At 63.1% G+C, this 112,992-nt stretch carries 106 protein-coding genes, 1 tRNA gene and 2 pseudogenes (2 of these 109 cut by a window edge); 54 read left to right on the top strand and 55 right to left on the bottom strand.

The genetic code is table 11. The features are described 5' to 3' along the window. The 3 genes in view from ACZYHG_RS07525 to ACZYHG_RS07515 are tightly spaced (each overlapping or abutting the next) and all read left to right on the top strand, a layout consistent with a single transcriptional unit that may run on beyond the window. A protein-coding gene (locus ACZYHG_RS07525) for an ImuA family protein (protein WP_464613240.1) crosses the window boundary here: on the top strand, positions 1-199 show its 3' end. Its footprint begins 833 nt before the window's first position; only the last 199 of its 1,032 coding nucleotides appear in the window; the start codon falls outside the window, past its left edge; its stop codon occupies positions 197-199. Beyond that, positions 141-1,616 carry a DUF6504 family protein gene (locus ACZYHG_RS07520; RefSeq protein ID WP_464613239.1) on the top strand — a complete coding sequence of 492 codons (1,476 nt, stop codon included), beginning with the start codon at positions 141-143 and terminating at the stop codon, positions 1,614-1,616. The genes ACZYHG_RS07525 and ACZYHG_RS07520 overlap by 59 nt, the downstream gene beginning before the upstream one ends. Next, on the top strand, positions 1,613-4,909 hold the full coding sequence (locus ACZYHG_RS07515; protein ID WP_464613238.1) for an error-prone DNA polymerase: 3,297 nt from the start codon (positions 1,613-1,615) through the stop codon (positions 4,907-4,909). The genes ACZYHG_RS07520 and ACZYHG_RS07515 overlap by 4 nt, the downstream gene beginning before the upstream one ends. A 270-nt stretch (positions 4,910-5,179) precedes the next feature. On the opposite strand, the gene ACZYHG_RS07510 is transcribed toward ACZYHG_RS07515, so the two are convergent. The 4 genes from ACZYHG_RS07510 to ACZYHG_RS07495 all read right to left on the bottom strand — a co-directional run bounded on the left by ACZYHG_RS07510 (position 5,180) and on the right by ACZYHG_RS07495 (position 7,798). Then, on the bottom strand, positions 5,180-5,422 hold the full coding sequence (locus tag ACZYHG_RS07510) for a Trm112 family protein (protein WP_464613237.1): 243 nt from the start codon (positions 5,420-5,422) through the stop codon (positions 5,180-5,182). A 9-nt stretch (positions 5,423-5,431) separates the two neighbouring features. After that, the gene (locus tag ACZYHG_RS07505; RefSeq protein WP_464613236.1) at positions 5,432-6,103 is read right to left on the bottom strand and encodes an LON peptidase substrate-binding domain-containing protein; all 672 of its coding nucleotides are present in this window, start codon (positions 6,101-6,103) and stop codon (positions 5,432-5,434) included. Between the two features lie 106 nt (positions 6,104-6,209). Beyond that, the gene (gene trxA, locus ACZYHG_RS07500; RefSeq protein ID WP_464613235.1) at positions 6,210-7,214 is read right to left on the bottom strand and encodes a thioredoxin; all 1,005 of its coding nucleotides are present in this window, start codon (positions 7,212-7,214) and stop codon (positions 6,210-6,212) included. An 86-nt stretch (positions 7,215-7,300) separates the two neighbouring features. Continuing rightward, positions 7,301-7,798, bottom strand: coding sequence for a prolyl-tRNA synthetase associated domain-containing protein (locus ACZYHG_RS07495; protein WP_027059315.1), 498 nt, complete (start codon positions 7,796-7,798; stop codon positions 7,301-7,303). Between the two features lie 212 nt (positions 7,799-8,010). On the opposite strand from ACZYHG_RS07495, the gene ACZYHG_RS07490 reads away from it, so the two are divergent. Continuing rightward, positions 8,011-8,085, top strand: a tRNA-Gly gene (locus ACZYHG_RS07490). A gap of 194 nt (positions 8,086-8,279) precedes the next feature. Next, complete coding sequence (locus ACZYHG_RS07485) at positions 8,280-8,843, top strand: type 1 glutamine amidotransferase domain-containing protein (RefSeq protein ID WP_464613234.1); 564 nt, start codon at positions 8,280-8,282, stop codon at positions 8,841-8,843. A 2-nt stretch (positions 8,844-8,845) separates the two neighbouring features. Here the strand turns inward: ACZYHG_RS07485 and ACZYHG_RS07480 are convergent, their stop codons facing one another. After that, positions 8,846-9,013, bottom strand: coding sequence for a hypothetical protein (locus tag ACZYHG_RS07480; protein WP_464613233.1), 168 nt, complete (start codon positions 9,011-9,013; stop codon positions 8,846-8,848). Positions 9,014-9,162: 149 nt separating this feature from the next. Continuing rightward, on the bottom strand, positions 9,163-9,960 hold the full coding sequence (locus ACZYHG_RS07475) for a SapC family protein (RefSeq protein WP_464613232.1): 798 nt from the start codon (positions 9,958-9,960) through the stop codon (positions 9,163-9,165). Between the two features lie 289 nt (positions 9,961-10,249). Between ACZYHG_RS07475 and ACZYHG_RS07470 the strand changes: the two genes are divergently transcribed. Both ACZYHG_RS07470 and ACZYHG_RS07465 read left to right on the top strand, forming a co-directional pair. Next, positions 10,250-10,525, top strand: a complete 276-nt coding sequence (locus tag ACZYHG_RS07470) for a DUF6916 family protein (RefSeq protein ID WP_464613231.1) — start codon at positions 10,250-10,252, stop codon at positions 10,523-10,525. Beyond that, positions 10,500-11,114 carry a 2OG-Fe(II) oxygenase gene (locus ACZYHG_RS07465; RefSeq protein ID WP_464613230.1) on the top strand — a complete coding sequence of 205 codons (615 nt, stop codon included), beginning with the start codon at positions 10,500-10,502 and terminating at the stop codon, positions 11,112-11,114. The genes ACZYHG_RS07470 and ACZYHG_RS07465 overlap by 26 nt, the downstream gene beginning before the upstream one ends. A 15-nt stretch (positions 11,115-11,129) precedes the next feature. Here ACZYHG_RS07465 and ACZYHG_RS07460 read toward each other — a convergent pair whose 3' ends face one another. The 5 genes from ACZYHG_RS07460 to ACZYHG_RS07440 all read right to left on the bottom strand — a co-directional run bounded on the left by ACZYHG_RS07460 (position 11,130) and on the right by ACZYHG_RS07440 (position 22,020). Then, on the bottom strand, positions 11,130-11,654 hold the full coding sequence (locus ACZYHG_RS07460; protein WP_464613229.1) for an N-acetyltransferase family protein: 525 nt from the start codon (positions 11,652-11,654) through the stop codon (positions 11,130-11,132). Between the two features lie 8 nt (positions 11,655-11,662). Continuing rightward, positions 11,663-12,187, bottom strand: coding sequence for a phage tail protein (locus ACZYHG_RS07455; RefSeq protein ID WP_464613228.1), 525 nt, complete (start codon positions 12,185-12,187; stop codon positions 11,663-11,665). A 9-nt stretch (positions 12,188-12,196) separates the two neighbouring features. Next, positions 12,197-12,697 carry a phage tail protein gene (locus tag ACZYHG_RS07450; protein ID WP_464613227.1) on the bottom strand — a complete coding sequence of 167 codons (501 nt, stop codon included), beginning with the start codon at positions 12,695-12,697 and terminating at the stop codon, positions 12,197-12,199. Between the two features lie 13 nt (positions 12,698-12,710). After that, positions 12,711-13,211 carry a phage tail protein gene (locus ACZYHG_RS07445; protein WP_464613226.1) on the bottom strand — a complete coding sequence of 167 codons (501 nt, stop codon included), beginning with the start codon at positions 13,209-13,211 and terminating at the stop codon, positions 12,711-12,713. Positions 13,212-13,323: 112 nt separating this feature from the next. Beyond that, positions 13,324-22,020, bottom strand: a complete 8,697-nt coding sequence (locus ACZYHG_RS07440; RefSeq protein WP_464613225.1) for a beta strand repeat-containing protein — start codon at positions 22,018-22,020, stop codon at positions 13,324-13,326. 88 nt (positions 22,021-22,108) lie between these two features. On the opposite strand from ACZYHG_RS07440, the gene ACZYHG_RS07435 reads away from it, so the two are divergent. Further along, positions 22,109-22,351, top strand: a complete 243-nt coding sequence (locus tag ACZYHG_RS07435; protein WP_464613224.1) for a hypothetical protein — start codon at positions 22,109-22,111, stop codon at positions 22,349-22,351. Here the strand turns inward: ACZYHG_RS07435 and ACZYHG_RS07430 are convergent. After that, positions 22,314-25,439 carry a beta strand repeat-containing protein gene (locus ACZYHG_RS07430; RefSeq protein ID WP_464613223.1) on the bottom strand — a complete coding sequence of 1,042 codons (3,126 nt, stop codon included), beginning with the start codon at positions 25,437-25,439 and terminating at the stop codon, positions 22,314-22,316. The two genes, ACZYHG_RS07435 and ACZYHG_RS07430, sit on opposite strands and share 38 nt — an antisense overlap. 349 nt (positions 25,440-25,788) lie before the next feature. Here ACZYHG_RS07430 and ACZYHG_RS07425 point away from each other — a divergent pair, with 349 nt between their 5' ends. Both ACZYHG_RS07425 and ACZYHG_RS07420 read left to right on the top strand, forming a co-directional pair. Continuing rightward, positions 25,789-26,298, top strand: coding sequence for an invasion associated locus B family protein (locus ACZYHG_RS07425; protein WP_464613222.1), 510 nt, complete (start codon positions 25,789-25,791; stop codon positions 26,296-26,298). A 379-nt stretch (positions 26,299-26,677) separates the two neighbouring features. Further along, positions 26,678-27,919 carry a M24 family metallopeptidase gene (locus ACZYHG_RS07420; RefSeq protein WP_464613221.1) on the top strand — a complete coding sequence of 414 codons (1,242 nt, stop codon included), beginning with the start codon at positions 26,678-26,680 and terminating at the stop codon, positions 27,917-27,919. Positions 27,920-28,028: 109 nt separating this feature from the next. On the opposite strand, the gene ACZYHG_RS07415 is transcribed toward ACZYHG_RS07420, so the two are convergent. Further along, a complete protein-coding gene (locus ACZYHG_RS07415) occupies positions 28,029-28,244 on the bottom strand; it encodes a hypothetical protein (protein WP_464613220.1) in 216 nt (71 codons plus the stop codon). A gap of 393 nt (positions 28,245-28,637) precedes the next feature. On the opposite strand from ACZYHG_RS07415, the gene ACZYHG_RS07410 reads away from it, so the two are divergent. Together ACZYHG_RS07410 and ACZYHG_RS07405 are read left to right on the top strand one after the other, a co-directional pair. Further along, a complete protein-coding gene (locus ACZYHG_RS07410) occupies positions 28,638-29,573 on the top strand; it encodes a MurR/RpiR family transcriptional regulator (protein WP_464613219.1) in 936 nt (311 codons plus the stop codon). A 102-nt stretch (positions 29,574-29,675) separates the two neighbouring features. Continuing rightward, positions 29,676-31,466: an NAD(P)-binding domain-containing protein gene (locus tag ACZYHG_RS07405; RefSeq protein ID WP_464613218.1), complete on the top strand. Its 1,791-nt coding sequence runs from the start codon at positions 29,676-29,678 to the stop codon at positions 31,464-31,466. Between the two features lie 194 nt (positions 31,467-31,660). Here the strand turns inward: ACZYHG_RS07405 and ACZYHG_RS07400 are convergent, their stop codons facing one another. Further along, a complete protein-coding gene (locus ACZYHG_RS07400; protein WP_464613217.1) occupies positions 31,661-32,896 on the bottom strand; it encodes an amidohydrolase/deacetylase family metallohydrolase in 1,236 nt (411 codons plus the stop codon). A gap of 31 nt (positions 32,897-32,927) precedes the next feature. After that, positions 32,928-33,290, bottom strand: coding sequence for a RidA family protein (locus tag ACZYHG_RS07395; protein WP_464613216.1), 363 nt, complete (start codon positions 33,288-33,290; stop codon positions 32,928-32,930). 16 nt (positions 33,291-33,306) lie between these two features. On the opposite strand from ACZYHG_RS07395, the gene ACZYHG_RS07390 reads away from it, so the two are divergent. Both ACZYHG_RS07390 and ACZYHG_RS07385 read left to right on the top strand, forming a co-directional pair. Further along, positions 33,307-33,519, top strand: a complete 213-nt coding sequence (locus ACZYHG_RS07390; RefSeq protein ID WP_464613215.1) for a hypothetical protein — start codon at positions 33,307-33,309, stop codon at positions 33,517-33,519. Continuing rightward, positions 33,516-34,001: a hypothetical protein gene (locus ACZYHG_RS07385; RefSeq protein WP_464613214.1), complete on the top strand. Its 486-nt coding sequence runs from the start codon at positions 33,516-33,518 to the stop codon at positions 33,999-34,001. The genes ACZYHG_RS07390 and ACZYHG_RS07385 overlap by 4 nt, the downstream gene beginning before the upstream one ends. Here ACZYHG_RS07385 and ACZYHG_RS07380 read toward each other — a convergent pair. Both ACZYHG_RS07380 and ACZYHG_RS07375 read right to left on the bottom strand, forming a co-directional pair. After that, positions 33,998-35,074, bottom strand: coding sequence for a peptidase C39 family protein (locus tag ACZYHG_RS07380; protein ID WP_464613213.1), 1,077 nt, complete (start codon positions 35,072-35,074; stop codon positions 33,998-34,000). The two genes, ACZYHG_RS07385 and ACZYHG_RS07380, sit on opposite strands and share 4 nt — an antisense overlap. Before the next feature lie 76 nt (positions 35,075-35,150). Beyond that, on the bottom strand, positions 35,151-35,786 hold the full coding sequence (locus tag ACZYHG_RS07375) for a methyltransferase family protein (protein WP_464613212.1): 636 nt from the start codon (positions 35,784-35,786) through the stop codon (positions 35,151-35,153). 244 nt (positions 35,787-36,030) lie between these two features. Here ACZYHG_RS07375 and ACZYHG_RS07370 point away from each other — a divergent pair, with 244 nt between their 5' ends. From ACZYHG_RS07370 to ACZYHG_RS07360, 3 genes are all read left to right on the top strand, one after another. Next, on the top strand, positions 36,031-36,825 hold the full coding sequence (locus tag ACZYHG_RS07370; RefSeq protein WP_464613211.1) for a COG4705 family protein: 795 nt from the start codon (positions 36,031-36,033) through the stop codon (positions 36,823-36,825). A gap of 106 nt (positions 36,826-36,931) precedes the next feature. Next, entirely contained in the window at positions 36,932-37,615 is a 684-nt protein-coding gene (locus tag ACZYHG_RS07365) for a winged helix-turn-helix domain-containing protein (RefSeq protein ID WP_464613210.1), read from the top strand. After that, on the top strand, positions 37,612-38,982 hold the full coding sequence (locus ACZYHG_RS07360) for a sensor histidine kinase (protein ID WP_464613209.1): 1,371 nt from the start codon (positions 37,612-37,614) through the stop codon (positions 38,980-38,982). Before ACZYHG_RS07365 ends, ACZYHG_RS07360 begins: the two co-directional genes overlap by 4 nt. Positions 38,983-39,056: 74 nt before the next feature. Here the strand turns inward: ACZYHG_RS07360 and ACZYHG_RS07355 are convergent, their stop codons facing one another. Further along, positions 39,057-39,200 carry a hypothetical protein gene (locus ACZYHG_RS07355; protein ID WP_464613208.1) on the bottom strand — a complete coding sequence of 48 codons (144 nt, stop codon included), beginning with the start codon at positions 39,198-39,200 and terminating at the stop codon, positions 39,057-39,059. A 129-nt stretch (positions 39,201-39,329) separates the two neighbouring features. Continuing rightward, on the bottom strand, positions 39,330-39,758 hold the full coding sequence (locus tag ACZYHG_RS07350; protein ID WP_464613207.1) for an Lrp/AsnC family transcriptional regulator: 429 nt from the start codon (positions 39,756-39,758) through the stop codon (positions 39,330-39,332). A 32-nt stretch (positions 39,759-39,790) separates the two neighbouring features. Between ACZYHG_RS07350 and ACZYHG_RS07345 the strand changes: the two genes are divergently transcribed. Beyond that, positions 39,791-40,984: a saccharopine dehydrogenase family protein gene (locus ACZYHG_RS07345; protein WP_464613206.1), complete on the top strand. Its 1,194-nt coding sequence runs from the start codon at positions 39,791-39,793 to the stop codon at positions 40,982-40,984. Positions 40,985-41,259: 275 nt separating this feature from the next. On the opposite strand, the gene lpdA is transcribed toward ACZYHG_RS07345, so the two are convergent. From lpdA to ACZYHG_RS07325, 4 genes are all read right to left on the bottom strand, one after another. After that, the gene (gene lpdA, locus ACZYHG_RS07340) at positions 41,260-42,654 is read right to left on the bottom strand and encodes a dihydrolipoyl dehydrogenase (protein ID WP_464613205.1); all 1,395 of its coding nucleotides are present in this window, start codon (positions 42,652-42,654) and stop codon (positions 41,260-41,262) included. Positions 42,655-42,887: 233 nt separating this feature from the next. Continuing rightward, positions 42,888-44,210 carry a dihydrolipoamide acetyltransferase family protein gene (locus ACZYHG_RS07335; RefSeq protein WP_464613204.1) on the bottom strand — a complete coding sequence of 441 codons (1,323 nt, stop codon included), beginning with the start codon at positions 44,208-44,210 and terminating at the stop codon, positions 42,888-42,890. 1 nt (position 44,211) lies between these two features. Next, a complete protein-coding gene (locus ACZYHG_RS07330) occupies positions 44,212-45,225 on the bottom strand; it encodes an alpha-ketoacid dehydrogenase subunit beta (RefSeq protein ID WP_464613203.1) in 1,014 nt (337 codons plus the stop codon). A 3-nt stretch (positions 45,226-45,228) separates the two neighbouring features. Beyond that, positions 45,229-46,461 (bottom strand): thiamine pyrophosphate-dependent enzyme, encoded by a 1,233-nt coding sequence (locus tag ACZYHG_RS07325; RefSeq protein ID WP_464613202.1) that lies wholly within the window; start codon positions 46,459-46,461, stop codon positions 45,229-45,231. A gap of 162 nt (positions 46,462-46,623) precedes the next feature. Here ACZYHG_RS07325 and ACZYHG_RS07320 point away from each other — a divergent pair, with 162 nt between their 5' ends. Further along, positions 46,624-47,730: a hypothetical protein gene (locus tag ACZYHG_RS07320; RefSeq protein ID WP_464613201.1), complete on the top strand. Its 1,107-nt coding sequence runs from the start codon at positions 46,624-46,626 to the stop codon at positions 47,728-47,730. A 55-nt stretch (positions 47,731-47,785) separates the two neighbouring features. After that, complete coding sequence (holA, locus tag ACZYHG_RS07315) at positions 47,786-48,829, top strand: DNA polymerase III subunit delta (RefSeq protein ID WP_464613200.1); 1,044 nt, start codon at positions 47,786-47,788, stop codon at positions 48,827-48,829. Positions 48,830-49,113: 284 nt separating this feature from the next. Here the strand turns inward: holA and ACZYHG_RS07310 are convergent, their stop codons facing one another. From ACZYHG_RS07310 to mnmE, 5 genes are all read right to left on the bottom strand, one after another. Continuing rightward, positions 49,114-50,001, bottom strand: a complete 888-nt coding sequence (locus ACZYHG_RS07310; RefSeq protein WP_464613199.1) for a ParB/RepB/Spo0J family partition protein — start codon at positions 49,999-50,001, stop codon at positions 49,114-49,116. A gap of 65 nt (positions 50,002-50,066) precedes the next feature. Then, a complete protein-coding gene (locus ACZYHG_RS07305) occupies positions 50,067-50,867 on the bottom strand; it encodes a ParA family protein (protein ID WP_464613198.1) in 801 nt (266 codons plus the stop codon). A gap of 53 nt (positions 50,868-50,920) precedes the next feature. Next, on the bottom strand, positions 50,921-51,553 hold the full coding sequence (gene rsmG / locus ACZYHG_RS07300; RefSeq protein ID WP_464613197.1) for a 16S rRNA (guanine(527)-N(7))-methyltransferase RsmG: 633 nt from the start codon (positions 51,551-51,553) through the stop codon (positions 50,921-50,923). Continuing rightward, positions 51,550-53,439 carry a tRNA uridine-5-carboxymethylaminomethyl(34) synthesis enzyme MnmG gene (gene mnmG / locus ACZYHG_RS07295; protein ID WP_464613196.1) on the bottom strand — a complete coding sequence of 630 codons (1,890 nt, stop codon included), beginning with the start codon at positions 53,437-53,439 and terminating at the stop codon, positions 51,550-51,552. Before mnmG ends, rsmG begins: the two co-directional genes overlap by 4 nt. Before the next feature lie 264 nt (positions 53,440-53,703). Beyond that, complete coding sequence (gene mnmE, locus ACZYHG_RS07290) at positions 53,704-55,032, bottom strand: tRNA uridine-5-carboxymethylaminomethyl(34) synthesis GTPase MnmE (RefSeq protein ID WP_464614639.1); 1,329 nt, start codon at positions 55,030-55,032, stop codon at positions 53,704-53,706. Positions 55,033-55,093: 61 nt separating this feature from the next. Between mnmE and ACZYHG_RS07285 the strand changes: the two genes are divergently transcribed. Then, positions 55,094-57,112 (top strand): thioredoxin domain-containing protein, encoded by a 2,019-nt coding sequence (locus tag ACZYHG_RS07285; RefSeq protein ID WP_464613195.1) that lies wholly within the window; start codon positions 55,094-55,096, stop codon positions 57,110-57,112. Positions 57,113-57,114: 2 nt separating this feature from the next. On the opposite strand, the gene yddG is transcribed toward ACZYHG_RS07285, so the two are convergent. From yddG to hemE, 4 genes are all read right to left on the bottom strand, one after another. Beyond that, on the bottom strand, positions 57,115-58,014 hold the full coding sequence (gene yddG / locus ACZYHG_RS07280) for an aromatic amino acid exporter YddG (protein ID WP_464613194.1): 900 nt from the start codon (positions 58,012-58,014) through the stop codon (positions 57,115-57,117). 185 nt (positions 58,015-58,199) lie between these two features. Continuing rightward, positions 58,200-59,465, bottom strand: coding sequence for a transcription termination factor Rho (rho, locus tag ACZYHG_RS07275; protein ID WP_027032049.1), 1,266 nt, complete (start codon positions 59,463-59,465; stop codon positions 58,200-58,202). 176 nt (positions 59,466-59,641) lie between these two features. Next, a complete protein-coding gene (gene hemJ / locus ACZYHG_RS07270; RefSeq protein ID WP_464613193.1) occupies positions 59,642-60,190 on the bottom strand; it encodes a protoporphyrinogen oxidase HemJ in 549 nt (182 codons plus the stop codon). Continuing rightward, on the bottom strand, positions 60,190-61,221 hold the full coding sequence (hemE, locus tag ACZYHG_RS07265; protein ID WP_464613192.1) for a uroporphyrinogen decarboxylase: 1,032 nt from the start codon (positions 61,219-61,221) through the stop codon (positions 60,190-60,192). Before hemE ends, hemJ begins: the two co-directional genes overlap by 1 nt. Positions 61,222-61,625: 404 nt before the next feature. On the opposite strand from hemE, the gene ACZYHG_RS07260 reads away from it, so the two are divergent. The 5 genes from ACZYHG_RS07260 to dnaQ all read left to right on the top strand — a co-directional run bounded on the left by ACZYHG_RS07260 (position 61,626) and on the right by dnaQ (position 65,422). Next, the gene (locus ACZYHG_RS07260) at positions 61,626-62,447 is read left to right on the top strand and encodes a pyruvate, water dikinase regulatory protein (RefSeq protein WP_027059276.1); all 822 of its coding nucleotides are present in this window, start codon (positions 61,626-61,628) and stop codon (positions 62,445-62,447) included. 170 nt (positions 62,448-62,617) lie between these two features. Further along, entirely contained in the window at positions 62,618-63,217 is a 600-nt protein-coding gene (locus ACZYHG_RS07255) for a Maf-like protein (protein ID WP_464613191.1), read from the top strand. Beyond that, a complete protein-coding gene (locus tag ACZYHG_RS07250; RefSeq protein WP_464613190.1) occupies positions 63,210-64,052 on the top strand; it encodes a shikimate dehydrogenase in 843 nt (280 codons plus the stop codon). Before ACZYHG_RS07255 ends, ACZYHG_RS07250 begins: the two co-directional genes overlap by 8 nt. Next, entirely contained in the window at positions 64,049-64,630 is a 582-nt protein-coding gene (gene coaE, locus ACZYHG_RS07245) for a dephospho-CoA kinase (protein WP_464613189.1), read from the top strand. The genes ACZYHG_RS07250 and coaE overlap by 4 nt, the downstream gene beginning before the upstream one ends. Before the next feature lie 96 nt (positions 64,631-64,726). Further along, a complete protein-coding gene (dnaQ, locus tag ACZYHG_RS07240) occupies positions 64,727-65,422 on the top strand; it encodes a DNA polymerase III subunit epsilon (protein ID WP_464613188.1) in 696 nt (231 codons plus the stop codon). Between the two features lie 26 nt (positions 65,423-65,448). Here dnaQ and ACZYHG_RS07235 read toward each other — a convergent pair whose 3' ends face one another. The 7 genes from ACZYHG_RS07235 to ACZYHG_RS07205 form a co-directional block, all read right to left on the bottom strand. Beyond that, entirely contained in the window at positions 65,449-66,402 is a 954-nt protein-coding gene (locus ACZYHG_RS07235; RefSeq protein ID WP_464613187.1) for an alpha/beta hydrolase fold domain-containing protein, read from the bottom strand. Next, the gene (locus ACZYHG_RS07230) at positions 66,399-67,079 is read right to left on the bottom strand and encodes an isochorismatase family protein (protein WP_464613186.1); all 681 of its coding nucleotides are present in this window, start codon (positions 67,077-67,079) and stop codon (positions 66,399-66,401) included. The genes ACZYHG_RS07235 and ACZYHG_RS07230 overlap by 4 nt, the downstream gene beginning before the upstream one ends. Before the next feature lie 232 nt (positions 67,080-67,311). Further along, a complete protein-coding gene (locus tag ACZYHG_RS07225; RefSeq protein WP_464613185.1) occupies positions 67,312-68,616 on the bottom strand; it encodes a M24 family metallopeptidase in 1,305 nt (434 codons plus the stop codon). 320 nt (positions 68,617-68,936) lie between these two features. Next, positions 68,937-69,905 (bottom strand): GlxA family transcriptional regulator, encoded by a 969-nt coding sequence (locus tag ACZYHG_RS07220; RefSeq protein WP_464613184.1) that lies wholly within the window; start codon positions 69,903-69,905, stop codon positions 68,937-68,939. Between the two features lie 64 nt (positions 69,906-69,969). Beyond that, positions 69,970-71,151, bottom strand: coding sequence for a trans-sulfuration enzyme family protein (locus ACZYHG_RS07215; protein ID WP_464613183.1), 1,182 nt, complete (start codon positions 71,149-71,151; stop codon positions 69,970-69,972). After that, entirely contained in the window at positions 71,148-72,587 is a 1,440-nt protein-coding gene (locus ACZYHG_RS07210; protein ID WP_464613182.1) for a pyridoxal-phosphate dependent enzyme, read from the bottom strand. Before ACZYHG_RS07210 ends, ACZYHG_RS07215 begins: the two co-directional genes overlap by 4 nt. Before the next feature lie 207 nt (positions 72,588-72,794). Beyond that, positions 72,795-73,196, bottom strand: coding sequence for a RidA family protein (locus ACZYHG_RS07205; RefSeq protein ID WP_464613181.1), 402 nt, complete (start codon positions 73,194-73,196; stop codon positions 72,795-72,797). A 167-nt stretch (positions 73,197-73,363) separates the two neighbouring features. On the opposite strand from ACZYHG_RS07205, the gene ACZYHG_RS07200 reads away from it, so the two are divergent. Together ACZYHG_RS07200 and ACZYHG_RS07195 are read left to right on the top strand one after the other, a co-directional pair. Continuing rightward, positions 73,364-73,696, top strand: a complete 333-nt coding sequence (locus ACZYHG_RS07200) for a hypothetical protein (RefSeq protein ID WP_464613180.1) — start codon at positions 73,364-73,366, stop codon at positions 73,694-73,696. Beyond that, a complete protein-coding gene (locus ACZYHG_RS07195; RefSeq protein WP_464613179.1) occupies positions 73,693-74,343 on the top strand; it encodes a cysteine hydrolase family protein in 651 nt (216 codons plus the stop codon). The genes ACZYHG_RS07200 and ACZYHG_RS07195 overlap by 4 nt, the downstream gene beginning before the upstream one ends. A gap of 8 nt (positions 74,344-74,351) precedes the next feature. Here the strand turns inward: ACZYHG_RS07195 and ACZYHG_RS07190 are convergent, their stop codons facing one another. After that, positions 74,352-74,705 (bottom strand): winged helix-turn-helix transcriptional regulator, encoded by a 354-nt coding sequence (locus ACZYHG_RS07190; RefSeq protein ID WP_464613178.1) that lies wholly within the window; start codon positions 74,703-74,705, stop codon positions 74,352-74,354. 111 nt (positions 74,706-74,816) lie between these two features. Here ACZYHG_RS07190 and ACZYHG_RS07185 point away from each other — a divergent pair, with 111 nt between their 5' ends. Continuing rightward, a complete protein-coding gene (locus ACZYHG_RS07185) occupies positions 74,817-75,587 on the top strand; it encodes a type 1 glutamine amidotransferase domain-containing protein (protein WP_464613177.1) in 771 nt (256 codons plus the stop codon). An 886-nt stretch (positions 75,588-76,473) separates the two neighbouring features. Here ACZYHG_RS07185 and ACZYHG_RS07180 read toward each other — a convergent pair. From ACZYHG_RS07180 to ACZYHG_RS07170, 3 genes and pseudogenes are all read right to left on the bottom strand, one after another. Next, positions 76,474-76,959 (bottom strand): annotated as a pseudogene (locus tag ACZYHG_RS07180) (FAD-dependent oxidoreductase); the annotation flags it as partial. A 25-nt stretch (positions 76,960-76,984) separates the two neighbouring features. After that, entirely contained in the window at positions 76,985-77,434 is a 450-nt protein-coding gene (locus ACZYHG_RS07175; RefSeq protein WP_464613176.1) for an RrF2 family transcriptional regulator, read from the bottom strand. Positions 77,435-78,041: 607 nt separating this feature from the next. Next, positions 78,042-79,196: a helix-turn-helix transcriptional regulator gene (locus tag ACZYHG_RS07170; protein ID WP_464613175.1), complete on the bottom strand. Its 1,155-nt coding sequence runs from the start codon at positions 79,194-79,196 to the stop codon at positions 78,042-78,044. A gap of 562 nt (positions 79,197-79,758) precedes the next feature. On the opposite strand from ACZYHG_RS07170, the gene ACZYHG_RS07165 reads away from it, so the two are divergent. Beyond that, the gene (locus ACZYHG_RS07165; RefSeq protein ID WP_464613174.1) at positions 79,759-80,403 is read left to right on the top strand and encodes a LysE family translocator; all 645 of its coding nucleotides are present in this window, start codon (positions 79,759-79,761) and stop codon (positions 80,401-80,403) included. A 24-nt stretch (positions 80,404-80,427) separates the two neighbouring features. Here the strand turns inward: ACZYHG_RS07165 and ACZYHG_RS07160 are convergent, their stop codons facing one another. After that, positions 80,428-81,024 (bottom strand): hypothetical protein, encoded by a 597-nt coding sequence (locus ACZYHG_RS07160; RefSeq protein ID WP_464613173.1) that lies wholly within the window; start codon positions 81,022-81,024, stop codon positions 80,428-80,430. A 160-nt stretch (positions 81,025-81,184) separates the two neighbouring features. Continuing rightward, positions 81,185-82,426, bottom strand: a complete 1,242-nt coding sequence (locus tag ACZYHG_RS07155; RefSeq protein WP_464613172.1) for a YadA-like family protein — start codon at positions 82,424-82,426, stop codon at positions 81,185-81,187. 535 nt (positions 82,427-82,961) lie between these two features. Here ACZYHG_RS07155 and ACZYHG_RS07150 point away from each other — a divergent pair. From ACZYHG_RS07150 to ACZYHG_RS07140, 3 genes are all read left to right on the top strand, one after another. Continuing rightward, positions 82,962-83,633 (top strand): hypothetical protein, encoded by a 672-nt coding sequence (locus ACZYHG_RS07150; RefSeq protein ID WP_464613171.1) that lies wholly within the window; start codon positions 82,962-82,964, stop codon positions 83,631-83,633. Beyond that, on the top strand, positions 83,582-84,109 hold the full coding sequence (locus ACZYHG_RS07145; protein ID WP_464613170.1) for a helix-turn-helix transcriptional regulator: 528 nt from the start codon (positions 83,582-83,584) through the stop codon (positions 84,107-84,109). The genes ACZYHG_RS07150 and ACZYHG_RS07145 overlap by 52 nt, the downstream gene beginning before the upstream one ends. 124 nt (positions 84,110-84,233) lie before the next feature. Next, complete coding sequence (locus ACZYHG_RS07140) at positions 84,234-85,352, top strand: helix-turn-helix transcriptional regulator (protein WP_464613169.1); 1,119 nt, start codon at positions 84,234-84,236, stop codon at positions 85,350-85,352. 92 nt (positions 85,353-85,444) lie between these two features. Here ACZYHG_RS07140 and ACZYHG_RS07135 read toward each other — a convergent pair whose 3' ends face one another. Continuing rightward, positions 85,445-85,783 (bottom strand): hypothetical protein, encoded by a 339-nt coding sequence (locus ACZYHG_RS07135; RefSeq protein ID WP_464613168.1) that lies wholly within the window; start codon positions 85,781-85,783, stop codon positions 85,445-85,447. A 463-nt stretch (positions 85,784-86,246) separates the two neighbouring features. Between ACZYHG_RS07135 and tauA the strand changes: the two genes are divergently transcribed. The 8 genes from tauA to ACZYHG_RS07095 all read left to right on the top strand — a co-directional run bounded on the left by tauA (position 86,247) and on the right by ACZYHG_RS07095 (position 93,244). After that, positions 86,247-87,260: a taurine ABC transporter substrate-binding protein gene (gene tauA, locus ACZYHG_RS07130; RefSeq protein WP_464613167.1), complete on the top strand. Its 1,014-nt coding sequence runs from the start codon at positions 86,247-86,249 to the stop codon at positions 87,258-87,260. Positions 87,261-87,379: 119 nt separating this feature from the next. After that, positions 87,380-88,153: a taurine ABC transporter ATP-binding protein gene (locus ACZYHG_RS07125; protein ID WP_464613166.1), complete on the top strand. Its 774-nt coding sequence runs from the start codon at positions 87,380-87,382 to the stop codon at positions 88,151-88,153. Further along, positions 88,150-89,010: a taurine ABC transporter permease TauC gene (tauC, locus tag ACZYHG_RS07120; protein WP_464613165.1), complete on the top strand. Its 861-nt coding sequence runs from the start codon at positions 88,150-88,152 to the stop codon at positions 89,008-89,010. Before ACZYHG_RS07125 ends, tauC begins: the two co-directional genes overlap by 4 nt. A 26-nt stretch (positions 89,011-89,036) precedes the next feature. Beyond that, entirely contained in the window at positions 89,037-89,225 is a 189-nt protein-coding gene (locus ACZYHG_RS07115; RefSeq protein ID WP_027032082.1) for a hypothetical protein, read from the top strand. 231 nt (positions 89,226-89,456) lie between these two features. After that, a complete protein-coding gene (locus ACZYHG_RS07110) occupies positions 89,457-90,410 on the top strand; it encodes a sulfonate ABC transporter substrate-binding protein (protein ID WP_464613164.1) in 954 nt (317 codons plus the stop codon). 70 nt (positions 90,411-90,480) lie between these two features. Further along, positions 90,481-91,668, top strand: a complete 1,188-nt coding sequence (gene ssuD, locus ACZYHG_RS07105; protein WP_464613163.1) for an FMNH2-dependent alkanesulfonate monooxygenase — start codon at positions 90,481-90,483, stop codon at positions 91,666-91,668. Next, on the top strand, positions 91,665-92,441 hold the full coding sequence (locus ACZYHG_RS07100; protein WP_464613162.1) for an ABC transporter permease subunit: 777 nt from the start codon (positions 91,665-91,667) through the stop codon (positions 92,439-92,441). The genes ssuD and ACZYHG_RS07100 overlap by 4 nt, the downstream gene beginning before the upstream one ends. A 5-nt stretch (positions 92,442-92,446) precedes the next feature. After that, the gene (locus ACZYHG_RS07095; protein WP_464613161.1) at positions 92,447-93,244 is read left to right on the top strand and encodes an ATP-binding cassette domain-containing protein; all 798 of its coding nucleotides are present in this window, start codon (positions 92,447-92,449) and stop codon (positions 93,242-93,244) included. 111 nt (positions 93,245-93,355) lie between these two features. Here ACZYHG_RS07095 and ACZYHG_RS07090 read toward each other — a convergent pair whose 3' ends face one another. Next, on the bottom strand, positions 93,356-93,532 hold the full coding sequence (locus ACZYHG_RS07090) for a hypothetical protein (RefSeq protein ID WP_172221835.1): 177 nt from the start codon (positions 93,530-93,532) through the stop codon (positions 93,356-93,358). 309 nt (positions 93,533-93,841) lie between these two features. Here ACZYHG_RS07090 and ACZYHG_RS07085 point away from each other — a divergent pair, with 309 nt between their 5' ends. The 4 genes and pseudogenes from ACZYHG_RS07085 (at position 93,842) to ACZYHG_RS07070 (ending at position 97,076) form a co-directional block, all read left to right on the top strand. Further along, positions 93,842-94,210 carry a septal ring lytic transglycosylase RlpA family protein gene (locus ACZYHG_RS07085; RefSeq protein ID WP_027032087.1) on the top strand — a complete coding sequence of 123 codons (369 nt, stop codon included), beginning with the start codon at positions 93,842-93,844 and terminating at the stop codon, positions 94,208-94,210. 282 nt (positions 94,211-94,492) lie between these two features. Then, positions 94,493-95,770: a polyhydroxyalkanoate depolymerase gene (locus tag ACZYHG_RS07080; protein ID WP_464613160.1), complete on the top strand. Its 1,278-nt coding sequence runs from the start codon at positions 94,493-94,495 to the stop codon at positions 95,768-95,770. A 273-nt stretch (positions 95,771-96,043) separates the two neighbouring features. Further along, positions 96,044-96,657 (top strand): annotated as a pseudogene (locus ACZYHG_RS07075) (transglutaminase-like cysteine peptidase). A 176-nt stretch (positions 96,658-96,833) separates the two neighbouring features. After that, positions 96,834-97,076: a hypothetical protein gene (locus ACZYHG_RS07070; RefSeq protein ID WP_464613159.1), complete on the top strand. Its 243-nt coding sequence runs from the start codon at positions 96,834-96,836 to the stop codon at positions 97,074-97,076. Positions 97,077-97,143: 67 nt separating this feature from the next. On the opposite strand, the gene ACZYHG_RS07065 is transcribed toward ACZYHG_RS07070, so the two are convergent. Genes ACZYHG_RS07065 through ACZYHG_RS07050 form a run of 4 tightly spaced genes read right to left on the bottom strand, consistent with a single transcriptional unit; the run spans position 97,144 to position 99,891 of the window. Next, entirely contained in the window at positions 97,144-97,512 is a 369-nt protein-coding gene (locus ACZYHG_RS07065) for a helix-turn-helix domain-containing protein (RefSeq protein ID WP_464613158.1), read from the bottom strand. Between the two features lie 19 nt (positions 97,513-97,531). Then, entirely contained in the window at positions 97,532-98,062 is a 531-nt protein-coding gene (locus ACZYHG_RS07060) for a Smr/MutS family protein (protein WP_464613157.1), read from the bottom strand. Further along, entirely contained in the window at positions 98,062-99,159 is a 1,098-nt protein-coding gene (gene mltA / locus ACZYHG_RS07055; protein WP_464613156.1) for a murein transglycosylase A, read from the bottom strand. The genes ACZYHG_RS07060 and mltA overlap by 1 nt, the downstream gene beginning before the upstream one ends. Before the next feature lie 24 nt (positions 99,160-99,183). Beyond that, complete coding sequence (locus ACZYHG_RS07050) at positions 99,184-99,891, bottom strand: Tim44/TimA family putative adaptor protein (RefSeq protein WP_027059241.1); 708 nt, start codon at positions 99,889-99,891, stop codon at positions 99,184-99,186. 198 nt (positions 99,892-100,089) lie between these two features. Here ACZYHG_RS07050 and ACZYHG_RS07045 point away from each other — a divergent pair, with 198 nt between their 5' ends. From ACZYHG_RS07045 to ACZYHG_RS07035, 3 genes are all read left to right on the top strand, one after another. Beyond that, complete coding sequence (locus ACZYHG_RS07045; RefSeq protein WP_027059240.1) at positions 100,090-100,590, top strand: FxsA family protein; 501 nt, start codon at positions 100,090-100,092, stop codon at positions 100,588-100,590. Between the two features lie 121 nt (positions 100,591-100,711). After that, a complete protein-coding gene (gene secB / locus ACZYHG_RS07040; RefSeq protein WP_464613155.1) occupies positions 100,712-101,218 on the top strand; it encodes a protein-export chaperone SecB in 507 nt (168 codons plus the stop codon). Between the two features lie 561 nt (positions 101,219-101,779). Further along, positions 101,780-103,420 carry an ABC transporter substrate-binding protein gene (locus ACZYHG_RS07035; RefSeq protein ID WP_464613154.1) on the top strand — a complete coding sequence of 547 codons (1,641 nt, stop codon included), beginning with the start codon at positions 101,780-101,782 and terminating at the stop codon, positions 103,418-103,420. Positions 103,421-103,761: 341 nt separating this feature from the next. On the opposite strand, the gene ACZYHG_RS07030 is transcribed toward ACZYHG_RS07035, so the two are convergent. Then, complete coding sequence (locus tag ACZYHG_RS07030) at positions 103,762-104,289, bottom strand: hypothetical protein (protein ID WP_464613153.1); 528 nt, start codon at positions 104,287-104,289, stop codon at positions 103,762-103,764. A 219-nt stretch (positions 104,290-104,508) separates the two neighbouring features. Here ACZYHG_RS07030 and ACZYHG_RS07025 point away from each other — a divergent pair, with 219 nt between their 5' ends. Continuing rightward, positions 104,509-104,742, top strand: coding sequence for a hypothetical protein (locus ACZYHG_RS07025; RefSeq protein ID WP_464613152.1), 234 nt, complete (start codon positions 104,509-104,511; stop codon positions 104,740-104,742). A 548-nt stretch (positions 104,743-105,290) separates the two neighbouring features. Further along, a complete protein-coding gene (locus tag ACZYHG_RS07020; RefSeq protein WP_464613151.1) occupies positions 105,291-106,067 on the top strand; it encodes an OB-fold protein in 777 nt (258 codons plus the stop codon). Positions 106,068-106,080: 13 nt separating this feature from the next. Here the strand turns inward: ACZYHG_RS07020 and ACZYHG_RS07015 are convergent, their stop codons facing one another. Together ACZYHG_RS07015 and ACZYHG_RS07010 are read right to left on the bottom strand one after the other, a co-directional pair. Then, positions 106,081-106,869: a KilA-N domain-containing protein gene (locus tag ACZYHG_RS07015; RefSeq protein ID WP_464613150.1), complete on the bottom strand. Its 789-nt coding sequence runs from the start codon at positions 106,867-106,869 to the stop codon at positions 106,081-106,083. Between the two features lie 251 nt (positions 106,870-107,120). Beyond that, positions 107,121-107,321, bottom strand: a complete 201-nt coding sequence (locus ACZYHG_RS07010; RefSeq protein ID WP_464613149.1) for a hypothetical protein — start codon at positions 107,319-107,321, stop codon at positions 107,121-107,123. 208 nt (positions 107,322-107,529) lie between these two features. Here ACZYHG_RS07010 and ACZYHG_RS07005 point away from each other — a divergent pair, with 208 nt between their 5' ends. Further along, positions 107,530-108,555: a hypothetical protein gene (locus ACZYHG_RS07005; RefSeq protein WP_464613148.1), complete on the top strand. Its 1,026-nt coding sequence runs from the start codon at positions 107,530-107,532 to the stop codon at positions 108,553-108,555. 239 nt (positions 108,556-108,794) lie between these two features. On the opposite strand, the gene lepA is transcribed toward ACZYHG_RS07005, so the two are convergent. Beyond that, positions 108,795-110,600, bottom strand: coding sequence for a translation elongation factor 4 (gene lepA / locus ACZYHG_RS07000; RefSeq protein WP_464613147.1), 1,806 nt, complete (start codon positions 110,598-110,600; stop codon positions 108,795-108,797). Positions 110,601-110,762: 162 nt separating this feature from the next. Here lepA and ACZYHG_RS06995 point away from each other — a divergent pair, with 162 nt between their 5' ends. The 3 genes from ACZYHG_RS06995 to ACZYHG_RS06985 form a co-directional block, all read left to right on the top strand. Then, positions 110,763-111,842 carry a TadE/TadG family type IV pilus assembly protein gene (locus tag ACZYHG_RS06995; protein WP_464613146.1) on the top strand — a complete coding sequence of 360 codons (1,080 nt, stop codon included), beginning with the start codon at positions 110,763-110,765 and terminating at the stop codon, positions 111,840-111,842. Positions 111,843-111,977: 135 nt separating this feature from the next. Beyond that, positions 111,978-112,349 (top strand): endonuclease domain-containing protein, encoded by a 372-nt coding sequence (locus ACZYHG_RS06990; RefSeq protein WP_464613145.1) that lies wholly within the window; start codon positions 111,978-111,980, stop codon positions 112,347-112,349. A 264-nt stretch (positions 112,350-112,613) separates the two neighbouring features. After that, positions 112,614-112,992: the 5' portion of a DUF1223 domain-containing protein gene (locus ACZYHG_RS06985; RefSeq protein ID WP_464613144.1), read on the top strand. The gene runs 320 nt beyond the window's last position; the window shows 379 of its 699 coding nt (coding positions 1-379); its start codon is at positions 112,614-112,616; its stop codon lies beyond the right edge, outside the window.

Below are 112,992 nucleotides of genomic sequence, written 5' to 3'. Positions count from 1 at the left end.
AAGGGGCCAGAAACAACGGACAGAGAATCCTGTCCCTGTGGTTTCCCTATCTGGCGGCCGAAAGGATCCTGCGGCAGCGTCTGGGGCGGTCGTGGCGTTCCCGGCCGTCGGATCACCCGACGCCATCTCATCCACCGTTGGTGATCAGCCATCGTCAGGGCAACGCGCAGCGCATTTCGGCCCTCGACGAGCGGGCTGAGGCGCTGCATTTGAAGCGCGACATGGGCATTGCCGATGCGCGCGCCATGCACCCGTCGATCGACATCGTCGAGGCCGATCCGGACGCCGACCGCCGCCTGCTCGAAGGCCTTGCCGACTGGTGTGACCGCTACACCCCACTGGTGGCGATTGACGCGACCGACGGCCTGTTTCTCGACGTCACCGGTTGTACCCATCTGTTTGGCGGCGAACGCGCCATGCTGGACGACATCCTGTCTCGCTTCTTCCATCAGGGCTTCGATGTCCGCGCCGGCCTTGCCCCGACCCCGGGGGCGGCCTGGGCGGCGGCCCGCTTTTGCGGCGACCGCATCGTTGCGCCAGGCGAGGAGGAAGCGCTGCTTGCCCCCTTGCCGCTCGCCGCACTGCGTATCGCGCCGGCAACCCGCACCAGCCTGGAAAGCGTCGGCCTGCGCACGGCGGGCGCCGTCATGGCGGCACCACGCGCGCCGCTTGCCCGCCGCTTCGGCGCCACCTTGCTGTTGCGTCTCGACCAGGCGCTTGGCCGTCTCGACGAAGCAGTCTCGCCGCGGCTTCCCGTCGCGCCGCTTTCGGTCGAGCGCCATCTGGCCGAGCCAATCACCTTGACCGAGGAGATCGAGCGGCTGGTGGGCCTGCTGGCGACGACCTTGAAGACCGACCTCGAGCGCCGTGGCGAGGGCGCCCGGACGCTGGCGCTGCTGCTCTTCCGTGTCGACGGCGCCGTCAGCCGCATTGCGCTCGGCACCTCGCGGCCGATGCGCGACCCCCGGCTGATCCAGAAACTGTTCCATGAAAGGCTGGCCGCGCTCGAGCAGGACATTGACGCCGGCTATGGCTTCGATCTGGTGCGGCTCTCGGTGCTGGCGGCGGCCGCATTCGACATGGCGCAGGCCGATCTGACCGGTGAGGTGACCGACGACGGCGCCGACATCGCGCTGTTCGCCGACCGTATCCGCGCCCGGCTCGGCGAGGGCGCGGTGCTGCAGCCGGTCCTCGTTGAAAGCCATCTGCCGGAACGCGCCGTCGCCACCATCCCCTTCACCGAAGCGCCGCGCCGGACCACGCCGCCGAAGAAGCCAGCCAAGGTGCAGGCGCCCACGACCATCTTCCCGCCGGAGCGTCCTATCCGGCTGTTTCGCGCGCCCGAACCCATCGACGTGCCGGCGACCGAAATGCCGGAAGGGCCGCCGCTGCATTTTCGCTGGCGGCGCGCGCTCTACCGCGTCACCCGCGCCGAAGGGCCGGAACGGCTCGCCGCCGAATGGTGGCGTGAAGCGTCAAGCGATCCGGTCACATCGACCCGCGACTATTTCCGCATCGAGGATGGCGATGGCCGCCGCTACTGGCTCTACCGGCAAGGCCTTTACGGCAACCCGCAAGTGCCGCCGCGCTGGTTCATGCATGGGGTCTTCGCATGAACGCGCTGACCGTCATCCCCTATGCCGAGTTCGGCATCCAGTCGAACTTCTCCTTCCTGCGCGGCGCCTCCAAGCCGGAGGAACTGGTGGTCGCCGCCAAGCTGCTGGGTTTTTCGGCCATCGGTCTTGCCGACCGAAACACGGTGGCCGGCGTGGTGCGCGCCTGGCAGCAGGCCAAGGTCGAAAAGCTCTCCTATCACCCCGGCTGCCGGCTGGTTTTCGGCGATGGCACGCCGGATATTCTCGCCTATCCCAGGGATCGTAAGGGCTGGGGGCATCTGTGCCGCATGCTGACGCAAGCCAATCTGCGCGACGAGAGCGAAAAGGGCGCCACCCTTCTCCAGCGCAGCGACCTGCTCGAATGGGGGGATCTGATGTCGCTCGCGGTCCTGCCCGATCTGACGGCGGACGCGCAAGACAGCCTCGCCCTCATTCACCAGCTCAAGGACCGCTTCGGCAGGGCCCTGCGGCTTGGCGTCTCGCCCGACTATGCCGGCAATGACCGTTTCCGCATCGAGCAGGCGGCGGCTTTTGCCCAGAGCACCGGCATACCGCTGATGGCGACCAACGATGTTCTCTACCACACCGCCGAACGGCGCCCGTTGCAGGACGTGCTGACCGCGATCCGCCTCAACACGCCCGTCGCCGAGGTCGGGCTGGAACTCACCGCCAATGCCGAACGCCATTTGAAGCCACCGCTGGAAATGGCCCGCCTGTTCCGCAGGCATCCGCAGGCGCTGGCCGAGAGTTTGCGCTTTGCGGAAGAGCTGACCTTCTCACTCAGCGACCTCCAGTACAATTACCCCGATGAGCCGACGGAATCCGGACTCGGCCCGCAGGCCGAGCTGGAAAGACTGGCGCGGGAAGGGGCGACCCGGCGGTTCCCGGGCGGTGTCCCGGCCAGCGTCATTAAACGCATCGAGGAAGAGCTCGCTCTGATCGAGCGTCTCAACTATGCCCGCTACTTCCTGACCGTATACGACATCATCAAATTCGCCCGTAGCCAGAACATTCTCTGCCAGGGACGCGGTTCCGCCGCCAATTCGATCATCTGCTTCTGCATCGGCATCACCGAGGTCGGGCCGGACAAGATCGACACGCTGTTCGAGCGCTTCATTTCCGAGGAGAGGAACGAACCCCCGGATATCGACGTCGACTTCGAGCACGAGCGACGCGAAGAGGTCATGCAGTACATCTATACGAAATACAGTTCCAAACGCACCGCGCTCGCCGCCGCCGTCATCAGCTATCGCGGCCGTTCGGCGTTGCGCGAAGTGTCGAAGGCCATGGGTCTCTCGGAGGATGTCCGGGCGTCACTGTCCGGCTCGATCTGGGGCTGGTCGACCTCGGAACTCGGCGAGAAGGAAGCCCGCGCCGGCGGCCTCGACCGCAGCGACCCCACATCGCGGCATGTGATGGAACGGGCCAACGAGATCATGGGCTTCCCCCGTCATTTGTCGCAGCATGTCGGCGGCTTCGTGATCACCCGGGACCGGCTCGACGAGATCGTGCCCATCGTCAAGACGGCGATGGACGAGCGCAAGATGGTCGAATGGGACAAGGACGATCTCGACTCGGTGAAGATCCTGAAAGTGGACATCCTGGCGCTCGGCATGCTGACCTGCCTGCAGCGCGCCTTCACCTTGCTTACCGACCACTATCCCAAGGCACGGGACCCATACGCGCAACCCTATGTGCTGGCCACTCTCCCGGCAGAGGACCAACGCGTCTATGACATGATCTGCCGCGCCGATACGCTCGGCGTCTTCCAGATCGAGTCTCGCGCGCAGATGTCGATGCTGCCGCGGCTCCAGCCACGCGATTTCTATGACCTTGTCATCGAGGTGGCGATCGTTCGGCCGGGCCCGATCCAAGGCGATATGGTCCATCCCTATCTGCGCCGCCGGCAGGGCAAGGAGAAGCCCGAATATCAAAAGTCGGAATTGAAAGAGATCCTCGGCAAAACGCTCGGCGTGCCGCTGTTCCAGGAACAGGCGATGAAGATCGCCATCGTCGCCGGCGGTTTCAAACCGGGCGAGGCTGACGAACTGCGACGCGCCATGGCCACCTTCAAGCGCACCGGGACTATCGGCAATTATCGAGAGCGTATGATCAAGGGCATGGTTGGCAAGGGATACACCGCGGACTTCGCCGAGCGCTGCTTCAAGCAGATCGAGGGTTTTGGCGAATATGGCTTTCCCGAGAGCCATGCCGCGTCCTTCGCCTTGCTCGTCTATGCCTCGTGCTGGTTCAAGACCTTCTATCCCGACGTGTTCTGCGCCGCGATCCTGAATTCGCAGCCGATGGGATTCTATCAGCCGGCGCAGCTGGTGCGCGACGCGCGCGACCATGGCGTCGACATTCGCGAGGTCGACGTGAATTTCTCCGTCTGGGACTGCACCCTGGAAAAAGCGCCTTTCGACCCGGCTCGCATCCTGCCACGCCATGCCGAGATGCGCGGCGTCATCGAGACGGATCATGCAGTTCGGCTCGGCTTCCGGCAGATCAAGGGGCTGGCGGAGAAACGCATGGAGGCTTTCGTCGCGCGACGCGGTGACGGTTACGCATCCGTCCGGGATGTCTGGCTGCGCTCCGGCCTTGATGTCGACGAGATCGAGAGGCTGGCGCAGGCCGATGCCTTCCGTTCGATCGGCCTCGACCGTCGCGCCGCGCTGTGGGACGTGCGCGCGCTGGGCGCCAAGAGTGCTGCCGAAAAGCTGCCGCTGTTCGACCAGCCGGCGCTGCGCCTGCGCGAGCTGGAGCCCGAGACGAAGTTGCCGAAAATGCCGCTCGGCGAGCATGTCATCCACGACTACCGGTCGCTCGGCCTGTCGCTGAAGGCGCATCCGGTCGCTTTCCTGCGCGAGCGGCTCGACCGCGCCGGCGTCACGCCCAATGCCAACCTGCCTTCGGTGCGCGACGGCAGGCGGGTTTCCGTCGCCGGTCTCGTGCTGGTGCGGCAGCGCCCCGGCAAGGGCAACGCCATCTTCCTGACGCTGGAAGACGACAAGGCCGTCGCCAATGTCATTTTCTGGGAGCGAACTTTTACCCGCTTCCGCCCCATCGTCATGGGCGCGCGGTTCGTGAAGGTTACCGGCAAATTGCAGTCGGAATCCGGTGTGGTCCATATCGTTGCGGAAAAGATCGAGGATCTGACGCCGTGGCTGACCGTGCTTCTGGAGAAGGTGAGCGGGGCCAGTCAACCGGTGCTACGAGACACACCGGTCAAAGACCTCGCAACACTGTCGGAAGAGGCGGAGAGTGTCATGCCCAAGGGGCGTAATTTTCAGTAGGCATCGGCCTGCTCCGTTGTCGCGAGCGGAGCGAGTATGAATAGAACGCCGGCGGGCCAGCGCCCCCTCTGCCCTGCCGGGCATCTCCCCCACTTGGGGGAGATCGGCAGCTTCGCCGTCGAGCCTGTCCTTCAGCGTTGGAGATTGGCGAAAGCGGAGACAACAGCCAATCTCCCTCCTTGTGGGGGAGATGTCCGGCAGGACAGAGGGGGGCGCTGTCCCGCCAACCTCTCATAGACTTCTGCACAGCAGTCGCTGCTTGAACGCCCCTTACGAAGGCCCACCCAACCTCGGCGGCGACAACACATCCTCCGCCGACAACGTCCGCGCTTCCGAAGGCAGCATGATCGGGATGCCGTCGCGCACCGGATAGGCGAGCTTGGCGATCCGCGAGATCAGCTCACCCCGCTCCGGATCCCAGGCCAGCGGCCCCTTGGTCAGCGGGCAGGCCAGAAGTTCCAGCAGCTTGGGGTCGACATTGATCTTCTTTCCGTCACGCCCATCCGCCGCCATCGCACCCTCTTATTGTAGACTCGAGCCAAAATCCTCGTTCTCCCGCGCCAGCGCCATCTCGGTGATGGCAATCAGCGTTTCGGCCCGCGTCTTCAAATCCGCGGCTTCGAGCAGCGCCTGTTTCTCGGCCGGCCCGTAGGGCGCCATCATCGACAATGCGTTGACCAGCATGGCATTTTCGGCGCGGCTGACGCTTTCCCAGTCGGCTTCGAGATCATTGGCCTGCAGATAGGCGCGAAAGGCCTTGAGCAGCGCCGGCCGGTCGATCTCGTTGGCTGCCGGATCGTCGTCGAGATCGGCGAGGAAGGGCGCGGGCTTCGCCTGCCGGAACGGCGTCTTGACCGTCAATTCGCTGGCGATGCGGAAGCGGTACACACCTTGCAGCGAAATGAGGTAGCGGCCGTCGCCGGTCTCGGAAAAGGCGATGATGCGCCCGGCGCAGCCGACATTGCAGAGCTGCGGCTCGCCATCCTCGCGCAACGCACCGTCGAGGCTGGGCTGGATGACACCGATGAGCCGCGAGCCGGAAATCGCCTCGTCCACCATCTGCAGGTAGCGCGGCTCGAAGATGTTGAGCGGCATGCGCCCGCCCGGCAGCAAAAGCGCGCCTTCGAGCGGAAAGATCGGGATCGTCGACGGCAGATCCTTGGCGACCCGGTAATGCGCGTTTCCCGCTTGCACCTCATTCCTCCCATCGCTCCCATCAGGAAGCGTGTCCTCGATCCAGCCTGTCTATCTGGCGCTTTGGCCTGACATCACAAGCCCGTGCGACGAAACAGCCGCTGCTTTAGGAAAACAGCAGCGCCGACAATTTGCGCCGCGCGGCCAGCGTCGCCTCGTCGGTCATGCCCCAGGCCTCGAACAGCTGCAGCAATTGCGTCCTGGCGCCGTCCTCGTTCCAGGCCCGGTCGGCCTTGATAATGGCCAGCAGATTATCCGCCGCCGCCGTGCGGTCACCACGGGCATTCTGGATCATGGCGAGATCAAAACGCGCCTGATGGTCCTTGGGATTCTCGGCCAGCCGGCGCTCGAACTCGGCCGGATTGCCAAGCGCGGCGGCTTGCGCGGCCAGCGCCATCTTGGCGCGCAACGCGGCAAGCAAAGGCGCTTCCTTCTTGGCTTCCGGTGCGGTTGCCAGAAGCGCTTCGGCGCCTTCGGTATCGCCGGCCTCGAACAGCAGATCGCCCAGTCCAGCGATCGCCTCGATCGTCTCGGGCGCCTGCGCCAGGACGGCATCAAAAATGTCGGCGGCGGTCTGCATGTCGCCGGCCGCGCGCGCTTCGGCCGCTGCCGCCAGCGCATCGGCCACGGGCGGAGCGCCATTGCCCTTGCCGCCGACCTTGGTGATGAATTCGTTGATCTGGCTCTCGGGGATCGCGCCCATGAAGCCATCGACCGGCTGGCCGTCCTTGAAGGCGATGACCGCAGGAATGGACTGGATGCCGAGTTGGCCGGCGATCGAGGGATGGTCGTCGATGTTCATCTTGACCAGCTTGACCTTGCCGCCGGCGGCCTTGACCGCCTTCTCCAGCTGCGGCGTCAACTGTTTGCAAGGCCCGCACCAGGGTGCCCAGAAATCCACCAGCACCGGCTGGCGGCGCGATTCCTGGATGACGTCGGCGGCGAAAGCGGCCGTCGTGGTGTCCTTGATGACGTCGCCGGCGACAGCGGCCGGCGTATCGCCAAGCGTGACCTTTGCCGGCGCGGGCGCGGCTCCGCCATACTGCACCGTGGTGGCATATTGGCCGCCACTGCTGCCGAATGACCCGCCAAACGGCTTGTTGTCGCTCATCTCGTCACCCTTTCGGTCGCGCCACCGGCCAGCGGGTTGGCGCCTTGTCTCTCAATGGAAGTCGGCTTTCGCCATGCATGTGGCGATCATGCCGAGACTTTCAAGATAGCAGCATCATGCCCGGTTGCCTCGACGAATTTGATAAGGTCATCCCTGGCGATCGATGTCGTCGCTTCATTGGTGAGCGGATGCCCATTGATGACGGCATGTTCCATCAAATCCTTGTCGAGCACCAGCTTGACCCGATTTGCCGTATCGTTGATGACGCCAAACACCGTGACCGCGCCAGGCGTGACGCCAAGCAGCTCCAGCAGCATCTCCGGTTTGCCGAAGGAAACGCGGCTGGCGGCGCCGATCAGCTGGTGGATCTGCTTGAGGTCGACGACGGCGTCCTCGCCGACGGTGACCAGGAAGAAATTGTCTTTTTTGTCCTTCAGGAACAGGTTCTTGGTGTGCCCGCCGGCAATTTCGCCGCGCAGCGCCTGCGAATCGGCCACCGTATAGAGCGGCGGATGGCGTATCGTCGAAACGGCAATGCCGAGTTCGGCAAGAAAGGCAAAAAGGTCAGCTTCGGTCTTCGGCATCGATTGTCTTCTTCGTCGTTTTTCAGCTTTGCCGTTTACGGCCAATGCGGTGGCCGGCACAAGACCATCGCGCAATGGAGCGGCGAAATCCGCGCATAGCGGGCACTTTGCCGGCATCGCCCGACAGGTTGCAAAAAGCCCGACATTTCCCTGTTGCAATCGCCGCGCTCTTCAGCCATATAGGCGCGGCTTGCGGCCAAGATGCCGTGTGAGCGGGTGTAGCTCAGGGGTAGAGCACAACCTTGCCAAGGTTGGGGTCGAGCGTTCGAATCGCTTCACCCGCTCCAGTTTCCTCAAGGGGAGATCAAGCACCGAAAAGCCGCGGTCCCACCGCGGCTTTTTCGCATTTTGGGCGAGCGCAGACTGGAACGCTTTGGCCGAACCGGCCCAGCGCTTCCTTCAGAAATCACATAAAATTACAGCGAGGAACGCTTCCCGCTCCGGCTCGTTAGCCTCCATCAACCCAACGATGGAGAAACCCATGCAGGACATTTCCGGTAAGCGTGTCGCTATCCTTGCGACCAATGGCTTCGAGCAATCCGAACTTGAAGTCCCGCTGAAGAAACTGCGCGAAGCGGGCGCCACCGTCGATGTCGTGTCGCTCGCAGGCGGCAATATCAAAGGCTGGGACAAAAAGGATTGGGGCCGTGAGGTTCCCGTGGACAGGACCCTGGATGAGGCGCGGGCAGACGACTACGACGCGATCGTCCTACCTGGTGGCGTCATCAACCCCGATTTGCTGCGGGTTGAGCAGAAGGCGCTGGACTTCATCAAATCGTTCTGGGCCGCCAAGAAGGTCGTCGGCGCGATCTGTCATGCGCCCTGGCTGCTGGCGGAAGCCGGCATTGTCAAAGGCCGCCGGGTCACATCGTACAAGTCGATCAAGACCGACGTCGTCAATGCTGGTGGCCTTTGGGAAGACAGCAAGGTCGTCACCGACCAGGGGCTTGTCACCAGCCGTAACCCAGGTGATCTCGAAGCATTCTGTGAAAAGCTCACCGAGGAGATCAACGAAGGTCGGCACGACAGGAGAGAAGCGGCTTAACCTCAGCCGCGCAAGCCCTCACAACGCAGCTGCCAGGTTGCTGCCTGGTAGCGGCGCAGGCTGCCTGGACGCATATTCTTGTGGCGCGGGCACACGCCATTGGCTTTGTGCGGCTTACAAAGAAGACAGCCCGCCCTGGCGCTCTTGGGCTTCTTGCGCTTGTGATGCATGCGAATTCTCCGGTCTGACCGGTGCGCCCCGATGGCGCACGCTCGTGATCGGAGGAGAGGTTCGGTAGTAGTCGGAACTACGCGTGTGAAACTGTTTCGACATCACACTCGGATTCCACAAGAAATCGAAGATTTGATGGCGCTGCCCGTCAGGCCTGCTTGGCACCATCCGCCTTGCGCAGCGACGCCTGATGCACCAGCGACGTCCAGCTGTTGGTCGAGGCAAGGTGGCAATAGAGCAGGCCGAGCGCGCCTGACTTGCGCAGGTCGAGGAACGCCGCGTCGCTCAGTTTGTTGAAGGCAGCCTCGTCGATCACCTGGAAATCGGTGAGGTTGAGCACTTCGCCGCCTTCCAGCGTCACCTTGCTCTGGCGCGGCGCGAACAGGCCATGCGCGTCGATCTTCTCGACCATCTCGCGGGTGGCCCTGAAGTCGATCTGGAATTGGTTGCAGAAGGCGAGCGCCTGCTTTGTCGCCTCGGTCGGCTCGTTGCCGATGAAGAACGGCGCGACCTTGTCGTCACGCAATGGCGCCACGGCCTGGTCGACGACGCGCTCGCTTGCCCGGTCGACGCACAGCGTCAGCCGGCCTGCAGTGGTCGGATCCTCGGCCAGGATGAAGGGATAGCGGCGGACATAGGCAGGAACGTAATGCGGGGCGGTCCACCTGCCGTCGGCATCGACGAACAGGTTCTCGTTCTGGCGCACGCCGGTGATGATGACGGGCGCCTTGCCGTCGCCGATGAAGACGATCGGATAGGAGCGCATCGCCGCCGGCATTTCCGACGCCACCACCGGAATGGCGTGGGCTGCGCGCGCGAAGGAAAAATCGCTGCGCGCGGTCAGGCCGAGCGAGCCGTGCCGTGCCGGGTTGAGCGCTTCCGGTTTGGAGTAGAACAGCGGCATTGCGGCGCTTGCCGTTGCTGCTTTCAGGTCGCCGTCAGCCATTCGTTTCGTTCCTCCCGCGAGCTGCTTGCAGTGGCTCGCCCATTGATGACCCAGCGCCAGCCGGGATCTGTTCCTGCATGCTGATCTTTGGTTCGGCAATGATCATGCGCAAGATGAAGTAAAGGCTCTACAGCGTTCTTCACTGCCGCAAAAGCAGTTATGGTTGGATAGTGCTGATTTTACACCATGGCTTGCAACGCAATGCCGCAAAGGTCGCCGGATGGCTCTGGACAGCTTGCCGCGAAGTGGTGACATTATCGCTGACTGCAAACGGATTGGGGCGGACAGCATGGTTTCGGCAGCGGATTTCGAGCGGGCGGCGGGGTCGGTTTTCACCGTTTCGGCCGGTGGGCGGCAGTTCTCGCTCGAATTGACCCAGGTTCGCCGCATCGAGGCCAGCCCCCGCGACGGCGGCGGCTTCACATTGCTGTTCAAGGGGCCCCGCGAGGTAAGGCTGCCGCAGGCCATCTATCGCTTCACCAGTGATACAATCGCCGACGACATTTTCATCGTGCCGGTTTCTGTCGACGCAACGGGCCATGTCTACGAAGCCGTCTTCAACTGAGTTCGGTTCGATGGTCGACTATCTCTTGATCCCCGAGGTGCTGGATAAAGCGGCATGCGGCGCGCTCTGCGCGGAGATCCGCGCAGCCGTCGGCCGGGACGCCGGCCTGCTTGGCCGTTCCGACCACAAGCCGGCATGGCCTGAGGTGCGCCGGACCAGGCGCGCGGAGGTTTCGCCTGCCACCAAGGCGCGGATAGAGCACCTGCTGGCGCGGCAGAAGCCGGTTCTGGAGCAGCGTTTCGGCGTCGCACTCGGCGCGAGCGAGGAACCCCAGTTTCTCCACTATCGCGAGGGCGATTTCTTCGTGCCGCACCAGGACGGCAACACGCCGCTCATTCATGACGAATCGCGCTTCAGGAAGATCTCGGCGGTGATCTTCCTCAACGCTCAGTCCGACAATGCTTCTGTCGAAAGTTACGCTGGCGGCTCGCTGGTCCTGCATGGTCCTTACAGCGGTCCGGACCTGCGCGTTGCCATGCCGGCAGTGCCTGGCTCCCTCGTCGCCTTCCGTTCGGAAACAACGCACGAAGTCACTCCGGTCACCCGCTACGAACGTTTCACCATCGTCTCGTGGTATCGCGGCGCCTGAGAATCTGTATCGCGGTCAAGAGAGTGGACGCACCATTAGGTCGTAAACACCCTTGTCCTCGGCGACGGCGAAACCCAGCCGCAGATAAAGCCGCGTGGCCGGGTTGTGCTTTTCGACATGGATCGAGACGGCCTTGCCGACCGCGCCCGCCTCGTCGATCAGGTCGCTGAGCAACGCCTTGCCGAACCCTTTGCCGCGATAGGCCGGCAGGAAAGCGATGTCGATGATGCGGTGCTGGCTTGGCCAGCGCTCGATATAGAGGCGGCCGATATCTTCCGCGCCAGACATCACCACCAGCCAGTCGGCTTGCGGATAATGCTGCTGGTAGTGCGCGTGCTGCGCCCGGAACTGCATGTCGAGAAATGCGGTCTTCTGAGCCTCGGCCCAGGATGTCAGCGCCAGTTCTTCCGCACGGGTGGAGGCATAGACCTCTGCCAGGAAGGGCAAGTCGGCATCCGTGGCTACGCGAAAAGCCAGCCCGGCGCCAGCCGCCCGCATCCAGCCGCTCGAAACCGGTTCAACGCCTATCAACTGATTCATCGAAGCGATCAGGGGCGAGCCGGGAAAATTCCTTGCAATGCGATGCAGAAATTCAGTGTCAGATACGGCATCAGATTGTTGTGCGGCAGGCTGCTGCCAGTTGGCTGCACTGCATTGTTGTTCAGTGGCGTCAAATTCGCGTTGCTGGTCTGGTAGACCGGTCCGCCCGCCGATCGCGCCAGTCCTGTGGATGCCGACGGCGCGAACAGCAGCGCGGGAGGAATGGCGGCCATCAGCGAATGCACGTGTTGCGGCATCTCGGTCTGCAGCAACGTTACTGTCGTCGATCCCCCGGTTTCACCCAAAAAGTGGTCCGTTCCGCCGGCAGCCTGGCCGGGCTGCATCGGCGCATTGCCTTGCATGTCCGGTAAGGCAAAGGTTGATTTGCCATCGCCGCCGTAGGTTGTGCCCAACAGCGAGAACAAGGCCGTGTTTTGCGAGATCGGCATGAGCTGACCATCACAGGCAGCCCAGCCCACAGGCGCAAAATTGAACGGGAAAACTCGGATTTCCGCGACGAATTGGTCCGACATGGTCCTGTCCTATGTTTGGCTCGGGAAAACGCCGAACAGTGAGATGATGAAATTGATACAAAGATAGGGCTGCAGATTGCTGTGCGGCTGACTGCCGCCCGCGGGCGTCATCGACGAAGGCCCAAGCGCCACGGTGGGAGCGATCGCGGAATAGACTTTGATCGTGGACGACTGGGCAAGCACATTGTTGCCCGGGGCGCTGGCGCCGCCGATATTTGTTGTCGCCATGAACGGGTGCGAGTGCGAGGCGATCTGTTGCGTATTGAGCGTAACCTCCTCCGAACCCGCCATCTGTCCGATCACGTACCCGCTGCCTTGATGCAGCGGCACCCGGCCCGACAGATTCGGCAGATTGAACGTCTCTTGCCCGTCACCGCCATAGGTGGTGCCAATGAGCTGGAACAGGGTCTCATACTCCGAGATAGGCAATGTCTGGCCTTGACAGAACATCCAGCCGTTCGGATTGAAATTGCCGGCGAACATGCGAATCTCGCCCACATAGGCTGTCATCGTTGGAATTCCTTCAATTTCGCGATGGAAAGATGCCGACCAAGGCGATGCAGAAATTCAAGGTCAGGTATGGCTGCATGTTTTCGTGCGGCTGGCTGCCACCAACGTTGCTGACTTCCGTCGGGATCATGGTCGTAAGGTTCGCTGGTGCGCCGTAGAGCTGATTGGCGGGCCCGAGATAATTGTTGGTGGCGATCACCTGGTCGCCATCGACCGTCGAGGCGCTGGCACCATGCACGTGGGACGGCAACTCCTGGATGGAGAGCGTGTGCGCCGCCTCGCCGCCGGGCTGGCCAAGGAAAAATCCTTCGCCGCCCATATGTGTCGGCACGCGGCCTTGCAGATTTGGCAGCGCGAACGTGGTTTGCCCATTGCCACCGTAAGTCGTGCCCAAAAGAGAAAACAACGCCTGATTCTGATTTATAGGCAGCAACTGCCCGTTGCAGAACGCCCAACCCTTGGGAGGGAAGTTGAACGATACCAGCTTTATTTCCGATAGATATGGCTCTGCCATACGGGGCCCCTCCAGCTTCTATCCGACTCCGCTACCATGACATATCGGGCTGAAAAGTCGACATGAATCTTCTGTATTCGCGGCGGCTTGATTGCCGCTCAACTTGATTTGATCAAGGCAGCGGCGGCGACGTGTTCACGAGATTGATCGTCCCAGACGTAGCAACGGCTGTCGTGCCCGGATTGAGGTTGTTGTCCTTGATGACCTGGCTGGCGGTTGCCGCCACGGATACACCCTTCGACAGGTTAAGCGTCGATGTGCTGCCGGGCGTCACCTGCAAGTAGACATCGCTGCCGTTCGCCGGGTCGCCATTCGAGAAGTCGTTGCGCTGTGTCCCGGTGCCGCCGACCAGAAGGTTGACGACGCCATTGTCGCCGGCAAGGCCCGAGCCGGCGACGATATAAAGGCCGGCAAATGTATTCGAATCGCCATTGCTTGTCGTATTGCCTTGCACCGTCGCGTTGACTGTACTGCTGCCAGCAATCTGCGAAATCTGGATGGCTGCGGTGTCGTAGTGCACAAGCGTATTGTTCAGGATGGCGATGGTGAACGTGCCGTTGTCCTGGCTGTTGATGTCGATGTCGTTGGAGCCGACGCCGCTGCCCGAATGGGCGGTCGCGGCAACACCAATCGTATTGCCTGAAATCGTGCCGTCGAATGTCGAATTGCCGCTGCCGCTGCCCTTGTTCACTTCGATGACGTGGGACTTGATGCCGGTACCGCTATTGGCGGCATGCATGTCGAACGTGTTGTTGGAGATGCTGAAAGTGACGTTGCCGAGGCTGGCGATGTCGAAGGCAGTGCCGCCGCTGACGGTCAGAGGATGATTATTGGTCACCGTGTTGCCGATGAGCTGGACATCCATGTTCGTCCCGACCTGACCCGTCGCGGTAATGTTGCTGGCGCGTGCGCTGGTCAGCGCGCTGTTGGAGACGGTCAGGTTCATTGTCGCGCTGCCGGCGTCGGCCTGGAAATTGATGGCGTCGTTCATGCCTGTGCCGTTGTCGCTCCGCCCACCGATGGTGGAACTGTCGATCGTCAGCCGGTTCAAGGTGCCGGTGTTGTTCTCGACCAGGATCGTGTTGGTGTAGCCGCCGCTGATGTTCGAATTGGTGATCGAACCGCTGCCCAGCAGGTTGGTCAGCCGGATGGCATCCTCGCCGGTGTTGGCGAAGGACGCCAGTCCGTCGGACAGGCTGTTGGAGGTGCCGCTGTCGCCGCTGATGACGCTGTGGTCGAGCGTGAAGCCGGTGACGTTGTTGCCGCGGATGGCGAAATTGCCGAAATCGTTCAGCTGCATCCAGCCAAGCTGCACGTCCTTCGTACCGTTGAGGAAGATACCGGTGCCTTGCGTGGTGCTGCCGTCGGCACCCGTCTTGTTGGCGATGGTGCCGCCCGAGCCGGCTGAGCCGGTGCCGGTCACATGCAATCCGCCATTGCCGGCGGCCGTGCCGGTGTTGACCAGGATGATGCCATTGGCGCTGCCGCCATTCGATGTGATGCTCTGGAAGACAAGGTTCCCCGAGCCGATCGTCGTATTGACGACATTGAGCGCGGTGCCGGTCGTCGACGCGATCGTGTTGCCGGCGCCGGTCACGTTGACCGTGCCGCCGCCGGTGGCGTTGAAGGCGGTGGCTGTGGTGGTGTTGATGACCAGGCCGCCGCCGGTGAAGTTGATCGTCGCGCCGGTGTTGTTGGCCAGGTTGACGGCGGTGTTGGTCACGTTGGTCAGCGAGCTGCCCGCGCCGGAGAAGATGATCGTGCCGCCGGTGTTGGTGTTGACGTTGATGCCGTTGTTGACGTCGCCGTTGGTGCTCAGAGTTCCGCTGAGCGTGACCGTTCCGCCGGTGCGTCCGGTGATCTGAACGACGTTGTTGGCAGCGCTTCCTTTCGACACCGACGCCGCGATGGTGATGTCGCCGGAGCCGCCATTGATGTCGATGCCGATACCCTTGACGGAGCCGAACCCGCCGGGCCCGCCGATCGCACTGGTGTTATCGCCGACCGTAACCGCGCCGGTGTTGTTGTCGATCCTGATGCCGCCGCCGCTTGCCGAGCCCGCCTGATCCTTGATCGTCACCTTGGCGAAGTTCACCGTTGCGCCGGTGCCGTTGAGGAAGATGCCGTTGGAGTTCGTGCCGGTCACGGCGCTGAGCGTGCCACCATTGAAGACGCCGCCGCCGACATTGGTCAGATTGACCGCATCGCCGCTGGTAATCGTGTTAATGGCCGTCATCGTGCTGAAGGTGGCGCCACTGGCGCCGACGGTCATGCCGTTCCAGACCAGGAACTGGCCACTGGACGTGTTGACCGTGTTGCTGCCGGTGACGTTGATCGTGCCGCCGCCCGTAGCGCCAAAGCCGAGGCCGGAGGTGGTGGTGATCCCCATACCGCCGGCGAAATTGATGGTGGCGCCGGCGTTGGTCGCCAGATTGACCGCAGTGTTGACACCTGTGGAAAGCGTCATGGCGCCGTTGAAATTGAAGGCGCCACCGGTGTTGGCGTGGACAAAAATGCCGTTGTCGCTGGCAGTGTTGGCGGTGAGCGCCCCGGTCAGCGTGACCGACCCGCCGGTGACGCCGGAGATGTCGACGATCTTGCCAGCGCTGGTCTTGGTGATCGAAGCGGCCACATTCAATGTAGCGGCGCCGCCCGAAACCTCCACGCCGATGCCTGCCGGGTCGTTGGTCGCGCCGATCGAGCCGCCATTGATGTTGACCGTGCCGGACGTGTTCAGCAGGCGCACACCGGACGCGCCGGTGTTGTCGATGGCCACCGTGCCGAAGGTCACGGTGCCGGTCACGCCACCATTGATATCGATGCCGTTGATATTGGCGCCGCTGACCGTCGCGCTGGTAAAATTGACGGTTGACGAGGTGGCGTTCTGTACCGTGATCGCGTTGTTGCTCGAGCTTGCGATGGACACATTGCCACCGTTGAAGATGCCGCCCGAGACACCGGATAGCTGGACACCGGGACCGCTAACCGTGCCGGTCGCCTTGAGCGTGCCGAACGTCACGCCGCTGGCGCCGATGGTCGCGGTCTGCATCGACACGACGCGCCCGGTGGCCGTCGTCACGGTGTTCGTGGCGCCGGTCACGGTGATCGCGCTGCCATTGATGACGAGCATGCCATCGCCGCTGGTGGTATCGACCGTCACGCCGCCGGTGAAGCCGGTCGTGCCGCCGGTTTGCGAAAGCCCGGCGCCGCTGGTGGTGTCGATGTTGGCCAGGCCGGAGATGTTCAGCGTGCCGCTGGCCCAGCCGATGCCGCCGCCCGTGTTGGGGATGGTGACATTGTTCACCGTCACAGTGTTGAAATTGAACGTGCCGGTGTTGGTGTTGATCGCACTGATGCCGAAGCCCGTCGTGTTGGTAATGCTCGTCGCGCCGGTGACGGTGAAGGTGCCGGCAACGCCGTCGAAGATGATGCCGCTGGCGCCACCGTTGGCGGTCACGCTGCTGAACGTCATGTTGACCGTCAGCGGATCGAGATCGAATGCCGCGCCGTTGGTGGTGGTGACCACGCCGGCGCTGGTGTTCAGCGTGAAGGTGGTGGTCTTGGTGTTGGCGATGACACCGGTGCCGCCATTGTTGGCGAGGCTGAGCGTGCCCAGATCAAGGGTGCCGCTGGTGTTGGTGAAGCTGAGGCCATTGCCCTGGACCCGCGCACCGGGAGTGCCGATGCCGAGCGTACCGGCGCTGACGGTGCCGCCGGCTCCGTCGGAATCGAAGCGGACATTGTTAAAGGCGATGCCGCCACCGGTGCCGCCGATCACTTTATTGCCGGCAAAGGACCTGATCGCGATCGAGTTGTCCGTCGCACTGATGTTCTGGCCGGAGAAGGATGCCGCCAAGGCGGATCCGGTCGATTGCAGCGTGTTGCCGTCGATCGAAAGCAGAAGCGTGTTGGCCGGCGCGCCGGTGGTGGAGAAGTCGAGCGCCCGGCCGCCGGCGGCGATGTCGTCGTTCCTCAGGAAGAAACTGGAGGCGGCCGTGGCGGTGACGGCGACGCCGGTGCCGCTGCCTGTGTTGCGGATGATGAGGTTCTGGATGCCGCCGGTGACGAGGCCGGTGCCTGATGTCGCGAAGTTGACCACCGAGCCGGCGGTGTTGCTTTGCAGAACAGGCCGCAGCGTGTCGATGCCGCCAGGCGCCGAGATGATCGGCGAATTCTGCACCGTGGTGAAGTGGAACGCCGCCGAAGCGCCGCCGCTGGTGTCGACACCGAGCTGCGAAACATCGACGGCCGCGTCGCCGCTCTTGAAGGCGAGCAGCACCTGACCGTCATCGAGGTTGAATGTCGTCCCACTCAGGTCGATGGTATCCTGGGCGCCGTTGACGTTCTTGTCGATCAGCACGACGACATTGGCGGTTGACGCCTGCGCGCCCACATAGCTGCCCGGATCGGCGAGGCTACCGTCGCCGGTGCCGCCTGATGTGACATAGTAGACGCTGATCGCCGACAGGTTCGAGGTATCGCCGTTGAAATTGACGTCGTTGAAATTGTAGTCGCCATTGGTCGGCAAAGTATCGGTGGCGTGGATGACCTGGCCACCGCCGAAGGTCTCGATCTTCGATTCGGCCGGACCGGCACCATCGCCGAACACCAGCTGGGCGTTGGTGGCGGCGGACAACTGGACGCCCTGCGCGACACGCACGATGGTCGACGTCTGGCCAGTCGGGCCGGGATTGCTGTTGACGGTGTCGCCGAGCTGGATCGTGCCGGTGCCGGTCGTGCCGGCCATGTCGATGCCGAGCGAACCGGCGGAGAGGCCGCCGTCGACGTCGAAATCGCCGGCGGTGATGTTGCTGGCGCCAAGCGAAGCACCGTTGAGGTCAAGGCCGACAGCGTTGGTGGCGCTGGCCGCCATCACCATGTTCAGGCTGTCGAAGCTCACCGTCGAGCCGAGCGTGCCGGAAATGTCGACGCCGCGCGCGTTGGCGCCAGTGATGCCCAGCAGGTTTACCGCGCCGAGATCGAGGGCGCCGCCGCTGACATCATTGAGCGAGATGCCGGTCGTCGCGCCATTGGTCGAAATCGTATCGAACGTGATGCCATCGACGCCGATTGTCGCGCCAGTCGCCCCGGCCACGACCGCCGTCGCGTCGCCAAGCTTCAGCGCCGTGCCCGTACCGGTGGTGATGGTGTTGCCGGCGCCGGTGACGCTGATCGTGCCAGGGCCGAAGGTGCTGGCGGTGAAGCCGGCGCCGCTGCTGGTGGTGATGACGAGGCCGCCATTGGTGAAGTTGAGCGTGCCCTTGGTCTGCGGATCCGGCACGTATGCGGGTGCCTTGACGATGGCATCGTTGGCGCCGGTGTTGAATATCTTCGATGTACCAGAGAAGGTGACCGTGCCGTTGGCCGAGCCGCCGATAGAGACACCTGTGCCACCGCTGTGATCGATGGTGCTTGCAATATCGTATATGCCGTCGGCATGGCCAAAGAAGTCGAAGGCCGTCGATGACGTGGTGGAATTGACCGAACCGCTCATGTTCAAACGGGTTCCATCGCCGCTGGCGCTTATCACCGCGCCCTCACCGATCGTGATCGAACCGTTGTAAGTCAGCGTGGTGAAGGCCAGGTCATTGCCGCCGCCGAGGCTGATGGCCGCGACGGTGGTGTTGGTGATGCTGGCGCTGCCGTTGACGCCGACATTGACGGTCCCGCCCTGCGAGGTCTGTGTGATGCCGATCTGGCTGCCATCGATGGTCAGGGTGGATCCGGCGACATTGGCGATGTTTACGGTGGTGATCTGGGGGCCAACGATCTCGAACCCTTCGTAGCTGGTGTCGAGATCGATCGTGCCGGTGAAATTGACCACACCGGTGCCGCTCAGGCCGGACAGTGAGGCGCCGATGTAGCCGGTATCCTTCAGGCCGCCAATGTCGACATCGCCGCCGAGCACGACACCCTCGAGCAGCACGCCAGCCCCGACACCAGCTGTGGAGACAGCCTTGATGCTGTCGAAGGCGACGCCGGCGCTGCCGACATCGGCGAAGCCTATGACCAACCCATTGCTGCCGGAGTCGATCGTGTTTCCAGTAACGGGGCCAGTGCCTGATACGCTGACGGTGCCGCCAAACGCCGCGACAAAACCTGTCCCGGTCGTCGTCTTTATGGCGAGGCCGCCATTGGTGAAGTTGACCGTGCCATTCGTATTGGCGGTCGGCGCGCCAAGGGGGTAATTGCCCGTGATGCCGAGGCTGACGCCGTCGGTGGCGCCCGAGTCGATCTGCTTGGTGGCGCCGGAGAAGGTGACGGTCGCCGCCGTGCCATTGTCGATGCCGGTAACGATAATGTTGCCGCCGGCGTCCGCAAGGCCGTCCGTCAGATTGCCCGACAGCGTCACCGAGCCGCCGGTCAGTTCCTGGATCGAAACCGCCGCGCCGGTGCCGTTGCTGGCGATCGTGCCGCCATAGGAGATGATCGCATTGCCGCCGCTGGCGTTGGTTGCCGAGCCGACATTGAAGGCCGTGCCCACACCGGTGTTGGTCAGCGTGCCGGTGCCAAGAGCGACCGTGCCGCTGAGGTTCTGCAGATCGACGCCGTTGCCAGCGCTGAAGGTCGCGCTGGTCGAGGTGAAATGGATGTTGGCGGCAATGCTGTCGAGATCAATCGCTTGCGCACCCGTGGCGCTGATCGTTCCCGCGTCGACCTCGACCGTGCCGCCTCCGGTGGCGGCGAAGGCCGTCGAGCCATTGGTGGTGGTGATATCGATATCCGCGAACTTGATGGTTGCGCCGGTGTTGTTGGTGAGCGAAACGCCGTTGCCATTGACCGTCACCTTGTCGGTGAAGTTGACCAGACCGCCGGTGCGGTTGGCGATCGAGATGCCGCCGCCGGTCAGCGTGCCGGCCGGCCCGCTGTTGGGCAGGTTGCCGCGCGTGACCGTGATGTTGCCGCCGCCGCCATTGGCGTCGAGCAGCGTGCCGGCGACGTTGATGTTGTTGTTGGTGATCGACACATTGCCGATAGTGCCGGTAGTGCCATCGAGCTTGAAGGCTGTCTGGCCCACGGCGACATTGCTGACCGTGACGCCATTGATGACGACGCCGCCCGTGTTGTCGAAGGCCGCCGCGCTGGAGTCGATGAGGAAGACCGAGCCGCTGCCGCCGGTGAAGTCGAAAGCAGTGTCCTTGACGGTATTGCCGCCGAGCAGATGCAGTGTATCGCTGCCCGTGCTCTTGACCACGCCTTCGTCGCCGGAGACGGTGGCGCCCGTCGCGCCGAGATTGCCCTGGACGTTGACTGGCTGGATGGTGCCCGCCGTGGTGAGGGAGGCGCCGTTGCCGAAACCGATGATCGACTGTCCCGCATCGAGGGTGAACGGCGTGCCGCTGAGGTCGACGGTGCCGACGAAGGCGAAGCTCTGCGTGCCGACCATGGCGTCGGCCTGGGCTGCCGTGACCGTGGCGACGTCGGCGGTGAGTCCGTTCGTGCCGGTGGTGATCACGCCGCCATTTTGCGAGATCATGATCGTCCCGACAGCCGCCAGCGCCAGATTCGCGTTGCCGGTGAAGAACACGTCGTTGAAATTGTAGTTGCCGAGCGCCGGATTGAGCCCGACCGTGTTGACGGTGAAGCCGCCGGCCGCAGCACTGATAGAGGACTGCAGCCCATCGACAGACGTGCCGTCGCCGAAGGTGAAATTGGCGTTGGCCGACGTCGCCGTGGTGAAATCGGATGCCAGGTCGACACCAATATGGACGTTGGAGATGCTGGAGCCACGCAGGAAGGTGATGGTCTTGTTGCCTGTCGTCGACGACAGGTCGATGCCGCGCGAAGAAGAATTGCCGGTGCCGGTGATCGTCGTCAGGCCGAAATCTGCGGCGGTGGCGGAGCCGCTGAAATCGATGCCGGTCTGGTTGGCGCCGGCGCCCAACGTCACATTGGTCGTGCCGAAGGTGACGTCGGCATTGGTACCGCTGAAATTGATGCCGGCCGTGTTGGCGGTCGAGCCTAGGGTCACATTGGTCGTGCCCGTAAACGTCACCGAGCCGGAATTGCCTGATATGTCGATGCCGTTACCGCCGGCACCCGACACAGTTACCGCGCCAAAGGTGGCACTTCCAGCAACGTTCGAGATCGACAGCCCGTTTCCGGTCGCGTTGGTGATCGACAAAGGCGCGGTCGCGTTGAAGATCGCGCCGGCGCCAAGGGAGCCGATCACGACGCCGCCGCCACCGCTGGCCGTCAGTGCCGAGCCGGTGAAGCTGATCGTACCGCCGGTCGGCGCCGTGGTTGTGCCGATAGCGAACAGATTGCCGGTGCCAGTCGAGGTGACATTGCCGGAGAAAGCCACCGTGCCGCCGGTGATGCCGTCGACCTTGACCGCCGTGCCGAGCCCGGTCGCCGAACTGGAGATGGGAGCCGAGACCGTGATCGCGGCGCTGCCGCCGGAAACGACGATGCCATTTCCGGTGCCGGAATTATTTATAGTGCCGCCGACCATTTGGATCGCGCCGGCGGAGTCGGAGATGGCCAGGCCTCCACCGCCGCTGGCTGTGATCTCCAAATTAGTGAGCGTAATCGTGCTCGATGCCTGTTGCCCTTCGATGCGTATAGCCGCGCCGCCGGCGGGAGTGGTTGCGCCGATAGTGCCCCCGCCAATGGTTACATTGTGGTCGACGCCATTCTGAATCTCGATACCGTTGCCCGCCACGCCATCAATATCGACGGTACCGATATCCACCGTGCCGATACTGGCGCCAATGAGATTGACGCCATCGCCGCCGGTCCCGTCGATCTTGATCGAATCGAACGTGAAGTGACTCACGGCGCTTGTGGCGCGGATGGCATCACCCACCGCTCCGCCGATCGTAACGGCTCCCAGGGAGACAGCCCCACCGCCCATGGTGTCAAGGTTCAGCGCATTCTGAGCCGTGACAACTCCCGTGGTGATGCTGTCGAATGAGATTCCACCAGAGGCGACATCCATCCCGACGATATTGATCGCCTGGCCGGTCGTGGTGGTGATCGTGTTGGTTGCGGCCGACGATATACCCAGCGTGCTGACGTTGGTGGCATTCAGTCCGATGCCGGAGGTCGTGTTGATAATCAGGCCGCCATTGAAGGCGATCGCCGTGGAAGTGTCGCCGGTCAGGTCGATCGCGTTGGCCGCACCGTGCTGGCGGTGATCTTGCCGCCGAAGGTGGCGCTGCCGCCGGTCATGGCGTTGATCTTCACCGCGCTTGCAGCAGCGGTCTGGTTGATGGTGCCGTTATAGGTGAGGTTCGGCGTCGAAGAGTCGATGTTGAACGCCACGCCGGTCGTGCCGGCGATCGAGCTCGCCGCGTCGAACGTCAACGTGCCGGTGGTGCCGCCGGTGATGCTGACGCCCGTGCCAGCGCTGGTGATGTCGAAATTGGTGAAGGTGCCGGGGCCGGCGAAATTGTTGAGCGAAAGACCGGTGGCGACGCCGCTGACGGTAACGCCCTGGACGGTCAGCCCGGTCACGCCGGACGCGCTGACCCCAGCGCCGGATCCGCCGGAAATGTTGAAATCGAGCAGCGAATTGCCATTGGCCGCCGTCACCACAGAGCCGGCGCCGGAATTGGTCAGCGTCGCCGCGCCGCCGCCCGGGTCCGAAACGACCTGGTCGTGCTGGATGTTGTCGCCGGTGACATTGATCGGAATGCCGCCAAGCGAGAAGGAGCGGCCATTGCCGAAGGAAGCCAGCGTCTGCCCGTCGCTGAGCGAGAAACCGCCCGAAGCGTCGATCGGCGAGCCTTCGTTGACCAGCACGAAGATAGCGGTGCCGTCCGTATCGAGGTCGGCCTGGTTGACCGCAAGCAGGCTCGACGTCGAAGAACCGTCACCCAATGAGCCGACGGCGCCGACGAAAATCACATTCTGCTGGTCGAACAGTTGCGGGCCGCTGAAGGTGGTCGAGCCGAACGCATAATGGCCAAGCGTCTGGTTGAGGCCGCGCGCGTCGAGCGAAGCGGTGCTGCCGGCAATCGAACTGCTGGTGCCGCCGAAGGTGAATTCGGCATTGGCCGAATGGGCCAGCGACCCGGAAATACCGAAGCGCACGCCCGTGTCGACGCCCGAAATCGAACCGCCATTGGTGATGATGATCGTGGCGTCGCCGGTGGTGTCGGAAAGGTCGATGCCGATCGAGCCGGCCGCGGCAGGCCCCGGAGCGGTTATGTTGAGCGACTGCGCCGTGAAGTTCGTCTGGCTGCCGGAGAAGTCGAGCCCGGTGCCGACGCCGAGGCCGGAAATGACGATGTTGCCGGCCACCACCGCGGCGTTGACGCCGCTGAACGACATGCCGTCGGCGCCCGGATTGGCGATGTTGATGTCGCCGAAGCGGATCGTCGCCGGCGAATCGGAAATGGCGATCGCCGATCCCGTCGTGCTGGAAATCGTCGTCGCGCCGTTGACAGTGAAACTGCCGGAGACATGGTCGAGCACCACGCCCGACGTGCCACCGGTCTGCGTGATCGAATCCAGCACCACATGGGCGGTAATCGGATCGATGAAGACGCTGACGCCGTCATCGCCCAGGGCTTTGTTGCCCGAAACCTGGCCGCCGGTGGTGGTGAAGCTTCCGGCGACCGAGGTGCCCTTGACGGTTATTCCGGCATCGTGGTTGTCCAGCGCATTGAGCGTCGCGAAGGTGTAGGTGCCCTGACCAGTGATATCGAGACCGTCGTCGAGATTGCTCTGCAGCAACGTCGTGCCGGTGAAATTGTAGGTGCCGTTGTCTTGGATGTGCAGGCCGTCGAGACCGTTGCCGGTCGCGGTGAATCCGGACGCGCTGACATTGGTCGAGTTGCCGGTGAACTCAGCGCCGTTGGCGCCGGCACCTGTCACCGTGACATTGGTCAGCGTCGTGCCGGTGACGTTGTTGCCGAAGATGCCGTTGGCGCCGCCGGTGATGGTGATGCCGCTCAGCGTGTTGCCGTTGCCCAGCGTGATGACATTGTTGGCGACGTTTGTGCCCTTGATCGTGCCGTCGCTGCCGCCCAGGTTGAAGGTGGCGGTGCCGCCGCCGAAAAGCTTCGCGGTGACGCTCTCGCCGCCGCCGATGACGGTCTGGCCATTCGCCAGCGTCACGCCAGCGGTCGTCAAATTGCCGTTGCCGCCAAGTGCCACCACGAAGCCACCGGTGCCCGCCTGGGCGACCGCACTGTCCAGCGTCGTCGGGGCGGCCAACGTGCCGGTGCCGGCACCCACGCCATCGGCATAATAGAACTTGCCGAACGCCGCATTGGTGGCGGCGTTGATGGCGACGCGCGTGGTCGAGCCGCCGGTGAGCTCCTGCGACTGGACCCTGACGCCGATATCGCCGCGCACGCGCTCGTTGACGCGCTTGCGCAGGCCTTCGCTGACCGGATAGACCGGCTCCGCGTCGCTGATCGCCCCGGTCGTATCCGAGCTATGGCCGGGATTGAACGGAATGTTCAGCCGCACGCTGCCGGCGAACTGGGTGTGGTCGCGATTGTCGTCGCGGACCTCGCCGGCCAGCACTAGCTCGGTTCCGCTGCCGAAGACATCGCCGATCGTGTATTCGAAGCCGGCCTTGGCGCCGGTGACGCTGCCGTCGTCGCCGTGCGGATCCTCGAAATGATAGCCGCCAATGTCGAGCCGCAGCGAATGCTTGTCGGGCAGGTTGATCGGCACCTTTGCGCCAACCTCGCCTTCGATGCCCCAGGCCGCGTAGTCGCGATGGTCGAGCACCGATATCTGTTCGATCAGCTGGTTGCTGACCATCGACAGGGTCGAGGAGGCCGAATGGTCGGTCGAGTCGCCCTTGATCGGTATGAAGACGTTCACATGCGCGTCGAAATTCGGCGTGATCGCCTCGACGCCCAGCGTGCCGGCGGTGAACTGCGTGCTGTTGTAGTTCTCGACGTTGATATAGGCGTAGCCGCCGAGCATCAGGTCGGGGTTGACGATGCGGCGAATGCCAAGGCCGATGTCCTGGCCGGAAGCATCCTTGAAATCGTGCTTGGCCCGGACATCCAGGAACAGCACCGATTCGGCCGTCTGCTTGATCGGGATGAAGCCTTCGAGCGCGGCGTTGCCGCCATTGTTGTCGGCGCCGATGATGGCACGGATCTGCGGCTGCCAGAGCCCGTCCGGATCGGCATGGGCGACAACGCCGGAGAGCCCGAGCGTCAGTGCCGTCAGTGCCGTCGTCTTCCACAACTGTCTTGCAATTTGCGAACGGCGAAAACCGGCGCGCACGTGGAAGCCCTCCCGACGCGCTGCCATCTCACCAACTTGCCGAGACTTCTCGGTAGTTCCCATCCCTGGCGAGTCCTTCTGGGACTTGCACGTCCCGCGTGTGCAAGTTTTTACGCGAATTCTATTGTATAGCGAGTCTGGGGTGCCTCGAATTCATTGAATTCATACTAAAGTTCTTGTCTGTGGCAGGATGGTCACAGTAATTTCGCCGGCTGTCTTGCCGGGACTCCGCCTTTCGCAACGGTTCCCGGTGTAGTATCAAGCCTTTGCTGCGGAAAATACCAGGCCGAAGCGGGGAACTTGGCGGGGCACAGAAGACATGGCATCAATATTAGTACAGACTAATAGAATAGGCCTGACTGCGGGATTTGGCGCCTTGTGGCTGATTTTGGCCGTCGCCGGACCCGTTCTTGCCGAGGATGCCGCCAAACCGGCCCAGGCCAAGGAGGCTCAACCAAAGCCGGCCGACGCCAATCCGTGGGCGGTGAACTGCTCCAGCGGCTCGGCGAATTCCGAGCTTCAATGCCAGGTGTCGCAGAACCTGACCGAGGCCAAGACCGGCCAGCGCGTGCTGACCGTGACCGTGCGCCGCGACAGCAGCAATGGCAGCCTGGCCATGCTGCTCGCTTTGCCGCACGGCCTGTTCCTGCCATCCGGCGCCAGCTACCAGGTCGACCAGGGGCAAAAGGTCGTCATCGCCATCCAGACCAGCGACCAGAACGGCGCCTATGCCGCCACGCCGCTGTCGCCGGAGCTGGTCAAGGCGATGAAGTCGGGAACCAATCTGAACATCGGCATGGAATTGGTCACCCGCAAGCCGGTCACCATCCCGGTATCGCTGGCCGGCTTCACCGCGGCCATCGCCAAGCTGGAATCGATCAAGTAGGGGTTCGGTGGATCGCCAACGTCCACTGATCGGGTGCCTTTGCGATTGGCGGGAACATCAATCACTTCGTCATCCACGGGCGGAGCAAGGAGCGTAGCGACGCGGCGCAGACCCGAGGATCCATGCCGGGACTCTGAAGCGTCACTACGGTCCAGAATTCTGCACCGCTGCACTCTACGGCCGAGGTCGCGGCATGGATCCTCGGGTCTCCGCGACGCCGCTGCGCGGCTGCTCCGCCCGTGGATGACGAAGTTGAGAGGCCTCGCCAGTCTCGAATGTCGCCAATACAAGGCGCCCGCAGACCGTCATCAGCGAGCAACTGACTTGATTGTCTGCACCCGCAATGCTCCCTTGCCGCCTCGGATATCCGGAGAAAACCATGACCGGCTTTGTCGACCGTAAGCGCGCCGCGCATGTGATGGAACGCGCCGGCATCAACGCACTTGTGCTTTCGGCGCCCGAGGCCTTCCACTATGCGACCGGCGCATGGATCGGCCCGGCCGGTCTGTTTCGGCGCGCCGGCGCCGGCTTCGTCGTCATCCCGGCCAGGCAAGATTTGCCGATCGGCATTGTCGTCGCCGACTTCAACGCGGCGCAGCTGCGGCTCGCCACGCCCGAAACAATCGTGCGTTCGCACCCGATCTGGATCGAATCCGCGCCACTGGAGACAGGCGCTCACGGTCTTCTGGCCGAGCGCATCGAGGCCAGCCTTGTCGCGCTTGGTCGCCCGCCGGATTTCTCCCGTCCCGCGACCTTCGATCTCGCCGGCTCGGTGCGCCAGTTGCAGGCCTTGCTCGCCGAGTTCGAACTGGAACGCGCAACGCTAGGCATCGACCTCGACTTTATCCCCGCAGCCGATTTCGCAGCCATCCAGGCGTTGCTGCCGGACTGTCCGATGGTCGACGGTTCACCAATTCTGGACAGGTTGCGGGCCATCAAGTCGCTACGCGAGATCGACCTGCTTCAGCAAGGTATTTTTCTCTCGGAAGCCGGGCTGGAGCGGCTTCAGGTCGATGCCATGGCCGGCATGCGCCAGGCCGACCTCGTCGCGCTCTACCGGAAAGGCGTCGATGAGGCCGCGGCCGGGCTGTCGCATCCGGTGGTGACGGCGGAATATGTGACGCTCGGCGCCCGGGCCAAGGGCGCCGATGCCAGGGCCGTGGCCGGCGATCCGCTGAAATGCGACATGGTCTGCACGGTCGCCAATTATGCCTCCGACATGTCGCGCAACTTCACCTTCGGAGCGCCTTCCGCCGACCAGGCGGAACTGCACGCGATCGCCGAGCGCGCCTTCGATGACGGGCTGGCGGTGCTGATCCCTGGAAACACGCTCGCCCACGTCCACCGCATCACCACCGAGAGCCTCGCCCGACAAGGCCTGCGCTGCTATCGCCGCGGCCATTTCGGCCACAGCGTCGGCCAGTCGGTGTTTTCCGAGCAGTGGCCATTCATTGCAGCCGACAGCGATGTCGTGATCGAAGCGGGCATGGTGCTGGCCTTCGAAATCCCGCTATACATAGACGGCCTCGCCAGCTTCAATCTGGAGGATCAGTTCCTGATCACTGCAGATGGGCCCCAGCCGATGAACCGGCTGCCGAGGCGGCTGGAGAGGATTGGGTAGCAGTGGGCTTCGCTGCCGAGATTGGCCGAGGCCCCTCTCCCTTCGTCATCCACGGGCGGAGCAGGAGCGCAGCGACGCAGCGCAGACCCCAGGTTGCCGACGGGAGAGGTTAACCACTCACCGGCGGCCGTTTATCCCTCCAAGGCATCGCCTGCTCCAGCTGCGCCGACGCCGCCAGCAACGGGCGCGGCAGCTGCGTCGGCGTCGGCGCGATGAAGAGATCGTAGGCGTTGATATCGCCGACAATATCGCGTCCGATCTGCCTGAGTTGCTCGACATCGGAAATGTGCCTGACACCGCTGGTCGAGCGGCCACGCTCGCACACCAAGCTTCGGCGTTGTTATCTCGCCCGCATTCATCCGCCCCTCGGAGATTGCGTGATGATCCAGTAGGTCACCAGACTGCCAAAAATCGGTCTGTAACTATCCTACTTTGCTGTCAAGCGGTGACCGCAAGCCTTTTTGCGCGAGATTCGCACAAATTATTCATCCAATTGTTTCTAATAGGTTTTCTCTACCTTGATCTACATGTTACTTTCCTACATACTCTGAAAAAGCTGGCTGATAAAGTGGACGGCGTTGCCGATGGCAGGGGTGGGCCAGGCGGGCGACATTCCCTTGCGGCACGCAGCGGTTGCAACGTCGCCGGGCGCATGGAACGACAGCGTGCAAACATGGTAAGAGGTCAGGTCGAAAAAGGTGCAGGGAAGATCGACTTGATGAGCGAAGCTGACAGCAGGGAAAGCAGCGCTGGAGATGCGGAGGGGCGCGACCTCAGGCGCATCCCCGACATCATCTCACTGGTCAAGGATTCCTACGCGGAACTGCGCCCGGCCGAACGCCGTGTCGCCGATGTCGTGCTCGACGATGTCAAATACGCCGTCGATGCCTCCAATGCGGCGATTGCCGAACGCGCCGGCGTCAGCGAGCCAACGGTGACCCGGTTCTGCCGCGCCATCGGCTGCGAGGGCGTGCGCGATTTCAAGCTGAAGCTGGCGCAGAGCCTCGTCGTCGGCGCGCTCTATTTGGCCAAGTCGCCAACCGTCAGCAACGACAATGGCATGCCGTTCTGGAACGCCGTCTTCGGCGAAGCGCGCCGGGCGTTGCAGGAGGCCGAACGGCAGATCGACCCGGGTGAGCTGCAGAAGGCCGCCGAACTGATCGCCAGGGCGCGGCAGGTGACCGTCTTCGGCCTCGGTGGCAGCTCGTCGGCGTTGGCGCAAGAGACCCAGTACCGGCTGTTTCGCTACGGCATCACGGTCAGCGCCCAATGCGACCCCTATCTGATGCGCATGACCGCCTCGACCTTGAAGCCCGGCGACCTGGTGATCGCCATTTCGGCGACCGGGCGCACGCGCGAGGTGATCGAGGCCGTCGAACTCGCCAAGCACTATCGCGCCAACGCGATCGCCGTGACCGCGCCTGACACCGATCTTGCACGCGCCTGCGATGTCAGGCTGACGGTGGCGGTATCAGAATATCCCGACACGCTGAAGCCAACGGCCTCGCGCTACGCCTTCCTGGCCGCGATCGACCTTTTGGCGGTGGCCTCCGCCTACAAGCTCGACGGCTCGGCGCGCGAGACGGTGCGCCGCATCAAATACAACGCCCAGATCCACCGCACCGGCAAGGAGATGGAGCCGCTCGGTGATTAGCTCCCTTCTCCCCGTTCACGGGGAGAAGGTGCCGGCAGGCGGATGAGGGGCAGCGCCGGTTTCAACAGTTACCGTTAGACGCATGTAGTAAAGAGGGAAAGAATGCTCGACATCGCACCAACGAAACAGGCCACCGCATGGCTCGACTCCCTGGCGCAGGCGCTCGAAGCCGGCGATGCGACGGCCGCGAGCAACCTGTTCGTCGATGACTGCTACTGGCGCGACCTTCTGACCTTCACCTGGAACGTCACCACCATGGAAGGCCGCGAGGCCATCGCCGACATGATCAAATCAACGTTGGCGACGACAAAACCCAGCGCATGGCAGATCACCGGCGAAGCAACCTCGGACGACGGCACGATCGAAGCCTGGTTCACATTCGAGACGGCGGTGGCATCGGGCCAAGGCATCATGCGCCTGCGCGACGGTCGTTGCCGCACCCTGTTCACGGCCATGACCGACCTGAAAGGGTTCGAGGAGCGCAAGGGCGCGGAGCGACCGCTCGGCGTGCGCCACAAGGCCGACCCCGAGCGCGAGACCTGGTCGGAAGCACGGGCACGCGAAACGCGCGATCTCGGCGCCTCGGAACAACCCTATTGCCTGGTCATCGGCGGCGGCCAGGGCGGCATCATGCTCGGCGCGCGGCTCAGGCAGCTCGGCGTGCCGACCATCGTCATCGAGAAGAACGCGCGCCCGGGCGATTCCTGGCGCAACCGCTACCGCACGCTCGTGCTGCATGATCCGGTCTGGTACGACCATCTGCCCTACATTCCGTTCCCGGAAAACTGGCCTGTCTTCACGCCCAAGGACAAGATGGGCGACTGGCTGGAAATGTACACGCGCGTCATGGAGCTCAACTACTGGGTCGCCACAAAGTGCCTCAGCGCCTCCTATGACGAGACCGCGAAAGAGTGGACCGTGGTGGTCGACCGCGTCGGCCGTCAGATCACCCTGAAGCCCAAGCACATCGTCTTCGCCACCGGCGCCTATGGCCCGCCGCGAAAGATCGACCTGGCGGGCGCGGACCAGTTCAAGGGCGAGCTGCTGCATTCCAGCCAGTATTCGAGCGGCGACAAATTCCGTGGCAAGAAGGTTGCCGTCATCGGCGCGGCCAGTTCGGGGCATGATGTCTGCGTCGATCTCTGGGAAAGCGGCGCCGAGGTCACCATGATCCAGCGCTCGCCGACCACCGTGGTCAAGTCCAGCACGCTGATGGAGGTCGGCTTCGAGATCTTTTCGGAAAGTGCGCTGGCGCGCGGCATCACCACCGAAAAGGCCGACATGATCGTCGCCTCGACACCCTTCGCCCTGGTGCCCAAGGGCCAGCGCGCGCTTTACGAGGTGATCAAGGCGCGCGACGCCGCCTTCTATGATCGGCTGCGCGCCTCGGGCTTCGCCATCGATTTCGGCGACGACGAGACCGGCCTTTTGATGAAGGCCTATCGCACCGGCTCCGGCTATTACATCGATGTCGGCGCCTCGGACCTGATCATCGACGGCAAGATCGGCATCCGCAGCGGCGTCGCCATCAAGTCGCTGACCAAAAACGGCATCCTGTTCGAGGACGGCACCGAGCTCGAGGCCGACGCCATCATCGCCTGCACCGGCTACCAGTCGATGAACGAGAATGTCGCCGCGCTCGTCTCACGCGAGGTCGCCGACAAGGTCGGGCCGTGCTGGGGCCTTGGCTCCGGCGTCAAGGGCGACCCCGGCCCCTGGCAAGGCGAGCTGCGCAACATGTGGAAGCCGACGGCGCAGGAAGCGCTATGGTTCCACGGCGGCAATCTGGCGCTGTCGCGGTTTTATTCGAAATATGTGGCGCTGCAGATCAAGGCGCGGATGGAGGGGATTGCGACGCCGGTTTACGGGAAGCCGAGCAATTCGGGGCGGTGAAGCTTCCGATCTCCCCCCACGAGGGGGAGATCGCCGACATGCCAGAGGGGGGCGCTGTCCCGCCAGCGTCTCAATCCATTCCTATCGCGCCTTCGGACAGGTTTCTTCCCTGTCGCAGTCTGACAAAGGTTCGCGTTCCGGCACGCCCCCCTCTGCCCTGCCGGGCATCTCCCCCACGAGGGGGAGATTGCTAATCACTCATGCCGGTGTCCGAAATGCCGGGCCGCCACCTCGACATGCGTGTGGCTCACATGCGGCTCAAAACGTTCCGTCTCACTCACATCATTGACCGCCTCGTTCGGCCACCAGGTGCCGCCGATGACGATGCCTTCCGATATCAGTCTCTGGTCAGCGACCAGCGAAGCGCCGACCGCATCGACGAAGGTGAAGCGGCCAGAGCGCTGGCGAAGCACGGCGACGTCGCCGACGGTGCCGACCGCCAGCGTGCCGAGGTCCGGCCGCGCGATCGCCTGCGCCGGCGCTTGCGTTGCCGCGCGCAACACCTCGACCAGCGGCATGCCGAGCGCCATCAGCTTCGACATGCAGACCAGAATGTCGAAGGCCGGCCCGTCGACGCAGTAGAGATGCACGTCGCTCGAGATCACGTCCGGCATCAGGCCCTCGGCCAGCATGGCGCGCGCCACCTCGAAATCGAACGAACCCATGCCATGGCCGAGGTCGAAGATGACGCCACGCTCGCGCGCCAGCCGCATGTCGGGCCGCACGGCACCGGAGGCGAACACCGGCGCGTTGGGAAATGGCCGGAAGCAGTGGGTAAGGATGTCGCCCTTGCGCAGGCGCGGCAGCACTTCCGAGCGGCCGGGGGGCGGCTCGTCAATATGCGCCATCAGCGGCAGGCCGGCTCTGTCGGCGGCTTCCAGCGCCAGATCCACCGGCGCAATGCCGCTGGTGCCGCCGGCATGCTTGCCGGAGCGGACTTTCACGCCGACGACGACATCGGCGTGCTCGCGCGCGGCGGCCACCACCTCGCGCGGTTCGCACAGGTTGAGATCGCTGCATTCACCGACCGAAACCGTCTGCGAGAAGCCGAAAATGCCGGCAAAGGAAATGTTGACATAGGCCAGGATGCGCACTTTCGAGCGCTCCATGACATGGCGGCGGAAGCCGAGAAAATTACCGGCGCCAGCACTGCCCGCATCGATGAAGGTGGTGGTGCCGCTTTTGGCCGCAAGCCGGTCGGCATCGACACCGAGCGAGGTGCCGCCCCAGTAGACGTGGCTGTGCAGGTCGACCAGGCCAGGCGCGACGATGCAGCCTGTCGTGTCGACCACCTGATTGGCGCGCTCCGCCGGGATGTCGGCCTCGACCGCGGCGACGCGGCCATTGGCAATGGCGACATCGCGCGGCGCATCGACGCCGGATGCCGGATCGATCAGCCGGCCGCCCTTCAGCAGGAGGTCGAATTGCATGGGGGAAACCTCCGCTTCGCTTTGTCTTTTCTCAGACCGGCCTGTAAGCGACCGCCTCGACCTCGATCTTGATATCGATCATCAGCCGCGATTCCACCGTCGTTCGCGCCGGCGGGTTCTTCGGAAAATGCCTGGCATAGACGGCGTTGAAGGCGCCGAAATCGCGTGCGTCCTCCAGCCACACGGTGGTCTTCACCACATCGTCCAAAGTGCAGCCGGCGAGCGCCAGTGCTGCCTTCACATTGGCAAGCACCTGCTCGGTCTGTTCCGTGATGCCGCCTTTGACCACGATGCCGTCGCTGACCGGAACCTGGCCAGAGATATAGACGAAGTCGCCGGCGCGCACGGCGGGCGACAGCGGCACATGGGACGTTCCAAAAGTCTGCTTGGGCAAGGGATGATCTCCTGTGATGACATGGCTGGGCGGTGTGGCGGCGCCCGCTTCGGTCAAGATTTACCGCGATAGCGGCGATCCCGATAGGGCCCTTGTTGGAAAGCAACATTCATTCTTCGAAATCCATGTTGCTTTATTACAAGAGCGCTTGCATCGTGCGCGCTTGCCGGACGGCCTTGCGGCCGCGCCGGGCCGACGCCATTGCAAGACCGGAGAACCCGAGAAATGACCTTCGACAAGAACCCGTTTCCATCAGGCGACGCCGACCGCCACGCGCTGTGGGAGATGCTGGTGCGGCGCGACATCGACGCCTTCATCGGCCAGGACTGGTCAATGGTCGAGAATGATTTCATCGCCGAAAGCTTCTTCGGCATGCATGCGCATTTCCTGCCCAATGCCGACGCCTGGCGGCTGCAATTCCCACGCCTGGAGATCTATCGCGACGAGTGGCTGCGCCAGGCCAAGGAAACGGCCGCGACCAAATTCGCCGAGCCGTTGCGCGAGGCGATTTTCCGCGTCACCAATCTGCGCGACATCGATGTCGACGGCGACCGCGCGGTGCTGCACAAGAAATTCGACGGCTCCATCGCCAAGGCCGACGGCAGCGTCGACCGGCTGAAGTGGCAGACGCTGTATTTCTGCAGGAAGGTCGAAGGTAGCTGGAAGATCGCCGGCTTCGTCGGCTACATGCCTTATCCGCTGGGAGCCTAGCGCTTCCGGGTCGTTGAGCCCGGTCCAACCAGCACCGCGGCGCGGTAGGCCGGGTTGCCGTACCATGCCATCCGGTCCAGTTCCGCCGCCATTATCGGGAGGTCGACGACATCAGTCTTCTGTTCCAGCCGGTCGGGCTCGATCCACGGGTCGTTGAGGAAATAGATGCCGCCGCCATGACCGTGGACGAGCACCCAGTGCGGGCAGGTATAGCCCATCATCGGCGCCTGATCGATCAGCACCAGCGCCAGCAAGCCGCGATCGAGCGCCTGGGCGATCTCTTCGACGGCAAAGGCTCGGGGCTCGATCGGCACCGATGCGGCTTCGACGTCGTGCTTGAAGCCGGTCTGAACGAAGCTCATCAGGCCGCGCCTTTCCTCCGAGGCGGCACGGTCGAGGAAGATCGGCTCGGCACTGCTCATGAACACCTCGACCCTCAAGCCCCGACGATGTGCAGCCAGCGCCAGGCCGTAGGGGTCGCAGCCGCCCGGGCCGCTCGGGCCGATGATGGTGGTGGCCTCGCGCCAGAGCTCGACCTCCAGCGCCCGGTCCGGCAGCAAGGCCGGATCGAGGCCGGCCATGGTCATGGCGAGCGCCGATGACCCGCAGGTGAAGCCCGCAGTCTGCGGCCAGGAGGGTGGTGTCGCCTCCTGCAGGCGGGACGGTTCGATGCCGATCCAGCGTTGCAGGAAACCGTCCCGGCGCTCCCACTGGCCGCCGATGCGCAGCACCGTCGCCTCATCCGCGCGCAGGCACAGCACTTCCTGCTCGAACGCCTCTTTCTCCAGCGTCTCCAGAAGGAGGGGACCGTCAGTCGCAACGAAGCTGGTGGCGGACCAGAACAGAGCGATGCGCATCATCGCCGCCGCCGGCCGGCGCTGGCCGAACACGATCGCCTCCGGGCGGCCATCGCTGTATTGAGCCACGCCGGTGACGCCGGCGATCTTCTGCAGCGCCGCCAGGCGATCGCCGATCTCCGCCGGCACCGCCGCCCCCAGGCCTGCCCAGACGGCTGCATCTTCGACTGTGAAGACTGTCAGGCTGGCCCTGCTGGTCAGCAGCGAAGCTGGCATGGGGTCATCTCCGTTCAAACCAAGACCGGCCGGGCGTCCGGCAACGTCATGATTTAGCGGCAGCAGGCCTTAACGATCAGTAGAGCGTGACGAAGGCCGGAAACAGCAGGCCGGCCTCGCGGAAATACTCGATCAGCTCGATGGCTGGGAAGATGGCGAGGAAATAGAGCCCGTCAAAAAAAGTACGCTTGAGCGCGCGTGTCGAGAACTCCATCTGTTCACCGTCACGGTAGATTAGCGGGTTTGGCCAAAACCGCGGCGTTCTCTTGGTGTAGGCCAGATAGGCTGGGCCGAACTTGCCAAGCAGGTATGCGGCCTCCTTGCGCGCGGTGACGCGGAAGATCAGGAAGCTGGCGAGGCCTAGCACCAAAGCTGCCAGCACCGAGCCATAGAGCAAACCGATGCCGACCGCGCCGACCGTCGAGAAGAAGTAGAGCGGGTTCTGGCTCATCGAGAACGGTCCCGACGAAACCAGTTCCTCGTTCTTCTTGCCGCCGACGTAGAGAATGCTCCACAGCCGCCCGGCAACGCAGGCGAGCACCAGGCAAAAGCCGAAGAATTCCAGCATTTCGTGCCCGTTCGACCCCTCGCTGAGCGCCGGCTTGGTGAGAAACAGAAGCAGCACCGCGAGCACGGCCGCCACCCGCACGAAGATCAGCCGCTTGCGCTGCACGAAAGCGTGTGAGACCGGCTTGAGGGACGCGTAGGTCATTCGTGTTTCCTGAGGCACTCTTCGCGAGTTCGGCACTGGGGCGCGCCATTGATGGCGGATGCAAGGCGACCACCTTCTATCGGCGCAGCGGACCACGTTCGTAAAGACCTTTTGCGCCAACCGCGCCCTTCCTTACGAATTTGTATGCCGCCGGACAGGCTGGCGTGAAGTCGCTTGCCTAGTGTCTGGATGCCGGATTGCTTCCGCCGGCCGGCCCGCAACCATCGACCTCGGGACTTCAGCCATGCTCGCTCCCAACACGCACCCGGCCGCTCCCAGCCACAACCGGGTTCCGGACGTCACCCTCGATTTCTGGCTGATCAAGCTGATGGCGGTGACCATGGGCGAGACGGCGGCCGATTACCTCGCCGTCAACCTCGGGCTCGGGCTGACAGTCACCTCGCTGATCATGACCGGCGTGCTCATGGTCGCTCTGGTCCTGCAGTTCGCGCAGAAACGCTACGTGCCTTGGGCCTACTGGCTGGCGGTGGTGCTGATCAGCGTCGTCGGCACGCTGATCACCGACAACCTCGTCGACAATTTCGGCGTGCGCCTGCAGACCACGACAATCGCTTTCTCGGTAGCACTCGTGGCGACTTTCGCGGTCTGGTACGCCAGCGAGCGGACGCTTTCGATCCACACCATCGTCACCACTCGCCGCGAGATCTTCTACTGGCTGGCGATCCTGTTCACCTTCTCGCTCGGCACCGCCGCCGGCGACCTTGTCGCCGAGAGCTTCGACATGGGTCATCTCGCCTCAGGCCTGATATTCGGCGGCGTCATCGTGCTGGTTGCGCTCGCCTACTACCTCATTCATCTGGACGCCATCCTGGCCTTCTGGCTCGCCTATATCCTGACGCGGCCGCTTGGCGCCTCCTTCGGCGATCTCTTGTCGCAGCCGGCTGAACATGGCGGCTTCGGCTTCGGCACCACCTTCACCAGCCTGATCTTCCTTGGCTGCATCATTGCGCTTGTTCTCGTTATGACGATGCGGAACAACGCCGACGAACTCGACGAAATCCTGCTCGAATCAGACTGAACCTCCGCTACGGGAAGCAAAACTGCCCAGCCCCGCGACCATCCTAGGAACAAGCCCGCGCCGGTGATAGCCTGTCCCCAGTATCGGCAAATGAACCGGAACAGCGATGCGACTTCTTCTCGTCGAGGACGACCACAGGACGGCCGACTACATCGTCAAGGGACTGACCGAGGCCGGCCATGTCTGCGACCTCCTGCGCAACGGGCATGACGCGCTTTTCGCCGCGACCCGAGGCAATTACGACGTGATCGTCGCCGACCGCATGATTCCGGGCCTCGACGGCCTGTCGATGGTCAAGGCGGTCCGCGCCGCCGGCGTCCGGACGCCGGCGATCTTCCTGACATCCATCGGCGGCGTCGACGATCGCGTTGAAGGCCTCGAGGCCGGCGGCGACGACTATCTGGTCAAGCCCTTCGCCTTTTCAGAACTTCTCGCCCGCATCAACGCGCTTGGCCGCCGTCCAGCGGCGCAGGAGCAGAAGACGACCCTGCGGGTCGCCGACCTCGAAATGGACCTGATCATGCGCCGCGTCACCCGTCAGGACCAGGTGATCGACCTGCAGCCACGGGAATTCAGCCTGCTCGAAGTGCTGATGCGCGGCGAAGGCCGCGTCATCACCCGCACCATGCTTCTGGAACGCGTCTGGGATTTTCACTTCGACCCCCGGACCAGCGTTGTCGAAACCCATATCAGCCGGCTGCGCGCCAAGGTCGACAAGCCGTTCGAGACCCAGCTAATCCACACCATACGCAACACCGGCTACAGCCTGCACGCACCGCTTCCATCATGATCGGAACCTGGACCCGCCTGCTGCGCAGCACGCCCTTCCGGCTCGCGCTGACATTCGGCTTCCTGTTCACGCTGGCCTTCCTCCTGTCGGGTGCCATCGTCTACGAGATGATGAGCGCCGACCTCGCCGAGCGGCTCGACGAGACCATCAAGGAAACCTATTCCGTCGTCGCCGCGACCTATACCGACGATGATCGCAAGGAGTTGGTGGAGACGGTCGAAAGCCACTCCGTGCGCAGCCCGAAGAAAGACCAGCTGTTTTCGCTGACCGACCCGGCCGGGAACCACCTGGCCGGTAACTTCACCGCCGCCGGGCTTCCCGATGGGTTCTCCGCCTTCGACGCCGTCTTGCCAGGCGTCCCCCCTAATACGGAGTATCGCGCCTTTTCCGGCTCGGTCGGCGGCAACACCCTGACGGTCGCCTTCAGCCTTTCCGAAACGGAGGAGCTGGAAACGGTGGCGATGATGAGCTTCGGCTGGGCAACCCTGATCATCACCGGCCTGGCGGTTACCGGTGGCGCACTGCTTGCCTCGCGTGTCCAGCGCCGGCTCGACGGCATTGCCGCGACCATGGTCGATGTCTCGCATGGCCGGCTCGATACCCGCATTCCGCTGACCGGCAAGGGCGACGACATCGACATCGTCTCCAGCCAGATCAATGCGGCGCTCGACCGATTGTCGGGATTGGTCGAAGGCATGAAGCAGGTCAGCGCCAACATCGCGCACGATCTAAAGACGCCGCTGAACCGGCTCCAGATGATCCTGGATGTCGCGTCGCGCAAGACCGCCGCTGGCCAGCAGGTCTCGGACGACCTGGCGGAAGCACAAGCCGAAGGCGTCCAGATCAACGAGACCTTCGACGCCTTGCTGCGCATCGCGCAGATCGAGGCCGGCGCACGCAAGGCGCGCTTCACCGATGTCGACCTCGGCGAGATCCTGCAGACCATTGCCGAGATCTACACCGACGTGGCCGAGGACGATGGAAAATCCCTGTCATCGACCCAGCGCCACGAAACGGCGGACCGGATCCATGGCGATCGCGAGCTGCTGACGCAGATGTTCGCCAATCTGGTCGAGAACGCGTTGCGCCATGGTCCACCCGGCACGACGATCAGACTATCGGTGACGCGCCAGGGCCGGCGTATCCTTGCCACCGTTGCCGACAACGGCCCTGGCATCCCCGCGGACGAGCGTGAGAAAGTGTTCCAGCGGCTTTATCGGCTGGATCACAGCCGCTCGACACCGGGCAGCGGCCTCGGCCTCAGTCTTGTCAGGGCCATTGCCGATCTGCACGGCGCATCCATTGCCCTTGACGACTGCACGCCCGGTCTTGCTGTCGTGGTTAGTTTTCCCCTGGCAACTGATTAGCTGGCAAATGCACCGCCTTGCCCGCCGCAACACCGCCGGGTCCCTCGCGGCCCGGCCTCTCCACTGCGGCAAGATCACCATATCCAGAACAGGTAGGACCGCTCGTCGACGACGGCAGGGTACCGGGACATGATCAGCAGCAAGCAGACCATGGCCAGCAGCGCCGCGGGCATGGCGACACGGATCCAGGAGGCTGAGGAATGGCGACGACCCTGCATGACGAACTCCCTGCGCGACTGGCTTTCGACGCCGGGGACCCAGGCTGCCGCAGCATGTCATGGGCGACTATGCCTGATGGAGAGTACGGACGCCTTGCCGCGTTTTTACAAATCGGTAAGAGCCGGCCCTCAACGGTCGATCCGCGTCGACAGGATGATCGACGACGAGGTCCGCTCGACCCCATCCATGGCGCCGATCCGGTCGAGCAGTGCGTCGAGGTCGCGGATCGACGGTGCGTCGACGATGACGATCATGTCGAAATTGCCGCTGACCGAGTGCAGCGTCCTGACCGACGGCAGCGCCTGCAGCGCCCGCACCACCTTGTCGGCAAGCTTCGGCGTCACCGTAAGCAGCACATGCGCCTTGACCAGCCCCTGCTCATAGTCCGCGGAGAGCTTGACGCCATAGCCTGATATGATGCCGCGCTGCTCCAGCCGCTCGATCCGGCTCTGCACCGTCGTGCGCGACACGCCGAGCTGCCGCGCCAGTTCGGCGGTCGAGGCGCGGGCGTTGGCACGCAGCAGGGAAAGCAGCGCCAGTTCGGCTTCACTGAGCATTTCGACGAATCCCTTCGGCAGATCGACTGGAATTGGGGTTCACTCTGCCAGATTTCACGCTTCTTTTCGACAGGCAAGCTGCGATGATTCCTGCGAACACAGATGGCAGGGATATTTTGATCATGAACAGGATTGTTATCGTCGGAGCCGGCAAGATTGGCTCGACCATTGCCGAAATGCTCGCCGCAACGGGCGACTACCGCGTTACCCTTGTCGACCGCTCGGCGGCACAACTCGCCGCGGCCGAAGTGCCAGCCGGCGTCGAGACGCTTGAGCTCGACATCGCAGCATCAGGCGCTCTGGAAGCAGCGCTCGCCGGCAAATTCGCGGTGCTGAGCGCCGCCCCCTTCCATCTCACCACGCGCATCGCCGAAGCGGCCGCAAGTGCTGGCGTGCATTACCTCGACCTTACCGAAGACGTCGTCTCGACCCGCCGCGTCAAGGAACTGGCACGCACGGCCAAGAGCGCCTTCATCCCGCAATGCGGGCTGGCGCCGGGCTTCATCTCGATCGTCGCCAATAATCTCGCCAGCCGCTTCGATACGCTGGAAAGCGTGCGCATGCGCGTCGGTGCCCTGCCGCAATACCCGTCCAACGCGCTGAACTACAACCTGACCTGGAGCACCGACGGCGTCATCAACGAATATTGCGAGCCTTGCGAAGCGATCGTCGAGGGCGAGCTGATCGAAGTACCGCCGCTGGAGGAGCGCGAGGAATTCTCGCTCGACGGCGTCACTTACGAGGCATTCAACACGTCGGGTGGTCTGGGCACTCTGGCCGAGACGCTGAAGGGCAAGGTGCGCACGCTGAACTACCGCACCATCCGCTACCCCGGCCACGCCGCGATCATGAAGGCGCTGCTCAACGATCTCGGCCTGCGTCACCGCCGCGAGGTGCTGAAGGACATCTTTGAGAGCGCCCTGCCGGCAACGCTGCAAGATGTGGTTATCGTCTTCGTCACCGTCTCCGGCCGCCGCAATGGCCGCCTGCTGCAGGAAACCTATGCCAACAAGATCTATTCGCAGCGCGTCGGCAACCAGGTGCGCAGCGCCATCCAGATCACCACCGCTTCCGGAATCTGTGCTGTGCTGGACATGCTGGCCGACGGCAGCCTGCCGGCGACCGGTTTCGTCAAGCAGGAAGAGATCGCGCTGGACGCATTTCTCGCCAACCGCTTTGGGCGGGCGTACGCGCAGCATGAGATGGTGAGCCGGCTCGCGAGCTGAGCGGACGCCTCTTCCTTTCTACTCCGTTGATGGGCTCGCGCCTTTCCTCTCCCCCGTCGTCCGGGGGAGAGGTGGCTCGGCGAAGCCGAGACGGAGTGGGGGTCGACCTGGCTCGGTCGTTGTCGTCTCAAGTCGGCTCGATGCCTTCGGCCTGATCGAGACCTTCGGGTGGGTTATCGGCGGCGGCGCATTTGAGGACCGCCTTCCCCCACTCCGTCGCTGCTTCGCAGCGCCACCTCTCCCCCTCCGGAGGGAGAGGAAAAGAGCCTGGCCCTTCAAATATGCAGCGCGTGCCCCAGCGCCTTCAACGCCGCCTCCTGGAACCCCTCGCCCTGCGTCGGATGCGCATGGATTGTGCCGGCAATGTCCTCCAGCCGCGCGCCCATTTCCAGCGCCAGGCCGAACGCCGCCGCCAGTTCCGACACGCCCTGTCCGACCGCCTGGATGCCGAGCACCAGATGGTTGTCCGCGCGCGCCACGACCCGCACGAAGCCATCCTCGCCCATTTTCGTCATTGCGCGCCCGTTGGCGGCGAACGGGAACAGCCCGATCTTGACTTCACCAAGCGCCTTCGCCTCCTCCGGCGACAGCCCTGCCGTCACCAGCTCGGGATCGGTAAAACAGACGGCGGGGATCGAGCGCTTGTCCCAGCTGCGCTTGTGGCCGGCGACGATCTCGGCGACCATTTCGCCTTGCGCCATTGCTCGGTGCGCCAGCATCGGCTCGCCGGTGACGTCGCCGATGGCGAAGATGCCGCGCATCGAGGTGCGGCACTGCTCGTCGATCCTGATGAACTTGCCTGCCTTGTCGAGATCGATCTGATCGAGCCCCCAGCCTTCGGTCACCGGCTTGCGCCCCACCGTCACCAGGATCTTGTCGGCAGCGATCTCGGCGGTCCTGCCGTCCGCTGTCTCGACCAGCAGCGCATCGCCTTTTTTCGACAGCCCCTTGGCCTTGGCGCCCAGCATCACCTCGACGCCAAGCGCTGCGAGCCGCTTGACCACCGGCCGGGTAAGCTCCGCGTCATACTGCGCCAGCACGCGCGGCAAGGCCTCGACCACCGTAACCTTGGCCCCCATTTTCGCAAACGCCATGCCGAGTTCCAGTCCGATATAGCCGCCACCGACGACCGCGAGTTTTTTGGGGACCTCGCTCAAGGCCAGCGCGTCCGTGGATGAAATCACCGGCCCGCCGAACGGCAGGAACGGCAGCTCGACCGGCGCCGAGCCGGTGGCGATAACGATCGTTTCGGCCCGGATGATCTGCGTGCCGGTTTCGGTCTCGACCGCTACGGTCTTGCCGTCGCGAAACGTTGCCCAGCCCAGCACGGTCTTCACGCCAGCCTTCTTCAGCAGCCCGGCGACGCCGCTGTTAAGCCGGCTGACAATGCCGTCCTTCCAGGCGACGGTTTTGCCGAGATCGAGCACGGGTGCCGAGACCGAGATGCCAAGCGGGCTGGTGCCGCCTGCCATGTGCGACACCTTCTCGAACTCTTCCGCCGCATGGATCAGCGCCTTCGATGGAATGCAGCCGACATTGAGGCAGGTGCCGCCCGGTTTGCCGGCTTCGACGATCACCGTATCGATGCCAAGTTGGCCGGCGCGGATGGCGCAGACATAGCCGCCCGGACCAGCACCGATGACCAGCAGCTTGCAGGAGATTTCTTTCATCTTGGCACGTTCTTTCTGGTGAAGGCCGCAACGCGCCCTTTCCTTCCCCTTGTGGGGGAAGGTGGATCGGCGCGTTAGCGCCGAGACGGATGAGGGGTGTTCCAGCGGAGTGAAACGTCGGCGTTCCCTGGACCACCCCTCATCCGTCGCCTGCGGCGACACCTTCTCCCACAAGGGGAGAAGGGGGAGCCTGGATCCCGACGCTTCGCGCTTCGCGACCGTTCTCATCACACTCAATCCACGAAAATCAGCGCGGGCGTTTCCAGCAGCGCCTTGATCCGCTGGATGAACACCGCCGCGTCCCAGCCGTCGATCACCCGGTGGTCGAAGCTCGACGACAGGTTCATCATCTTGCGCGGGATGAACTGCGTGCCATCCCACACCGGCCGCACCATCATCTTGTTGACGCCGATGATCGCCACTTCTGGATGGTTGATGACCGGCGTCGTTGCCACGCCGCCCATCGCGCCGAGCGAGGTGATGGTGATGGTCGAGCCGGACAGCTCGTCGCGGGTCGCCGTGCCGGACTTGGCCGCCTCGGCCAGCCTGATGACCTCGGCGCCGCAATCCCAGATGTCGCGCGCCTCGGCATGCTTGACCACCGGCACCACCAGCCCGGACGGCGTCTGCGCGGCGATACCGATATGGATGCCGCCATGCTGGTGGATGATGCCGGCCTCGTCGTCGAACAGCGAATTGAGCTGGGGCTGATCTGATATCGCCTTGACCATCGCCCGCATCAGGAACGGCAGCAGCGTCAGCTTCGGCCTCTCTGCTCCACCCTTGGCGGCGCGTTTTCCCTTGTTGAGCGCCGCGCGCAATTCCTCCAGTGCCGTGACGTCGATCTCCTCGACATAGGTGATGTGCGGGATGCGCGACTTGGACAGCGTCATCTTCTCGGCGATCTTACGCCTGAGACCCACCACCTTGATGTCCTGGACCGCATCGTTGCGGGCGAGGCCGGATGCCTTGGCGACCTGCGGCCCCCGCGCCAGGAACGCCTCGATGTCGTCATGCCCGATGCGCCCGGCCGGGCCGCTCCCCGCAACCTGCCTGAGATCGATGCCCGCCTCTTTCGCCCGCAGGCGCACGGCTGGCGACGCCAGCGGCTTTTCGCCTTCGGGGCGCGGCGCGCCGGAAACGGAAGTCTGTGTGGAAGTCTTCGAGACGGCCGGAGCAGGTTTCACGTCCGGCACGCCGGCCTTTGGCGGGGTCTTCGCGGGCGGCTCGGCGGTCTCGGGCTTTGGCGTCGGCGCAGGCTCTGAAACCACCGCCTCAGCCTTGGCGCTGCCCTGCGGCTTCGCATTGCCTTCGCCCGCCACCTTCAGCCGCACGATCGGCGAGCCGATCGCCACCGTGTCGCCGATCTCGGCGCCCAGCCACAGGATCTCGCCATCGACGGGTGATGGGATTTCGACCGTCGCCTTGTCGGTCATGACGGCGGCGAGCACGGTGTCCTCGCGCACGATGTCGCCGATCTTGACGTGCCACTCGACGAGCTCGGCCTCTGCGACGCCTTCTCCGACATCGGGCAGCTTGATGATGTGTTCGCCCATCTCAGGCTCCCATGGTTTCAAGAAGAGCGCGGCCGACCCGGGCGGGACCGGGGAAATAGTCCCATTCCTGCGCATGCGGATAGGGCGTGTCCCAGCCGGCGACGCGAGCCACCGGTGCCTCCAGATGGTAGAAGCAATTTTCCTGCACCAGTGCCGAAAGTTCGGCGCCGAAGCCCGAGGTCAGCGTCGCTTCATGCACGATGACGCAGCGGCCGGTCTTCTTCACCGACGCAACGATCGTATCGAGGTCGAGCGGCAGCAAGGTTCGTAGATCGATGATCTCGGCATCGATGCCGGTCTCCTCGACCGCCGCCTGCGCGACATAGACCATGGTGCCATAAGCGAGCACGGTCACATCAGAGCCCGCCCTGCGGATCGCCGCCTTGCCGAGCGGCACGGTGTAGTGGCCGTCGGCGACTTCGCCCAGCTCATGCTTCGACCAAGGCGTTACCGGTCGGTCGTGATGGCCGTCGAAGGGACCATTGTAGAGCCGCTTCGGCTCAAGAAAAATCACCGGATCGGGATCCTCGATCGCCGCGATCAACAGCCCCTTGGCATCATGCGGGTTGGATGGCACCACGGTCTTAAGCCCTGACACATGGGTGAACAGGGCCTCGGGGCTCTGGCTGTGCGTCTGGCCGCCGAAAATGCCGCCGCCGGTCGGCATGCGAACCACGATCGGACAGGTGAAGTCGCCATTCGAGCGGTAGCGCAGCCGTGCCGCTTCCTGGGTCAGCTGGTCGTAGGCCGGATACATGTAGTCGGCAAACTGAATTTCCACGCAAGGCTTCAAGCCGTAGGCAGCCATACCGATGGCCGAGCCGACAATGCCGGATTCGTTGATCGGCGCGTCGAAGCAGCGGCTCTTGCCGTATTTGGCCTGCAGGCCATGGGTGACCCGGAAGACACCGCCGAAGAAGCCGACATCCTCGCCGAACACGACAACTTTGTCGTCGCGCCCCATCGACACATCCATGGCGTCGCGAATGGCCTCGATCATGGTCCGTCTTGGCATGGCTCAGACTCCCGCCTGCTGGCGCTGGCGCCGCAGATGGGCGGGCATTTCGGCAAAGACCCCTTCGAACATCTCGCGCGTCGACGGCTTGCCGCCGGCATGCAGCGTGCCGTGGCTCTCCGCCTCCTTCTGCGCAGCGATCACCGTGTCGAGGATTTCCGCCTCGGCCTGCGCATGGCGCTCGTCCGACCAGACGCCGAGTTGAATGAGATGGTTCTTCAGCCGTATGACCGGGTCGCCGAGCGGCCAGGCGTCCGATTCGGTTTTCGGCCGGTAGGCCGAGGGATCGTCCGAGCTCGAATGGGCACCGGCGCGATAGGTGACATATTCGACCAGCGTCGGCCCGAGATTGCTGCGCGCACGCTCCGCCGCCCATTTTGCCACCGCGTGCACCGCCAGATAATCATTGCCGTCGACGCGCAATGACGGGATGCCGAAGCCAAGGCCGCGGGCCGCAAAGGTGCCGGAGCCGCCGCGCGCAATGCCTTGAAACGTCGAGATCGCCCACTGGTTGTTGACGACATTGAGCACCACCGGCGCCTTGTAGGTGGACGCGAACACCAGCGCCGAATGAAAGTCGGATTCCGCCGTCGAGCCGTCGCCGATCCAGGCCGCCGCGATCTTGGAATCGTTCGAGATCGCCGAGGCCATCGCCCAGCCGACCGCCTGGATATACTGCGTCGCCAGATTGCCGGAGATCGAGAAGAAGCCGTGCTCCTTGGAGGAATACATGATCGGCAACTGCCGGCCCTTCAGCGGGTCGGCCTCGTTGGAATAGATCTGGTTCATCATCGTGACCATCGGATAGCCGTCGGCGATGAGCAGCCCTGCCTGGCGATAAGTCGGGAAATTCATGTCGCCCGGCGAAAGCGCCTTGCGGAAGGCGCAGCTCACCGCCTCCTCCCCGAGATGCTGCATGTAGAAGGAGGTCTTGCCCTGGCGCTGCGCCATCTGCATGCGGGCATCGAAGGTGCGCAGCGTCATCATGTGGCGCAGACCTTCGAGCAGTTCGTCACTGGAGAGCAGACCTGCCCACGGCCCGACCGCTTCGCCATTGCGGTTCAACACGCGGATGATGGAAAACGCCATGTCGCGGATGGTGCGCGGATCGACATCAATGTCCGGGCGCGGCACTGAGCCGGCCTCGGCGATGGTCACATTGGAAAAGTCAGGCGTGCCGCCCGGGCGCACTTCCGGCTCCGGAACATGGAAACGCAACATCCCAGCATCGGCCATGACCTTTGTCCTCCAATGTTGCCTGGGTGAGGATATGTGCACATCCGTACCGCCAGACCAGAGCGAATTCGTCGGGCAAGCCTTTCGCCATCGGACCAGCCATGCCGGCCGATCCTGCCTCCCCGGTACAAGATGTAGATATGTCCGCGAAATTTCTTGTCGATGTTGGGCAGCGACGCGCAATTTAACAGAAGGTCGCGGGCGATTGCCGCAACAGGCGATAAATCCTGGGCCAGCTTGTTCTTAGCGTGGATGCGCCCCGGCGATTCAAGTTGCGCCTCCCGCCCCGCAAAACCTATCCTGACTTGTATCGTTCGAGAGAGGCAAATCAGGGAAGGACGATCGAGAATTTTCGTCGCCTTGGCGATTTTGGCGTTTCTGGCCGGGCTCGGTCGGCCGGCTTTCGCCCAGTCGGACTCAGGCGATTGCATAAGCATTTTCTATCGCACGAAAGATGCTGCCTGCCTCGACCGCCTCGTCGCCACCCTGGACAATGCTCAGCCCAGGATCGACAACGGAACGATCATCGGATTTTTCGCTGCGTTGTTTGACAGCGCGCCGGAGCTGCGGCGAAAACTGCTGGACGGGGTGCGTTCCGATCGCGCGGCTGAGTTCTATCTGGCCGCACTTCGCAAGGCTGGTATGGCAGACGAAGCGCGTCGTTTCGCGTCGACGCGAAAGCTGGAGAATTCAGCCCCCGCCGACGTCACGCCACTGAAAACGGTGATGCCCGTCTCCGTGGCGATGGACAATGATCTGCTGATTGGCGCCTACATGGCGACCAGAGACTTGTCCTACATCGACCATATTCTGGAGAATCTTCGAACCAGCCGTGATGGCATGGCGGCGGACGCGATCCGGATCGGTCTCGTCATGGGAAAGTTCGGGGGTGCAGGAACCCCGGGTCGACCCAACGTCATGATTATCGCCGCTTGGCGGAAATACGGATGCCCGAAGAATCAGGCCTCCAGGGATATGATGCGTGCGATGACGATAGCATCGGCTGTATGGGCTATAGGATCGCTGTCAAAGAACGACGTTGCGATCAAACAGGAACTCGATCGGTTCTTCCAGAACGACTCTCGTTTGGCCGCCATTTTCGCAAGTGAACAGAACGCCTTTGCCAATTATCTCACAATGGTGACGTTATGGACGGTCAAGAAGGACGATTCGCTTGACGCGGCTTTGACAGGCTATGAGCGCCTCGAGGCTGCCGATACCTTGTTCAAGCCTGACAGCATCGTGCAGCCCTCCGAGAAGAAGAAATAGCGGCCGGCGCCAAGGGCTTGTTCACGCCGTCCCCGTGCCATGCTAACCACCCTGCATGGCACAGAAGAAAGCGTTCGAAGTCGATTCCTGGCTCGCGAAGCCTGACGCACGCATCTCCATCGTCCTGCTTTACGGTCCTGATCGCGGGCTTGTTTCCGAGCGCGCGAAGGCCTTTGCCGCAAAGACCGGCCTGCCGCTCGACGATCCCTTCTCCGTGGTCAGGCTCGAGGGCTCGGAGGTCGATCGCGACGAGGGCCGGCTGCTCGACGAGGCCCGCACCGTGCCGATGTTTTCCGACCGGCGCCTGCTGTGGGTCCGCAATGCCACCGGCCAGAAGGCGCTGGCCGACGACGTCAAGGCGCTGGCAGCGGAGCCCGCGCGCGATGCCATCATCCTGATCGAGGCGGGCGATCTCAAGAAAGGCGTCGGGCTGCGCGCCGTGGTCGAAGCGGCCGACATTGCCATGGCGCTGCCTTGCTACGCCGATGAGGCTCGTGACATCGACACGGTCATCGACGACGAGCTGCGCAAGGCCGGCATGTCGATGACGCTGGAAGCGAGGCAAGCGCTGCGCCGCAATCTCGGCGGCGACAGGCTGGCTTCGCGCGGCGAGATCGAGAAACTCATCCTCTATGCTCACGGCCAGAAGGAAATCGGGCTGGAAGAGGTGAGAGCCATGTCGGGCGACGTGTCCGGCGCCTCCTTCGACGACGCCGTCGACGCGCTTCTCGAAGGCAAGGTTGGCGACTTCGACACCGCCTTCACCCGCCACTGCCAGTCGGGCGGCCCGCCCTTCCTGGTGCTGTCCTCGGCCATGCGGCAGTTGCAGCAGATTCAAATCATGCGCGGCCAGATGGACTCTGCCGGGCGCAACGCCGCCTCGGTCGTTGCCGCCGCCCGTCCGCCGGTCTTTTTCTCAAGGCGCAAGCTGGTGGAGAAGGCGCTCGATCGCTGGAGCAGCGACGCGCTCAGCCGCGCGCTGACCCGGCTGCAGACCGCGGTGCTGCAGACGCGGCGAAGGCCGGACCTTTCGGTGGCACTGGCACGGCAGGCGCTGCTGGGGATCGCCATTGAAAGCAGCCGGTTGGCGCAGCGGTGAAGCGCGTGATCTCCTTCCTTGTGGTGGAGATGGCCGGCAGGCCAGAGGGGGGCGCTGTCCCGCGGACTTCTCAATCCAATCGCGATGCTGCTTCGGGTGGGCTCTCGGCTAGCGTAGATGGTCAAGGTAGCGCTCTACGGCGCCCCCCTCTGCCCTACCGGGCATCTCCCCCACGAGGGGGGAGATCGGCAGCTGGAACGCCGCCGCGGAACGTCAGAGCGCCAACGAGAAAGGGCTGGCAATTGCCAGCCCCCGCTCAATCCGGAAGATCATTCGTCGGCTAACTACCGCTCCTGCTTCAATCTCCGGCACAGCTCATCCAGCTGCTCCAGGCTTCGATAGCTCACCCGCAGCTCACCGCCCTTGCCCTTGTGATCTATCGCCACGATCATGCCGAGCGTGTCGGTCATCAGTTTTTCCAGCGCCAGCGTGTCGGTGTCCTTCTCCGGCGCGGCTTGCGCCTGTTTCGGCTTGGCAGGCGTGGAACCCGCCGGCATCTGTGCCAGTGCTTCAGCCTGGCGCACCGAGAGACCCTCTTCGACGATACGCTTGGCAAGGCCGGCCGGATCCTCCGCCGTCACCAGCGTGCGGGCATGACCCGCCGACAACGCGCCGTCGACCAGCATGTCGCGGATCACATCCGGCAGCTTCAGCAGCCTGAGCGTGTTGGCGACGTGGCTGCGGCTCTTGCCAATGACGTTGCCGAGATCGGCCTGGGTATAGCCGTGCTCGTCGATCAATTGCTGGTAACCCAGCGCTTCCTCGACCGCGTTGAGATCGGTGCGCTGGACATTTTCGATGATCGCCAGTTCGAGCGCGGTGCGGTCGTTGACCTCGCGGATGATGACCGGAATCTCGGTCAGCCCGGCGCGCTGCGCCGCCCGCCAGCGCCGCTCGCCGGCGATGATCTCGTAGCGGCCCGCCTGCGTCGGCGACGACCGGGCCACTACCGGCTGGACGACGCCATGTTCGCGGATCGACTGCGCGAGGTCTGTCAATTCGGCATCGCCAAAGTGGCGGCGCGGATTTTTTGGATTGGGGCTGAGGAATTCGATCGGCACCTTGCCGTCGGCGCTCATGCCGGGCTTTTCCGGTGCCACCGGGCGATCGATTTCGCCGATAAGGGCGGCCAGTCCACGGCCCAGTCTTTTTCTTGAAAGGTCTTCGCTCATGTCTATTCCAAAGTCTCAAGATTGTTTCGGTATCGAATCGGCTGTTAATTATGCATCCGATCTAATCAAGCGGCGCGCAATTTACGCTCGCGGCGGATCACTTCCGAGGCCAGTTGCAGATAGGCCTGGCTGCCCGAGCACTTCAGATCGTAAAGGATCGCCGGCTTGCCGTAGGACGGAGCCTCCGACACCCGCACATTGCGCGGAATGATGGTTTCGTAGACCTTGTCGCCCATATGCGCCCGGACATCCTGCACAACCTGGTTGGCGAGATTGTTGCGGCCGTCATACATGGTCAGCACGATGCCCTGGATAATCAGATCCGGATTGATCGAGCGACGAACCTGCTCGACCGTTTCCAGCAACTGGCTGAGGCCTTCCAGCGCAAAGAACTCGCATTGCAGCGGCACAAGAACAGAATCAGCTGCGGCCATTGAATTCAAAGTCAAAAGGTTGAGCGAAGGCGGGCAATCGATCAGCACATAATTGAAGGGCGCCCCACGCTCGGTCGCGGCACGCAGCGCATTGCGCAGCTTGAGCACCCGGTCCGGCGCCGAGGCGATCTCCATCTCGATGCCGAGCAGGTCGAGCGTCGACGGCACGATCGACAGACCAGGCACCGCTGTCGGGATGGCCGCGGCTTCCAGATCCAGCTCGCCGGTCAGCACATCGTAGGACGAGACCGTCCGGTCCTTGCGGTCGATGCCGAGACCGGTGCTGGCGTTGCCTTGCGGATCGAGATCGACGATCAGCACCTTTTCGCCGATTGCGGCGAGCGCGGTGGCCAGATTGATGGCCGTGGTCGTCTTGCCGACACCGCCCTTCTGGTTGGCTACGGTGATGATTCGGGGGCCGTTTTTTATCATGGGTCTATGCCAGAAATTCATTTTTGGGTCGCCAGATAGCCGACAAGTCGAGATCAGACAGGTCGCAGGTCAGACAGTTCGAGGATGACGCCATGGGGGTCGGTCACACTGGGATGTTCTACCAGATCGAAGGTCCATCGGTTAACGCTTTCTTGCACTTCCGCGCGATAATCCCGGCCTTTGTGGAACAGCCCGCGCGCGCCCGACGTCAGCCAGGGCGCCGACAGGTCGAGTAAGGTCGACAGCGAGGCCAGAGCCCGCGCCGTGACGATTTGCGGTGCTGAAACAAGCGCATGGCTGTCTTCGATACGGCGCGCCACGACCCGCGCCGGCAGGTTGAACTGGCCGATGACAGTCTGCAGGAACGACGCTTTTTTACGGTTGCTTTCCACCAGGTCGATGCTGGCCCCGTGGCGCTCGCGAAGCAGAAACGCCATCACCAGACCGGGAAACCCGCCGCCTGACCCTATGTCGACCCAGCGTGTGGCTTTGGGTTCGATTCGCGCGAGTTGCGCGCTGTCCAGTATGTGGCGCTGCCAGACATCGCCTGCAGTCGACTGCGCCACCAGATTGATGCTCCGGTTCCATTTCTGGAACATCGCCTCGAACGCCACCAGACGATCGAATGTTTCACGTGAAACCGGACCGGCCGCGTCCTCCAGGCTCGACAGGGAGAAAGACCTCACGCAACGTCCCTCTGTGCGCTCTCCCTGCGTTGTGCAGTCTCGCTATGACGGACATGCGCGACAATGATCGCCAGCGCCGCCGGCGTCATGCCCTCCATGCGCTGCGCATCAGCGATCGAGCGCGGCCGCCGTACCTGCATCTTCTGCTTCAATTCATTGGACAGGCCGGGCACACCGGCAAAATCGACCGCCTCAGGGATCAGCCGGCTTTCCTCATGCCGGATCTGTGCGACATCGCTCTTCTGGCGATCAAGATAGACCGAATATTTCGCTTCCGTTTCGAGACGTTCCGCAGTCTTGGCGTCAATCGCCGCAAATCTCGGATCAATCTTGGCCAGCCAGGCCACATCGACGTCGGGATAGGTCAGCAACTCATAGCCGGACCGGCGCACACCATCCCTGTTGATCTCCAGCCCATGTCGCGCAGCCTCATTGGGCGTCATCGTCAGCGACTTCGCCAGCTCCCGTGCCTCATCGATATGTTGCATGACATCGCCATAGCGCCGCATCCGCTGCGCCGAGGCGATCCCCAGCCCTGCCGCCAAGGGCGTCAGCCGCTCATCCGCATTGTCGGCACGCAGCGACAGCCGGAATTCAGCGCGAGACGTGAACATGCGGTAGGGCTCGCTGATGCCCCGGCTGGTCAGATCATCGACCATCACGCCGATATAGGCCTCGGTGCGGCTAAGCACGATCTGCTCGTCGCCTGACGCGCGCCGCGCCGCATTGAGGCCGGCGAGCAGGCCTTGGCCGGCGGCTTCCTCATAGCCGGTCGTGCCGTTGATCTGCCCAGCAAGGAAAAGCCCACCGACGCGTTTTGTCTCAAGCGTCTGATGCAGTTCGCGCGGATCGACATGATCATATTCAATGGCATAGCCGGGCTGCAGCATGATCGCACGCTCAAGACCGGGAATGGTCTTCAAGATGTCGAGCTGCACATCCTCCGGTAGCGAGGTCGAAATCCCGTTGGGGTAGACCGTGTCGTCGTCGAGCCCTTCCGGCTCCAGAAAAATCTGGTGGCCGTCGCGGTCACCGAACTTGACGATCTTGTCTTCGATCGACGGGCAATAGCGCGGTCCGACGCCTTCGATCGAGCCGGAATACATGGCGGAGCGGCCAAGATTGGCGCGGATCAGCTCATGCGTGGCCGTCGTCGTGCGGGTAATGCCGCACTCGATTTGCGGCGTCTCGATGCGGTCGGTCATCAGCGAAAACGGCACGGGATCCTCATCCGCTGCCTGGCTTTGGAGCGATTGCCAGTCGATGGTCTTTCCGTCCAACCGCGGCGGCGTGCCCGTCTTCAGCCGACCAAGCTTGAAGCCCGCGCGGCTCATAGTCGCCGACAGCCCAAGGCTTGCTTGCTCGTTCATGCGGCCGGCGACGATCTTCTTTTCGCCAATATGAATAAGGCCGCGCAGGAAAGTCCCGGTCGTGAGCACGACGGCGCCACAGACAAGCCGCCTTCCGTCTGCCAGGAGAACAGCGGCGATCCGTCCTTCGTTGATCTCGACATCCAGGACCTCCCCCTCGACCACGTCGAGATCGTTCTGCTGCCGAATCGCTTCCTGCATGGCCAGGCGGTACAACTTCCTGTCGGCCTGTGTGCGAGGCCCGCGCACGGCTGGGCCCTTGCGACGATTGAGCAAGCGGAACTGGATGCCGGCGGCATCCGCCACGCGGCCCATCAGACCGTCCATGGCATCGATTTCGCGGACCAGATGGCCCTTGCCTAGTCCGCCGATCGCAGGATTGCACGACATCACGCCGATCGTATCGAAGCGCAGCGTCACCAGCGCGGTTTTGGCACCGGCGCGCGCGGCAGCGCTGGCCGCCTCGCAACCCGCATGGCCGCCGCCCACCACAACCACATCATAGTGATCGGTCATTTCCTAATGTCCTGGACTCGAAAGATTGAGGGACACATGTCCCCACGGGGCGAACCTGTCAAGAAAACTTCGCTGCAAGTTTCACGTGAAACAGCTTGTGAGCCTCACGTCGCGATGTTTCACGTGAGTCACGCCGTTGCGGTTGTTTCACGTGAGTCACGGCTGGCGAATGCGTCATTCAACTTCGTCTGATGTCTCCGCCAGATAGGAGTGTCGTAGCATCCAGCACCATCGCTGTTCGGCCAAGTGATTGTTTCACGTGAGTCATTTGCCGATACAGAACTGCCCGAAGATCACGTCCAGCATATCCTCGACATCGATCGCGCCGACGATCCTGCCCAGGCGGTCCGCCGCGAGCCGCAACTCCTCGGCGCGCAGTTCCTGCCCAGTAGCGTGGCCATCCATCGCGAGAACAAGGTGACGATTCGCATCGTTGAGCAACTCGACATGGCGCAGGCGCGAAGGCAGAACATCTCCTATATCCCCGGCCGCATCTGCCGCGCGACGGCCGATCTCCGCCAATAGCGCTTCCACACCCGTCCCGTTAAGAGCTGAAATGACAAGGTCATAGCGACCGGCGGCACCCCAAGCCGCCTTCTCATCCAGCAGGTCAACCTTGGTGCCGACGCGCAACAGAGGCGCCGTTGGGACTGGACCGACGTGCCGTGGGGATGAAATGTCTTCCAGCAGCAGCAAAAGATCGGCGCGGTCAGCCTTCGCCCTGGCCTTCTCGATGCCGATCGCCTCGACCTTGCCCGGCGCCTCGCGCAGGCCGGCGGTGTCCGTCAGCCTGATACGCAATCCCTGGAGATCCAACACGACCTCGAGCAGATCCCGTGTCGTGCCGGGTTCATCCGTTACAATAGCTGCATCGCGGCGCGCCAGGGCATTGAACAGACTCGACTTGCCGGCATTCGGCGCACCCAAAATGACGACCTCGAATCCATCGCGGATGATCTCGGCGGCGTGGAATCCGGCGACATGATGGTCGATCTCACCGATCATCGCCCTGATATCGGACCAGACCGTATCCGAAACGGAACCGGGCACATCATCCTCATCGGCAAAGTCGATCTCGGCTTCGATCATCGCGCGCGCATGGATCAACCGCCGACGCCAGCTCATATATAGCTTGCTCTGGACACCTTCAGCATTCTGAATGGCGAAGCGCCGCTGCGCCTCGGTTTCGGAATTGACCAGATCGGCCAGCGCCTCGGTCTCAACCAGGTCGAGTTTGCCATTGAGAAAGGCGCGGCGCGTAAATTCGCCCGGCTCGGCGTGCCTGACGCCGTCAAACCCAGCAATCGTTTCCAGCATCCTGGCCACCACAGCGCGTCCGCCATGGACGTGGAATTCAGCGACATCCTCGCCGGTAAAGCTGGCCGGGCCCGAAAAGACGAGTACCAGACCGCTGTCGAGCACGGTTCCATCAGGCGCTCGGAACTTGCGCAGGACCGCAACTCGGTCCTTAACCATGCCTCCGGCAATCGTTTCGACAACGAATCGAGTCTGGGGGCCAGAAATACGCAGCACGGCAACGCCGGCCGGAAGCCGGCCGCTCGACAGCGCTACGATGGAATCACCTGAAATCATTTGCCCGCTCTGTCGAACCGCCCTAGCGTCGCGCCTTCGAAACAACCCGAGTTTGCCCATCGTGACGCTGCCCGCGCAAAACCTGCTTGCTGAAGAAGCCAGCCCCTATTTGCAGCAGCACAGCGGCAATCCCGTGCACTGGCGGGCCTGGTCGCCGGCGTCGCTCGACGAAGCAAAGGCCCTGGACAGGCCGATCCTGCTCTCCGTCGGCTATGCCGCCTGCCACTGGTGCCATGTCATGGCGCATGAAAGCTTCGAGAATGACGGCGTCGCCGCCGTCATGAACCGTCTGTTCGTCAATATCAAGGTCGACCGCGAGGAGCGTCCCGACATCGACCAGATCTATATGGCCGCCTTGTCATCGATGGGCGAGCAAGGCGGCTGGCCGCTGACCATGTTCCTGACCCCGGATGGCAAGCCATTCTGGGGCGGCACCTATTTTCCGCGCGAGCCGCGCTATGGCCGCCCGGGTTTCATCCAGGTGATGGAAGCGGTCGACAAAGCGTGGCGGGAAAAGCGGGCGAGCCTGCATCAGAGCGCCGATGGCCTGACCTCGCATGTCGAGGCCCGTCTCTCCGGCACACACGCCAAGGAGAGCCTTGACCGCGGCACGCTCACCGACCTCGCCGGCCGCATCGACGGCATGATCGACCGCGATCTCGGCGGCCTGCGTGGCGCACCCAAATTCCCGAACGCCCCGTTCATGCTGGCCCTCTGGTTGTCCTGGTTGCGCGACGGCAACGCCGCCCACCGCGACGATGTGCTTGTCAGCCTGGAACAGATGCTCGCCGGTGGCATCTATGATCACATTGGCGGTGGGCTCAGCCGCTACTCGACCGATGCCGAATGGCTGGTGCCGCATTTCGAGAAGATGCTCTACGACAATGCGGCGCTGATCCGCTTCTGCAATTGGGCTTTCTCGGCCAGCGGCAATGATTTGTTCCGGATACGAATCGAAGAGACAATCGCCTGGCTGCTGCGCGAAATGCGCGTCGATGGCGGTGCCTTCGCTGCCAGCCTCGACGCCGATAGCGATGGCGAGGAAGGGCTTTTCTACACCTGGACCAAGGAAGAGGTAGAGACCGTCCTCGGCGGCGATTCAGCTTTGTTTTTCAAACACTTCACACTATCCAGCCCACATGGCTGGGAGGGCAAGCCGGTTGTCCATCAAACCCGGTCGCAGCAGGCGCAAAGTGTAATCGATCGCGAAAAACTCAATCCTCTCAAAGCTAGGCTTCTCGCCGTCCGCGAAGAACGGGTCAGGCCGGGTCTCGATGCAAAGACCCTCAGCGACTGGAACGGCCTGATGATCGCAGCACTAGCCGAGGCCGGCCGCTCGCTGGCGCGGCGAGACTGGATCGAGGCCGCGGCAAAGGCGTTCGCCCATATCAGCGCCGCCAGCCGAGAGGGTCGTTTGCCACATTCCATGCTCGGCGCCAGGAAACTGTTTCCCGCACTGTCCAGCGACTACGCCGCCATGGCCAATGCCGCGATCTCGCTGTTCGAAGCGTCAGGCGATTGGACCTATATCGACCAGGCGAAGCAATTCATCAAACAGCTCGACCATTGGCATGCCGATGCGGCGGGCACGGGCTATTATCTCACCGCTTCCGACAGCACCGACGTGCCGATCCGCATCAGGGGCGATGTCGATGAAGCCATTCCATCGGCCACCAGCCAGATCATCGAGGCGCTGGTGCGGCTCGCTTCCATCACCGGCGATCTCGACCTTCAGGAGCGCGCCTGGCAGGTCGCCGAGCATGCAGCCGGTCGCGCGGCGCACCAGGCCTATGGCCAGGCCGGCATCGTCAATGCCTGCGCCCTGGCGATCGAGCCGTTGAAACTGGTGCTGATCGACGATCTGGTTGATCCCAAGCTTGTTCCGGTTGCGAATCGAAACCCTGATCCGCGCCGTGTAGACATTGTCGTCGCAGTCGGTTCGGAGACGAATCGACCCTTGCTGCCCGGAGGAATTTTGCCACCAACCGGCAAAATGGGTGCCTGGCTTTGTACAGGTCAGGTCTGCCTCCCTGTCGTGACCGATCCGGACGAGCTCGACCGGCTTCTGCGCCGTCCGTAGCATCATAGCTTGTCCGCCAGAGCCTCCACTTGCCGTGGCTTGAACAACAGATCCTTGGCCGCGATCACAGCGCCGATCGTGATCAGCACGCAGGCCAGCGCCACGGACCAGTGGAACACGCCAAATCCGGCCAGCAGCAGCACGATCACCGAAAACAGTGGCGCGGCGTAGGACAAGGCGCCGAGGATCATGATGTCTCCGTGCTTGCAGCCATAGTCCCAGGCATAGAAACCGGCACCGAGAGGGATCGCACCCAGCACCACGATCGCGCTCCATTGCGTCGCCGTCTGCGGCCAGACCGTGGCTTCAAGCGCCAGATGCAGCGCGAACGCGACAACCGCGGTGATGAAGCAATAACCGGCCACGACGTCGGTCGGCACCTGGCCAAAACGGCGCGACAGCACGGAATAACCGGCCCAGATGAATGCACAGAACAGCGCGATGACGTGGCCCTTCATCACGCCGTTGGCGAGGCCGATCGTGCCGCCCTTGGTAATGACGACGATAGCGCCGGCAAGACCGAGGACGACACCGATGACATGGTGAAGCCTCAGCCTTTCACCGGGCAGGAAGGTGGCGAAGACGACGATCAGCAACGGCCAGAGATAGGCGATCAGGCTGACCTCGACCGGCGGCGCCGACTGGATCGCGAAGAAGTACGCGCAGTGATAGATGCACAGGCCTGCAACGCCGGTCGCCCAGACTTTCCAGGGCTGGCGCAGCGACCGGATCGCGCCCGGGCGGAAAATCCAGCTGCTCGCGCCGACCAGCGATCCCAAGAAAAACGTCATGGCGGCCAGCTGAAAGGGCGGTATCGGGCCGGCAGCCGTTGAAAGCAGTGCCAGAAACGACCAGGTCAGGATCGCCGAAAAGCCGATCAGGGTCGGGACAGTCTTCTCCATGCGGCCTCTTCCGGGGTTCGAAGCAAGATCAATCGCACGAAGCCGCAGGTTTCCGCTGCCGGCCATGGCCAATCCCTAGCGGAAAAGCGACTTCCTCCTCCGCAATGAAAAACCCCGTTCCGGTTTCCCGGAACGGGGTTCAATGCCGGCCGAAAATTCGGCCAGATTTTACGTGTTCCCAGATTTTACGTATTCATCGAATCGAAGAAGTCGGCGTTGGTCTTGGTCTGCTTGAGCTTGTCGATGAGGAACTCGATCGCATCGGTCGTTCCCATCGGCGCCAGGATGCGGCGCAGCACGAAGATCTTCTGCAGGTCGGAACGCGCGACCAGCAAGTCTTCCTTGCGGGTGCCAGATTTCAAGATGTCCATGGCCGGATAGATGCGCTTGTCGGCGACCTTGCGGTCGAGCACGATTTCCGAATTGCCGGTGCCCTTGAACTCTTCGAAGATGACTTCGTCCATGCGGCTGCCGGTATCGATCAGCGCGGTGGCAATGATGGTCAGCGAGCCGCCCTCCTCGATGTTACGGGCGGCACCGAAGAAGCGCTTCGGCCGCTGCAAAGCGTTGGCGTCGACACCGCCGGTCAGCACCTTGCCGGATGACGGCACCACGGTGTTGTAGGCACGGCCGAGACGGGTGATGGAATCGAGCAGGATGACCACGTCGCGGCCATGTTCGACCAGGCGCTTGGCCTTCTCGATGACCATTTCGGCGACTTGCACGTGGCGCACCGCCGGTTCGTCGAAGGTCGAGGAGACAACCTCGCCCTTCACCGAACGCTGCATGTCGGTCACTTCTTCGGGACGCTCATCGATCAGCAGCACGATCAGATAGCATTCGGGATGGTTGGTGGTGATGGAGTGGGCGATGTTCTGCAGCAGCACGGTTTTACCCGTACGCGGCTGCGCGACGATCAGGGCGCGCTGGCCCTTGCCGAGCGGCGCCACCAGGTCAATGACGCGGGCCGAAATATCCTTGGAGGTCGGAACCTCCATTTCCATCTTCAGCCGCGACGTCGGATAGAGCGGCGTCAGATTGTCGAAGTGGATCTTGTGACGGATCTTTTCGGGATCGTCGAAATTGATCGTGTTGACCTTGAGCAGCGCGAAATAGCGCTCGCCCTCTTTCGGGCTGCGGATCGGCCCTTCGACCGTATCGCCGGTCTTCAATGAGAAGCGCCGGATCTGCGATGGCGAAATATAGATGTCGTCGGGACCTGGCAGGTAGTTGGCATTGGCCGAGCGCAGGAAGCCGAACCCGTCCTGGAGCACTTCGACCACACCGTCGCCGATGATCTCGACGTCCTGGGCGGCCAGTTTCTTCAGGATCGCGAACATCAGCTCCTGCTTGCGCATGACGCTGGCGTTCTCGACCTCGAGCGATTCGGCATAAGCGATCAGCTCTGGCGGTTTCTTGTTCTTGAACTCGGCGAGTTTCATTTCTTGCATAAACGGACCTTGAATAGATGGAGTCTGGACAGGCTTTGGGAGGATATCGACGGGATGCGACAAATGCCGGGCGCGGCCGAAAGCAATGAGGGGCGGCGCATGACGGGAAGGAAGACCCGTCTTTTATCGTCGGTCGGGTGAAAGAGCAAGCCGCGTTTTGTGAGACCGATAAAGGCTCAGAACGGCTTGACGACAACCAGGATCACGATGGCGATCATCAGCAATGTGGGGATCTCATTGACGATCCGCCAGTGCCTTGCCGGTTTTTCATTGCGGTCCTCGGCGAATTTGCGCACCGCGCCAGCCAGATAGCCATGAACGCCCGACAACAGAAGCACCAGGCCGATCTTGGCGTGCAGCCATCCGCCCTGGAATCCAAACACTTTCCAGGCGAGCCACAGGCCGAACACCCAGGTCACGATCATCGCCGGGTTGATGATGCCGCGCAGCAGGCGCCGCTCCATCACCTTGAAGGTCTCCGACTGCACCGAGCCTTTCTCGGCATCGACATGATAGACGAACAGGCGAGGCAGATAGAGCATGCCGGCCATCCAGGAGATGACGGCGAGGATATGGATCGCCTTCGCCCAGGGATAGAAACTCTCCGGAGCGAAGAAAAACAGAAGCGCGGTGAGAACCACCAGCACACCGATACCGACGGTCATCCGCATCATCGCCTGGCCGGTGCTGTTGCTGGTGTTGCCGGCGTTGTTTGAAGAAGCCATCAGCGTGTCGCGCTCCGAACCTGTTTCACCATCGCCTCGACATGGGCGATCGGCGTCTCCGGCGTGATGCCGTGGCCGAGATTGAAGATCAGCGGCGCATCTCCCAGCGCTTTCAGGATCGCCTCGACGCCGTCTGACAGCGCGTTGCCGCCAGCCACGAGGCGCAAGGGATCGAGATTGCCCTGGACCGCACCCGAGCGCTGCAATGTCTTTGCTGCGTCCAGGGGCACCGTCCAGTCGATCCCCAGAGCCGTCACACCGGTCTTCTGGCGATAGGTGTGGTAGCGCGCGCCCGCGCCCTTGGGGAAACCGATGATCGGAACCTTGGGATGAACGGCCCGAACCTGTTTCACGATCTCCGCGACAGGCTGCACGCAGAACTGCTCAAAAGACGCGTCGTCGAGCACGCCTGACCACGAATCAAAAATCTGCACCACATCCGCGCCCGCTTCGATCTGACGAATGAGATAGGCGGCTGAATAATCGGCGAGCACTTTCAGCAGATGTTGAAACGCCGCCGGCTCGCGATAGGCAAACAGCCGCGCCGGCGCCTGGTCGGGTGTGCCATGGCCGGCGATCATGTAGGTCGCCACCGTCCATGGGGCGCCGCAGAAGCCGATCAGGGTCGTCTCCTCAGGCAGTTTGGCGCGCAATCGGCGAACCGTCTCATAGACAGGTTCGAGATTCACGTGAAACACATCGCTTTCCAGAGCCAGAATCTCCGGCGCTGAGATCGGTGTCAGCAATGGCCCTCTCCCCTCTTCGAAGCGCACATCGCGGCCAAGCGCATGCGGAACGACAAGGATGTCGGAGAACAGGATCGAGGCATCGAAGCCAAAGCGCTCGATCGGCTGCATCGTCACTTCCACAGCAAGGTCGGGATCATAGCAGAGGTCGAGGAACGAACCGGCGCGCCTGCGCGTCTCACGATACTCCGGCAGATAACGCCCGGCTTGGCGCATCATCCAGAGCGGAGGCGGAAACACCGCTTCGCCTTTCAAGACGTCCAGCATGATCCGGCTTTTGGGCATCGATCTCGCCTCTCCCAGCCTCCCTATAATCTTAAAGATTCTTATATCTAAGATTCTTCTGATTCTAAGAGTCTGTTGGTTGTGGTGGTTGTCACCTGTCCCGCTTTGCCCCGAAAAACACCAGCAAGCATATTGTCGCGCGTTTCTTTCTCCCGGATGTAGGGTTCTGGGGATAGTTTGGAATCCGCTACCAGAGTCAAAGCGTTAGGACGCCCCGGGAAAAGTAAGCCCTGTGGATAGAAGCAGGGCAAAAATACCGGTCCCCAGACTTGTCCCCAGCCACCCGACGAAGCTGACAGCACAGCGAATTGTGGACAAACCGCCATCTGATACAGTCGCTCCCGACCGGCCCCTCTTTCTATCCCGGTTTATCCACACCCACCCACAGCCCCCAGGTGAACCCTGTGAACAAACCCCAGAGCTTCTTTCACCTGCACCTGATTTCCGACGCGACCGGCGAAACGCTGCTCGCCGCCGGCCGCGCGGCTTCGGCGCAATATAAGGATGCGCGCGCCATCGAACACATCTACCCGCTCATCCGCACCGAAAAGCAGGTGGCCAAAGTGTTCGAGGACATCGAGGAGGAGCCGGGCATCATCCTCTACACGGTCGTCGACCAGAAGCTGGCGCGCGGCATCGACGAGCGCTGCGCCACAATGGGCTTGCCCTGCGTGTCGGTGCTGGAGCCGGTGCTCACCGTCTTCCAGTCCTATCTCGGCACGCCGGCCGGCCGCCGCGTCGGCGCCCAGCATGTTCTCGACGCCGAATATTTCCGCCGCATCGATGCGCTCAACTTCACCATGGACCATGATGATGGCCAGCTGCCGCTCAACATGGACGATGCCGATGTCGTGCTGATCGGCATCTCGCGGACGTCGAAGACGCCGACCAGCATCTATCTCGCCAACCGCGGCATCAAGACCGCCAACATCCCGATCGTGCTCGGCGTGCCGGTGCCGGAGAGCCTGGTTGCCGCCAAGACGCCCCTGATCGTCGGGCTGATCGCCACCGCCGAACGCATCTCGCATGTCCGGCAGAACCGCATTCTTGGCAACAGCAGTTCTTATGAAGCGACCGACTATGTCGACCGCGCTTCCATCACCGAGGAACTCGCCTACGCCCGCCAGATCTGCACCCGCCATGGCTGGCCGATGATCGACGTCAGCCGCCGCTCGATAGAGGAAACGGCGGCGGCCATTGTTGCCCTGAGGGGGAAGACGCGCTAGGGCGTTGATATTCAGGTGAGGCCGGCCTGCAAACGACGGCTTCCTGCGCTTCCGGTGCTTACGTACGAAAAGTACGCTCCGCTCCGGTTCTCGGAAGCCACCATTTTCGGCGCGGCCTGACCTGAATCTCAACACCCTAGTTGGCGCCAGGAAACCGGGCGAAAAAAATCATGACCGAAAAAATCATCCTCGCCTCCGGCAGTCCCTTCCGCAAGGCGATGCTCCTCAATGCCGGCATCGACGTCGATGCGGTGCCGGCCGAAGTCGACGAGCGCGCGCTCGAGGCGCCGTTGCAGCACAGCGGTGTTTCGCCTGAGGATGTCGCCCTGGTGCTGGCTGAGGCCAAGGCCACGGAGGTGAGCGAGCGCCGGCCAGGCGCCCTGGTGCTCGGTTGCGACCAGACTTTGTCGCTCGGAGACGAAGTGTTCCACAAGCCGGCCGACATGGAGGGTGCGCGCCGCCATCTGCTGGCGCTGTCGGGCAAGACCCATCAGCTCAACAGCGCCGCGGTGCTGGTGCGCGACGGCCAGGTGTTGTGGCGCCATGTCGGCATCGCCTCGATGACCATGCGCAAGCTCGAGCCCGGCTTTATCGGCCGTCATCTCGCCCGTGTCGGCGCCAAGGTGCTGACCAGCGTCGGCGCCTACCAGATCGAAGGTGAAGGCATTCAGCTGTTCGACAAGATCGAAGGCGACCATTTCACCATCGTCGGCCTGCCGCTTTTGCCGCTGCTGGCCGAACTGCGCACGCTGGGAGCCATCGATGGCTGAGATGTCGAAGAAAGCTTTCGTCACCGGCCATCCGATCAAGCATTCGCGCTCGCCGAAGATCCATGGCCATTGGCTGGCAAAGCATGGCATCGACGGCAGCTATGAGGCGATCGATGTGGCGCCGCAGGACTTTGCCGAATTCATCGGCACATTGCAGGCAAACGGCTTTCAGGGCGGCAACGTCACCATTCCGCACAAGGAAGCCGCCTTCGCTCTTGTCCAACGCCGCGACCAGGCCGCAGAGGAAATCGGCGCCGTCAACACGCTGTGGTTCGAGGACGGCGTCCTGTGGGGCGGCAACACCGATGGCCACGGCTTTGCCGCCAATCTCGATGACTATGCGCCGGGCTGGGCGAGCACCGGACCCGCGGTCGTGCTCGGCGCCGGCGGCGCGTCGCGCGCCGTCATCCAGGCGCTGAAGCAACGCGGTGTCGCCGACATCCGCATCGTCAACCGCACGCTCGCCCGGGCGCAGGAATTGCGCGATCGTTTCGGCGCCGGCGTTTCGGCGCATGGCACGGCGGCGACCGGCGAACTGTTGACCGACGCCGGGCTGCTGGTCAACACCACCGCGCTCGGCATGGTCGGTAATGAAGGCCTCCCGGCCGATCCGGCCCTGCTGCCCGACCACGCCGTCGTCACCGACCTTGTCTATGTACCGCTCGAAACCCCATTGCTCGCCGCCGCGCGCGCCAGGGGGCTGAAGACGGTCGACGGCCTCGGCATGCTGCTCAACCAGGCCGTACCGGGCTTCGAACATTGGTTCGGCGTCAGGCCGCAGGTTACGGCTGAGCTGCGCGCGATCATCGTTGCCGATCTGGTGCCGAAACCATGATCGTGCTCGGTCTCACCGGCTCGATCGGCATGGGCAAGTCGACAACGGCAAAGATGTTTGCCGAGGCCGGCGTGCCGGTCCATGATTCCGACGAGGCCGTGCATCGCCTCTACGCCGGCAAGGCGGCGCCTCTGGTTGAGGCGGCGTTTCCCGGGACGACTGTCGCCGGCGTGGTCGATCGGGCAAAACTCGGCACTCGTGTGCTTGGCGACACCGCCGCGTTGAAAAAGCTGGAAGCCATCATCCATCCGCTGGTGCGCGCCGACGCGGAAGCCTTCCTGGCCAAGTATCGTACCGCCGGCGAATCGATCGCCGTGCTCGACATTCCGCTGCTGTTCGAAACCGGCGGTCGTGGCCGCGTCGACAAGGTGGTCGTTGTCACCGCTCCGGCCGATATCCAGCGCCAGCGCGTGCTGGCCCGGCCTGGCATGACCGAGGAAAAACTGGCGGCGATCCTGGCCAAGCAGGTGCCGGATGAGGAGAAGCGCAGGTTGGCGGATTTCGTCATCGATACGGGCCAGGGGCTGGATGTTGCGCGTGCTGCCGTTGATGCGATCATCGCGGAACTCCGGGGATAAGTCCGGCGAAGCCGGTTACTGACGCCACTGTGTCAGCATTGCCCATTGCCATTTTGTTCCGGTCTCGTGATTCTGCCCCCAGGAGCACCTGATTCGATGCGTGAGATCATCTTCGATACGGAAACCACCGGCCTTGATTCGCGCGACGACCGCGTGATCGAGCTGGGCGGCGTCGAGCTGGTCAATCGTTTCCCGACGGGCAGGACGTTCCACCACTATATCAACCCGCAAGGGCGCGCGATCCATGCCGAGGCGCAGGCCGTGCACGGCATCAGCGCGGCGGATCTTGAGGGCAAGCCGACCTTTGCCGACATCGCGCAGGCGTGGCTCGACTTCACCGACGGCGCCAAGCTGGTCGCGCATAACGCGACCTTCGATATCGGCTTCCTCAATGTCGAGTTCGGCCGGCTCGGCCATCCCAATGTCGATCCCGGCCTCGTCGTCGACACGCTGGCGCTGGCGCGGCGCAAGCACCCGATGGGCCCCAATTCGCTCGACGCGCTGTGCCGGCGCTACGGCATCGACAACACCAAGCGCACCAAGCACGGCGCGTTGCTCGATTCCGAACTGCTGGCCGAGGTCTATATCGAGCTGATCGGCGGCAAGCAGGCGGCTCTTATCCTCGACAGCGCCACCGCGCCGGCGCAGGGCGACAATGTCAGGCACATCGAAATCATCGTCGCCCAACGCCCGGCGCCGTTGCTGCCGCGCCTGACCGAAGCGGAGCGCGCCGCGCATGCCGCCATGGTCGCCACGCTCGGCGAAAAGGCGCTGTGGCTGAAAGCCGGTTGATCCGAAGCGTCGTCGTAGCGCAGCCCTCAATACGGCCACTCGCCCCGGCCCAGCGCGGCTACCGCCGCGATGATGCGCGCAAAAGCTTCCGCCGCGGCGGGCACCGTGGTGCGGGCGCGCAGGAAGCTGTGCACGAGACGGGGCTCCTCATGCCACCAGGCTTTGCCACTGGCAGCAGCAATGCGGTCGCGATAGGTCTCGCCATCGGATGACAGCGGGTCGCACTCGGCTGATATGATCACCGTCGGCGGGAGGTCGGAAAAATCGCCGTCGCGCAGTGGCGAAAAGGTCGGATCATCGGGCGATTGCCGTTTGGCCGAGCGGACGTCGCGGTAGAAGGCAATATCTCCCACCGACAGCAGCGGCGCCTCGGCATGCTCGATATAGGAACCCTTGCTCTCATCGCCGCCGAGGCCGGGATAGATCAGCACCTGGCCGATCGCAGCCCTGATATGGCGCCGCGTCGCCTGCGCCAGCGCCGCCGCCAGGTTGCCGCCGGCGCTCTCGCCGCACAGGACCAGCGGCAGGGCTGATGTCGCCGCCGCCCATTCAAAGGCGGCCAGCGCATCGTCGAAGGCGGCGGGGTGGACATGTTCGGGCGCCAGCCGGTAGTCGACCGACACGATGTCGAACCCGGTGCCGGCGCAGAGCTCGGCGCAGATGTCGTCATGGCTGTCGAGCCCGCCGAGGATGAAACCGCCGCCGTGGAAGTACAGCACCATGGCCCGCGCCGCCTTGCCGGCAAACTGGTAGTGGCGGATCGGGATGCCGTGGCCGGAAGCGGCAACCAGGCCGTCGCTGGCCTTGACCCCTGGCGGGCGGCCCCGGTGGAAGGCGCGGCACATCCGGTCATAGATTTCGCGCTGTTTTTCGATCGGCAGGCCGATGATTTCGGGCGGATACCAGGCGTTCACCGCATCGATATAGGCCCAAATGTCAGGATCGAGCCGGGTTTCGTATTTGCCGCGCTGCCTTGTCATAGATCCGCGTAAAGCTGGGCCGCGTTGTCGAAACTGAAACGCAGCGGTACGGAGCCTTCGATTTGCCAGACGGTGACCGTCTCACCCGCCAGCAGCCGGCAAGCGCCGTCCGCGTCGGTGACCGCGCCGCCATAGAGCCGGTTGGCAAGGTTGAGAATGCCGGTCTGGTGCATGGCCGCGCTGCCGCTGCCGCAGGCATCTTTCACCAGCAGCACGTGAAATCCCTTGCCCACGGCGTCTTTTACCGTGGCGTCGATGCAGGCCTCGGTCCACACGCCGGCAACGACCAGCCATTCGATGCCCGAAGCCTTGAGCTGCTCAGCGGCCGGGCCGCTGCGAAAAGCGCTGGCCTCGGCCTTGACCAGCAGCGCCTCGCCCTTGGCCGGCGCCACCTCATGGCAGATCTCGGTCAGCGGATCGCTCTTGTCGGAAAAGGCCGACTTGCCGTCGGCGTCGAGCGGATGAAACGGCCGGTCCTGTTTGTCGAGATCGACGATGTAGGCCCAATGATAAAGCGGCACGTTATTCTCCCGCGCCGCCGCCTGCAGGCGCTGGACGTTGGCGAGGATGTCGGCAAAGCCGTCGACGAGGTAGCGAGGGTCCTGCCGGTGCTCCTCTTGCAGGTCGATGAAGACAGCGGCCACGGTGCCGGGTTTGATGGAGATGGGGGTTTTCATGCGACTTCGTCATCCACGGGCGGAGCGGGAGCGAAGCGGACGCGCAGACCCGAGGATCCATGCCGTGACGTTGGCCAGGGAACACAACGGTGCAGAATTTTGACCGCTGCAGCGCTCGGAAGTCGCGGCATGGATCCTAGGGTCTGCGCCGCGTCGCTGCGCTCCTTGCTCCGCCCTAGGATGACGAAGCAATCAGAGGCTGCGCCAATCGCCAAGGAGCGCGGACCCACCATCAAACCTGCTTCTCCAGAAACTCATCCTCGTAAGGAAAGCGCGACAGCAGCTCTGTCCCCGTCTCGGTGATCAGGATCTCGTCCTCCAGCTTGACGCCTTCGCGGCCGCCCTTCTCGCCGATATAGCTTTCCACGCTCACCACCATGCCTGGCACGATATGGCCGTCGCGGCCATAGGTCTCGTAATCCATGGCATGCGCGATGAACGGTGTCTCGCCATGCATGCCAACGCCGTGCATGACCGAGGTGTAGCGCTGGTCGACGAAACGGTCCGGGATTTTCCACGCCTTCTCGGCGATCTCGCGAAACGCCATGCCGGGTGTGACGATCGAAATGTTGTGCTGAACCTGGTCATGCGCCATGCGGTAGAGCGACTTCTGGTAGGGCGTTGGCTTGCCCGGCCCGCAGCGGAAGGTGCGCGAAAAATCGGAATAATAGCCGTAGCAGCCGATCGTATCGGTATCGAGCGCCAGCAATTCACCCGGCCGGATTTTTCTGCCGCTGGCCTCGTTGAACCACGGATTGGTGCGCTGGCCTGAGGTCAAGAGCCGCGTCTCGATGAACTCGCCGCCCTGGCGGATCACCTCGCCATACATGATGGCGAAGAGGTCGTTTTCGGAGACGCCGGGCTTGATCGCCTCGCGCACCGCATAGACAGCGGCTTCAGCGCCGGCCATCGACACCTGCAGGCATTTCACCTCCTCGGGCGTTTTGACCGCGCGCACCGCGAGAATCTCACCCTGGCAATCCCGCACCTCGCAGCCGCGCTTTTCCAGCGCCAGCGCCTGCAGATGGCTGCAGCGGTCGAGCCCGAGCTTCATCGAGCCGCCGCCATGCTTCTTCAACAATTCGGTGATCTCGTCGGCGAACGGCCCGGCGGTCTCGTCGTCGCGGCCCGAGACCGAAGACCAGACCAGCTTGGACGGACGCGCCTCGTCGATTGTGTCGAGCACCATCGAGACATGGTAGCTCTGCGGATATTCGAACAGCACGATCGGCCCTTCGGTCGGAATGAAGAAATAGCGGGTCGAGTTGCGCAGGAAATAGCCGAACATGTTGCGCGAGCCGGTGGCATAGCGCTGGTTGTAGGGGTCGAACAAGACGACGCCGCCATAGCCGGCGTCGCGCATCCAGTCGCGAAGCTTGGCCAGCCGGCCTTTGCGCAAGGCATCCGCATCGATGAAGGATGGCTCGGTGTCCGACAGCCACATGCCGCCGGCGGGATCAGCCGCCGCGGGGTGGCGCATGCGATCCTTGAAGTCGACGTCCTCGGTGCTGTCGGGGTCGAAAACGACGATGCTCATGGGTGCCTGGCCTTGGGTGGATTTTGCTAGGCCGAGCATGGCGCAGGAGGGATGAAAGCATTGTGCGGAAAACCGCATTTGTTGTGCGGAATGCCGCTGGGCTAATGAGAGACGCCAGTGGGGCAGCACCCCTCTCTGCCCTGCCGGGCATCTCCCCTCAAGGGGGGAGATTGGCAGCTTCCTCTTCGCTGCTCTTTCTTCAACGTCGAAAATTGGCGAAAGCAGAAGTGCAGCTAATCTCCCCCCTTGAGGGGGAGATGTCCGGCAGGACAGAGAGGGGCGATGTCCCGCTAACATCAACAGATTACGCCAGCCGAAAACTAATGCCGCCGCGCCAGTTTCGGCGGATGGCCATGCTCCTCGCGAAACGCCCGCGCAAAGCTCGACATCGAGGCAAAGCCGCAGGCCAGCGCCACGTCGCGCACAGCGAGCGTCGAATGTGCCAGCAGATCGGCGGCGCGCTTCAGCCGCAGGCGCCGGTAATAGCCGTTGGGGGAGGTGGCGAGTTCGGAACGGAAGGAGCGCTCCAGCTTGTCGGACGACACGCCGAGCCGCGCCGTCAGCTCGGCCATGCCGAGCCTTTCCTCCACCGCGTCCTCCATGATGGCGATCGCCGACAGAACCAGCTCGTTCTGGACGCCGGTGCGCAGGCGCAGCGGCATCAGCTTGCGGTCGACGCTGGAGCGCAGCTGGCTGTGCACGAACCATTCGGCGACACCGGCGGCAAGTTCGGCGCCGTAATCGCGGGTGATGATCTCCAGCATCATGTCGAGACTGCCAACACCGCCGGCCGAGGTGAAACGCTTGCGGTCGATGACATAGAGGTCGCGCCGCAGCTCGATGTTGGGGAACGCCTCGGTGAAGGCAGCCTGGCTGGTCCAGTGCAAGGTGCAGGCATGGCCGTCGAGCAGGCCGGCGCGGGCTAGGAAGAATGCCGCATCCGCCACCGCGCCGATATGCGCGCCATTGCGCAGGCTGCGGCGGATCCAGCTTGCCGCGTCCTCGGCGACGAGATGATCGGCGTCACCGCCCGAGCAGACGACGATGCGGTCGACCTTCGGCGCATCCTCGGCATAAAAGCCCGGCTGGATGACGACGCCGTTCGAGGCCTCGACCGCTCCTTTCGTGCCACCGACGATGATCCAGCGGTAGCATTGCCCCTTCGCCAGCACATTGGCGGCACGCAGCGGTTCGATGACGGAGCTGAACGCCATCATCGGAAAGCCGGGAAACACCAGCACCGCGAAGGTGAGCGGCTCGTTGGGTTTTTCCGGTTCGCGCGTGGCCATGGGCGCTACATTTCGGGCCAATCGCCTTAGGGGTCAACCGGGCCGATAGCCAATCATAGCGCCTTCATTCTCCCAGCGCCTGCTCCAGATCCGCGATCAGATCATCGCCATCCTCGATCCCCGCCGACAACCTGACCAGCGAATCCGAAATCCCGATCTCCGCCCGCTTCTCGGCGGGAATAGACCCATGCGTCATCAGCGCCGGGTGTTCGATCAGGCTCTCCACGCCGCCGAGGCTTTCAGCCAGCGTGAACAATTGCGTGCGTTCGAGGAAGCGTTTTGTGCCGGCAAGGTCGCGGTCGAGCACGGCGGTGATCATGCCGCCGAAGGCATGCATCTGCTGCACGGCGATGGCGTGCTGCGGGTGGCTGGCGAGGCCGGGATAGATGACACGGCGCACGTCCTTGCGGGCCTCCAGCCACTGCGCGATCTTCAGCCCGTTTTCGGAATGCCGCTCCATCCTGAGCGCCAGCGTCTTCAACCCGCGCAAGGCGAGAAAACTGTCGAACGGGCCCGATATGGCGCCGATGGCGTTCTGCAGGAATTTCAGCTGGGCGGCGAGGTCCTTGTTGTCACCGACCACGGCGACGCCGCCGACCATGTCGGAATGGCCGTTGAGATATTTGGTCGTCGAGTGCACTGTTATGTCGATGCCGAGTTCCAGCGGCCGCTGGATATAGGGGCTGCAAAACGTGTTGTCGGCGACCGACAGGATGCCTTTGCGCTTGGCCAGTGCCGCCACGCCTTCGAGGTCGACGATGCGCAGCAGCGGATTGGTCGGCGTCTCGACCCAGAGCAGTTTCGTGTCCGGCCGGATCGCGGCTTCCACCGCCGCAAGGTCGGTGAAATCGACGAAGCTCACCTGCAGATTGGCAGAGCGCTTGCGCACCCGCTCCATCAGCCGGAAGGAACCGCCATAGATGTCGTCGGTGGCGACGATATGGGCGCCGCTGTCGAGCAGTTCCAGCACCGTCGAGATCGCCGCCAGGCCGGAGGCGAAGGCGAAGGCTGCCGAGCCGCTTTCCAGATCGGCCACCGCGCGCTCGAAGGCAAAGCGCGTCGGGTTCTGGCTGCGGGCATATTCAAAACCCTTGTGCACGCCGGGCGATTGCTGGGCAAAGGTCGAGGTGGCGTAGATCGGCACCATCACCGCGCCGGTCAGCGGATCGTGGCTCTGGCCGCCATGGATGGTGCGCGTCGAGAAGGCCAGGCGGTTTTTGCCGGCCGGGGGTGGGTTGCTGCTCATCGTGCGCGCCTCAAATGGTTGATCAGGTCGATGCGGGTTATCAGGCCGACGAACTCGTCGCCGTCGAAGATGATGGCGACCTCATTGCGGTCGAACACCGGCAGCAGCGCATCCAGCGTCTGGCTGGCCTGCAGCGTGTGCAGATTGGAGGTCATCGCCGTGCGAACCGGGCCGTTGAAGCGTTCCCAGCGGCCGTCATGCGGACCCTCGACCTTGGCCAGTATGTCGCTTTCGTCGACGATGCCGACCAGTCTGCCATTGTCGAGCACCGGCAGCTGCGACACATCCGAGCGGCGCATGCGGCCATAGGCGTTGAGCAGGCTTTCGTCCGGGCCGACGGAGACCGTGTCACCGGTGCGATGCGAACGCATCACCAGGTCGCGCAGATCGCCATGATGTTCCTGCTCGGCCAATCCTTGCTCGGCCAGCCAGAAATCGTCGAACACTTTTGAGAGGTACTTGTTGCCGCTGTCGCAGACGAAGGTGACGACGCGCTTGGGCGAGGTCTGCTCGCGGCAATAGCGCAAGGCGGCCGACAGCAGCGTGCCCGACGACGAACCGGCCAGGATGCCTTCGCGGGACAGCAGGTCGCGCACGGCCAGCATGCTCTGCTTGTCTGATATCGAATAGGCCTTCTTGACCAAAGACAGATCGGCATTGGGCGGCACGAAATCCTCGCCGATGCCTTCCACTGTCCAGCTGCCGGCCTCTTCCATCTTGCCGGTCTTGATCAATGGCGCCAGCACCGAGCCGACCGGATCGGCCAGCACCATTTCGGTCTTCGGCGACACTTTCGCAAAGTAGCGGCCAAGCCCGGTCAGCGTGCCGCCCGAGCCGACACCGACGACCACCGCGTCGACGTCGCCATCAAGCTGGGAAAAGATCTCCGGGCCGGTGGTCGTCTCATGCGCCAGCGGGTTGGCCGGATTGGCGAACTGGTTGGCGTAGAAGGCGCCGGGCACCTCCGCCGCGATCTTCTCGGCCATGTCCTGGTAATATTCGGCATGGCCTTTGCCGACATCGGAGCGCGTCATGCGCACTTCCGCCCCCAGCGCGCGAAGATGCTGGATCTTTTCGCGCGACATCTTGTCGGGCACGACCAGCACAATGCGGTAGCCCTTGGGAATGCCGACCTGGGCAAGGCCAAGCCCGGTATTGCCCGCGGTCGCCTCGACAATGGTGCCGCCACGCTTGAGCCTGCCCTCTTTCTCGGCGGCGGCAATCATCGACAGCGCGATGCGGTCCTTGATCGAGCCGCCCGGATTCTGGCTTTCAAGCTTGATGAACAGCCGGCATTTTCCGGTGTCGAACTTGGTCAGCTCGACCACCGGCGTCTGGCCGATGAGGTCGAGAACCGACGCATAAGGTGGGCGCAGGCGGGACGACGGGCCGTCCGAGGGGGTGCTGCCTGGCACAGCTTTTCCGTGCTCGCTCATATCGAAGCTCCCTGATCAAGCGACCGTCCAGAGCATGATGCCGAAAAGTGTGAAGCGGTTTTCGGACGACATCATGCTCTACTTTTTGATTGAGCCGGCAGAGCGGCAGCGTAGCCTCTTTTCCAGCCGATTGTAGTCGGAAAGAAGATAGAACGTGCCAATCAGGTGGCCAGACGGGGAATGAAATTCCAAGAGGTGCTTGATCTATTATGCCTCAACCGCCGCCTGGCCTTCGATCTCGATCAGGAAATCCGGATTGGCGAGGCCGAGCACGCGTATGCCCGTCACCACCGGCGGTGGTCCTCGATCTGCCCAGAACGCCATCCAGACGCTGAAGGCCGGCCTGATGTCGGCGTCGCCGACAATGTAGATCGACAGGCGCACAAGATCCTCCGGCCTGGCGCCGCCGACTTCGAGCACCATCGCCAGATTGGCGAGCGCCTGCCTGGTCTGCGCCGCGATGTCGCCCCTGCCGACGATCTGGCCACCGGCATCGACGCCGTTCTGGCCGCCGACCAGCACGATGCGCGCCGAGGCCGGCAGCGCCACGCCTTGCGAATAGGCGGGGTTGCTGTGCATCCCCTTCGGATTCAGCCGCTCGATAGCCATTCTCTTGTCTCTCCCACCGGATGCCGGGCCACGAAAGGCCATTCGGCCGGCCGCTTCAACGAACCATCTCGTTCGTTGAAGCCGCCATTTTCATCATGCTAGCCGAACGGGACGCCAGCCGAAACAAGCCGGCCGCGCGATCCTGACATCCCAAGAGGAGACAGCCGATGAAGATCATTGCCTATGACAACTTCAAGCCCGGCGTCACCCTCGACGATCTGAGACCCTATCTGCGCGACGAGGTGTCGAATGTCTGGCGGCTGTGGAAGGCAGGCATCGTGCGCGAGAACTATGCGCGCGCCGATGTCGGCGGCGTCATCATTGTCTTCGAGCTCGACAGCGTCGGGGAGGCCAGGCGCTACACTGACGACTTCCCGTTGTCCAAGGCCGGGTTGCTGGAATGGCAGTTCCTCGCCTTCGACCCAGCACCCCTGCCGCTCGAATATCTGTTCGATCACAGCGTCGACATCGCCAAGCCCTGGGACCGGACCGCGGCATGATCCGGTCGAGCGAAGGTATCGAGATTCCGACCAGCCTGGTCGAATGGTGCGAACCGCACCGCATGGCGCTGGTGGTCTACGACATGCAGATCGGCATCTGCCGCCAGCTTGCCGGCGCGGCCGATATTGTCGAACGCACCGGCATCGCGCTCGAAGCCGCGCGCTCGGCCGGCATGCGGGTGGCGTTCACGCGCCATCTGTCCTTGCCAAGAAAATGGATGGGCGCCACCCAGCTGCGCACCGCCATGGCCTGGCAGCGGCGCGACAGCCCCGATGCGGTCGAGCCGTGGTTTTTGCGCGACGCTGATGCGACGGGCATCGTTCCCGAACTGGCACCCCGCGCCGACGAAGCCGTCTTCGACAAGCTGACCATGTCGGCATTCGACTCCACCGCACTCGGCTTTGCGCTGCGCGATTGCGGCGTGCGCGCCATTGCTATTGCCGGCATCGCCATGGAGACCGGCATCGAGCCGACCGTCCGCCAGGCGACCGACAACGGCTTTGTGGCCGTGGTGATCGAGGACGCCTGCGGTTTCGGCAACAAGGACGCTCAAGATCGTTCCATGGCGACGCTGCGCTACCTCGGCGAAGCCGTCATGTCAGATGTCGCGGGCTTTTGCGGCGCGCTTGCCGCAGGCGGGAGGTAGACGCCCTGTCAGGCGGCGGCATCAATGTCGGTGCGGAAGCGCACACCTTCGGCACGGCCGTTCTCGCTGCCCCAGTCGTAAAGCGCCTGGAGTGCACTGGCCAGATCGCGGCCGCGCCCGGTCAAGGCGTAACGCGCCTTGCCGTCGGGCGAGGTCTCCAGCACGACGAAGCCGATCTCGACGAGATCAGCCAGGCGCTCCGTCAGCATCTTGTCGGAGAGCGAGGGGATCAGCCGGCGCAATTCGGAATAGCGCAGCGGGCTCTGCTTGATCCGCGCGATGATCACCGTTTTCCACTTGCCGCCGAGCGCATCGAGCGCGAACTCGACCGGGCAGCCATAGAGTCTTCCGCGTTGGGTCATGCCCCGATCCTAGGCAAGGCGCCGCCGCGACGGAAGCGGATTTTGCCCCGCCATATGGCCAGATTGCCGAGCCCGGCTCTGTCGGCGAAAGCTTCATAAGGGAGAGCCAGGATGAGTGTCAGGGATGCCAATCCGGTCAACGCACGCCGGCCGAAACGTGTCGCCATCGTCATCGCCAATCCAGCCATTTCGACCACCACCGGCTGGCCGGTCGGCTTCTGGTGGAGCGAGCTGACGCATCCGTGGTTCGCCTTTACCGAACGCGGCTACGTGGTGGAGATCTTTTCGCCTGAAGGCGGCAGATGCGAGGCCGACGCGCTGAGCGATCCGCGTGACGCTTCAGGCTATTCCGAAACCGATATTATCTCGCTCGGCTTCCTGTCGAGCCCGAAACTGGCGGCTCTGGTGGAAACCACGCGGCCGGTGGCGGAGGTCGACGTCGACAGCTTCGACGCCATCGTCGTCGCCGGCGGCCAGGCGCCGATGTTCAGCTATGACCGCGCGGAAATGCTGCAAAAAACATTCGTCGCCTTCCATGAAGCCGGCAAGGTGGCGGCAGCGCTCTGCCACGGCACCGCGCTGCTGCGTTACACCAGGCGCGCTGACGGATCGCTGCTTGCCGCCGGCAAGACGGTGACCGGTTTCGCCAATGCCGAGGAGGATTTCGCCGACAAGGCAACCTGGGAGATGGGTGCGCTCCAGCCTGGCAAGCACCTGATGCCGTGGCGCATCGAGGATGAGCTGAAGGCAATCGGTGCCAATTATGTCCAGGCAGGCTTATGGCGCGGCTTTGCCATACGTGACGGCAATTTGATCACCGGCCAGCAGAATTTTTCCGGCGCCGAGACTGCGCGCCTGGTCTGCGAGGCGCTGGGCGGCTAAGCGCAATGGGCGCCTACCCCAGCAGCCGCTTGCTCAGCCGCGCGCACTGGACGCGGATGTCGGGAATGGCGTCGATCTCGAAGAAGGTGCCGCGCGTCAGCGGGCCGACCGCCAGGATCTTGGCCGAAACGGTGCCGTCGCCGGCGATGATCTCGCAATTGGCCGACACGTCGAGGCCGATGCGCAGCGGGTCCGGCCGCGCCAGCCCGCGGTCGACCAGCGAGCGCACCACGCTGTTCGACGAGGTCGAGATGTCGCGTACGATGCCCGAGCAATCATAGATGCGGGCGACGTCGAAAGTCTCGAGGCGCTGCGTGTGCCGCGACTGGATCTGGACGGTGAATTCGCTGCCCTTCGCGATGTCGACGACGCGGCCGGCGATAAGGCGGATGCGTCCAACTTTCACCGCCTCGGTCACGCGCGCATAGATTTCGGGCGGCATGCGGTGGCGGTGGATGTCCCACCAGGCCTTGGTGTGTTCGACAAAGCGGCGCTTGGCCGAGGCCGGCCAGTTCTGCCAGATCTTCTGGTTGAACGGCCTGAGACCATCGACCACGTCGCGCCAGTCGACGCCGGCCTTCTGGTTCTCCTTGATCAGGTCGCGGAACCAGCCGACGAAATAGGAGAGCTGGGTGCCGAGCGGGATGTCGGCGACGTCGAGCTTGATCGGGTTGCCCTTGCGGTGTGGCGACGGCAGCAGGCCACGCCGCGACACCGCAACGATCTCGCCCGTGTGGCCGCGCTGTTCCAGCGCCAGGAACGCATCGACCATGCTGAGGCCGGTGCCCAGCACCATCACTCGGCTGTCGGGGACAAGCTCCGTGTCGGCTTCCGAACCCATGCGGATCGCATGGCCCTGCGCCGGCTGCTCGTCATGGCCGGTGGCCAATATGGCCAGATGCGCGACGACGCTGGTGCCGTTGGCAAGCGCCACCTCGACGCCGGACGGGGTCGGCGTGATCGACCGGCTCTCCTCATGGATCAGGCGCAGGCGCCCGGTCGGCTGCTCCTGCGCTTCGAGTTCGTCGAGCAGCTCCCCGAGATAACGGGCATAGATGCTGCGCGGCGCGTAGAAGGGCGTCTGCGGCGTTTGTTCCGGGCTCACCAGGCCATGCCTTTGCAGCCAGCGCCAGAAATTGCCGGAATCGTCGGCATAGGCACTCATACCGGCGGCGCTGACATTCAGCACATGCGCCGACAGCAGGGTCGAATAGGCGACGCCTTGTCCGAAATGCGGGCGCTTTTCGATCAGCGTGACGCGCAGATCCGGATTGGGCGATTTCAGAAGATGCGCGGCCATCACGACGCCGCTGGCGCCGCCGCCGACAATGATGATGGAACTGGGGATGATCGAATTGGCGCGCCCGGTCATGACAGGCCCCGCCCGGTGCGAGGCGTCAGGCCTGCGCCTTTAACGTCAGCGTAAGGTCGTGGAGGCCGATATCGCGCATCTCGGCGAGGCTGCGCTGATCGAGCACCTCGGCGATCGCCTGCCGGACCTCCAGCATCAGATGTCGGACTTGGCATGTCGCCTCGTTGCAGTCTTCACAGCGCTGATACTGGGTGCGGCTGGCGCAGGGAATTGGGGCCAGCGGCCCGTCGAGGACGCGCACGACATGACCGACCTTGATCTCATCGGCAGGCCGCGCCAGGCGGTAGCCGCCATCCTTGCCCTTGCGGCTCTGCACGAAACCAGCATTGCGCAACTCGCCCAGGATGGCGTCGAGAAATTTCTTCGGGATGTTGTTGCCGGTCGCGATGTCGCCAACGAAAGCCAGCTGCCCGGCCGGCATCTGGGCGAGGTGGACGAGCGCCTTGAGGCCGTACTTGCCTTTTTTGGTGAGCATAAACCGAACGTTTCTCTGTCCTGCGATGGCTTGAAGCCATCCGTTGCGAAACGCCTGGCGAGCTTCCCCGCCGCGCCCAAGCATCCATGACACATAAATTCTAGTGACATGATATACAAGCCGAGAATCGTTGATTTTGCTTCGTTTTCAAGCCGTTCTGGCCATTTTGTCAGGTTTTTGTGCCGTTAAGAGCACAAAAATGCACTCCGACGGCAACAAAGCGACAAATCGTTTCCCGCAGAACAGCCATATCGCGCGTCGACTCATTCGGAAGCCGATGCATGCCGCGAGCGATCATGGTGACAGGGTGCCCGCTCATTGTCGCCTCCAATCCCTCATGTTTATAAGGATACTATACTTACCCTCGAACACGCGGAACGGGTTGTCAATTCCCTGGCTGTCCGAGGCATGGTTTTTGCCTGATGTCGGCCAAATAGGGAGTTTTCGTTCGCAACCGAGGGCGATCAGCAGCTTCGGCAAGTCTCTTGACGTCGTCACCTGTATCTCGACTTATCCGCCATGGTGGATATGCATGGGCTCGTGATCGGCTGGCTGCGGCATCGCGTGATCGCGCAGCTCTACCAGCGTGCCGTGATATTTCGCTCTGTCAGAGCGGCGATGCCAGGGATGCAATAAGCCGGACGAGGTCGACCTGGCGCCGGACGTCGGTCTTCTCGAAAACATGCAGAAGGTGCGTCTTCACCGTGGCGCTGGCCAGGCCAAGCGATTTTGCGATCTCGCGCTGGGTCCGGCCGGCGACGATCAGTTCCACGATCCGAACCTCGGCGGGGGTCAGGCCGTAGAGGGCGGCGAAAGCATCGAATGGCAGGCTTATCGGTCTGTCGACCGGGGCGATGAAAAGAGCCGCTGTCGCTCGCCGGAAAAGGCCGGGCCGGCTTTCTCGCCGTTTCAGCGGCAGGACATGAATGATGCGAGGCTCGCCCGAGAGGCCGCGCGTCGGAAACCCGGTGCCGCCGCGCCGTCCGAGCGCTGCCTCGTCGCCGGCCGCCTGGGCGACCGCATCCTCTATCGCCGACGAGATCGCGGGCGAGGCGTCCGAGACGACAACGCGGCCATTGCTGACCTTGATCGGTTCCTTGCGGGCCAGCATGGACTCGGCGACCGGATTGGCATGGATCAAGGCCATCAGTTCATCGACCAGCACCACGCCGACAGAGAGGCTTTCCAGCACGGATGTCACGTTGGCGGCGGCAATCGATTGCAATTCGAGCATCTGGCCGATGGCGATGGCGCGCCGGAAGTGCGGGGCCAGAAGACGCAAGGCGTCGAGTTCCCCATTGCCGACAATGCCGACCGTCTCGTGCCGGCCGAACGAAAGCGTGGAGACCATGCGTGCATTGCGCTCCAGCCCGATCGCAACCGCGTCGACCACCCCTTGCGGCTGGGCCCATTCGAGAAAATAGCGGCTGGCGACAAGTGCCGAATCCGGCACGGCCCGGGACTGCGCGATCGGCTCCTCGAGCGGATATTGCTTGACCCTGATGTCGCCGCCCCAGAGATCGACCAGATCCTGGCCATAGGCGGGAAGCTCGCCGAGCTTCACCGAATCGATGCCTGTGGCGACGCCGAGCGTAACTTCGCCGCCCGGAAGCGGATACACCCCCAGAACCGCATAACAGAACTCCAGCTCCCGTCGAATGTTGTCGACGACCGATGGCCATCGGCCCGGATCGAGGACGCAATCGTAGATGGTGCCGATGAGTTCTGAAATGCGCTCCGCCGGATAGGATCGGTCAGTCATGCTGACCAACATGGGCTGGCGGCCCCGGTCGGACATCGCGTGCTGCTGCGCCGATATCGCTTCAACGGGATCAATCCTCGTTCGACTTCGCGACTTGTCTGTCTGGAGTCGACATGGAGGTGGGGCGCACCGAAAGCCAACTGAAAGTCAGTAGAAAAAAATAGAAGCTGGGAGTCAAGCCTAATCCAAATGGTGGACGCGGCAACGACCATTTCGTGATTGGGTGCGCCGGCTTGAGGTTGGACTGAGTTCAAAGCATGTGACGCGCATCAGGAGAATTGCAGATTCTCCGCCGCCAGTAATGCGTCGACACATTAGTCGGGTCTAAAACTCACCGAACTGAACGGCGTCTATACGCGTAGACACATTATATCTAGCTAATACTTGGAGAGAAACTTCAAGACGACGTGCTTGTCAGCCCCGCCAACGGCCGTCTTGCCGCAAGAATGTCGAAGCAGCTCACGAAAGCGGGGCGACCGTTGCTGGCCTTGGCCAGCATCTGGCCCAGGTGTTGCCTGGCCGGGAACCCCGACGACGTGCGGCCAACGGAAGATCTGTTCGCATGTCGGGTACAGCAGACCTTTTCCTCAGTGTGATGCGTGGGGCCTTGCTGGGGTTCGCGGTCGCGGCTCCCATCGGTCCCACCGGGCTCTTATGCGTGCAGCGCACGATCGCCGGCGGCATCGGCCCAGGTCTGGCGACCGGCTATGGCGCGGCGACCACGCATTCGGTCTACGCCTCCGTTGCCGCCGCAGGGCTGGGCGCGGTGGCGCACGTGCTGATCGGCTGGCACATGCTGCTGCAGCTCTGCGCCGGCATGTTCCTGCTCTACATGGCGGTGACGGCGGCGCGGCTGACGCCGTCGCTGGACACCGCCCTGCAGCGGCGCATGCCCTCGGGTCGGGCCTATGTCACCGGGCTGATCTGGACGTTGGGCAATCCGATGACTCTGCTTGGCTTCTTCACGCTCACGCCGGGGATCCTTGGGGCGGGCTTGCCGTCCTGGCAAACACTGGCGCTTGTCTCGGCCGGCGTGTTGCTCGGCTCGGCCGCCTGGTGGACGACGCTGACACTGGTCACCAACCTCCTGCGCAAGCGGCTGAACGCGCGCGGGCTGCGCGCCGTCAATCTTGTCTTCAGTTCGGGCCTGTTCGTCTTCGCGCTGTCGCTGCTGGCCAGCGCCCTGCGCCTGGAGTTGCTGTCGTAGGGGCGGCTGAATGCGCATGCCGCTTCAAGGTTTCGCTGCCTTCTTCGGCTGGACGGCCATCGAGGGCGCGTCAGGCGGTGGGGCCGCATCGTCAGGCTTCGGTTGCTCGGCGACAGGCGTGTCGGGCGCCTGCGGTGCTCCCGAGGTGAGGTTGACCGACACGCCATAAATCTTCCACTGCCGGTTCACCGGCTCGAACAGAAGCTCGAAATTGACCTGCATTGGCACCGACGGGAAAAAGCCAGCCATATGCAGCATGCCGTTCGGCTCGATCTGCGGCAGCAGGGTCAGTTGCGGATCGAGCACCGCGACGGCGCCGAAGTCGAGCGCCTGCTTGCGCTGGTTGGCAAAGATGTCGCCGAGCCCTGCCGCGCTGTTGGCCTGAAAATTCGGCGAACCGAGATCGCGCAGCACCGTGTAGTTACCGGTCTTGTTGGCCTGATCGAGCGCCAGCAGCGTGCCGCGGATCAGGATCAGCACGCCGTTGCGGTCGATGCTGGCCGGATGAGCCGCGCGGACCTTGTCGCTCTTCTCGGTCTTTTTGGTCTGCGCCGCCGCAACACCCCCGGATGCTGCCAACAGACCGGCCAGCAGCAAGCCTGTCACGGCGGCATGGGTCATCCGCCCTATTGATAAGAATCGCGGGTGCTTCATGTGGCCTCCGAGCATTGATCGAAATCGCGCCTCGGGCAGGGGAGACAGGCGACCGCGTCTGTGGGAACGCGGCCGCCAGCGGCTTTTTCAAGCCAGCCCCCTCGCACTCCGGATCACGCTGGCCGCCTCAATTCAGCGTCCATGATGCGCCGACGCTGACGCCGACATCGCCGTGGTTGGTGGTGGCCGACAGAGCGGCGTTGAGGCGGAAATCCTCGCTGGTGTTGTAGCCGAGGCCGAGCGCCAGGCCGGATTGACCCTTGAAGTGGCCGAAGCCGCCGGCGAGCGACAGCTTTTCGGGCCTGTCGTCGTAGCGCAGTCCCGCCGTGGCGAGCGCCAGCGCGGTGCCGGCGCGGGCTTCGGTGCGGTTTTCGCTGATCTGGTCACCCAGGTCCTGGAAGCCGGCCTCGAGCGCGCCGACACGGCCGTCGAGCTGGGTGATGTTGCTGGTGTTGGTGGTCACCCTGGTGTCGAGGTCCGCGATCTCGGTGGTGTGCACCGCAATCGCGTTGGTGTTGTTGGTGATGCGCGTCTCGTGGTCGGCGAGTTCCGTCGTATGGTTGCTCACCGTGGTGTTCAGAGTGCTGATGGCGCTGCTGTTCTGGGCGACCTGTGCCGGCAGGTTCGCAAGCGTGGCGACATCGAATGTCGACGCCGCCAGATTGCCGGTGCTGTCCGTCGTCATCAGATAGGTGGGGCCGACCTGCGCGGCCTTGCTGGCTGCCGAAGCAACACCGGTCAGCGTGTAGGTGTTGAGGCCACCGCCAATCATGACCTGGTTGTCGCGCGTCGTCGTCGTGCCCACGCCGATTGCGATGGAGTTTTCATAATTGGCCGTCGTAGCGTCACCGAGGGCAATAGCATTCACGGCATTTGCCGTGGCCCCGTTGCCAACGGCGGTGGCGTTGCCGCCGTTCGCCTGGGCTGAGTTGCCAAGGGCGGTGGCGTTCACGGCATTCGCCTGGGCCGAGGCGCCAAGGGCCGTGGCATTGGCCTGGTTCACCCCGCCGGCGCCGGCCTGGGCTCCGTTGCCGATGGCCGTTGTATTGGCATTGTTGTAGTCGGTGGTCAGACCGCCCGCGTTCGGGTCAAAAACAAGCCCACCGGCGCCGGCGTTGACGCCGAGCGCCACGCTGTTGTCACCGAAAGCACCCGCGCCATTGCCGACCGCAACCGAGAGAGTGCCATTGCTGTTGGCGGATCTTCCGCATGCCGTGCCTCCGGTTGACGTCTGGGCGAAAGCCGCTCCACCATCCGCACCATTGAAATCCTGGCAGATGACTCCTGCCGCGCGCGCCGGGCCTGGCGCGAAGGCGACAAAGCCGTTGGCCGCGACCGCCACCATCATCGCTGTCCCGAGTGCGGGCACTTGGGAGGATGCCAGCCCACCGAAGACCGCCGTCGCGGCCGACCCAATGTCTTTTCGCAGTCGGCGCCCAATCGTGATTGTTCTGCTTATTGTTCCAGTCGCAGCGTCTTCCGATCCGCTCACGCCCATCCGTTCGCTCGTTTCTGCAATCACGCTCAAAGCCCTCGCTTCATTGCCAATTGATCGACCCCTGTCGGCGGCTGTCGGTCCCGCGCGATGGCCGGGCCGGGCGGGAGGTGCTCCGGCCATGGCTGGGCTGACAATCAAGCAGTTGCGCACTCGACGGTTGTGCCGCCGTCCCCGAACAGCACTCGCCTTGCAAACACCGATGCCCCCGAATTCCGCGCAGGACCGCAGCACCCGACGGACGCAAACGAACACAAAGGAAATGTCGCGTCTTCCACCATTCGGTGGATAGCAGCGGCCAAAGCTCGATGGTACCGCCGAAGATGATGGGCTTGCCCGATCCGGATCATGCGTTCATTTTGCTGCCGTGCAGCAAGGATTTTGTTGCCGTGCAGCAAGGATGGTTGCGATGCGCTCTGCCTTCTCGATGGCCCAGTTGTCCGAACTGATCGGGCTGATCTACGACGCCGCGATCGATCCCGCGCGCTGGCCCGTCGCGATCGATGAGATTCGCATCGCGCTTGGCTTCGGGACCGCCGCCATCCGCCTGCAAGCGTTGCCGTCGGGCGAAGTGCTGCTCAACGTGACCAGCCACATCCCGCAGCCCTATGTCGACCAGATGGTCAGCTACGGCGCTGAAATCGTCGAGCTATGGGGTGGCATGGCGGTGGTTGGTTCGCTGCCGATGGATCGGCCGGCGGTTTTGAGCCAGCTCAATCCCAACCTCGACACCACGACGAACCGCTATTTTGTGGAGTGCGGCAAACCGCAAGGCATGATCGATTCCCTGGCACTGCCGCTCGCGCGAGATGGGCGTGGCCTCGGCTCGCTGTCCTTCAGCCGCCATGTCGATGCCCCTCCCATCAGCGATCTGCAGATCGAGGCTGCCCGATTGCTGATCCCGCACCTCCAGCGCGCCGCCACGATCAACCGGCTGCTGGACATGGCGGCGATTGCCCGGTCGACCTTCCAGACGGTGCTCGACACGCTGACGGCGCCGATCTTCTCACCACCGCCGATTTGCATGTCGTGCATGCCAATCCAGCTGCCCGGGACATCGTCGCCACGGGCGAGCTGCTGAACATCCGCAACGGGGTTCTCACCGCCAGCGTTTCCGCCGTATCCAGCGCACTGGCCGTCGCCGTGTCCCAGGCAGCGCAAGATGAGAGTGCGATCGGCCGCAAGGGGCTGGGGGTTCCGATACGCTGGAAGGATGGCTCGGCGGGAGCGTTGCACGTCCTGCCGCTGCGTCCGGGGCGCGGGGCGTTCGATGCCAGCGTGGTCGCGGCGGTGTTTGTCGCACGCGCTGATACGCCCTTTGTCGCGCCGACGGCACTGGTCGCGGCGCTGTTCGGCCTGACGCCGGCCGAGGCACGTGTCTTCGAGCAGATCGGGGCCGGTCGCACTGTGGAAGAGACATCCGATGCGCTCGACATCGGCCGCAGCACGGTCAGGACGCATCTGCTGCGGCTGTTCGAGAAGACCGGCGTGCGGCGACAGGCTGAGTTGGTTCAGCTCGCCGCGTCGCTCGCGTCGCCCGTAGCCACCGGCGTCTGACCGGTTTTGGGCGGGCGACAATCTCCGTCGGAGATTGGAGCCTTACCCAATTCGGATCATGCGTTCATTTTGTTGCAGTCCAGCATGGGTGGTGGCGATGCGTTCTGCTCTCTCGATGGCTCAGTTGTCCGAACTGATCGGGCTGATCTACGACGCCGCGATCGATCCCTCGCGCTGGGCCGTCGCCATTGAAGAGATCCGCATCGCGCTCGATTTCGAGAACGCAGCCCTCAACCTGCAAGCGTTGCCGTCGGGCGAAGTGCTGCTCAACGTGACCAGTAACATGCCGCAGGACTACGTCGACCGGATCGCGGACTACGCCGTTGATGTTATCGACCAGTGGGGTGGGCTGGCGGTGCTGCTGGCGCTGCCGTTGGATCAGCCTGCGGTGATGAGCCGCGTCAATCCAGAGGCGAGTACAACCAACCGCTACTCGCTGGAGTGGGCCAAACCGCGGGGATTGGTCGATGTCATGGGGCTGGGGCTCGCTCGCGACGAGCGTGGTTTCGGGTCGCTGGGCCTTGGCCGTCACGAGAGCGCGGAGCCGATCGGTGAATATGAGATCGATGCCGCCCGATTGTTGATCCCGCATCTCCAGCGCGCCGCCACGATCAACCGGCTGCTGGACATGGCGGCGATCGCCCGGTCGACCTTCCAGACGGTGCTCGACACGCTGACGTCGCCGATCTTCCTCACCACCGCCGATCTGCATGTCGTGCATGCCAATCCGGCGGCGCATGCAATTGTCGCCGGGGGCGAACTGCTGAACATCCGCAAAGGGGTTCTCACCGCCAGCGTCGCCGCCGTGTCCAGTGCATTGGCGGTTGCGGTGTCGCAAGCGGCACAGGACGAAAGCGCGATCGGCCGCAAGGGGTTGGGCGTTCCGATACGCTGGAAGGATAGCTCGGCTGGAGCCCTGCATGTGCTGCCGCTGCGCCCGGGGCGCGCGGCGTTCGATGCCAGCGTTGTGGCGGCGGTGTTCGTAGCGCGGGCGGATACACCGTTCGTCGCGCCGACAGCACTCGTCGCGGCGTTGTTCGGCTTGACGCCGGCCGAAGCACGCGTCTTCGAGCAGATCGCGGCGGGCCGCACGGTTGAGGAGACGTCCGATGCTCTCGACATCAGCCGCAGCACAGTCAGGACGCACCTGTTAAGGCTGTTCGAGAAGACCGGCGTGCGGCGACAGGCCGAGCTGGTTCAGCTTGCCGCGTCGCTCGCGTCGCCCCTGGCTGGTATGGTCTAGCTCTACTACCAAGCCCGGCTTGGGAAGGGGTCGCGCAGCGCGGGCGATTTCAAACGAACAACACTCAAGCGTTCCCGTTGCGCGGGTTCATTTCAACCAGGCAGTCCGATCCGCAAACCAACCTGCTCGATCACGCTGGCAAGCGTCGTCTTTTTGATCTCAAGCGAAATTTTCGTCTTCGCTCTCGCTGCCGGGATGAACAATTCTTCCTCGCTGTATCTGCTCAGGAACTCCGCCACCGCCGACAATTCTGCACCCTTGACGCAAATGTTTATGATGCTGTCAGTCGGCCGCTTCGTCGTTCGCTCAGATAAAATCTGCAGAGGGCCGCAAGTGCAGTCACAATATCCTTCATCATAGTGATAAATACAAATACAGTGCTGGTATTGTGGGCAAATTGTATTGCAATCGCAATCATCCTCGATCGTCATCGCATCCTCCATACACAAGCTATTTATGCCTTATCCGATGGTAAAGATTCCACGGCAGAAACGAAACATAACCACGATGCCGACAATGTTGGCCGCCCAGTGAGCCGTTAGCAGCCAATGGCCATTTTTCATCCCTCCAGAGATCCGTAGATCTCCGTCGAGCCTGTTGGGCCCCATTGAATCGGGGGCAGATGTAGACCGCAGACCACCATGAAAAGGATTTCGCGTCATCCACCGTTCGGTGGACAGCGACGGTTCCAGCCCGACGATTTCGCCCCCGAGGCCGCGCGGTGATGTGAGGCCGGGCCTGCCACAGCCGCCCTATCCGCCTTGGCGCGCGTCATCAGTGGATTTTTTCCAACAAACCGGCCTTCGTTGGAAGGATTTAACTCTACAAGGGCGATAGAATTAGCGGACTATCATAGGGCAATCCGGTTTTCTTTGTTTTTCATGGAGCCTTTTGATGTCCACAATTTCGCGACGCATCCTTCTTCTGTCGTCCGCCGCCCTTGCTGGCGCCGCCTTCCTCAGCCCGGTCTTGGCCGACGACCTCAGGATCACCATCGGCTACCAGACGGTGGTCGAGCCTTCGAAAGTGCCGCAGGCCGACGGCATCTATGAAAAGGCGACCAAGGCCGCCATCGACTGGCGCAAATTCGATTCCGGCGCCGATGTCATTGCCGCGGTCGCTTCCGGCTCCGTCGATATCGGCTATGTCGGTTCGAGCCCGCTGGCAGCGGCGGCGAGCCGCGAACTGCCGATCCAGACCATCTTCGTCGTCGGCCTGATCGGGCCGTCCGAGGCGTTGGTCGCCCGCAACGGCGCCGGCATCGAGAAAGTCGCCGACCTCGCCGGCAAGAAGGTCGCCGTGCCCTTCGTCTCGACGACGCATTACAGCCTGCTTGCCGCGCTCAAGCACGAGAATGTCGATCCGAAGTCGGTTGAGATCCTCAACCTGCGGCCGCCGGAAATCGCCGCCGCCTTCGCGCGCGGCGACATCGATGCGGCCTATGTCTGGGATCCGGCGCTCGGCCAGATCAAGACGACGGGCAAGGTGGTGCTGGATTCCTCGCAGGTCGCCGCCTGGGGCGCACCGACCTTCGACGCCTGGATCGTGCGCACCGATTTTGCCGAGAAGAACCCGGAAGCGGTGCGCGACTTCGTCAAGGTGACGGGTGCCGCCTATGCCGAGTACCTGGCCAAGCCCGACGCCTGGTCGGTGTCGTCGCCGCAGGCTGGCAAGATCGCCAAGCTCACCGGCGCCAAGCTGGAAGAGGTGCCGGAATTGTTGAAGGGCTATGTCTTCCCAACTCTTGAGGAGCAGGCCTCCGACAAGTTCCTCGGCGGCGGCACGGTCAAGGCGGTCGCGGCGGCCTCCGCCTTCCTAAAGGAGCAAGGCAAGGTCGACACCGTGCTGCCCGACTATTCGAAATACGTGACATCGAAATACGTCACCGAGGCGCTGGCTTCGAACTGAGAGCCTGCGTCGAACTGAACGCGCGCTCTTCCCTGACGCCGCGTGCTGCCTGCCCCGGAACCGCTGACGAGGAGCCGTTTTGGGGCAGTCGGATTTCAACAGACCTCCTGCGAGGCCCCATGCCGCATCTCGTGCTCGACAAGATCTCGATCCACTATGACGGCCAGCCGGCACCCGCCGTCGAGCGTGTGTCGATCGATGTCGCCAAGGGCGACTTTGTCGTGCTGGTCGGCCGTTCCGGCTGCGGCAAGACCTCGCTGCTCAATGTTGCCGCCGGCCTGGTCACGCCGTCGCGCGGCACCGCCACGACCGACGGCAAGCCGATCACTGCGCCCGGCTCGGATCGCGCCGTGGTGTTCCAGAACGATGCGCTGTTTCCCTGGCTCACCGCGCGCGAAAACGTTGCCTTCGCGCTTCGGCTGCGCGGTGTCAGGCCGGCCGAGCGGGCGCGCCGCGCCGATGAACTGCTGGCGCTGGTCAAGCTGACCGACGCCGGTGACAAGCGTATCTGGGAGCTTTCCGGCGGAATGCGCCAGCGCGTCGGCCTTGCCCGCGCGCTTGCCGCCGAACCCGAATTCCTGCTGCTTGACGAACCACTCGGCGCGCTCGATGCGCTGACGCGCGAACGCATGCAGACGACGCTGCTTGACCTTTGGACGGCAAGCCATGTCGGCGTGCTGATGGTCACGCACGGCATCGAGGAGGCGCTGGTGCTCGCCACCCGCATCGTCGTGTTGGCGCCAGGCCCCGGCCGTGTGGTGCGGACCTTCGAGCCAGGTTTCTCCAGGCGCTACGCCTCGGGCGAGGCCATCCGCACGATCAAGGCCGACCCGGCCTTCGCGACCGCGCGCGGCGAACTGACCGACGCCATCTTCGAGGGAGAGGCGGCATGACTGTAACGCCCTACACGGAGCGACGGAGCCAGAAGATCGACGAGGTCGATGGTCTGTCGGTGCCATGGTCGCCGGCCGCCCCGAAGCGCAAGGGCGTCTCGGCGCGCATGATCAGCGCGGTCACCATCCTGGTGGTGCTGGCGGTCTGGGCGCTGTCGGCCAGCCTGCAACTGGTATCGCCGGTCTTCCTGCCCTCGCCTGCCGCCGTCTGGAACAAATTCTTCATTGTTGCCAGCGACGGCTTCGTCGATGCCACTCTGTGGCAGCACGCCGTCGCCAGCCTCGGCCGCGTGTTTGCGGCCCTGGTCGCGGCCCTCCTCATTGGCGTGCCGGTGGGTCTCGCCATCGGCATCAGCACGATCGGTCGCGGCATCTTCGATCCGCTGCTGGAGTTCCTGCGGCCGATTCCGCCGCTCGCCTACCTGCCGCTGGTCATCATCTGGTTCGGCATCGGCGAGCCGTCGAAGATCCTGGTGATTGCCATCGCCATGTTGGCGCCGGTGGCGCTGTCGACCGCGTCCGGCGTTCGCGGCGTCTCGCAGGAACGCATCAACGCTGCGCGTTCGCTAGGCGCGACAAAGCGCCAAGTGGTTCGCCACGTCATCTTGCCCAGTGCGCTGCCATCGATCCTGACCGGGCTGCGCATCGCGCTCGGCGCCGGCTGGTCGACGCTGGTCGCGGCCGAACTCGTGGCGGCCACACGCGGGCTTGGCTTCATGATCCAGTCGGCGGCCCAGTTCCTGGTCACCGACGTGGTGATCATGGGCATTTTGGTGATCGCGGCCATCGCCTTCGTGCTCGAATTCATCATCCGCCGGATCGAGCGCGTGCTCGTCCCCTGGGCGGGGCGCGAGTGATCAACCGCAAGCACAGGAGAATGACGATGACCCATTCCACCGCCGTGCTGTTTGCCCATTTCGGTGCCTGGCTGCTGGGCCTTGCTTCCGATGACAAGGCGGCGAGGCAGGAAAGCCAGCGCTCGCCGGCGCCGGTCCAATTCCAGGCCGGCCGCGACCGCCTGCCGCCACGCGACGAGAGTTTTTACTGGGCCTGGCAATACTGGTCGCAGTGAGGGGGTGCGCCAACCCACACCTTCGTCATCCTGGGGTCTGCGCCGCGTCGCTTCGCTCCTTGCTCCGCCCTAGGATGACGAACGATGGGTTGCCGCAGAAAATCTTTCCACGCCATATCGACAACTCGCAAAATCATTCCTCTACTAAATTTATAGAAGTACCTAGCCTGATCCCTATCCAACCGGCGAGGACATTTTCCCGACGCCGATCCGCAGCGAAGGAGAGGGATCATGTTCAGTCTGACGAGACGCGTTTTTGGCATCGGCCTACTGGCGGCGGGTGTTGCCCTGTCGTTTAGCGCCTCCGCGCAGGAGCTGAAGCAGCTCTCAATCGGCTACCAGAAAACCGGCCTGCCGGTCGTCGCCAGGCAGCAGCAGGTGATCGAGAAGGCGCTGAGCGACAAGGGCGTCGCGGTGAAGTGGGTCGAATTCACCGCCGGTCCGCCGCTGGTCGAGGCCCTGAATGTCGGCGCCGTCGATGTCGGTTACACGGGTGACGCGCCGCCGATTTTCGGGCAATCGGCTGGGGCCAACATTGTCTATGTCGCTGCGATGCCGTCCAATGGCGATGGCGAGGCAGTCTTCGTCAAGCCGGCCTCTCCCATCCAGTCGGTCGCCGATCTCAAGGGCAAACGCGTCGGCGTCGGCAAGGGCACTTCCGCGCACAATCTTCTTGTGGCGACGCTGGAAAAGGCCGGCCTTCCCTACGATCAGATCACGCCGGTCTATCTCAGCCCCGCCGATGCCGCGGCCGCCTTCGCCAGCGACCAGATCGATGCCTGGGCGGTCTGGGATCCGTTCTTCGCGATCGCCGAGACACGTTACCAGCCGCGTGTGCTTGCCCGTTCCAGCGACGTGCTCAAGGTCAACAGCTATATTCTCGCCAACAAGGATTTCGCCAAGGCGCATCCCGAGGTCGTGACCACGACCATCGCTGCTCTGGGCGAGGCCGCGAAATGGGCAGACCAGAACCGCGACAAGGTCGCCGAGGCGCTGCATGAGGTGACCGGTGTGCCGCTCGACGCGCAGATCATCGCCGCCAACCGCAGCAAATTCGGCATTTTCCCGCTCAGCGACGAGATTGTCGCCAGCCAGCAGGCGACCGCCGACCGCTTCTACAAGCTCGGCCTGATCCCGAAGGCGGTCCGCATCTCCGACGCCGTGTGGACCGCACCGGGCAATTGATCGTTCTCGCGCGGCGCCGGGCGGAAACGTCCGGCGCCTTTGCCGTTTGTAATCTCCAGGAGATCCGCCCGTGACTGCGCCAGACACAACCGCTCCAGCCAAGATCACGCCAGAGGGGCAGCTCGATTTCTTCTGGTTCATCCCGACGCATGGCGACGGCTCCTATCTCGGCTCCGAACAGCAGCAGCGGCCGCCGGAATTCGGCTACTTCAAGGAGATCGCCCAGGCGGTCGACCGGCTCGGCTTTCCCGGCGTGCTGTTGCCGACCGGTCAGAACTGCGAGGATTCCTGGATCACCGCGACGGGGCTTGCGACGCTCACCGAAAAACTCAAATTCCTGGTGGCGCTCAGGCCCGGCGTGACGTTGCCCACCTTTGCCGCGCGCCAGACGGCAGCCCTCGACCGGCTGAGCAACGGCCGCCTGCTGCTCAATGTCGTGGTCGGCGGCAATCCGACCGAGCTTGCCGGCGACGGTGTCTTCCTGCCGCATGACGAGCGCTATGCCCAGGCGCATGAATTCCTGACCATCTGGCGCGGCCTTGTGTCGGGCGAACGCGTCAACTTCGACGGCAAATATTATCGCGTCGAGAATGGCCGCCTTGACCTGTTGCCATCGCAGGAACGGCCGCCGCTCTATTTCGGCGGCTCGTCCGACGCCGGCCAGGATCTCGCCGCCGACCTCGTCGACATGTACCTGACCTGGGGCGAGCCGCCGGCGCTGGTCGCCGAAAAGCTCGCTTCAGCGCGCAAAAAGGCGGCGCTGCGCGGCAGAAAACTGCGTTTCGGCATCCGGCTGCATTTCATTGTTCGCGAGACCGAGGACGAAGCCTGGAGCGCCGCCGACCGGCTGATCAGCCATGTCACCGACGCCCAGATCGAAAATGCCCAGGCGCGCTTCCTCAACCAGATGGACTCGGTCGGCCAGCGCCGCATGGCCGAGCTGCATGGCGGCCGCCGCGACAGGCTCGTCGTGTCGCCCAATCTGTGGGCCGGCGTCGGCCTGGTGCGCGGGGGCGCGGGCACCGCGCTGGTCGGCACGCCGGAGCAGATCACCGAGCGCATCCGCGAATACCAGGCGATCGGCATCGGTACCATCATCGGTTCGGGCTACCCGCATCTCGAGGAAGCCTACCGTGTTGCCGAGCTTCTGTTCCCGAAGCTCGGGCTCGGCACCAGCCGGCAGCGGGCGCATCAGAACATCGCCAACGAATTCTCGGTCGGCTTCCATGGCGCCGCCCGTCTGCAGGCGTCCTCATGAGCTTTCTTTCGCGCCTCCAGGCAAATGCCATCGGCTGGGTGTTGCCAGTGCTGGTGATCGCCGGCTGGGAGATTGCCAGCCGCGCGGGCGTCATGCCGGCCAACGTGCTGCCGGCGCCAAGCGCCGTTGCCGAGGCCTTCTGGCGGCTGACGCTGTCGGGCGAGCTGATCCGCAACATCGGCGTTTCCACGGCGCGCGCGCTCGCCGGCTTCGCCGTCGGCGGCTCGATCGGCTTCGCGCTTGGCCTCGCCAACGGCCTGTCGCGGCTCAGCCGCGGCCTGACCGACACCACGCTGCAGATGATCCGCAACATCCCGCATCTGGCGCTGATCCCGCTCGTCATCCTGTGGTTCGGCATCGACGAGGAAGCAAAACTGTTCCTGGTGGCACTGGGCGTGTTCTTCCCGATCTACGTCAACACCCTGCTCGGCATCCAGAGCGTCGACCCGCAACTGGTCGAGATGGGCCGCGTCTACGGCATGGACCGGCGCGCGCTGTTCTTCAGGGTGATCCTGCCCGGCGCGCTGCCGGCGATCTTCGCCGGCCTGCGTTATGCGCTCGGCATCATGTGGCTGACGCTGATCGTCGCCGAGACCATCTCGGCCAGTTCCGGCCTCGGCTACATGGCCATGCAGGCGCGCGAATTCCTGCTGATCGATGTCGTCGTGCTCTCGATCCTGATCTACGCGCTGCTCGGCAAGCTCGCCGACAGCCTCGCCCGCCTGCTCGAGCGGCTTTCGCTCGGCTGGCATCCGGCCTTTCAGAACGGATAATGCCCATGCCAGCCGCCAGCCTGACCGCCATCCGCTCCTTCGTCGCCGCACCAGTGCCGGTGCGCCCGGCAATATCGGTCGAAGGACGGCGCGCCTTCGCCTTCAAGGGCGTGGGAAAACGCTTCGGCGACAAGATCGTGCTCGACGGCATCGACCTTGACGTGCCGGCCGGACAGTTCGTTGCCGTCATCGGCAAGAGCGGCTGCGGCAAAAGCACCTTGCTCAGGCTGCTGGCGGGACTCGACCGGCCGACATCGGGATCGCTGACGCTCGGCGCCGAGGAAGAAGGCCACAGCCGCACCCGCTTCATGTTCCAGGAGCCGCGCCTGCTGCCCTGGGCCAGCGTGGTCAGGAATGTCGAGGTCGGGCTGACCGGCATCGCGTCCGGCACGGACGCAAGGCAACGCGCGCTCGACATTCTGGGCGAAGTCGGCCTCGCTGATCGCGCCGATGAATGGCCCTCGGTGCTGTCCGGCGGCCAGAGGCAGCGCGTCGCGCTCGCCCGCGCGCTGGTCGGCCAGCCGCAGATCCTGGCGCTCGACGAGCCGCTCGGCGCACTCGACGCGCTGACCCGCATCGAGGTGCAGCAATTGCTGGAACGCATCTGGCTCGCCCAGAAGTTCACCGCGGTTCTGGTGACGCATGATGTTGCCGAGGCGGTGGCGCTCGCCGACCGGGTCGTGGTGATCAGCGAAGGCAAGATCGCGCTTGATCTGGACGTCCCGGTGGCCCGGCCACGCCGGCGCGGTTCCGCCGAGCTTGCCCGGCTCGAAGGCACGATACTGGACCGGCTGTTCGGTTAGTGTTGGCAGGGGCGGCAAGGCTTTGGCTGGCCGCTTGGTTGACCTTTGCGAAAGCGCCCCAGTTGAGGGTGGCTCGGCCAATCGCGAATGCGCTCGTTCGGGCCACTCACCCTACCGGTTCGCCCACACCAGCCCGGCCAGGCCGACCAGCATGGCGACGAGGCCGATATAGAGCCATTGCGACTGGCCGGTCATGAAGCTGCCGCCGACCACGCCGATGCCTTGCAGCGACCACAGCGCCCCGATGGCCAGCACAATCAAGGCGAGCAGATTTTTGGTCAGTCTCATTGACGGATCTCGCTTTCCCAGTCGATTGATTGCGGCGCCGTGGCCGCGATGAAATAGCCAAAGGATCTGGCTCGACAGCACTCATTTCTACTTGAATATCAACGCTCGATCTTGTCAATAAAGTCCCGGATATAGACACGAAGATCATCAAGGATTGGTCGCCGCCCTCCGGAAAATCCCTGACAGACTGTTACCCTGTGACTCCAAACGTGTGCTCTTGCCACGGAACTGACAGATGCTTGCCGCATTTCCTGCCTTATTCGCCACCTAACGGCTGGGGTCTGTCAAAAACGGAGCCACCCCTTACAGATGAAGAACCTAAACCAGACCGCGCTTGTCGCGGTAACGATCGCTGCTGGCCTGATGGTCGGCGCTTCCGCCACTTCGGCAACCGCCGCCGCCGGCCAGTGCGGCCGTGCATCGTGGTATGCGCTGCACTCGAAAACCGCATCGGGCGAGCGCATGAACCCTTCGGCGATGACCGCCGCCCACCGCACGCTGCCTTTCGGCACCAAATTGCGGGTCACCAACCAGAACAATGGCAAGAGCGTCATCGTACGCATCAACGATCGGGGTCCGTTCATCAGGGGCCGCGTGCTCGACCTGTCCAAGGGCGCCGCCGGCCAGCTCGGCTTCATCGGCTCGGGCCAGACAGCCGTCTGCATGGCGCGCATCTGATCCGATTTCCCTGGACCATGATCGCTTCCGAAAACCGCACCCCACTTTTCGGGGTCATGGTCCGGTGTCCGGCATCGCCAAATACATTTCCTACATTTCGGCACTGCACATTGAGCCGGCTCGGCCATTCCAGGCGGATTTGCAACGGTTTGGACGAAAGAACCATTGGTCACGCAACGTGACGTATTGCGTCGCAGCAATTAGTTGTTAACCTCGCCGCGAGACATTTAAGGCTCGGCGCTGCTCGTCGTCCCTTCGGTCGAGGCAGCAGCGGGGTTCTTGATGTTCTACCAGCTCTACGAAATGAACCACGCCGCCTTGCAGCCGGCGCGGCTCTATGCCGACGCGGTGCGGATGTTCTATTCCAACCCGCTCAATCCGTTTTCGCACACGCCCTGGGGCCGGTCGATCGCGGCGGGCGCCGAACTGTTCGAACGGACCACCCGCCGCTACGGCAAGCCGCGCTTCGGTCTCGACAAGACCGTCATCGACTGGAAGACCGTAGAGGTCACCGAAAAGACCGTCTGGTCGAAGCCGTTCTGCAATCTCCTCCGCTTCGAACGCGCTGTCCCAGCCGGGCGCCGGCCGGATCCGAAGCTTTTGATCGTGGCGCCGATGTCGGGCCACTATGCGACGCTGCTGCGCGGCACGGTGGAAGCCATGCTGCCCTATGCCGATGTCCACATCACCGACTGGGTCGATGCCCGCATGGTGCCGCTGGCTGACGGCAGCTTCGATCTCGACGACTATATCGACTACATCATCGAGATGTTCCACGCGCTCGGCCCCGACACCCATGTGATGGCGGTGTGCCAGCCTTCGGTGCCGGTTCTGGCGGCGGTGGCGCTGATGGAGACCAAGGGCGACCCCTTCGTGCCGTCGACGATGACCCTGATGGGCGGGCCGATCGATACCCGCCGCAACCCGACCGCGGTCAATCTGCTGGCCGAGGAAAAGGGCATCGACTGGTTCCGCGACAACGTTATCATGAACGCACCCTGGCCGGAGCCGGGCTTCGGCCGCGCGGTCTACCCCGGCTTCCTGCAGCTCTCCGGCTTTATGAGCATGAATCTCGACCGCCACATCGCCGCCCACAAGGACTTCTTCATGCACCTTGTGAAGCATGATGGCGACAATGCCGAAAAACACCGTGACTTCTACGACGAATATCTGGCCGTCATGGACCTGACGGCGGAGTTCTACCTGCAGACCGTCGACACCGTCTTCGTGCGCCAGGCCCTGCCGAAGGGCGAGATGACGCATCGCGGCACGAAGATCGATCCCTCAATTATTCGCAACGTCGCTCTGTTCACCGTCGAGGGCGAGAACGACGACATTTCGGGCCTCGGCCAGACCAAGGCGGCGCAGGATCTGTGCGTCAACATTCCGGCTGACAAGAAGGCCCACTACATGCAGCCGGCGGTCGGCCATTACGGCGTCTTCAACGGCTCGCGCTTCCGCTCCGAGATCGTGCCGCGCATCGTCGACTTCATCACCAGCTATGGCCGCCAGAACCGCGTCGCGGTGAAGCCGAGGCTGGTCCGCAGCGCCAAGCGATAGGGTCACGTCGCTCAAAGCGCACCCACCGGGCGCACCCACGGGCCTGACCGGGGGCGCGCGACGGTCTTGTGACAACGACCTTGCGTAAAACAAAAGTATAGCGGCAACGCGCGCAACATTCCCTGGGCAAAACCAGCGGCCGGAAGATTCCGTTGCACATGTGCCGCTGTCCTTCCCCGTGGGTAACCATGTCCCCAGTCCTGTGGTCGTCGCGATTGACACGGGCTGTAAATCCCCCTTAACCTTTCGTTAACAACAGGGTGGACGGGGACAATGAATTCCTCAACAATCGCGAAAAGGCTGCGTTTTTGCGCGGTGGCAGCTGGATTGGCAGTCACGGGAAGCTGGCCGGCAATGGCCGCCGGAGCGATGGCGACCGGGGGCTAACCTCGCAGCCGATCGGCCACTATGATTTCTGCAAGCTGCATCCTGGCGAATGCTCGATCCGTCCGAGCAATCTGGCGCCGGCAAAAATGACCAGTGGGCTTATGAGCAAGCTCGCCGGCGTTACCGCCCGGGTGAATGCCGCGGTCAAGCCGATGAGCGACATGGACATTTACGGCAAGGACGAGGTCTGGGCCTATCCCGACAAGGGCGTCGGCGATTGCGAGGACTATGTGCTGGAAAAGCGCCGCCGGCTGTCCCACATGGGCATCTCGCTGTCCGATCTGCTCATCACGGTGGTCCGCAAGCCCGATGGCGAAGGCCACTCCGTGCTGACGGTGCGCACCGACAAGGGCGACTACGTGCTCGACAATCTGACCAACAAGGTCAAGGCCTGGGACCAGACCGGCTACCGCTTCCTCAAGCGGCAGGCGATCGACAACACCGGCCGCTGGGTCTCGATCCGCGGCGGCCAGCCGATCCTGGTGGGCTCGGTTCAGTAGGAGTTCCCTTCTCCCCGTCACTATACGGTGCCGGCAGGCGGATGAGGGGCTGCGCCACCGTCTCTAGCAGCGTTCTTCACGCCACCTCAAAATTTTTCCACACGCTCCATGAACCATTTCGTCCCGCCCGGCGACACACAGCCGTGAACGACGAAACCCAACCATGGAGACCTCAAATGACTGCTTTCCTGCGTAATACCTTTCTCGCTGCCATCGCCATGTCGAGCCTTGCCGGCACCGCCATGGCCGATGAGACCAAAAGCTGCTCCCACACCAACCTGAACGATCTGTGGGCCGGCAATTGTTGCGGCGCCGCCGGCGCATCAGACTGCCTGCGCGGCGGAAACGGTGGCCGCGATCACGGCGACAATGGTGGCCGCGGCACCAATAGCAATGGCGGCGCTGCCGGCAAGCCCTGATCCCACCACAGCTGCCCGCTGGCCGACGCCGGCGGGCACTGTCTTACGGGGAACCCGGCCGGTGCGATTACGCTCGCTTACCCAGCGCCACGCGGATCGAGGCGGTGATGCGGCGCAGTTCCGCCTCGCCGAGTTTTTCGATGTTTTCGGCCAGAAGGTTGGCGAGCTCGGTGGCGGCGGGGTTGAGACCTGACGTGTCGAGTTTCACGCGCGGATGCGAGGCTTCGGCCAGCCGCGCCAGCTCCTCGGCATCATCCCAGATGATGTTGAAATAGCCGATGATCTTCTGGATCAGCGTCCAGGTCGGCGCACCGCGCCGGCCATGCTCGAGCGCCGAGAGATAGGCGGCGCTGACACCGATCGCGGCCGCCATGTCTTTCTGGCTGACGCCGCGCTCGGCGCGAAGCGCCCGCAGTTTCTCGCCGAACGGCGTCATGCGGCTCGCCCCTCAACCCTCACGAACGCACCCGCCGCAGCCTTATATAGAGCGCGCCCGCGCCACCATGGTTGCGGGCGGCATGGTCGTGGCTGGAAACCAGCGGCCGGAACGCCGGCGTCGACAGCCAGGCGGGCACGGCGCGTCGCAGCACGCCGTCGCCGCCGGAGGACGAACCCTTGCCGGTGATGACCAGGACATAGCGGACGCCGCCGGCATGCGCCCGGTGCAGGAATGAGAACAGCAGCGAATAGGCCTCGTCCTGCGTCATCCCGTGCAGGTCGACCCGGCCTTCGATCGGCAGCCGGCCTTTCGACAATTTGTCCAGGGTCGGCTCGTCAAGGCGGTGCGTGACATGCTGGGCCTTCGGCTTTGCCGCACCCGCCGCAGTGGCGGCCGGCTGGGCTGGCTGCGCCGTCGACGGTTTGGCCTCGATGGCCATGTCGGGAATATCAACCGAAGTCCTGCCCTTCAGCGGTTTGGCCGTGCGCGCCACCAGGTTCCACAGCACCCGGTCGTCATCGCTGAGCTTGTCCGGGCGCTTGCTCATCAGGCGCTTCCAGCCAACGAGCGCGGCACCAGCGCATAAAAATCGGCGGCGTTGCGCACGACACCGGCGATCTCGCCAGCGGCATCGCCCGAACCGGCGAACAGGTCGCCCCGCGCCGGTCCAGTGATGGCCGAGCCGGTGTCCTGCGCGATCATCAGCCGCCGGAACGGTCTCTTGTCGAAGGCGGTCAGCGTCGGCGCGTCGATGTAGAACGGCGTGCCGAATGTGTGCAGCAGCCGATCGACCGCGACCGAGCGCCCCGGCGTCAGCGGCACCTTGGCCGCGGCGATCGGGCCAAGGCTCACATCCTCCACATCGGCTTCGCGGAAGAAGATGTAGGAGCGGTTCTGCCACAGGATCTCGTCGACGCGATCCGGATGCGCCTTGAACCAGGAGCGGATCGACTGCATCGTCACGTCAGCCAGCGGGATTTCACCCAGCTCGCTCAGCACCTTGCCCGGCCCGGTGAAGCGTTGGCCTGTCTTGGCCGCGTAGGTGACGCGGCGCAGCCGGCCATCGGTCATGGCGAGCCGTGCGGCGCCTTGCACATGGATGAAGAAGGCGTCGACCTTCTCGGCCAGCCAGGCGATCTCGAGCCCCTGGTCCTCGAGAGCGCCGCGCTCGATCGCGCCGCGGTCGAAATACTCGGCCAGTCCGTTGAGGGTCCGGCGCGCGAAGGCGAGATAAGGATCCATCCCGTCGGGCCGGTTGGCGTGATCGACATCGACGAGATCGGCCGGGCGCGACAGCAGCGGCACGACAAAACGCTCCGTCCGCACCGGCGAAGCCTCGACTTGGGGTTCGTAGAAGCCGGTGACGAGGCCTGCGCCGGTCTCGGGCTGCACCAGCATGGGGATAAAATGGCGCTCGAAGAACGCGCGGGCCTGTGCGCCGTCCATCGAAGAAACGGCGCGCGCTTGCGCATAGACCTCCGCGAAGGCGCGGAAATCGACGCCGAGCGCACCGCTGCGATAAGGCTTTGTCAGCACATGGAAAGCGGAGCGGCGGAAAGCCTCGAAGGCCGGCAGATGGTCATCCTCGCCCCAGCCGGGGAGATCGTCGAAGGACCTTGCCGAAAAGAGAGGCGATAGCGACACCGGAGCCCCGCCGCTTTGCCGGATTCAGTCTTCTTCTTCGGTGGCGACGAGCTTCCAGTTCGGATCGCGCGAGCGTGTGTCGCGGGCGAAGGTCCAGACATCCTTGACCTCGGCCACGGTTTCGGGATCGCCGTCTATCACAGCACCCGCCTTGTCGCGCGTCGCCGAAATCAGCTCGCTGATGATGCGCAGCGTCACATGCGCCTCGCCGCCTTTCATCTCGGCCGAGACGATGTCGGCCTTGTCGATGCCGACGAAGGAGGACTGGATTTTTTCAGCCTTGGCCTCGCGTTCGCCGATCGCGGCGACGAAACCGTCAAAAACCTCGCGCGACAACAGGTTCTTCAGCGTTTTGCGGTCGCCGTCGGCATAGGCCATGACGATCATCTCATAGGCCATCTTGGCGCCGTCGACGAAACCCTTCGGCTCGAAGGACGGGTCATTGTCCTTGATCGCGCGCAAGCCCTTGTTGAGGTCGGTGTCGGGCTTGGCGAAGGCGTCGATGGCCGTATAGGCGTCGGCCGGTGCCGGCTCGCCCGGCAGCCGCTTGCGCGGCAGCGAAACGACATTCTCGGGTTTCTGGGCGGCGTCCTTGTCGGTGCGCGCGGCCGTGTAGGGATCGAAGGGCGGCCGCTCGCTACCGGTCCGACGGCCCAGCACATTGCGCAGCTGGAAGAAGATCACCACCGCCGCGATCAGGAAGAAAATCGTGCCGAAGTCGAAGAATCCCATATCTTCCGCCAATCAATCCCTGCCCGAGGCCGGACCGCCCAGCCAACAGGCCGCGGTCGCATAGCGTTCAACATTCAAAGCATATAGAACGCAAGGTGCAATCATTCAAATCAAAGGCAGGCATACCTATCTAACAGCCTCCGTGCCAGCGGCGATTGGTCGCCAGCGGGACAAAACAAACGAATGGTCGGTAAAGACTTGCGCATTTCGCTGCTTCCCTTCTTTCTCCTCGCGCTTCCGCTGCTGGAAATCGCCGGTTTCGTCATCGTCGGCCGTGAGATCGGGGCGCTGGCAACGGTCGGCCTGGTGCTGGCCTCGAGCATCGCCGGCGTGCTTTTGCTCCGGCATCAGGGCTTTGGCGTCATGGCCCGCATCCGTGCCGAGATGGAAGCCGGCCAGAACCCCAGCCGCCACCTTGCGCACGGCGCCATGATCGTCGTCGCGGCGATCCTGCTGATCATCCCCGGCTTCATATCAGATATTATCGGCCTGCTGCTGTTTGTGCCGCCGGTGCGTGACTTTGCCTGGAGCCGGTTCAAGGGCCGCATCGTCGTCGCCACCAATTTCTCGACCGGCGGCTTTCGCGGCCGGAGCCGCGACAAGGTCATCGACCTCGAAGACGGCGACTATTCGCGCGAGGACGATCTGAAGCGCGGCCCCGACCACAACTCGCCATGGCGGCGTCTGAAGGATGATTGACACAGTCTGGGTCACCTCCCGTCGCAAGGCGGCAAACCTTGTCTTGTCATGTCGGCCATGCTAGCCAACGCCCGATTTCAATTCGGTCAGCAAAGCTGCCCAGGGGAAAAGGAAACGGCTCATGGCCAGCAATGATGACGCGCCGACCGGCGCGGCCAACGGCAACGGCAACGCGGCGGCGCAGCCGTCGCTCAACGTGCTCGCCCAGTATGTGAAGGACCTGTCCTTCGAAAGCCCCGGCGCGCCGAACTCGCTGCGCGGCCGCGACAAGGCCCCCGGCATCGCCATCAACGTCAACGTCAACGCCAATCCGCTCTCCGACAAGCAGTTCGACGTCAATCTGACGCTGAACGCCAAGGCTTCCTTCGACCAGGAAGTGCTGTTCAACGTCGAGCTGGTCTATGGCGGCGTCTTCGCCATCGCAGGCTTCCCGCAGGAGCACATGCTGCCGATCCTGTTCATCGAATGCCCACGCCTGCTGTTCCCCTTCGCCCGCCAGATCATCGCCGAGGCAACCCGCAATGGCGGCTTCCCGCCGCTGATGCTCGACCCGATCGATTTCGCGCAGATGTTCCAGCAGAAGATCGCCGAGGACCAGGCCGCGTCGTCCAAGGTCCAGGTGAGCTGATAGCTTCTCCTCCGCGTTTCTGAAAAACCCGGCCTCGCGCCGGGTTTTTTGTTAAGGGAGCCGCCCTCGCTTCGTCATCGACGGGCGGAGGAAGGAGCGCAGCGACGCGGCGCAGACTCTGCGGCGCTAGAGGGACAGCACCCCCCTCTGTCCTGCCGGACATCTCCCCCTCAAGGGGGGAGATCGGATGTCGTGGATGCCTTCGCCAACGACGAACGCCGAAAGGGTGCTAAGGCAGGAGCTGCCAATCTCCCCCCTTGAGGGGGAGATGTCCGGCAGGACAAAGGGGGGCGGTGACAGAACTCGGCGAGGGACGGGCCTGTTCTGGACCAACCACTTGCAGCCATTAGCCTCTGCGGAGCACCGCACAACTCCTGCGGATTCCAGAACACTCCCTAACGTCACCCAGCCCTATCATCGCCGCCTCAGGCAATGACGCCCCGGCGGTCGCAACCGCCCCCGCGTAGGCGATCGATCGGGGCGGGTCTGATTCCGTGCATGCCGTTGTCCCAAAACCGCCACGCACCTTGGGCGGCATGCACCAACGATAAGGGAACGACGATGAGATTCATGCTGACCGATCGTAAATTGCATCCGCAGGCCAAACCCGTCGCCGACGATTTCAAAATGGGCGCCATCAACCGCCGCGAATATCTTGCCCTCATGGCCGGCCTCGGCGTCAGCGGCGCCGGCGCGCTGGCCCTCGGCGGCCTTGCCCCCACACCTGCCCGCGCGGCCGAGCCCAAAAAGGGCGGCACCTTGCGCGTCGCCATGAACGTCAAGGGCTTCAAGGACCCGCGCACCTTCGACGGCGTCGAAATGTCCAACGTCGCCCGCCACTGCAACGAATATCTGGTGCGCTGGAACACCGACTTTTCGTTCGAGCCCTGGCTGCTCGAAAAATGGGAGATGAGCGACGACGCCAAAACGCTGACGCTGCATGTGCGCAAGGGCATTTCCTGGTCGAATGGCGACACCTTCAACGCCGACGATGTCGTCCACAACCTCACCCGCTGGTGCGAGGCGGGCGTTGCCGGCAATTCGGTCGCCGCGCGCATGGGCGCGCTGGTCAATGCCGACACCAAGAAGGTGGTCGATGGCGGCATCGAGAAGGTCGACGACTACACCATCAAGCTCAATTTGCCGAAGCCTGACATTTCACTGATCGCCGGCATGGCCGATTATCCCGCGCTGATCATGCACCGCTCCTATGACGGCGACGGCGACCCGCTGAAGGCGCTGGCCATCACCACAGGCCCTTGCGCGCTGGTGAAGTGGGACGCCGAGACCGGCGCCGAGGTGAAGCGCAAGGACAAGCCGTGGTGGAAGGGCGAATTCTACCTCGATGGCATCCAGTGGATCGACTACGGCTCCGACCCCAACGCCATGCTGTCGGCCTTCGAATCCGGCGAGATCGACACCGACCACGAGACCGCTTCCGATGCCGTCTCGCAGACCGACAAGATGGGACTGAAGAATTCCGAGATCGCCACCGGCTCCACCATCGTCGCCCGCTTCAACATCGGCAACGCGCCCTATGACGACGTCAAGCTGCGCCGCGCCGCCCAGCTCGCCGTCGACAATGCCGCGGTGCTGAAGCTCGGCCTCGACGGGCGGGGAAAACCCGCCGACAACCACCATGTCGGCCCCATGCACCCCGAATATGCGGATATCGGCCCGGCCAAGCGCGATATGGAGGAGGCGAAAAAACTGCTCGCCGCTTCCGGCAAGGCGGACCATGAGTACGAACTCATCTCCGTCGACGTCGAATGGCAAAAGAGCACCGCCGACGCCATTTCGGCGCAGATGCGCGAGGCCGGCCTCAAGATCAAGCGCACCGTGCTGCCCGCCGCCACCTTCTGGAACGACTGGAGCAAATATCCCTTCTCCTGCACGGAATGGCTGGGGCGGCCGCTCGGCGTCCAGGTGCTGGCGCTGGCTTATAAATCCGGCGCCGCCTGGAACGAAAGCGCCTACGCCAGCAAGGAGTTCGACGACTTGCTCGACAAGGCGCTGGCGACGCCGGACGCCAAGGCGCGCAAGGAGATCATGGCCGGCATCGAAAAGAATTTGCGCGATTCAGGCATCATCATCCAACCCTACTGGCGCTCGGTCTTCCGGACGTATCGCAAGGGCGTCGAAGGGTGTGAGCAGCACCAGGCGCTGGAGCAGCATTTTGAGAAGGTTTGGATTGAGAGTTGAGGCGCCTCGACCGAGGCGCGTTGAAAGCAAGTTGAGCCGATGTCAGCGCCGCCCCTCATTGCCCTGCCGGGCATTTCTCCCCGTATAGTGACGGGGAGAAAGACGCTGGCCGCAACGCCGGCGCCTTTTCTGCAACGTTTGTGATTGGCGAAAGCCAAGACGACAGCACCCCTCTCCCCGTCACTATACGGGGAGAGGATGCCGGCAGGCAGGTGAGGGGCAGCGCCAACGTTCAAAATCGCTGCCGGGCGCTGACTTGCGGCTCCAGGACGCGCCGCCCGGCCCTTCGCAGGCTCAGGGCGTTCGAAGCTTGAAAAGCCAAGCAATTGGCTTTTCATCCGCTATGCGGACCGCTTCTCACCCACCTTCACCCCAGGCGCCAATCTCCGTATCGCCGCCATCATCTCGGCTTCCGAAATATCCAGCGACGACATCTCCATATGCACCGTCTTGCCACCGCCCGGCAGCATCAGGTTCAATGCATTGGCGCCTGAATACTTGATCGCCTCCGGCATCTCCCCGGTCAGCTCGAAATTCACCAGCGTCGGCCCGCCATGGTTGCCATGCACCAGCCCGACGCTTTGCACCGTCCCCCAGGGAACCAGCACATCGCCGCCGCGCTTGTCGCGGAAACCCCTGGAATCCAGCATCACCTGAACGCCGCTGTCGAACCCGCTGCTCGCCTTGAACAGCCCCCAGCCAAGGCAGCCCACGGCAAAGACAATGAGCAGGAAAACCGGCCCGCGTGCGGTGTCGGTCGAAATCGCCCGGAACGCCAGCACCCCGGCCACAACCGCGCCGATGAAGGGCGCGATCACCGCAAGAGTGTTGCTGGAGGCGCTGTTGCGGATTTCGACGGGGGCGGACATGGGCGCAAGTGAAGCGCAAAGCGAGGGTCAAGTCGAGCGGTGCCGTGGCCTGCCTCAGGCATCGCCCAACCCAACATTTCATGTACGACGCAAAGCGTGCGCTGCCAGGCGGTGGACCGCCGCCGCCACGGGGCGCATGGTCGCGCTGTCGCCGGCCACGCAATGGGCGCTGGTGCTTGAGAGTGTCAGCGTACTCCCGCCCCCTCCGGGAGCAATGCAATGGACGACCCCACCGGGCCGCCGCTCACTTTCCATGTGCTGCGCAGGGCATTCAAGGCATCCATTGCCGAACACCTCATCCCCGAGGCGCAATGGGCGGATCACTGCAAGGCGCTGCTGCGCGAACTCACGAACCGGGCGCATGTCGACAGCGGCCTGGTCAACTGGATTGTTCGCGGTGAAATGGCCGGGCGCATGCAGCGGCAGGGAAATGGCCGGCGCGCATGCCGGTGAAGACAATTGCCTGAGTCCCGCGCCGGCCACTGGCGACCTGATAAAGGTCCGCCGCCCGATTTTTGTAGCCGGCGATGGGAGTGCGATCAACCAAGCGGGGCGGTTGGTACGGTTTCGTACAAAGGCTGCTGCGATCGAGGGGAGAGCGATCGGCTGGAAGCCTGAAAGGCCCTAGCGTGGGCAGACCGATACTGGACACGTGACAGCGGTCACCGCCGAAAGCTTCTCGCGCCTGTTCAGCGTCGGCTTTGCATAGATCTTCTTCATGGATAGTCCCCTTAGCCCCCAATGGCCGGGGTCCAATGGCGCCGGTATTTGGGCGATGTCAATGTGGGGGCGTGCTTCGGGGCGGGCTATAGCCGAAGTCAGCGCTGCCCCAACCAGGCTCCTTTCCTCTCCCTCCGGAGGGGGGAGAGGTGGCTCGGCGAAGCCGAGACGGAGTGGGGGAACCACCTGGCAACCGCGAACGGATATAGGAAGGGCGCTAGGCGCAAGCTTACCATCGTTCGATCGGATCAGTCAAAACCGTCAAGTTTGTCGGATTCAGTGTGGTTGGCGATTCTATACTTGATGAACCCATTGGCGAATCCGGGCTGCGCTGGTACCAAAAGCGCATGGACGGGAGCGAGTTCGGCATACTGGCTGCATGGGTTGTATCTGCGGCCGCGTATGGGGCCGGATTTACCTTGCTTGGTCCCACTCCAGATGACTATCGACGCGCTCGGTTTTGTTTCATTTTGGCAGGCATTCTTTTTGGGGCAACCGCTGTCATGTGGGATTTTGTGAATGCGCCGGCCGCGACACGTTTTATAGTGGCAGGCGGCATAGGAGCGGTCTCGCTAATCGGCATTGCCGAGGGCGTGCGGCTCACTTTCATTCGCCAAGATGTAGAACGGGCCAGCCCCTCCGAACGGGCGCCGGCGACGACGCTACCTGCGGGTCTTCCACCCAACGGAATCGTCACATCGTTGGAACGAATTTTCGTTGGTGACAACATCACCACCAAGTACCTAGCGCAGTTCTACGAAGACAATACGTCGATGCAGGCTGACCAAATGGTTGCGCCCTATATCGGGAAATGGATGAAGGTGGATGGACCGGTAGGCGAAATCCTGCCTCCCGATCCGGAATTTGCGTTGATGGCCCTCGCTAACGACAAGAGCGATCCATATCCACACAGAATGCTGATCTTCAAGCCTCAATGGTTTGATCGCCTGTCCATTCTCAGGCGGGGCGACAAAGTCCAGGTAGTCGGGCAAATTCAAAGGATCGAGGGCCACTCTGTTACCCTCACCAATTGCGAACTTGTCAGTACCAACCAGTAGCGGAAGGCTGGTGTTACCCCGCCAGACGCTTCTGCCTATCTCTGCGATCCTCTTCTATTGTTACGCGAACACGCTTAGAGCTGCGCCGCGTGGCGTCCGCGCACTGAACGTTGCCGATGGCACTTTCTTCTGTAATGCGCTGCCGAGACAGCATTTCGGCAAACATAACAGAAACCAGTTCGTCCGAGGGCATCGCGTCGCGCAGATTGGCGTTAGCTGGCAAGCCGCGCTCTTTCGCCAAAGCCTGCTTCCCTTTACCAAATAGTTCTTCGTATACGGCATTTGTGCAGATCGGATAACCGACGCCCGCCACGCCATGATCTCTTAGCGTTGCTGTAAACCTGTTGCGCTCTGCGCGACCAAGAGCGCGAATGCCGACACGTTCATTATCCTCGGGGCTTGCTCGTTCAAGGATTTCATCAGCGAGAGCGGCATCGCCAGCGCGATAGCGAAGCCACACTTCGCGAGTTTCTATCTCGAGTTTCTCGCTGAGGTAGCCCGCGTACGACGCTGCAAGAATGGGGTGCGCAAACGTGCCTTCGTTGCCGCGGCCACGCGTCGCATAGATGACGGGGATGATTTCGCCCCCCCTTAAAAGGTGAGCGCTGGTCACCTTTTTCTGGAGGGCATCAATCAGACGTCGAACTGCACCGTTTCGACGCCAGTACTTCGGCGCCTTTGAAGGCGGTGATTTCCCTAGAGTCCAAATGTCATTCAAATTCCAGTGGCCATTTTCGTCCTCGCTGATACGAGCGCCACGAATCGTAATGTCCGTCTTACTATCCTTTTCGGTATTCGCCATTGAAGCTATACTTTCTGCCGTTACCGGCTCGAATCGAGATGATGCGATTGTACGGCAGATTATCCAACATCAACAAGCCGTCCGGTTCCGCAAAGTTTCTGGGTGTGAGTTTTTGTGGATAGACCGCCAGCGCGGGTAAAAAGATCGAATTAAAGCGCCTAGAACTTGCCGTTTACGAAATTCTTAGGTTTGTCCTTCGGAGGCGTAGCCTTGCCATCATTTTTAATGCGCTCACATAGGCCCCATATCGCTTAGTTCCCCATGTTGAGTGCTTGGATAAACAAATTCTGCGGGATTCCCACCTTGCAAAACTGGCGCACCCCCTTGCGCCGGGTCGAGTTGGTTTCGTGGAAGATAACCTTGCAGCCGGTGTTGGCCAGGATCTGAATCTTGATCTTCAACGGACGATGCGGGGCGGCCTGCTTCAGCTCGCGTTCGAGTACGACGCCCACGGCTGAAGTTGAGGGTTGCCGTTATCGCGCCCACGACGATGAAGTCGCCTACCGCCTGTCCCCAAGCAATATCTCCTAAATTTTTTGATTGCTCGAATAGCGCGGCCAAAGAAATTTGCTGTCGAAACCGAGTTTCGCAAACACCCAACACTTCCACCTCAGAGAGAAAAGTGGTCTTCTTTATCAGCAGGCATCGGGGAGTGGGAAGTTGGCCAAACTAAAGCGACGGATAGCGATAACATCGGAAAATGAAGCCTGGGATGCGCTGAGGCGTATCGTTGATAGCGAAATTGACGCCGATGACATAGACCTCTTGGCATCGTCTTTTGCTTGGGCCGGTATAAGCCTGACAGCGAAGGGAACGAAATTCCATTCTTCACTGCCGACCAATTTTATGCGTGGGTTGGTCGACCTGCAAGACAACTTTCTTCGTTCGAGCGCTCTCATTCTAAAGGAGAGTTCTCACATAACGAAGCTAACCAACGAGACGCGCACAGACCTCGACCTGGTTTTTGATGTGAAAGAGGGCAGCACCGGTCTTCTTGCCGCCCTAGAGGGGCAAATAAAGGAGATAGTGCAGAAAGTAGGCGAAAAGCTGAACGGCCGTGAGATGGTAATCTTGATCCTCGGGTTGGCTCTAATTTATGGGGGGCACTCTGCATATAGCTTATATCTTGAGAGTAATTTAGAAATAACAAGGGCAAACAAAGATTCAGATAGGGATAGCAAATACCTCTCGATAATAGAACATTTAACCGACAATAAAGCCTCACAAGAGCACTCTGAAACGCTTAGGAAAGCAACAAAAGTTGACAAAAGAGTCGGGCAAATAAGAGGTCTTGGAGAAGAGAGCAAAAATTCAATATTTAACCATTCCGTTGATGCAGATAGGATTACGGTTCAGGGGATTCCTATTGATAGAATGGTCGTATCCGACATAAACAGGCGCTCTCGGAGGTCTGCAAAGGATGTAACTATCAGCGAGATGTTTAAGGTGGAGGCAATTGATGCCGCAGAAGCGCACAACTTCAGAGTCAAACTCCGGAGGTCATCTGGCGGCACCATCATTGCGCTAATACGAGATATCGACAAAAATAAGAAAGTTATCAATACTTTGTTCAAAGCCGAGGCAAGCCGTAAGGCTATTATGATTCAGATAGATGCTAGGCAAATTGGACGGGATTGGAAGGACGCCGCCATCAGGCGCGCATGGACCCCCCGCAAAAAGTCATAAGAATCTCTTTTGCCGGTAAAGGGCGCTGCCACCCTTTCGAGGTTCGTATAGGCCAGTTTTAAAGGGCGTCAAAGAGTAGCAAAGCAGAGGTTTATTCTGGACGAGCTTAATCTCCACCGCGCAGCGTCAGCGTCGCGCTGGCGGGGGGCCCGCTGCCTCCGGCAGCTCCCCCGCTTTCGAAGCCTGCCATCGATCCACCGGATCGATGACTTGGCGCGCTGTGCGCGCCAACCGGCTTCTCAATCCCCCATCTTCAGCGCCTGGATAAACGCCTCCTGCGGAATATCGACCTTGCCAAACTGCCGCATCCGCTTCTTGCCTTCTTTCTGCTTGTCCAGCAGCTTGCGTTTGCGCGAGACGTCGCCGCCGTAGCATTTGGCGGTCACATCCTTGCGCAGCGCGGAGATGGTTTCACGGGCGATGACCTTGCCGCCGATCGCGGCCTGGACCGGGATCTTGAACAGATGGTTGGGGATCAGCTCCTTCAGCTTCTCGACCATCTGCCTTCCACGCTTTTCCGCTGCCGTGCGGTGCACCAGCATGGACAGCGCGTCGACCGGCTCCTCATTGACCAGGATCGACATTTTCACCAGGTCGCCTTCCTTGTAGTCGGTCAGGTGGTAGTCGAAGGAGGCGTAGCCCTTGGAGATCGATTTTAGGCGATCATAAAAGTCGAAGACGACTTCGTTGAGCGGCAAATCGTAGGTCAGCATGGCGCGCTTGCCGACATAGGACAGGTCGGCCTGAATGCCGCGCCGGTCCTGGCAGAGTTTTAGAATGCCGCCGAGATAGTCGTCGGGGGTCAGGATGGTGGCGCGGATCCATGGCTCCTCGATCGACGCGATCTTCACCACGTCGGGCATGTCGGCCGGGTTGTGCAGCTCCTTCTCCGTCCCGTCATTGAGCTGCAGCCGGTAGACGACGGAAGGCGCGGTGGCGATCAGGTCGAGGTTGAACTCGCGCTCCAGCCGCTCCTGGATGATTTCGAGATGCAGCAAGCCAAGGAAGCCGCAGCGATAGCCGAAGCCAAGGGCCGCACTGGTTTCCATCTCATAAGAGAAGGAAGCGTCGTTGAGGCGCAGCTTGCCGACGGCGGCGCGCAGATCCTCGAAGTCGGCGGCGTCGACCGGGAACAGGCCGCAGAACACCACCGGCTGCGCCGGCTTGAAGCCGGGCAGGGCCTTTGCCGTCTGGCGCTTGTCCTCGGTGATGGTGTCGCCGACGCGGGTGTCGGCCACTTCCTTGATCGAGCCGGTGAAGAAGCCGAACTCGCCGGGGCCGAGCTCGTCGACATTGATGCGCGCCGGCGTGAACACGCCCGTGCGCTCCACCAAATGCTTGGCGCCGGTGCCCATCATGCGGATGGTCTGGCCCTTTTTCAGCACGCCATCGATGATGCGCACCAGAACGATGACGCCCAGATACGCGTCGTACCAGCTGTCGACCAGCATCGCCTTCAAGGGAGCGTTGGCGTCGCCCTCGCGCGGCGGCGGCAATTGGTGGACGATGGCTTCCAAGACATCCGGAATGCCGAGCCCGGTCTTGGCCGAGATCAGCACCGCGTTGGAAGCGTCGATGCCGATCACCTCCTCGACCTGCTCGCGGATGCGCTCGGGCTCGGCGGCCGGCAGGTCGACCTTGTTCAGCACCACGACGATCTCGTGGTTGTTGTCGATCGCCTGGTAGACATTGGCCAGCGTCTGCGCCTCGACACCCTGTGAGGCGTCGACCACCAGCAGCGAGCCCTCGCAGGCGGCCAGCGACCGCGACACTTCATAGGCGAAGTCGACATGGCCGGGCGTGTCGATGAGGTTGAGGATATAGTCCTCGCCATTGTTGGCGCGGTATTTCAGCCGCACCGTCTGCGCCTTGATGGTGATGCCGCGCTCGCGCTCGATGTCCATCGAGTCCAGCACCTGCTCCTTCATGTCGCGCAGCTCCAGCCCGCCGGTGGACTGGATCAGCCGGTCGGCAAGCGTGGATTTGCCATGGTCGATATGGGCGACGATGGAGAAATTGCGGATGTGGTCGAGGGGCGTGCTCATCCGCGCGCTTTAGCAGGGGCGGAAAGCTGCGGCAAGCGGCGGCCTCTGCCGACCATTTCGCCCGAATCGCGGGAATATCGATAAAATTTAACCAAGTGCATTAGAGCATAATTTCAGACTCGTATGTTAGCTCTGCCGGATATGACGTCGAAAGGGCTGAGAATGCGGGGGATTGCGGTCAGGTTCATGGAGTCGCGCAGCGGCTCGATCATGCCATTGTTCTTTCTCATGCTGGTGCCGATTATATCCGCGATCGGCTTCTCGGTCGACTATACCAGCGCGATCCAAACCCGATCCAACCAGCAGCAGGCGCTGGATGCCGCGCTGCTGTCGATCACCACCATGGACACCACCTCGACGCTGGCGCAGCGTCAGACGGCGCTGCAAAATTCCTTCACCGCCAATGGTGGCCTGGGCACTGCGACGCTGAACAGTTTTGTGGCTGGTACCACCACCGCCGCCGCCACAGGCCAGGCCTCGGCAAGTTTCTCCATGCCGACCACTTTCATGAAGATCGCCAGGATCGACACCGTGCCCATTGCCGTCGCGTCGGCGGTCAGCAAGCCGCCGGCGCTGGTCAATGCGACCTTCAAGATCACCAAGGTGTCGGGCTGGTGGAACAAGACGATGACGCTCTACGGCACCCAATTTGGAGCGACGGCGGCCAAGTCGCTGATGTCTATCGAATATGCCTATAACGGCTTCGGGGATCCGAAGGGCTACGGCACCACGAACGTGTATACGATCACCAACAATGGTGGCGCGGACATCAAGACGCTCGTCCAGTCGCAAGTTTGCACCACCGCCAAGGTGAACAATTTCAACAATCTCCCCGCCGGTGCGATCACGCAGACCAGCGGCAGCACCAAATATCTGACAACCTGCGTCGACACCATGTATCCGGCCAACGGCTCAGGCGCTGCGATCGATGTCAGCCAGATGGGTGGCCTCTCTCTGCAGATGTACGTGCCATCGGGCAACCCGCAATACCTCAAATCGGACGATGCGAGCACCTCCAACCGACTCTATAGCGGGGTGGACGCGAACTCCCTGATCGAGACCGCGACCGGGACGAAGGTCGACATCTTCTCCATCGTGCCTTGTGGCGTCACCAGCTATCAAGCCTGGGAAGACGGTGGCACAACGGTGCCGACTCCGTCCGCAAATGCCGACTTTTTCTACAACGTCACCGGCAAGTGCGACTTCAACAAGCGGCCCTCGGACACAGCGCTGACGCAGTAAGGTTGACGCAGCCATTTCCCCTTGCGGGGGAGATGGCCGGCAGGCCAGTGAATCGCCCCTGGCGGTGATCGGCACGCAGCGCCGAGACGGATGAGAGGTATTGGACCAAGCACTGCGTCTGGCTAATCTGACGCCATGCCGCATCAACCCGTCACCCCCGCCAAGCGCAAATTTGCTCGTTCGCTCCGGCGCGACATGACGGAGGCGGAAGGCAAGCTCTGGCAGGAGCTACGCGACCGCAGGCTCGACCAGATAAAATTCCGGCGCCAGGCCCCTATCGGAAAATACATTGCCGATTTCATGTGCCCTGAAGCCGGGTTGATCATCGAGATCGATGGCAGCCAGCATGCGGCGTCGGATACCGACCAGATCCGCAAGACCGAGTTGGAGGCAAAGGGCTTTCGGGTTTTGCGTTTCTGGAATGACGATGTCTTGAAAGACATCGACGCCGTCTGCGACACCATCATCGCCTATGTGCGAGACACCAGTTTGCAGCCTTGGCGATAGGAGCGCTCTTCCTTCTCCCCCTGCGGGAGAAGGTGGATCGCCGCGCAGCGGCGAGACGGATGAGGGGTGCTCCAGCGGAGTGAGGCGTTGGTGTTCCCTGGAACACCCCTCATCCGTCGCCTACGGCGACACCTTCTCCCACAAGGGGAGAAGGGAAGTGCGTTCCGATCACAAACCGGTGAGCGCTGTAACGAAGCCCGTGGCGGCAACGAAGTGGGGACATGAGCGGCGCATATCGGCGCCGTCACCCACGGGAGCCAGCCAATGTCCAACCGTAGCAAGCTGATCGCATTGTCCAGCCTGGGCGCTCTCGCGCTCGCGGCCTCGCTCGGTGCCGCGGCCGCGCAGCCGCTCAGCGTGGTCGAGCTGTTCACCAGCCAGGGCTGCTCGTCCTGCCCGCCGGCCAACGCCAATCTCATCAAGGTCAAGGACCAGCCCGGCGTGCTGGCGCTGTCCTTCAACGTCACCTACTGGGATTATCTCGGCTGGAAGGACACGTTCGGAAAACAGGAGTTCACCCAGCGCCAGGTGTCTTATGAGCCGCCGCTCGGCCATGACGGGCCGTTCACGCCGCAAGTGGTGGTCAACGGCCATGCCGATGTCGTCGGCGCCGCACCGGGCGAAATCGAGCATCTGATCGCGG

The organism is Mesorhizobium subarcticum, from assembly GCF_055456085.1.
This window is presented reverse-complemented; position numbering and strand designations above follow the sequence as displayed.

Excerpts from the sequence above, each read along its gene's own strand:
- ACZYHG_RS07475 (WP_464613232.1), bottom strand. The coding sequence starts at position 9,960 with ATGGCTGACGGCGACCTGAAAGCAGCAACGGCAAGCGCCGCAATGCCG.
- ACZYHG_RS07255 (WP_464613191.1), top strand. The coding sequence starts at position 62,618 with ATGACCGAAAAAATCATCCTCGCCTCCGGCAGTCCCTTCCGCAAGGCG.
- ACZYHG_RS07465 (WP_464613230.1), top strand. The coding sequence starts at position 10,500 with ATGTCTACGAAGCCGTCTTCAACTGAGTTCGGTTCGATGGTCGACTAT.
- ACZYHG_RS07515 (WP_464613238.1), top strand. The coding sequence starts at position 1,613 with ATGAACGCGCTGACCGTCATCCCCTATGCCGAGTTCGGCATCCAGTCG.
- ACZYHG_RS07420 (WP_464613221.1), top strand. The coding sequence starts at position 26,678 with ATGACCGGCTTTGTCGACCGTAAGCGCGCCGCGCATGTGATGGAACGC.
- ACZYHG_RS07225 (WP_464613185.1), bottom strand. The coding sequence starts at position 68,616 with ATGAGCATCGTCGTTTTCGACCCCGACAGCACCGAGGACGTCGACTTC.
- ACZYHG_RS07455 (WP_464613228.1), bottom strand. The coding sequence starts at position 12,187 with ATGTCGGACCAATTCGTCGCGGAAATCCGAGTTTTCCCGTTCAATTTT.
- ACZYHG_RS07485 (WP_464613234.1), top strand. The coding sequence starts at position 8,280 with ATGCAGGACATTTCCGGTAAGCGTGTCGCTATCCTTGCGACCAATGGC.
- ACZYHG_RS07170 (WP_464613175.1), bottom strand. The coding sequence starts at position 79,196 with ATGACTGACCGATCCTATCCGGCGGAGCGCATTTCAGAACTCATCGGC.
- ACZYHG_RS07195 (WP_464613179.1), top strand. The coding sequence starts at position 73,693 with ATGATCCGGTCGAGCGAAGGTATCGAGATTCCGACCAGCCTGGTCGAA.
- ACZYHG_RS07370 (WP_464613211.1), top strand. The coding sequence starts at position 36,031 with ATGCTCGCTCCCAACACGCACCCGGCCGCTCCCAGCCACAACCGGGTT.
- ACZYHG_RS07365 (WP_464613210.1), top strand. The coding sequence starts at position 36,932 with ATGCGACTTCTTCTCGTCGAGGACGACCACAGGACGGCCGACTACATC.
- ACZYHG_RS07360 (WP_464613209.1), top strand. The coding sequence starts at position 37,612 with ATGATCGGAACCTGGACCCGCCTGCTGCGCAGCACGCCCTTCCGGCTC.
- ACZYHG_RS06995 (WP_464613146.1), top strand. The coding sequence starts at position 110,763 with ATGCGGGGGATTGCGGTCAGGTTCATGGAGTCGCGCAGCGGCTCGATC.
- ACZYHG_RS07065 (WP_464613158.1), bottom strand. The coding sequence starts at position 97,512 with ATGACGCCGTTCGGCGAGAAACTGCGGGCGCTTCGCGCCGAGCGCGGC.
- ACZYHG_RS07410 (WP_464613219.1), top strand. The coding sequence starts at position 28,638 with ATGAGCGAAGCTGACAGCAGGGAAAGCAGCGCTGGAGATGCGGAGGGG.
- ACZYHG_RS07355 (WP_464613208.1), bottom strand. The coding sequence starts at position 39,200 with ATGCAGGGTCGTCGCCATTCCTCAGCCTCCTGGATCCGTGTCGCCATG.
- ACZYHG_RS07380 (WP_464613213.1), bottom strand. The coding sequence starts at position 35,074 with ATGCCAGCTTCGCTGCTGACCAGCAGGGCCAGCCTGACAGTCTTCACA.
- ACZYHG_RS07310 (WP_464613199.1), bottom strand. The coding sequence starts at position 50,001 with ATGAGCGAAGACCTTTCAAGAAAAAGACTGGGCCGTGGACTGGCCGCC.
- rho (WP_027032049.1), bottom strand. The coding sequence starts at position 59,465 with ATGCAAGAAATGAAACTCGCCGAGTTCAAGAACAAGAAACCGCCAGAG.
- ACZYHG_RS07090 (WP_172221835.1), bottom strand. The coding sequence starts at position 93,532 with ATGAGACTGACCAAAAATCTGCTCGCCTTGATTGTGCTGGCCATCGGG.
- trxA (WP_464613235.1), bottom strand. The coding sequence starts at position 7,214 with ATGAGCGACAACAAGCCGTTTGGCGGGTCATTCGGCAGCAGTGGCGGC.
- ACZYHG_RS07110 (WP_464613164.1), top strand. The coding sequence starts at position 89,457 with ATGTTCAGTCTGACGAGACGCGTTTTTGGCATCGGCCTACTGGCGGCG.
- ACZYHG_RS07175 (WP_464613176.1), bottom strand. The coding sequence starts at position 77,434 with ATGCTCACCAAAAAAGGCAAGTACGGCCTCAAGGCGCTCGTCCACCTC.
- mnmE (WP_464614639.1), bottom strand. The coding sequence starts at position 55,032 with ATGATTTCAGGTGATTCCATCGTAGCGCTGTCGAGCGGCCGGCTTCCG.
- ACZYHG_RS07080 (WP_464613160.1), top strand. The coding sequence starts at position 94,493 with ATGTTCTACCAGCTCTACGAAATGAACCACGCCGCCTTGCAGCCGGCG.
- ACZYHG_RS07165 (WP_464613174.1), top strand. The coding sequence starts at position 79,759 with ATGTCGGGTACAGCAGACCTTTTCCTCAGTGTGATGCGTGGGGCCTTG.
- ACZYHG_RS07025 (WP_464613152.1), top strand. The coding sequence starts at position 104,509 with ATGGACGACCCCACCGGGCCGCCGCTCACTTTCCATGTGCTGCGCAGG.
- ACZYHG_RS07470 (WP_464613231.1), top strand. The coding sequence starts at position 10,250 with ATGGTTTCGGCAGCGGATTTCGAGCGGGCGGCGGGGTCGGTTTTCACC.
- ACZYHG_RS07100 (WP_464613162.1), top strand. The coding sequence starts at position 91,665 with ATGAGCTTTCTTTCGCGCCTCCAGGCAAATGCCATCGGCTGGGTGTTG.
- ACZYHG_RS07135 (WP_464613168.1), bottom strand. The coding sequence starts at position 85,783 with ATGACGATCGAGGATGATTGCGATTGCAATACAATTTGCCCACAATAC.
- ACZYHG_RS07375 (WP_464613212.1), bottom strand. The coding sequence starts at position 35,786 with ATGACCTACGCGTCCCTCAAGCCGGTCTCACACGCTTTCGTGCAGCGC.
- ACZYHG_RS07250 (WP_464613190.1), top strand. The coding sequence starts at position 63,210 with ATGGCTGAGATGTCGAAGAAAGCTTTCGTCACCGGCCATCCGATCAAG.
- ACZYHG_RS07480 (WP_464613233.1), bottom strand. The coding sequence starts at position 9,013 with ATGCATCACAAGCGCAAGAAGCCCAAGAGCGCCAGGGCGGGCTGTCTT.
- ACZYHG_RS07115 (WP_027032082.1), top strand. The coding sequence starts at position 89,037 with ATGACCCATTCCACCGCCGTGCTGTTTGCCCATTTCGGTGCCTGGCTG.
- ACZYHG_RS07450 (WP_464613227.1), bottom strand. The coding sequence starts at position 12,697 with ATGACAGCCTATGTGGGCGAGATTCGCATGTTCGCCGGCAATTTCAAT.
- hemJ (WP_464613193.1), bottom strand. The coding sequence starts at position 60,190 with ATGGCTTCTTCAAACAACGCCGGCAACACCAGCAACAGCACCGGCCAG.
- yddG (WP_464613194.1), bottom strand. The coding sequence starts at position 58,014 with ATGGAGAAGACTGTCCCGACCCTGATCGGCTTTTCGGCGATCCTGACC.
- ACZYHG_RS07335 (WP_464613204.1), bottom strand. The coding sequence starts at position 44,210 with ATGGGCGAACACATCATCAAGCTGCCCGATGTCGGAGAAGGCGTCGCA.
- ACZYHG_RS07015 (WP_464613150.1), bottom strand. The coding sequence starts at position 106,869 with ATGGCGAATACCGAAAAGGATAGTAAGACGGACATTACGATTCGTGGC.
- ACZYHG_RS07330 (WP_464613203.1), bottom strand. The coding sequence starts at position 45,225 with ATGCCAAGACGGACCATGATCGAGGCCATTCGCGACGCCATGGATGTG.
- ACZYHG_RS07185 (WP_464613177.1), top strand. The coding sequence starts at position 74,817 with ATGAGTGTCAGGGATGCCAATCCGGTCAACGCACGCCGGCCGAAACGT.
- lpdA (WP_464613205.1), bottom strand. The coding sequence starts at position 42,654 with ATGAAAGAAATCTCCTGCAAGCTGCTGGTCATCGGTGCTGGTCCGGGC.
- ACZYHG_RS07215 (WP_464613183.1), bottom strand. The coding sequence starts at position 71,151 with ATGAGCAGCAACCCACCCCCGGCCGGCAAAAACCGCCTGGCCTTCTCG.
- lepA (WP_464613147.1), bottom strand. The coding sequence starts at position 110,600 with ATGAGCACGCCCCTCGACCACATCCGCAATTTCTCCATCGTCGCCCAT.
- ACZYHG_RS06990 (WP_464613145.1), top strand. The coding sequence starts at position 111,978 with ATGCCGCATCAACCCGTCACCCCCGCCAAGCGCAAATTTGCTCGTTCG.
- ACZYHG_RS07060 (WP_464613157.1), bottom strand. The coding sequence starts at position 98,062 with ATGAGCAAGCGCCCGGACAAGCTCAGCGATGACGACCGGGTGCTGTGG.
- ACZYHG_RS07400 (WP_464613217.1), bottom strand. The coding sequence starts at position 32,896 with ATGCAATTCGACCTCCTGCTGAAGGGCGGCCGGCTGATCGATCCGGCA.
- ACZYHG_RS07230 (WP_464613186.1), bottom strand. The coding sequence starts at position 67,079 with ATGAAAACCCCCATCTCCATCAAACCCGGCACCGTGGCCGCTGTCTTC.
- mnmG (WP_464613196.1), bottom strand. The coding sequence starts at position 53,439 with ATGACCGATCACTATGATGTGGTTGTGGTGGGCGGCGGCCATGCGGGT.
- ACZYHG_RS07445 (WP_464613226.1), bottom strand. The coding sequence starts at position 13,211 with ATGGCAGAGCCATATCTATCGGAAATAAAGCTGGTATCGTTCAACTTC.
- ACZYHG_RS07235 (WP_464613187.1), bottom strand. The coding sequence starts at position 66,402 with ATGACAAGGCAGCGCGGCAAATACGAAACCCGGCTCGATCCTGACATT.
- ACZYHG_RS07495 (WP_027059315.1), bottom strand. The coding sequence starts at position 7,798 with ATGCCGAAGACCGAAGCTGACCTTTTTGCCTTTCTTGCCGAACTCGGC.
- ACZYHG_RS07220 (WP_464613184.1), bottom strand. The coding sequence starts at position 69,905 with ATGGCCACGCGCGAACCGGAAAAACCCAACGAGCCGCTCACCTTCGCG.
- tauA (WP_464613167.1), top strand. The coding sequence starts at position 86,247 with ATGTCCACAATTTCGCGACGCATCCTTCTTCTGTCGTCCGCCGCCCTT.
- ACZYHG_RS07200 (WP_464613180.1), top strand. The coding sequence starts at position 73,364 with ATGAAGATCATTGCCTATGACAACTTCAAGCCCGGCGTCACCCTCGAC.
- ACZYHG_RS07405 (WP_464613218.1), top strand. The coding sequence starts at position 29,676 with ATGCTCGACATCGCACCAACGAAACAGGCCACCGCATGGCTCGACTCC.
- ACZYHG_RS07305 (WP_464613198.1), bottom strand. The coding sequence starts at position 50,867 with ATGATAAAAAACGGCCCCCGAATCATCACCGTAGCCAACCAGAAGGGC.
- ACZYHG_RS07160 (WP_464613173.1), bottom strand. The coding sequence starts at position 81,024 with ATGACCCATGCCGCCGTGACAGGCTTGCTGCTGGCCGGTCTGTTGGCA.
- ACZYHG_RS07085 (WP_027032087.1), top strand. The coding sequence starts at position 93,842 with ATGAAGAACCTAAACCAGACCGCGCTTGTCGCGGTAACGATCGCTGCT.
- holA (WP_464613200.1), top strand. The coding sequence starts at position 47,786 with ATGGCACAGAAGAAAGCGTTCGAAGTCGATTCCTGGCTCGCGAAGCCT.
- ACZYHG_RS07205 (WP_464613181.1), bottom strand. The coding sequence starts at position 73,196 with ATGGCTATCGAGCGGCTGAATCCGAAGGGGATGCACAGCAACCCCGCC.
- ACZYHG_RS07095 (WP_464613161.1), top strand. The coding sequence starts at position 92,447 with ATGCCAGCCGCCAGCCTGACCGCCATCCGCTCCTTCGTCGCCGCACCA.
- ACZYHG_RS07035 (WP_464613154.1), top strand. The coding sequence starts at position 101,780 with ATGAGATTCATGCTGACCGATCGTAAATTGCATCCGCAGGCCAAACCC.
- ACZYHG_RS07350 (WP_464613207.1), bottom strand. The coding sequence starts at position 39,758 with ATGCTCAGTGAAGCCGAACTGGCGCTGCTTTCCCTGCTGCGTGCCAAC.
- dnaQ (WP_464613188.1), top strand. The coding sequence starts at position 64,727 with ATGCGTGAGATCATCTTCGATACGGAAACCACCGGCCTTGATTCGCGC.
- ACZYHG_RS07510 (WP_464613237.1), bottom strand. The coding sequence starts at position 5,422 with ATGGCGGCGGATGGGCGTGACGGAAAGAAGATCAATGTCGACCCCAAG.
- ACZYHG_RS07325 (WP_464613202.1), bottom strand. The coding sequence starts at position 46,461 with ATGGCCGATGCTGGGATGTTGCGTTTCCATGTTCCGGAGCCGGAAGTG.
- ACZYHG_RS07125 (WP_464613166.1), top strand. The coding sequence starts at position 87,380 with ATGCCGCATCTCGTGCTCGACAAGATCTCGATCCACTATGACGGCCAG.
- ACZYHG_RS07385 (WP_464613214.1), top strand. The coding sequence starts at position 33,516 with ATGACCTTCGACAAGAACCCGTTTCCATCAGGCGACGCCGACCGCCAC.
- hemE (WP_464613192.1), bottom strand. The coding sequence starts at position 61,221 with ATGCCCAAAAGCCGGATCATGCTGGACGTCTTGAAAGGCGAAGCGGTG.
- coaE (WP_464613189.1), top strand. The coding sequence starts at position 64,049 with ATGATCGTGCTCGGTCTCACCGGCTCGATCGGCATGGGCAAGTCGACA.
- ACZYHG_RS07070 (WP_464613159.1), top strand. The coding sequence starts at position 96,834 with ATGACTGCTTTCCTGCGTAATACCTTTCTCGCTGCCATCGCCATGTCG.
- ACZYHG_RS07430 (WP_464613223.1), bottom strand. The coding sequence starts at position 25,439 with ATGGCAGCGCGTCGGGAGGGCTTCCACGTGCGCGCCGGTTTTCGCCGT.
- ACZYHG_RS07190 (WP_464613178.1), bottom strand. The coding sequence starts at position 74,705 with ATGACCCAACGCGGAAGACTCTATGGCTGCCCGGTCGAGTTCGCGCTC.
- tauC (WP_464613165.1), top strand. The coding sequence starts at position 88,150 with ATGACTGTAACGCCCTACACGGAGCGACGGAGCCAGAAGATCGACGAG.
- ACZYHG_RS07320 (WP_464613201.1), top strand. The coding sequence starts at position 46,624 with ATGTTGGGCAGCGACGCGCAATTTAACAGAAGGTCGCGGGCGATTGCC.
- secB (WP_464613155.1), top strand. The coding sequence starts at position 100,712 with ATGGCCAGCAATGATGACGCGCCGACCGGCGCGGCCAACGGCAACGGC.
- ACZYHG_RS07050 (WP_027059241.1), bottom strand. The coding sequence starts at position 99,891 with ATGGGATTCTTCGACTTCGGCACGATTTTCTTCCTGATCGCGGCGGTG.
- ACZYHG_RS07150 (WP_464613171.1), top strand. The coding sequence starts at position 82,962 with ATGCGCTCTGCCTTCTCGATGGCCCAGTTGTCCGAACTGATCGGGCTG.
- ACZYHG_RS07210 (WP_464613182.1), bottom strand. The coding sequence starts at position 72,587 with ATGAGCGAGCACGGAAAAGCTGTGCCAGGCAGCACCCCCTCGGACGGC.
- ACZYHG_RS07390 (WP_464613215.1), top strand. The coding sequence starts at position 33,307 with ATGACATGGCTGGGCGGTGTGGCGGCGCCCGCTTCGGTCAAGATTTAC.
- ACZYHG_RS07460 (WP_464613229.1), bottom strand. The coding sequence starts at position 11,654 with ATGAATCAGTTGATAGGCGTTGAACCGGTTTCGAGCGGCTGGATGCGG.
- ACZYHG_RS07030 (WP_464613153.1), bottom strand. The coding sequence starts at position 104,289 with ATGTCCGCCCCCGTCGAAATCCGCAACAGCGCCTCCAGCAACACTCTT.